The 115343-nt window shown below is 47.8% G+C and carries 103 protein-coding genes and 1 tRNA gene (2 of these 104 cut by a window edge); 50 read left to right on the forward strand and 54 right to left on the reverse strand.

The genetic code is table 11. The features are described from left to right. From fis to aroQ, 7 genes are all read right to left on the reverse strand, one after another. Nucleotides 1-113, reverse strand: the 5' end (the start) of a protein-coding gene (fis, locus tag Q0882_RS09355) for a DNA-binding transcriptional regulator Fis (protein WP_297311576.1). The gene continues 172 nt to the left of window position 1, outside the view; 113 of the gene's 285 nt are visible here — the first part of the coding sequence; it begins with the start codon at nucleotides 111-113; its stop codon lies beyond the left edge, outside the window. Nucleotides 114-134: 21 nt separating this feature from the next. Then, nucleotides 135-1121, reverse strand: coding sequence for a tRNA dihydrouridine synthase DusB (gene dusB, locus Q0882_RS09360; RefSeq protein WP_299180631.1), 987 nt, complete (start codon nucleotides 1119-1121; stop codon nucleotides 135-137). 149 nt (nucleotides 1122-1270) lie between these two features. Continuing rightward, nucleotides 1271-2239 carry a zinc-ribbon and DUF3426 domain-containing protein gene (locus tag Q0882_RS09365; RefSeq protein WP_299180633.1) on the reverse strand — a complete coding sequence of 323 codons (969 nt, stop codon included), beginning with the start codon at nucleotides 2237-2239 and terminating at the stop codon, nucleotides 1271-1273. A gap of 3 nt (nucleotides 2240-2242) precedes the next feature. Further along, nucleotides 2243-3139 carry a 50S ribosomal protein L11 methyltransferase gene (prmA, locus tag Q0882_RS09370; protein WP_299180635.1) on the reverse strand — a complete coding sequence of 299 codons (897 nt, stop codon included), beginning with the start codon at nucleotides 3137-3139 and terminating at the stop codon, nucleotides 2243-2245. 129 nt (nucleotides 3140-3268) lie between these two features. Continuing rightward, nucleotides 3269-4609 carry an acetyl-CoA carboxylase biotin carboxylase subunit gene (gene accC / locus Q0882_RS09375; RefSeq protein WP_299180638.1) on the reverse strand — a complete coding sequence of 447 codons (1341 nt, stop codon included), beginning with the start codon at nucleotides 4607-4609 and terminating at the stop codon, nucleotides 3269-3271. Nucleotides 4610-4641: 32 nt separating this feature from the next. Then, entirely contained in the window at nucleotides 4642-5082 is a 441-nt protein-coding gene (gene accB, locus Q0882_RS09380; RefSeq protein ID WP_299180641.1) for an acetyl-CoA carboxylase biotin carboxyl carrier protein, read from the reverse strand. A 37-nt stretch (nucleotides 5083-5119) separates the two neighbouring features. Continuing rightward, nucleotides 5120-5560, reverse strand: a complete 441-nt coding sequence (aroQ, locus tag Q0882_RS09385) for a type II 3-dehydroquinate dehydratase (protein WP_299180643.1) — start codon at nucleotides 5558-5560, stop codon at nucleotides 5120-5122. 308 nt (nucleotides 5561-5868) lie between these two features. Between aroQ and Q0882_RS09390 the strand changes: the two genes are divergently transcribed. Further along, nucleotides 5869-6639 (forward strand): ParA family protein, encoded by a 771-nt coding sequence (locus tag Q0882_RS09390; protein ID WP_299180645.1) that lies wholly within the window; start codon nucleotides 5869-5871, stop codon nucleotides 6637-6639. Nucleotides 6640-6886: 247 nt separating this feature from the next. On the opposite strand, the gene Q0882_RS09395 is transcribed toward Q0882_RS09390, so the two are convergent. The 3 genes from Q0882_RS09395 to Q0882_RS09405 all read right to left on the reverse strand — a co-directional run bounded on the left by Q0882_RS09395 (nucleotide 6887) and on the right by Q0882_RS09405 (nucleotide 9138). Beyond that, the gene (locus tag Q0882_RS09395) at nucleotides 6887-7354 is read right to left on the reverse strand and encodes a hypothetical protein (protein WP_299180648.1); all 468 of its coding nucleotides are present in this window, start codon (nucleotides 7352-7354) and stop codon (nucleotides 6887-6889) included. A gap of 143 nt (nucleotides 7355-7497) precedes the next feature. Further along, complete coding sequence (gene ppa, locus Q0882_RS09400; RefSeq protein WP_299180651.1) at nucleotides 7498-8031, reverse strand: inorganic diphosphatase; 534 nt, start codon at nucleotides 8029-8031, stop codon at nucleotides 7498-7500. Nucleotides 8032-8136: 105 nt separating this feature from the next. Then, nucleotides 8137-9138 carry a class 1 fructose-bisphosphatase gene (locus Q0882_RS09405; RefSeq protein ID WP_299180654.1) on the reverse strand — a complete coding sequence of 334 codons (1002 nt, stop codon included), beginning with the start codon at nucleotides 9136-9138 and terminating at the stop codon, nucleotides 8137-8139. A gap of 191 nt (nucleotides 9139-9329) precedes the next feature. Here Q0882_RS09405 and mpl point away from each other — a divergent pair, with 191 nt between their 5' ends. The 5 genes from mpl to Q0882_RS09430 all read left to right on the forward strand — a co-directional run bounded on the left by mpl (nucleotide 9330) and on the right by Q0882_RS09430 (nucleotide 13763). After that, complete coding sequence (mpl, locus tag Q0882_RS09410; RefSeq protein WP_299180657.1) at nucleotides 9330-10700, forward strand: UDP-N-acetylmuramate:L-alanyl-gamma-D-glutamyl-meso-diaminopimelate ligase; 1371 nt, start codon at nucleotides 9330-9332, stop codon at nucleotides 10698-10700. Between the two features lie 40 nt (nucleotides 10701-10740). Then, nucleotides 10741-11352, forward strand: a complete 612-nt coding sequence (locus Q0882_RS09415; RefSeq protein WP_299180660.1) for a flavin prenyltransferase UbiX — start codon at nucleotides 10741-10743, stop codon at nucleotides 11350-11352. A 92-nt stretch (nucleotides 11353-11444) separates the two neighbouring features. Continuing rightward, the gene (gene tsaB / locus Q0882_RS09420) at nucleotides 11445-12128 is read left to right on the forward strand and encodes a tRNA (adenosine(37)-N6)-threonylcarbamoyltransferase complex dimerization subunit type 1 TsaB (RefSeq protein ID WP_299180663.1); all 684 of its coding nucleotides are present in this window, start codon (nucleotides 11445-11447) and stop codon (nucleotides 12126-12128) included. Next, nucleotides 12129-12935 carry an undecaprenyl-diphosphate phosphatase gene (locus tag Q0882_RS09425; protein ID WP_299180666.1) on the forward strand — a complete coding sequence of 269 codons (807 nt, stop codon included), beginning with the start codon at nucleotides 12129-12131 and terminating at the stop codon, nucleotides 12933-12935. Nucleotides 12936-12953: 18 nt separating this feature from the next. Further along, complete coding sequence (locus tag Q0882_RS09430) at nucleotides 12954-13763, forward strand: class I SAM-dependent methyltransferase (protein ID WP_299180669.1); 810 nt, start codon at nucleotides 12954-12956, stop codon at nucleotides 13761-13763. Between the two features lie 2 nt (nucleotides 13764-13765). On the opposite strand, the gene plsB is transcribed toward Q0882_RS09430, so the two are convergent. Then, entirely contained in the window at nucleotides 13766-16081 is a 2316-nt protein-coding gene (plsB, locus tag Q0882_RS09435) for a glycerol-3-phosphate 1-O-acyltransferase PlsB (protein WP_299180672.1), read from the reverse strand. Between the two features lie 15 nt (nucleotides 16082-16096). Then, on the reverse strand, nucleotides 16097-16309 hold the full coding sequence (locus tag Q0882_RS09440) for a SlyX family protein (RefSeq protein ID WP_299180674.1): 213 nt from the start codon (nucleotides 16307-16309) through the stop codon (nucleotides 16097-16099). 202 nt (nucleotides 16310-16511) lie between these two features. Between Q0882_RS09440 and Q0882_RS09445 the strand changes: the two genes are divergently transcribed. Beyond that, nucleotides 16512-16958, forward strand: coding sequence for a cold-shock protein (locus Q0882_RS09445; RefSeq protein WP_299180679.1), 447 nt, complete (start codon nucleotides 16512-16514; stop codon nucleotides 16956-16958). 44 nt (nucleotides 16959-17002) lie between these two features. On the opposite strand, the gene Q0882_RS09450 is transcribed toward Q0882_RS09445, so the two are convergent. Continuing rightward, nucleotides 17003-17617 carry a DsbA family protein gene (locus Q0882_RS09450; RefSeq protein ID WP_299180682.1) on the reverse strand — a complete coding sequence of 205 codons (615 nt, stop codon included), beginning with the start codon at nucleotides 17615-17617 and terminating at the stop codon, nucleotides 17003-17005. Between the two features lie 104 nt (nucleotides 17618-17721). Between Q0882_RS09450 and Q0882_RS09455 the strand changes: the two genes are divergently transcribed. From Q0882_RS09455 to Q0882_RS09465, 3 genes are all read left to right on the forward strand, one after another. After that, on the forward strand, nucleotides 17722-18621 hold the full coding sequence (locus Q0882_RS09455; RefSeq protein ID WP_299180685.1) for a DMT family transporter: 900 nt from the start codon (nucleotides 17722-17724) through the stop codon (nucleotides 18619-18621). Nucleotides 18622-18854: 233 nt separating this feature from the next. Next, nucleotides 18855-19448 carry a LemA family protein gene (locus tag Q0882_RS09460; protein ID WP_299180688.1) on the forward strand — a complete coding sequence of 198 codons (594 nt, stop codon included), beginning with the start codon at nucleotides 18855-18857 and terminating at the stop codon, nucleotides 19446-19448. 14 nt (nucleotides 19449-19462) lie between these two features. Beyond that, the gene (locus Q0882_RS09465) at nucleotides 19463-21391 is read left to right on the forward strand and encodes a M48 family metallopeptidase (protein WP_299180691.1); all 1929 of its coding nucleotides are present in this window, start codon (nucleotides 19463-19465) and stop codon (nucleotides 21389-21391) included. A 35-nt stretch (nucleotides 21392-21426) separates the two neighbouring features. Here the strand turns inward: Q0882_RS09465 and folX are convergent, their stop codons facing one another. Then, nucleotides 21427-21795 carry a dihydroneopterin triphosphate 2'-epimerase gene (gene folX / locus Q0882_RS09470; protein WP_299180694.1) on the reverse strand — a complete coding sequence of 123 codons (369 nt, stop codon included), beginning with the start codon at nucleotides 21793-21795 and terminating at the stop codon, nucleotides 21427-21429. Nucleotides 21796-22053: 258 nt separating this feature from the next. Between folX and Q0882_RS09475 the strand changes: the two genes are divergently transcribed. Next, nucleotides 22054-24933 (forward strand): EAL domain-containing protein, encoded by a 2880-nt coding sequence (locus Q0882_RS09475; protein ID WP_299180696.1) that lies wholly within the window; start codon nucleotides 22054-22056, stop codon nucleotides 24931-24933. 39 nt (nucleotides 24934-24972) lie between these two features. Here the strand turns inward: Q0882_RS09475 and Q0882_RS09480 are convergent, their stop codons facing one another. Further along, on the reverse strand, nucleotides 24973-25992 hold the full coding sequence (locus Q0882_RS09480) for a sensor domain-containing diguanylate cyclase (RefSeq protein WP_299180698.1): 1020 nt from the start codon (nucleotides 25990-25992) through the stop codon (nucleotides 24973-24975). A gap of 193 nt (nucleotides 25993-26185) precedes the next feature. On the opposite strand from Q0882_RS09480, the gene Q0882_RS09485 reads away from it, so the two are divergent. Next, nucleotides 26186-26635, forward strand: coding sequence for a DUF6714 family protein (locus Q0882_RS09485; protein ID WP_299180701.1), 450 nt, complete (start codon nucleotides 26186-26188; stop codon nucleotides 26633-26635). Here the strand turns inward: Q0882_RS09485 and Q0882_RS09490 are convergent. After that, nucleotides 26632-27120, reverse strand: coding sequence for an Lrp/AsnC family transcriptional regulator (locus Q0882_RS09490; RefSeq protein ID WP_299180704.1), 489 nt, complete (start codon nucleotides 27118-27120; stop codon nucleotides 26632-26634). The genes Q0882_RS09485 and Q0882_RS09490 overlap by 4 nt on opposite strands. 345 nt (nucleotides 27121-27465) lie before the next feature. On the opposite strand from Q0882_RS09490, the gene leuA reads away from it, so the two are divergent. Next, a complete protein-coding gene (gene leuA, locus Q0882_RS09495; RefSeq protein ID WP_299180707.1) occupies nucleotides 27466-29127 on the forward strand; it encodes a 2-isopropylmalate synthase in 1662 nt (553 codons plus the stop codon). Between the two features lie 62 nt (nucleotides 29128-29189). Here leuA and Q0882_RS09500 read toward each other — a convergent pair whose 3' ends face one another. Both Q0882_RS09500 and Q0882_RS09505 read right to left on the reverse strand, forming a co-directional pair. Next, nucleotides 29190-30383 (reverse strand): acetylornithine transaminase, encoded by a 1194-nt coding sequence (locus tag Q0882_RS09500; protein ID WP_299180710.1) that lies wholly within the window; start codon nucleotides 30381-30383, stop codon nucleotides 29190-29192. Between the two features lie 249 nt (nucleotides 30384-30632). Further along, on the reverse strand, nucleotides 30633-31109 hold the full coding sequence (locus tag Q0882_RS09505) for an NYN domain-containing protein (protein ID WP_299180713.1): 477 nt from the start codon (nucleotides 31107-31109) through the stop codon (nucleotides 30633-30635). A gap of 166 nt (nucleotides 31110-31275) precedes the next feature. Between Q0882_RS09505 and Q0882_RS09510 the strand changes: the two genes are divergently transcribed. Genes Q0882_RS09510 through Q0882_RS09520 form a run of 3 tightly spaced genes read left to right on the forward strand, consistent with a single transcriptional unit; the run spans nucleotide 31276 to nucleotide 35121 of the window. Next, entirely contained in the window at nucleotides 31276-32679 is a 1404-nt protein-coding gene (locus Q0882_RS09510; protein WP_299180716.1) for a diguanylate cyclase, read from the forward strand. A 13-nt stretch (nucleotides 32680-32692) separates the two neighbouring features. Next, complete coding sequence (locus Q0882_RS09515; protein WP_299180719.1) at nucleotides 32693-32929, forward strand: TfoX/Sxy family DNA transformation protein; 237 nt, start codon at nucleotides 32693-32695, stop codon at nucleotides 32927-32929. Nucleotides 32930-32961: 32 nt separating this feature from the next. After that, nucleotides 32962-35121: a GNAT family N-acetyltransferase gene (locus Q0882_RS09520; protein ID WP_299180722.1), complete on the forward strand. Its 2160-nt coding sequence runs from the start codon at nucleotides 32962-32964 to the stop codon at nucleotides 35119-35121. On the opposite strand, the gene Q0882_RS09525 is transcribed toward Q0882_RS09520, so the two are convergent. Further along, entirely contained in the window at nucleotides 35111-35614 is a 504-nt protein-coding gene (locus tag Q0882_RS09525; protein WP_299180725.1) for a TIGR02281 family clan AA aspartic protease, read from the reverse strand. The genes Q0882_RS09520 and Q0882_RS09525 overlap by 11 nt on opposite strands. A 298-nt stretch (nucleotides 35615-35912) precedes the next feature. On the opposite strand from Q0882_RS09525, the gene Q0882_RS09530 reads away from it, so the two are divergent. After that, nucleotides 35913-36362 (forward strand): YaiI/YqxD family protein, encoded by a 450-nt coding sequence (locus tag Q0882_RS09530; protein ID WP_299180728.1) that lies wholly within the window; start codon nucleotides 35913-35915, stop codon nucleotides 36360-36362. Between the two features lie 114 nt (nucleotides 36363-36476). After that, complete coding sequence (locus tag Q0882_RS09535) at nucleotides 36477-36878, forward strand: phasin family protein (protein WP_299180729.1); 402 nt, start codon at nucleotides 36477-36479, stop codon at nucleotides 36876-36878. A gap of 57 nt (nucleotides 36879-36935) precedes the next feature. Here Q0882_RS09535 and Q0882_RS09540 read toward each other — a convergent pair whose 3' ends face one another. Then, nucleotides 36936-38816 carry a hybrid-cluster NAD(P)-dependent oxidoreductase gene (locus Q0882_RS09540; RefSeq protein ID WP_299180732.1) on the reverse strand — a complete coding sequence of 627 codons (1881 nt, stop codon included), beginning with the start codon at nucleotides 38814-38816 and terminating at the stop codon, nucleotides 36936-36938. 19 nt (nucleotides 38817-38835) lie between these two features. Further along, on the reverse strand, nucleotides 38836-39078 hold the full coding sequence (locus Q0882_RS09545) for a Rho-binding antiterminator (protein ID WP_299180735.1): 243 nt from the start codon (nucleotides 39076-39078) through the stop codon (nucleotides 38836-38838). Between the two features lie 75 nt (nucleotides 39079-39153). Between Q0882_RS09545 and Q0882_RS09550 the strand changes: the two genes are divergently transcribed. The 4 genes from Q0882_RS09550 (at nucleotide 39154) to ybaK (ending at nucleotide 41102) form a co-directional block, all read left to right on the forward strand. Beyond that, complete coding sequence (locus tag Q0882_RS09550; RefSeq protein WP_299180737.1) at nucleotides 39154-39399, forward strand: DUF3820 family protein; 246 nt, start codon at nucleotides 39154-39156, stop codon at nucleotides 39397-39399. A gap of 24 nt (nucleotides 39400-39423) precedes the next feature. Beyond that, nucleotides 39424-39960, forward strand: coding sequence for a YSC84-related protein (locus tag Q0882_RS09555; RefSeq protein ID WP_299180740.1), 537 nt, complete (start codon nucleotides 39424-39426; stop codon nucleotides 39958-39960). Between the two features lie 9 nt (nucleotides 39961-39969). Next, on the forward strand, nucleotides 39970-40548 hold the full coding sequence (locus Q0882_RS09560) for a hypothetical protein (protein ID WP_299180743.1): 579 nt from the start codon (nucleotides 39970-39972) through the stop codon (nucleotides 40546-40548). Between the two features lie 77 nt (nucleotides 40549-40625). Next, entirely contained in the window at nucleotides 40626-41102 is a 477-nt protein-coding gene (gene ybaK, locus Q0882_RS09565) for a Cys-tRNA(Pro) deacylase (protein ID WP_299180746.1), read from the forward strand. A gap of 6 nt (nucleotides 41103-41108) precedes the next feature. Here the strand turns inward: ybaK and Q0882_RS09570 are convergent, their stop codons facing one another. The 10 genes from Q0882_RS09570 to Q0882_RS09615 all read right to left on the reverse strand — a co-directional run bounded on the left by Q0882_RS09570 (nucleotide 41109) and on the right by Q0882_RS09615 (nucleotide 51273). Next, complete coding sequence (locus Q0882_RS09570) at nucleotides 41109-43766, reverse strand: EAL domain-containing protein (RefSeq protein WP_299180749.1); 2658 nt, start codon at nucleotides 43764-43766, stop codon at nucleotides 41109-41111. 98 nt (nucleotides 43767-43864) lie between these two features. After that, the gene (locus tag Q0882_RS09575; protein ID WP_299180752.1) at nucleotides 43865-45586 is read right to left on the reverse strand and encodes a Na(+)/H(+) antiporter subunit D; all 1722 of its coding nucleotides are present in this window, start codon (nucleotides 45584-45586) and stop codon (nucleotides 43865-43867) included. Beyond that, nucleotides 45579-45842: a hypothetical protein gene (locus tag Q0882_RS09580; RefSeq protein WP_299180754.1), complete on the reverse strand. Its 264-nt coding sequence runs from the start codon at nucleotides 45840-45842 to the stop codon at nucleotides 45579-45581. The genes Q0882_RS09575 and Q0882_RS09580 overlap by 8 nt, the downstream gene beginning before the upstream one ends. A 4-nt stretch (nucleotides 45843-45846) precedes the next feature. After that, on the reverse strand, nucleotides 45847-47289 hold the full coding sequence (locus Q0882_RS09585; protein ID WP_299180757.1) for a proton-conducting transporter membrane subunit: 1443 nt from the start codon (nucleotides 47287-47289) through the stop codon (nucleotides 45847-45849). Next, nucleotides 47286-48770: a monovalent cation/H+ antiporter subunit D family protein gene (locus Q0882_RS09590; protein WP_299180760.1), complete on the reverse strand. Its 1485-nt coding sequence runs from the start codon at nucleotides 48768-48770 to the stop codon at nucleotides 47286-47288. Before Q0882_RS09590 ends, Q0882_RS09585 begins: the two co-directional genes overlap by 4 nt. Next, on the reverse strand, nucleotides 48767-49177 hold the full coding sequence (locus Q0882_RS09595) for a cation:proton antiporter subunit C (RefSeq protein WP_299180763.1): 411 nt from the start codon (nucleotides 49175-49177) through the stop codon (nucleotides 48767-48769). The genes Q0882_RS09590 and Q0882_RS09595 overlap by 4 nt, the downstream gene beginning before the upstream one ends. Further along, nucleotides 49177-50160, reverse strand: a complete 984-nt coding sequence (locus Q0882_RS09600) for a DUF4040 domain-containing protein (protein ID WP_299180766.1) — start codon at nucleotides 50158-50160, stop codon at nucleotides 49177-49179. The genes Q0882_RS09595 and Q0882_RS09600 overlap by 1 nt, the downstream gene beginning before the upstream one ends. Beyond that, complete coding sequence (gene mnhG, locus Q0882_RS09605) at nucleotides 50160-50522, reverse strand: monovalent cation/H(+) antiporter subunit G (protein WP_299180768.1); 363 nt, start codon at nucleotides 50520-50522, stop codon at nucleotides 50160-50162. The genes Q0882_RS09600 and mnhG overlap by 1 nt, the downstream gene beginning before the upstream one ends. A 5-nt stretch (nucleotides 50523-50527) precedes the next feature. After that, on the reverse strand, nucleotides 50528-50800 hold the full coding sequence (locus tag Q0882_RS09610; RefSeq protein WP_299180771.1) for a monovalent cation/H+ antiporter complex subunit F: 273 nt from the start codon (nucleotides 50798-50800) through the stop codon (nucleotides 50528-50530). 2 nt (nucleotides 50801-50802) lie between these two features. After that, nucleotides 50803-51273, reverse strand: a complete 471-nt coding sequence (locus tag Q0882_RS09615) for a Na+/H+ antiporter subunit E (RefSeq protein ID WP_299180774.1) — start codon at nucleotides 51271-51273, stop codon at nucleotides 50803-50805. A 177-nt stretch (nucleotides 51274-51450) separates the two neighbouring features. Between Q0882_RS09615 and Q0882_RS09620 the strand changes: the two genes are divergently transcribed. Next, the gene (locus tag Q0882_RS09620) at nucleotides 51451-52005 is read left to right on the forward strand and encodes a hypothetical protein (RefSeq protein WP_299180777.1); all 555 of its coding nucleotides are present in this window, start codon (nucleotides 51451-51453) and stop codon (nucleotides 52003-52005) included. 30 nt (nucleotides 52006-52035) lie between these two features. Here Q0882_RS09620 and Q0882_RS09625 read toward each other — a convergent pair whose 3' ends face one another. From Q0882_RS09625 to gcvA, 9 genes are all read right to left on the reverse strand, one after another. Beyond that, the gene (locus Q0882_RS09625) at nucleotides 52036-53091 is read right to left on the reverse strand and encodes a DUF3549 family protein (protein WP_299180780.1); all 1056 of its coding nucleotides are present in this window, start codon (nucleotides 53089-53091) and stop codon (nucleotides 52036-52038) included. A 75-nt stretch (nucleotides 53092-53166) separates the two neighbouring features. Continuing rightward, complete coding sequence (locus Q0882_RS09630) at nucleotides 53167-54345, reverse strand: GGDEF domain-containing protein (RefSeq protein WP_366915925.1); 1179 nt, start codon at nucleotides 54343-54345, stop codon at nucleotides 53167-53169. A 224-nt stretch (nucleotides 54346-54569) separates the two neighbouring features. Then, entirely contained in the window at nucleotides 54570-54806 is a 237-nt protein-coding gene (locus Q0882_RS09635; RefSeq protein ID WP_299180784.1) for a hypothetical protein, read from the reverse strand. Beyond that, the gene (locus Q0882_RS09640) at nucleotides 54803-57946 is read right to left on the reverse strand and encodes an efflux RND transporter permease subunit (RefSeq protein ID WP_299180787.1); all 3144 of its coding nucleotides are present in this window, start codon (nucleotides 57944-57946) and stop codon (nucleotides 54803-54805) included. Before Q0882_RS09640 ends, Q0882_RS09635 begins: the two co-directional genes overlap by 4 nt. Nucleotides 57947-57949: 3 nt before the next feature. Further along, the gene (locus Q0882_RS09645) at nucleotides 57950-59038 is read right to left on the reverse strand and encodes an efflux RND transporter periplasmic adaptor subunit (protein WP_299180790.1); all 1089 of its coding nucleotides are present in this window, start codon (nucleotides 59036-59038) and stop codon (nucleotides 57950-57952) included. Nucleotides 59039-59105: 67 nt separating this feature from the next. After that, entirely contained in the window at nucleotides 59106-60389 is a 1284-nt protein-coding gene (locus Q0882_RS09650) for a TolC family outer membrane protein (protein WP_299180793.1), read from the reverse strand. 13 nt (nucleotides 60390-60402) lie between these two features. Then, complete coding sequence (locus Q0882_RS09655) at nucleotides 60403-63453, reverse strand: efflux RND transporter permease subunit (RefSeq protein WP_299180796.1); 3051 nt, start codon at nucleotides 63451-63453, stop codon at nucleotides 60403-60405. Between the two features lie 2 nt (nucleotides 63454-63455). After that, entirely contained in the window at nucleotides 63456-64517 is a 1062-nt protein-coding gene (locus Q0882_RS09660) for an efflux RND transporter periplasmic adaptor subunit (RefSeq protein ID WP_299180799.1), read from the reverse strand. 184 nt (nucleotides 64518-64701) lie between these two features. Further along, a complete protein-coding gene (gcvA, locus tag Q0882_RS09665) occupies nucleotides 64702-65625 on the reverse strand; it encodes a transcriptional regulator GcvA (RefSeq protein WP_299181089.1) in 924 nt (307 codons plus the stop codon). 234 nt (nucleotides 65626-65859) lie between these two features. On the opposite strand from gcvA, the gene Q0882_RS09670 reads away from it, so the two are divergent. Then, entirely contained in the window at nucleotides 65860-66054 is a 195-nt protein-coding gene (locus Q0882_RS09670; RefSeq protein ID WP_299180802.1) for an RSP_7527 family protein, read from the forward strand. An 81-nt stretch (nucleotides 66055-66135) separates the two neighbouring features. On the opposite strand, the gene Q0882_RS09675 is transcribed toward Q0882_RS09670, so the two are convergent. The 3 genes from Q0882_RS09675 to Q0882_RS09685 all read right to left on the reverse strand — a co-directional run bounded on the left by Q0882_RS09675 (nucleotide 66136) and on the right by Q0882_RS09685 (nucleotide 68524). After that, nucleotides 66136-66582 carry a DUF4442 domain-containing protein gene (locus Q0882_RS09675; protein WP_299180804.1) on the reverse strand — a complete coding sequence of 149 codons (447 nt, stop codon included), beginning with the start codon at nucleotides 66580-66582 and terminating at the stop codon, nucleotides 66136-66138. 121 nt (nucleotides 66583-66703) lie between these two features. Beyond that, nucleotides 66704-67210, reverse strand: a complete 507-nt coding sequence (locus tag Q0882_RS09680; RefSeq protein WP_299180807.1) for a disulfide bond formation protein B — start codon at nucleotides 67208-67210, stop codon at nucleotides 66704-66706. 126 nt (nucleotides 67211-67336) lie between these two features. Beyond that, entirely contained in the window at nucleotides 67337-68524 is a 1188-nt protein-coding gene (locus Q0882_RS09685) for a pyridoxal phosphate-dependent aminotransferase (protein ID WP_299180809.1), read from the reverse strand. 283 nt (nucleotides 68525-68807) lie between these two features. On the opposite strand from Q0882_RS09685, the gene uvrB reads away from it, so the two are divergent. From uvrB to Q0882_RS09705, 4 genes are all read left to right on the forward strand, one after another. Then, nucleotides 68808-70829 (forward strand): excinuclease ABC subunit UvrB, encoded by a 2022-nt coding sequence (gene uvrB / locus Q0882_RS09690; protein ID WP_299180812.1) that lies wholly within the window; start codon nucleotides 68808-68810, stop codon nucleotides 70827-70829. A 48-nt stretch (nucleotides 70830-70877) separates the two neighbouring features. Further along, complete coding sequence (locus Q0882_RS09695; RefSeq protein ID WP_299180813.1) at nucleotides 70878-71651, forward strand: FecR family protein; 774 nt, start codon at nucleotides 70878-70880, stop codon at nucleotides 71649-71651. Nucleotides 71652-71760: 109 nt separating this feature from the next. After that, nucleotides 71761-73059, forward strand: coding sequence for a surface lipoprotein assembly modifier (locus tag Q0882_RS09700; protein WP_299180817.1), 1299 nt, complete (start codon nucleotides 71761-71763; stop codon nucleotides 73057-73059). Between the two features lie 13 nt (nucleotides 73060-73072). Beyond that, nucleotides 73073-74920, forward strand: coding sequence for a FecR family protein (locus Q0882_RS09705; protein WP_299180819.1), 1848 nt, complete (start codon nucleotides 73073-73075; stop codon nucleotides 74918-74920). 5 nt (nucleotides 74921-74925) lie between these two features. On the opposite strand, the gene Q0882_RS09710 is transcribed toward Q0882_RS09705, so the two are convergent. Next, nucleotides 74926-75687, reverse strand: a complete 762-nt coding sequence (locus Q0882_RS09710; RefSeq protein ID WP_299180822.1) for a 3',5'-cyclic-nucleotide phosphodiesterase — start codon at nucleotides 75685-75687, stop codon at nucleotides 74926-74928. A 62-nt stretch (nucleotides 75688-75749) separates the two neighbouring features. On the opposite strand from Q0882_RS09710, the gene Q0882_RS09715 reads away from it, so the two are divergent. Beyond that, nucleotides 75750-78008, forward strand: coding sequence for a GspE/PulE family protein (locus Q0882_RS09715; RefSeq protein ID WP_299180825.1), 2259 nt, complete (start codon nucleotides 75750-75752; stop codon nucleotides 78006-78008). Nucleotides 78009-78011: 3 nt separating this feature from the next. Further along, nucleotides 78012-80207, forward strand: coding sequence for a CHASE2 domain-containing protein (locus Q0882_RS09720; protein ID WP_299180828.1), 2196 nt, complete (start codon nucleotides 78012-78014; stop codon nucleotides 80205-80207). A gap of 10 nt (nucleotides 80208-80217) precedes the next feature. On the opposite strand, the gene Q0882_RS09725 is transcribed toward Q0882_RS09720, so the two are convergent. From Q0882_RS09725 to Q0882_RS09735, 3 genes are all read right to left on the reverse strand, one after another. Then, on the reverse strand, nucleotides 80218-81810 hold the full coding sequence (locus Q0882_RS09725) for an HD domain-containing phosphohydrolase (RefSeq protein WP_299180831.1): 1593 nt from the start codon (nucleotides 81808-81810) through the stop codon (nucleotides 80218-80220). A gap of 132 nt (nucleotides 81811-81942) precedes the next feature. After that, a complete protein-coding gene (locus tag Q0882_RS09730; protein ID WP_299180834.1) occupies nucleotides 81943-83118 on the reverse strand; it encodes a VWA domain-containing protein in 1176 nt (391 codons plus the stop codon). A gap of 12 nt (nucleotides 83119-83130) precedes the next feature. Next, nucleotides 83131-83976 carry a MoxR family ATPase gene (locus tag Q0882_RS09735; RefSeq protein WP_299180836.1) on the reverse strand — a complete coding sequence of 282 codons (846 nt, stop codon included), beginning with the start codon at nucleotides 83974-83976 and terminating at the stop codon, nucleotides 83131-83133. 213 nt (nucleotides 83977-84189) lie between these two features. Here Q0882_RS09735 and Q0882_RS09740 point away from each other — a divergent pair, with 213 nt between their 5' ends. From Q0882_RS09740 to Q0882_RS09760, 5 genes are all read left to right on the forward strand, one after another. Further along, nucleotides 84190-84480 (forward strand): HlyU family transcriptional regulator, encoded by a 291-nt coding sequence (locus Q0882_RS09740; protein ID WP_299180839.1) that lies wholly within the window; start codon nucleotides 84190-84192, stop codon nucleotides 84478-84480. 231 nt (nucleotides 84481-84711) lie between these two features. After that, nucleotides 84712-85788 carry a TRAP transporter substrate-binding protein gene (locus tag Q0882_RS09745; RefSeq protein ID WP_299180842.1) on the forward strand — a complete coding sequence of 359 codons (1077 nt, stop codon included), beginning with the start codon at nucleotides 84712-84714 and terminating at the stop codon, nucleotides 85786-85788. 84 nt (nucleotides 85789-85872) lie between these two features. Beyond that, complete coding sequence (locus tag Q0882_RS09750; RefSeq protein WP_299180845.1) at nucleotides 85873-86409, forward strand: TRAP transporter small permease subunit; 537 nt, start codon at nucleotides 85873-85875, stop codon at nucleotides 86407-86409. Between the two features lie 12 nt (nucleotides 86410-86421). After that, nucleotides 86422-87711: a TRAP transporter large permease subunit gene (locus Q0882_RS09755; RefSeq protein WP_299180847.1), complete on the forward strand. Its 1290-nt coding sequence runs from the start codon at nucleotides 86422-86424 to the stop codon at nucleotides 87709-87711. Nucleotides 87712-87884: 173 nt separating this feature from the next. Further along, nucleotides 87885-88964 (forward strand): TRAP transporter substrate-binding protein, encoded by a 1080-nt coding sequence (locus Q0882_RS09760; protein WP_299180850.1) that lies wholly within the window; start codon nucleotides 87885-87887, stop codon nucleotides 88962-88964. Here the strand turns inward: Q0882_RS09760 and Q0882_RS09765 are convergent. After that, on the reverse strand, nucleotides 88961-89839 hold the full coding sequence (locus Q0882_RS09765; protein ID WP_299180852.1) for a DUF4922 domain-containing protein: 879 nt from the start codon (nucleotides 89837-89839) through the stop codon (nucleotides 88961-88963). The two genes, Q0882_RS09760 and Q0882_RS09765, sit on opposite strands and share 4 nt — an antisense overlap. 76 nt (nucleotides 89840-89915) lie before the next feature. Here Q0882_RS09765 and Q0882_RS09770 point away from each other — a divergent pair, with 76 nt between their 5' ends. The 6 genes from Q0882_RS09770 (at nucleotide 89916) to Q0882_RS09795 (ending at nucleotide 97179) form a co-directional block, all read left to right on the forward strand. Next, complete coding sequence (locus Q0882_RS09770; protein ID WP_299180855.1) at nucleotides 89916-91271, forward strand: cache domain-containing protein; 1356 nt, start codon at nucleotides 89916-89918, stop codon at nucleotides 91269-91271. A gap of 21 nt (nucleotides 91272-91292) precedes the next feature. Next, entirely contained in the window at nucleotides 91293-91946 is a 654-nt protein-coding gene (locus Q0882_RS09775) for a response regulator transcription factor (protein ID WP_299180857.1), read from the forward strand. 95 nt (nucleotides 91947-92041) lie between these two features. Continuing rightward, nucleotides 92042-92118: transfer RNA gene (locus Q0882_RS09780), tRNA-Val, on the forward strand. 413 nt (nucleotides 92119-92531) lie between these two features. Further along, nucleotides 92532-94520, forward strand: coding sequence for a TonB-dependent receptor (locus tag Q0882_RS09785; protein ID WP_299180860.1), 1989 nt, complete (start codon nucleotides 92532-92534; stop codon nucleotides 94518-94520). Continuing rightward, nucleotides 94517-95104, forward strand: a complete 588-nt coding sequence (locus Q0882_RS09790; protein ID WP_299180862.1) for a YfiR family protein — start codon at nucleotides 94517-94519, stop codon at nucleotides 95102-95104. Before Q0882_RS09785 ends, Q0882_RS09790 begins: the two co-directional genes overlap by 4 nt. Next, nucleotides 95101-97179 carry an EAL domain-containing protein gene (locus Q0882_RS09795; RefSeq protein ID WP_299180863.1) on the forward strand — a complete coding sequence of 693 codons (2079 nt, stop codon included), beginning with the start codon at nucleotides 95101-95103 and terminating at the stop codon, nucleotides 97177-97179. The genes Q0882_RS09790 and Q0882_RS09795 overlap by 4 nt, the downstream gene beginning before the upstream one ends. Nucleotides 97180-97204: 25 nt before the next feature. Here the strand turns inward: Q0882_RS09795 and Q0882_RS09800 are convergent, their stop codons facing one another. From Q0882_RS09800 to Q0882_RS09810, 3 genes are read right to left on the reverse strand one after another with little or no spacing between them, the layout of a single operon-like run. Continuing rightward, complete coding sequence (locus tag Q0882_RS09800; protein WP_299180865.1) at nucleotides 97205-99034, reverse strand: ABC transporter ATP-binding protein; 1830 nt, start codon at nucleotides 99032-99034, stop codon at nucleotides 97205-97207. 49 nt (nucleotides 99035-99083) lie between these two features. Continuing rightward, a complete protein-coding gene (locus Q0882_RS09805; protein ID WP_299180868.1) occupies nucleotides 99084-99581 on the reverse strand; it encodes an MOSC domain-containing protein in 498 nt (165 codons plus the stop codon). Between the two features lie 9 nt (nucleotides 99582-99590). Further along, complete coding sequence (locus Q0882_RS09810) at nucleotides 99591-99782, reverse strand: CPXCG motif-containing cysteine-rich protein (protein ID WP_299180869.1); 192 nt, start codon at nucleotides 99780-99782, stop codon at nucleotides 99591-99593. Nucleotides 99783-100063: 281 nt separating this feature from the next. Here Q0882_RS09810 and Q0882_RS09815 point away from each other — a divergent pair, with 281 nt between their 5' ends. Together Q0882_RS09815 and Q0882_RS09820 are read left to right on the forward strand one after the other, a co-directional pair. Further along, a complete protein-coding gene (locus tag Q0882_RS09815) occupies nucleotides 100064-101263 on the forward strand; it encodes an OprD family outer membrane porin (RefSeq protein ID WP_299180872.1) in 1200 nt (399 codons plus the stop codon). A 197-nt stretch (nucleotides 101264-101460) separates the two neighbouring features. Continuing rightward, on the forward strand, nucleotides 101461-102963 hold the full coding sequence (locus Q0882_RS09820; RefSeq protein WP_299180875.1) for a PAS domain-containing protein: 1503 nt from the start codon (nucleotides 101461-101463) through the stop codon (nucleotides 102961-102963). A 59-nt stretch (nucleotides 102964-103022) separates the two neighbouring features. On the opposite strand, the gene gatB is transcribed toward Q0882_RS09820, so the two are convergent. The 3 genes from gatB to gatC are packed head-to-tail and all read right to left on the reverse strand — an operon-like array spanning nucleotide 103023 to nucleotide 106273. After that, nucleotides 103023-104477 (reverse strand): Asp-tRNA(Asn)/Glu-tRNA(Gln) amidotransferase subunit GatB, encoded by a 1455-nt coding sequence (gene gatB / locus Q0882_RS09825; protein WP_299180877.1) that lies wholly within the window; start codon nucleotides 104475-104477, stop codon nucleotides 103023-103025. A 14-nt stretch (nucleotides 104478-104491) separates the two neighbouring features. Beyond that, nucleotides 104492-105943 carry an Asp-tRNA(Asn)/Glu-tRNA(Gln) amidotransferase subunit GatA gene (gene gatA, locus Q0882_RS09830; protein WP_299180880.1) on the reverse strand — a complete coding sequence of 484 codons (1452 nt, stop codon included), beginning with the start codon at nucleotides 105941-105943 and terminating at the stop codon, nucleotides 104492-104494. A gap of 42 nt (nucleotides 105944-105985) precedes the next feature. Then, nucleotides 105986-106273, reverse strand: a complete 288-nt coding sequence (gene gatC / locus Q0882_RS09835) for an Asp-tRNA(Asn)/Glu-tRNA(Gln) amidotransferase subunit GatC (protein WP_299180883.1) — start codon at nucleotides 106271-106273, stop codon at nucleotides 105986-105988. Nucleotides 106274-106495: 222 nt separating this feature from the next. Here gatC and Q0882_RS09840 point away from each other — a divergent pair, with 222 nt between their 5' ends. The 7 genes from Q0882_RS09840 to Q0882_RS09870 form a co-directional block, all read left to right on the forward strand. Then, nucleotides 106496-107533 carry a rod shape-determining protein gene (locus tag Q0882_RS09840; RefSeq protein ID WP_299180886.1) on the forward strand — a complete coding sequence of 346 codons (1038 nt, stop codon included), beginning with the start codon at nucleotides 106496-106498 and terminating at the stop codon, nucleotides 107531-107533. Nucleotides 107534-107615: 82 nt separating this feature from the next. Further along, a complete protein-coding gene (gene mreC, locus Q0882_RS09845; protein ID WP_299181091.1) occupies nucleotides 107616-108452 on the forward strand; it encodes a rod shape-determining protein MreC in 837 nt (278 codons plus the stop codon). Further along, nucleotides 108449-108949: a rod shape-determining protein MreD gene (mreD, locus tag Q0882_RS09850; RefSeq protein ID WP_299180888.1), complete on the forward strand. Its 501-nt coding sequence runs from the start codon at nucleotides 108449-108451 to the stop codon at nucleotides 108947-108949. The genes mreC and mreD overlap by 4 nt, the downstream gene beginning before the upstream one ends. 8 nt (nucleotides 108950-108957) lie before the next feature. Continuing rightward, complete coding sequence (locus Q0882_RS09855) at nucleotides 108958-109548, forward strand: nucleoside triphosphate pyrophosphatase (protein WP_299180891.1); 591 nt, start codon at nucleotides 108958-108960, stop codon at nucleotides 109546-109548. A 3-nt stretch (nucleotides 109549-109551) separates the two neighbouring features. Then, the gene (rng, locus tag Q0882_RS09860) at nucleotides 109552-111018 is read left to right on the forward strand and encodes a ribonuclease G (RefSeq protein WP_299180894.1); all 1467 of its coding nucleotides are present in this window, start codon (nucleotides 109552-109554) and stop codon (nucleotides 111016-111018) included. A gap of 12 nt (nucleotides 111019-111030) precedes the next feature. Next, complete coding sequence (locus tag Q0882_RS09865; protein ID WP_299180896.1) at nucleotides 111031-114849, forward strand: YhdP family protein; 3819 nt, start codon at nucleotides 111031-111033, stop codon at nucleotides 114847-114849. Nucleotides 114850-114871: 22 nt separating this feature from the next. Beyond that, a protein-coding gene (locus Q0882_RS09870) for a carbon-nitrogen hydrolase family protein (protein ID WP_299180898.1) crosses the window boundary here: on the forward strand, nucleotides 114872-115343 show its 5' portion. The gene runs 365 nt beyond the window's last position; only the first 472 of its 837 coding nucleotides appear in the window; the start codon lies at nucleotides 114872-114874; its stop codon lies off the right edge, out of view.

Here is a 115343-nt window from a genome sequence, read left to right on the forward strand (position 1 = left end):
AGCTGACGGAAATAGTTATTCAGAGATTGTTCTACGTTATCACGCAGTGTCTGATTTGTAGCTTCTGCCGGGTTGGAAACGAGAGTTGGTTGCTTAATTTCTTTGTATTCCACAGTACTAAATATCCAATCTAATTAGGCGGCTACGCCATCGGTTAAAGCATTATCGAAATATCCTTCGATAGCGGCTGCCTGATCTGCTGCTGTTTCTATAATATTGAATTGCTTGCGAAAGCTACTTCCGTTGGGCTTATCTTGCAGATACCAGCTCACATGTTTGCGTGCAATACGAACACCCATGTAATCACCGTAAAAACGGTGTAATTCCTGAAGATGTGCTAACAGAATTTCCCTGATCTCTTCCAGAGAGGGAGGGGGGGGGATTTTACCTGTTCGGAGAAAATGATCAATCTCAGAAAATAACCAAGGACGACCTTGAGCTGCACGTCCTATCATTACCGCAGAACAGCCTGTTTCATTGAGAACAGTCTGTGCTTTTTCGGGAGAATTGATGTCACCATTTGCAAAAACAGGCAATGAAACAGAGTCGACAATTCGACGAATGGTTTCATATTCCACCTCACCTTTGTACCCACAGCTACGTGTGCGACCGTGTACCGCTAAAGCCATGATTCCTGCATCTTCGGCAATCCGGGCAATCGTCAGGCCATTGCGATTCTCCGGACTCCATCCGGTTCGGATTTTAAGTGTTACAGGAACATCGACAGACTGAACAACACTGTTCAGAATCTCACTAACCAACCGTTCATCTTTGAGCAGAGCTGAACCTGCAGCTTTGTTACAAACTTTTTTTGCGGGACAACCCATATTGATATCAATAATCTGGGCGCCTCGCTGAACGTTCATTCTGGCTGCTTCTGCCATCATGTCAGGATCGCCCCCAGCGATCTGGACTGAGCGGGGTTCGGCTTCGCCAGTATGATTCAAACGGTAGCTGGACTTGCGGGATTTCCACAGTCGGGTATCGGAGGTAACCATCTCAGACACAACCAGACCTGCTCCCATACGTTTGCATAACTGCCGGAAAGGCCGGTCGGTTACGCCTGCCATTGGTGCCAGAATAACCTGACTGTCAATGGTGTATGGACCAATCTGGAACATGTTGCGCCTTAAAAATAGTTAAAAAATACCCGCAGCGTCACGAATGACACTGTATCAATGATAATCAGGGAGGCGAACAATCATACTCCTTAGCGATGCGCTCTCCAAGGACTTTTTTGATGATTTTTTGAGCAATTGACCTTGATTTTTTATAGCGCCGGCGCTAGCAGTTCAAGTGCATAACTGACTCCGCGAGAGCCGGGGGACATCAGGTCGATTGAAACCTGGATAGGCTGATTTGAGGGCATCGATCGGATATTGACAACATTCTGATCCAAGTATGTTTCAGGTTGTAAAACCCGTGATGCAACTGGTCGACCTTTCAGATCTGAAAAGGAGATGGCAAGTGCGGGGTAGGGCTGATTAAAAACAGCCTGATTAACCAGAACCAAGTCCACTGTGATGGCACCTGGGATTTCGCTATGTGGCCTAATCAGGAGGCTTTGATTGATGATCTGATCAAGATCACTTTTAACCGGTAGAGCGCAATTAATATATTTACAGGTCAATTGATACACTGGCTGGTAAGTTGAGGTCCAGTAAAGCTCTCCACGATTAAACCAGAGATGTTGTGCAAACAGTGTGCTAAGAGCGATGAGGCATCCTAGGAACCAGGCCCCTGAGCTCTTTTTGGATGATGACTTTCCAGAACTAAGGGTAACGGGCTCGACCTGAATTGAGAGCGTCGGTATATCCTGAGAGGGATTAGGCGTTGTCTTGATCAGGTCGGGAATGCTTGATTTTTCAGCGACTGATGGTTGCTGGGGTTGTGCAGGCGCCTCTAATCCAGAGAGAATTTCTGTTTCTGTTTCTGTTTCTGTTTCTGTTTCTGTTTCTGTTTCTGTTTCTGTTTCTGTTTCTGTTTCTGTTTCTGGTGAGTTGAATGGTGATAGCTCTTCACTCAACTCTGTATCAGCGTACTCGTGCTGATGTAAAGATTCGTGTACACCTGACTCAGGTGTGCTGAGGGGGAAGCTCTGTGTGTAGTCTGCTGCGGCAAAAACAACCAGACAGGCACCACAACGTACCTGTCCATTCGCTATCTTCAGTTGCCCCTGTGTCACACGGAATTTTGTTGAACATCCCGGGCACTGTGTAACTATGCTGCTATCCTGCATTTTTTAGGTGCGCTTTGTCCCTGTTACTCTGATCCAGCCCTCTTTTTCTGCGACCGGATCAAGATCAAACCACTGAGAGTAGGTGTTTCTGATCTCAGTTTCCTGAGTCTGGAGTAAACCGGATAGGCATAGCTTGCCACCGGGTTTAACCAATGATTCAAGTGTAGGTGCTAACTGGACTAAAGGGCCAGCTAGAATATTGGCCACCAATGTATTGGCTTGGGTGTCAGGGGTGTTCTCAGGCAGATAGACATGCAGGATATCGTCAGGTAACTGATTTCGATTAAGGTTATCTTTTGTGGCCTGAAGAGCCTGAGGGTCAATATCTACACCTATCGCATGGTCTGCACCGAGCAACAGAGCGGCTATGCCCAAAATGCCTGAACCACATCCGTAATCAATTACGAACTCCTGCTGAAGTGATTGAGAGTCTAGCCATTCGAGGCAGAGGGCTGTAGTAGGGTGAGTGCCGGTGCCGAATGCCAGGCCTGGATCTAGCATAAGATTGACTGCGTCAGGGTCGGGTGCCTCCCGCCAGCTGGGGCAGACCCAAAGTCTGTTACCAAATTGCATGGGGTGGTAGTTATCCATCCACTCCCGTTCCCAGTCCTTATCTTCAAGAATTTCCGCTTTGATCGTAGGAATTGGCATCCCTGGATAAAGTTGTTCATGGCCCTGTTTGAGGTAGCTTAGCGTATCTTCAAGGTTGTGTTCAGCTGCAAACAGGCCGGTAATGGTTGTGTTACTCCAAAGTGGGGTCGTTCCGAGATCGGGTTCGAAGATGGGCTGGTCTTCAGAATCTTCAAAGGTCACTGCTGCGCAACCGGCACTTAGAAGTAGGTCTTCATAAGCTTCAGAGTGATCGGGCGTAGTTCTGATTTTAATCTGCAGCCAAGGCATTCGTATTATCCGTATCTGTGAGTAAAGCGGATAATAGTATCGGTGATAAATATACCGATGAACAGTTTGAATTTCGTCTGTGCATAAAAAAACCCGCTGAGAGCGGGTTTTTGAGAATGGTCAGAGCACTTACAGGCCCAGTTTTTTCTCGAGGTAATGAATGTTGACTCCGCCTTCTTGGAATTTGGCGTCATTCATTATGTCCTGCTGAAGCGGGATATTGCTGCGGATACCATCCACGAGCATCTCGTCCAGTGCGATATTCATGCGACGCATGGCGATCTCTCGATCTTCACCATAACTGATCAGTTTGGCAATCAGTGAGTCATAGTGAGGGGGTACTGTATAGCCATTATACAGATGTGAATCCACGCGGATGCCGTTGCCACCCGGAGCATGAAAATGTTTGATCGTGCCTGGGCTTGGAAGGAATGTCTTAGGGTCTTCTGCATTAATACGGCACTCAAACGAGTGGCCTTGAACCTTAATGTCTTCCTGTTTCAGCGACAGGGGTAAACCGGATGCTATACGTAGCTGTTCTTTAACGATATCAACACCTGTAATCATCTCTGTTACAGGGTGCTCTACCTGAACGCGAGTGTTCATTTCGATGAAATAGAACCCGCCATTCTCGTATAGGAATTCAAATGTACCAGCGCCACGGTAGCCAATTTCGATACATGCATCAACGCATGCTTGTAGAACCTGAGCGCGTGCATCCTGGTCGAGATGAGGTGCTGGCGCTTCCTCAACGACTTTCTGATGACGACGCTGCATTGAGCAGTCGCGATCATACAGGTGTATTGCATTACCCTGGCCATCCGCCAGAACCTGCACTTCTACGTGGCGCGGGTTCTCGAGGAATTTCTCCATGTAAACAGTATCGTCACCAAAAGCAGCTGCTGCTTCAGATTGGGTTACATGGATAGAGTTAATAAGAGACGCTTCAGAGTGCACGACGCGCATGCCTCGTCCACCACCGCCAGCAGCAGCTTTGATGATTACAGGGTAACCAATACGTTTGGCAATGGCGCGAATCTCGTCGCTGTCATCAGACAGTGCACCATCTGAGCCTGGTACTGTAGGTACACCGGCTTTCTTCATGGCTTCAATGGCGGAAACTTTATCACCCATAAGGCGGATGGTTTCAGCTTTTGGGCCTATAAATGTAAATCCTGAGCGTTCAACCTGTTCTGCAAAGTCAGCATTTTCAGCCAGGAAACCATAGCCTGGGTGAATACCAACAGCATCAGTGACTTCAGCTGCACTGATAATTGAAGGGACGTTCAGATAACTTTGAGGTGATGGCGCCGGGCCAATACATACAGCTTCATCCGCGAGACGTACGTGCATCAGATCGCGATCTGCTGTGGAGTGGATAGCAACAGTTTTTATATCCAGCTCTTTACACGCGCGCAGAATGCGCAGTGCTATTTCACCTCGGTTAGCAATGACTACTTTATCGAGCATCGAATGGAGATCCTTGCTTATGCGTTAAAGGCTTAAACGATAGTGACCAGAGGTTGATCAAATTCAACAGGCTGACCATCTTCTGCCAGAATTGCTTCAACTACACCTGACTTGTCAGCTTCGATCTGGTTCATCATCTTCATCGCTTCGACAATGCAAAGTACGTCACCAGCTTTAACAGTCTGTCCTACCTCAACAAAAGCAGGAGAGCTTGGGGATGGTGAGCTGTAGAAGGTACCAACCATTGGCGATTTAACAACATGGCCAGTGAACTTAGGTGCTTCAGGCTCTGCTGCTGGTGCCGCTGCTGCTGCAACAGGAGCTGCCTGTGCTACAGGAGCCGCAACAGGGGCAGCGACAACATTTGCGCCACGGCTGATGCGTACAGACTCTTCGCCCTCTTTAATTTCAATTTCGTTGATGTTGGATTCTTCCAACAGCTCAATCAGTTTCTTGACTTTACGAATGTCCATTCTGATCTATGTCTCTCTAACTATCAGTAAAAAATTGTTATTTTGCGAGCCGCAAATTAGCCGCTTGCAAGGCAAATTCGTACCCTTGGGCACCGCAACCACAGATTACGCCAACTGCGATATCTGAAAGGAAGGAGTGGTGCCTGAACTTCTCCCGTGCATGCACGTTAGAAAGGTGAACTTCAATAAAAGGTATATCGACCCCCAGTAACGCATCACGAATAGCTACACTGGTGTGCGTGAACGCTGCGGGGTTGATAATAATAAAGTCTACGTTTTCATCCTGGGCTTGATGAATGCGTTCAATCAGGATGTATTCACGGTTGCTTTGACAATGAAGTAGTTCATGGCCCATACCGTGAGCCTTGGTGATTAAGTCCTGGCAAATATCGTTCAGGGTCTCGCGTCCATAAACTTCAGGTTCGCGCTTACCGAGAAGATTTAAGTTGGGGCCGTTTAAAAGCAGGATTTTTGCCATTACTATTTCCTGGACTCAGGTAGAACTACATAATTAGCCAGCATAGTTTGCCGTAGTCTTGTTGGGTTGTCTACAAGTTAGCAAGTTTTTGATGTTTTGCCACATTTTTGCCGAAATTACCTTCTAAATCCCTACTAAGAATGAATTTGCTATGAATAAATGCTGCTAAATTAAATTAGGTTAATCTAATATTGATTCTTTCGGCTATATTTGAGAGCAGTTAGCTACAGTATTATTGACGTTTGGCTCTGATTTATGGATATTGCAATGCGGTAATACGGTTTTTTTTGCTGTTAAGGGAAATGTTGATGATCAAGCGTGTTGTGTTTAATCAGAAGGGTGGTGTTGGGAAATCCAGTATCGCGATTAACCTGGCAGCGATTAGTGCCGCTCGGGGTAAGCGGACTTTGGTTGTTGATCTGGACCCGCAATGCAACTCCAGCCACTATCTGTTGGGAGAAAACTATCAGGAGGTTACTCCAGATATTCGTGATTTCTTTGAGCAGACCCTCACTTTCCAGTTGAAACCCAACGGACCAGAACATTTTATCCACCAGACAACCTATGAAAATCTTGATCTGTTACCTGCAAATGCAGAGCTAGGTGATCTGCAGTCAAAGCTAGAATCCAAGCATAAGATCTATAAATTGAGAGATGCTCTGGAAAAACTCAGTGATACTTATGATGTGGTGTATATCGATACACCGCCGGCGTTCAACTTTTTCACCCTTTCGGCACTGGTTGCTGCGGAACGTTGTCTAATACCGTTTGATTGTGATGAGTTTGCGCGTCAGGCGCTCTACAGTTTGTTGGCTAATGTTCATGAAACGCGTGAAGACCATAACGAAAACCTTCAGGTGGAGGGGATCGTGGTGAATCAGTATCAACCAAGAGCAAGTTTGCCGAAAAGAATTGTGCAGGAGCTATTGGATGACGACCTTCCGGTGCTGGAGTCTAAAATTTCATCATCCGTGAAAATGAAAGAATCTCACGATGATACCTGCCCGCTGATTCATATGGCGCCTAAACACAAGCTCACACTACAATTTATCGAGCTTTTTGAAGAGCTATCCCACTGAATAGTTTGTAGCTGGATGCGGTGGGGCGTTAGTTCTGCTCCTCTGTCCCCTCGGGCTTGCGCAAGCTAAGGATCCAGATGATAAGTAGCGGAATGCTTATCGCTAAAATAATGACTTCAGCCATACGTGGTCCTGTTTATTATTTTGATATTGATTCTAATATTTCCAGAAGGAAGCGCAAAAGAAATATTTTCACGTATGAGAGGGGCTAGGTGATGGCTGCTGCAGTGCAGCAGCCGGGCGGTTTCTAGCAAGATTTTTTGTTAGTATCCTTCGAATTGCATGCCAGAGATCCTGGTGCAACTACCGCGCTACCAATCATAAGCTGACCTTTATGATCGCCAACAAATAGCTGAGTGGTTGTTCTTTTTCCTTTGTTACTGATATAGACAATATTCAGCTTGCCAGAGGGCTTCAGGTTTAACTGATAAGTTTTTCCATCCTGAACGTAAGAGGGCGTGATATCCCCATGTATAGGTTCAATGTAGATGCGTCTGATCTGGCGGCCTTTAAAGCCGGATTTGATGAACTTTTGTAGTGAACGGCGTGATTCCCGATCGACCCCTTCCCAGTTGATAAGTTTATACAACCCCTGTGCATCTCTGCTGGCAAAGGAGTTAAGGTATTTCTGCACAAGCAAGCTGTTTGGGTCTGCTATTGCTGTGCTTGAGATCAGGAATGTAAAAATAGTGATCAGTAGTTTGCGAAGGATCATTCGTCCACCTCTGTTGAAAAATTTCCTGAGACAGCTGGATTAAGTATATCTGTTTTGTCTCATGTAGGAAGTGGGACAGGCAAAAAAAAGATATAAAAAAACCCCGCCTTGGCGAGGTTTTTGAAGCCATTAACGGGGAGTCGTTATTTAGCTTCTTCGTATGCTTTGACGCCAGCAACAATTGCTTCTTTTGCAGCAGCTGCATTGCCCCAGCCTTCAACTTTAACCCATTTGCCCTCTTCAAGGCCTTTGTAGTTTTCGAAGAAGTGTTTAATACGATCCAGTTCAAGCTGTGGAAGATCTTCGATATCGTTTACGTCACGGTACGCTTTAGTTAACTTGTCATGCGGTACAGCAACCAGTTTAGCATCTTCACCTGCTTCATCTGTCATATTCAGAACGCCAACTGGGCGGCAGCGAATAACAGAGCCAGCAATCACAGGGTAAGGCGTTAGTACCAGTACATCCAGTGCATCGCCATCGTCAGCGAGAGTGTTGTTGATATAACCGTAGTTCGCTGGGTAGAACATTGGTGCAGCCATGAAACGGTCTACAAAGATCGCGTCTTCTTCTTTCTCGATCTCATATTTTACCGGAGAGCTTTCCGCCGGAATTTCAATGATTACGTACAGATCGTTTGGCAGGTCTTTACCCGCTGGTACTTGTGCGAAGCCCATGTTTGTCTTCCTGTAAGCAGTTTTTTAAAAGGTTATATCCAAAGTCTGAGGATTATGTCTCAGACTTTGTCTGTAATGAATACTACTTAAAGCTGAAACTGATAATTAAGTGTTCAGTTGTGCAGCGCGACCATCACTGGATTCAGAGTGGTACGTGATTAGCGTTTCAACTTCATTCTTAGAGCCCAGTGCTACAGAGCAGCGCTGATGGATATGCTGTGGCTCCAGGTCCAGGATGTTTTTATAGCAGGTGCTTGAGATACCACCTGCCTGTTCAATCAGCATGCTCATTGGGTTGCCTTCGTACATCAGACGAAGTTTCCCCGGTTTGCTTGAATCACGGCTGTCCCATGGGTAGCTGAATATGCCGCCGCGAGTAAGAACGCGATGTACCTCAGCAACCATCGAAGCGATCCAGCGCATGTTGTAATTCTTCTCGCGAACTCCTTCGCTGCCCTGGAGAAGATCGCCTACATAGTTGCGCATCTCATCTTCCCAGAAGCGATGGTTGGACATGTTGATTGCAAACTCTTTTGTATCCGTCGGGATGCTGATCTGCTCACGGGTCAGTATAAAGTCACCCGTATGAGCCAATGTAAAGAAGTTAACACCGCTGCCAGTGGTCAGTGCCAGAACGGATGATTGCCCGTAGAGTACATAGCCTGCTGCGATCTGTTTTCGGCCGCACTGGAGATAAGCTTCATCTTTGCTGGGGTCCATGCCTTCAGGCAGTTCCAGAATAGAGAAAATAGTGCCGACAGAAACGTTGATGTCGATATTGGAGGATCCATCAAGTGGATCAAAAATAACCAGATATTTGCCTTCTGGATTTCCACCAACTGGGTGATCTTCCTCTTCAGACGCTAACCCAGCTACAAGTGGGTTATCGAGTAAGAACTTTTTCAGAAGGTCATTAGCGATAACATCCATCTTTTTCTGGGTCTCGCCCTGAACATTGGTGTTATCGGTTGACCCCAGAACTCCAGCTAATTCACCTTCACGAAGCTGGATCGCAACTTCCTTACAGGCAAGCATTAAAGTGCCAATCAAATCGACGAGTGTGTCTTCGGTTTCCTGTTGTTTCAGGAACTGGCTCAGCAGAAGCATTCTTGTATTTTCTCTCAAATAGAGTGGTTGGAAAGTTGGGCGTGAATTTTACGTGAAACTTATGTGAATTGCATTGGTTGTGGCTAAAAATCGTACCCCCTAAATGATGGGTGCTACCGTATTCGATTGAAGCGCTCACTCATCTGGTAAAACTGCTATGATGTGGCCTGCTTTGGAGAGGAGTTTATTTGGTGCATATTCATATACTTGGGATCTGTGGGACCTTTATGGGGTCGCTTGCTATTCTGGCGAAGCAGTTAGGGCATAAGGTGACAGGGTCTGATAAAAATGTTTATCCGCCCATGAGTACTCAGCTGGAAGCGCAGGGGATTGAATTAATTCAGGGATATGATGTTGAGCAGTTTTCCCCAGAGCCTGATCTGGTGGTCATCGGCAATGCGATGTCACGTGGAAACCCCGCTGTGGAATATGTCCTGAATAAAGGCCTGAAATATACCTCAGGTCCGCAGTGGCTGTCTGATCATCTGTTACATGATAAATGGGTTCTGGCAGTGGCCGGCACTCACGGGAAAACGACAACCTCAACGATGTTAGCCTGGATATTGGATCATACCGGTATGCAGCCGGGGTTTCTGATCGGCGGTGTTCCCCTTGATTTTGGCGTTTCAGCAAGGGTAGGGGAGTCGCCATTCTTTGTGATCGAAGCTGACGAGTATGATACGGCCTTTTTTGATAAGCGCTCTAAGTTTGTTCATTACCATCCACGCACACTGATTATGAATAACCTTGAATATGATCATGCGGATATCTTTCCTGATCTGGCCGCGATTCAGCGTCAGTTTCATCATGTGGTCAGAATCGTACCGCAGACCGGCCAGATTATTTATCCACAGGGAGAGCGCGCTCTGGATGAGGTGGTAGAGATGGGGGTCTGGTCAGAGATCTCTCGGACTGCTATCGATCAGAATTGTGGCGATTGGCAAGCATCTCTTATTCAGGAAGATGGTAGACAGTATGAAGTCTGGTTCCAGGGAGAGCTACAGGGGTATGTGAGTTGGGGGATGACCGGAAAGCATAATGTTAAGAACGGGTTGGCTGCGATCGCTGCATCCAGGCATGTGGGGGTCAGACCTGTCCACGCAATAGAGGCGCTGAACGCTTTTGGTGGTGTTAAACGTCGTATGGAGCTTTTAGATACAGTTGCAGGTATTCATGTTTATGATGATTTTGCTCATCACCCGACTGCGATTGAAACGACATTGCAGGGTATCCGGGCTCAGGTCGGAGATGAGCCGGTGATAGCGGTTATCGAGCCTCGTTCAAATACCATGCGACTAGGTACGCATCAGGCTTTATTAGCGCAATCTGTTCGCGAAGCGGATCATGTGTATTGGTATCAGCCAGAGGGAATGGACTGGTCGCTGCAGAGTGTGGCAGATGATAGCCCGATTCCCGCGATGGTCTATTCTGATACAGAGGCGCTGATCGAGGAGTTAGATCAGACGCTTACCTCAGCTTGTCATGTGGTTATTATGAGTAATGGCGGCTTTGAGGGGGTTCATCATCGTTTGATTGAAAAGCTCAAAGAGAGCCGTATTTAATCGATCTAACACAACTTTCCAGTATTAAGTAGGCCCAAGCGTGCAAGAACGAATTAGCTTAGCGATCACCGGTGCCTCAGGCGTGCAATATGGTCTGCGGTTATTACAATGCCTGCTGGCAGCCGATAGGCAGGTATTTGTGATGATATCCAGGGCTGCACAGGTGGTGATCAATACAGAAACGGATCTGAAGATACCAGGCACACCCTCTGAGCAGGAGAAGTTTTTAATTGAACACTTTTCAGCAAAACCGCATCAGATAAAAGTTTTCGGACGAGAGCAGTGGATGGCTCCGGTCGCTTCGGGTTCTGGTGCACCCACTAAAATGGTGGTCTGTCCCTGCAGTACAGGTACCTTATCCGCTGTTGCCACAGGTGCAAGTAATAATCTGATTGAGAGGGCAGCGGATGTTGCTCTTAAAGAGCGAAGGCAGCTGATATTAGTGCCGCGGGAAGCTCCCTATTCAGAGATCCATCTGGAGCATATGTTGAAACTGACCCGTATGGGGAGTGTGATCATTCCGGCCAGTCCCGGGTTCTATAACCGTCCTGAAACGGTGGAAGAGATGGTTGATTTCGTTGTTGCAAGGATACTGAATCAGCTTGATATCGAACAGTCGCTGTTACCTCGCTGGGGTGATGCGTTGATTTAGATGAAATCATGCCGCCTCAGAGGTAGAATGCCCAGCCTGTGCCTTTGCATAGACTGGCATGTAACTATTTATTGATTTAAGCGATCTGATTAATGACCAAAATTCTGGCCCTCGATACCTCAACTGATGCCTGCTCTGTTGCGCTTTGTGTAGATGGGGAGATTCGAGAGGATTTTCGTATCATTCCGCGCCAGCATACACAGCAGCTACTGCCAATGGTTGAGCAGTTGCTGGCTGAATCTGGTGTTACTGTTTCCCAGCTGGATGCGATCGCTTTTGGCCGTGGCCCGGGCTCATTTGCCGGAATAAGAATTGCGACGGGCGTGACTCAGGGGTTGGCCTATGCGGCGGATCTGCCTGTGTTGCCGATATCAACGTTGGATGCATTAGCGCTGGCCGCTATGGAGAAGCAGGGCGCGGAATCTGTTGTTGCGGCACTGGATGCCAGAATGGATGAGATCTACGTAGCTAGCTACACCTTCCCCGCGGGTAAACTGGTAAGAGAGTTGGAAGAGAAGGTCTGTGCGCCTTCTGAATTGGAATTAGCGGGAGAACGCTATTTTGCTGTGGGAAGTGGCTGGCGCTATCTGGAGGATATGCCTTCAGATATCAGGCTACGGCTCGAAGTGGCATCTGAACTCTATTACCCCTCTGCCGCAGTGATGTTAAAGATTGCACAGGATGAGTTTTTGCTCAGTGGCGGAGTTAGTGCAGAACAAGCTTTGCCGGTGTATCTGAGAGATGAAGTGGCCTGGAAGAAAAAGGATCAGCAGTAGATGGAACTATTTCAGGTCATTATTCTGGCCTTGCTTCAGGGATTGACGGAATTTCTTCCAATCAGTAGCTCCGCACACCTTATTTTGCCCTCTCAGCTATTGGGCTGGCCCGATCAGGGCTTGGCATTTGATGTCGGGGTGCATGTAGGTACCTTGCTGGCGGTGGTGCTGTTTTTTCGTCATGACCTTGCTCAATTGTTTAGCGCATGGTGCAAAAGTACGTCAGGCCAACACTCACAGGATTCCAAACTGGCATGGTTGGGGGTTCTGGCTACGATCCCGGCCCTGATAACCGGCTTTCTGCTAAATGAGTTTATCGATCAGAACCTACGTTCTATTTTAGTCATAGCCGGGACAACGCTGATTTTTGGTGCGCTACTCTGTTGGGCTGATCTGTTTCGAAGGGAGGAGCGCAATTTAGGCACCCTAAACTTTAAAGATGCACTGGTTATTGGCTGTGCTCAGGCGATGGCTCTTATTCCAGGGACCTCCAGAAGCGGGATAACGATAACAGCAGCGTTGATGCTGGGGTTGGATCGGCAATCGGCTGCACGTTTCTCTTTTCTGCTCTCAGTGCCGGTCATTCTTGGAGCTGGCCTGATTAAAACACTCGATCTTATCTCCTTGGGAGATAGCGCGCCTTGGACAATGGTGGCATTGGGTACTGTCATTGCGGGGATCAGTGCTTACAGTTGCATTCACCTGTTTCTGAAATGGCTGGATAAAATTGGTATGCAGCCTTTTGTTATCTATCGTCTGTTGTTAGGTGTTTTTCTACTGGGAATTTGGTTTACAGCCGCTCAGTGATCTATAGAGATTTCATGTATGTCAGGTCCAGATAATACGTCTGAAAGCACACTTATTGCGGTTGTGGCAATGGATGACTCAGTCACTGATCAGGCTGCTCTGTTGGCAGGTCGTCTGGAGCTTCCGCTCCAGCCCGTCTCGCAAGCTCAGTGTTACGCTCTTGTTATTGAAGTATCTGAGGATGGTATCCGTCTGCAACCGTGCGGGAAAAAAGCACCCGGACCGACCTATGTTGATTTTATCTCCGGGGCGGTAGCCCATCGTCGCCAATATGGTGGTGGAAAGGGGCAGATGATCGCCAAGGCGATAGGTATGAAAGGAGGTATTAAACCTAGTGTGCTGGATGCGACCGCTGGTTTAGGTAAAGATGCCTTTGTTCTTGCCTCGCTGGGATGCGAAATGACACTGCTTGAGCGTTCACCCATAGTTCATGCACTGCTACAGGATGGGCTTGAGCGGGCGGCTCAGGTAGAGGAAGTTTCTGATATAGTTCAACGCATGACTCTGGTTCAAGCCAACAGTATTGAGTGGATGTTGCAGCAGGCTGAAAGAGGAGAGAGATACCCGGTTGTATATCTGGATCCAATGTTTCCTCATAACGACAAGAGTGCTCTGGTAAAAAAAGAGATGCGTGCTTTTCGCCCGGTGGTCGGTGATGATCTGGATGCTGATCAACTACTTGATGCTGCATTATCTATTGCAGAAAACCGGGTGGTTGTTAAACGCCCGCGCAAAGCGCCATTCCTCGCCGAGCGTAAGCCCTCTTTACAATTTGAGGGTAAATCCAGTCGCTATGATGTCTATCCCCTTAAGAAACTTGAGGCCTGACCTCACACTCGCTGTAGTTTCTGATCGATTAAAGTAATCATGTGGGGGCGTAATATCTTTTCTGCCTGCTTGAACATGGCGGTGTAATCGAAGCTGCAGTGAATTCGCTTATCGATGCTGTGAATGAATCCCAGTGTCTCTAGCTGAGTGATAAACGAATCCAGCACTCGTTCATCTTTATACTCCGGAGTTGAATAGCCATACTCGCGATGGATCTGTTCTGCTAACTGTTGACTGATAGCGATCAGGTCATTCTGGCCGACCTCCTCATGACGAGCTAATACTCTTAAGACGATATAGTACCTGAGCAAAATCGGCTCAGCGGTCATGATCAACGTGTTAACGAGGCGGTTGTTGGTAGTTTTCCAGCTCTGTGAGCCAGTCGATTCAAGGAGATTGTGACTGACCAGAGACTCGCGTATATGCCGTAGGTTTTCTGTCAGGGAGCTCTCTTGGTAGGGCAGAAACAACTCCGCTTTCAGAAATGGGTAGATAAGCCGGAGATTGCGGTTGATAGTTTGTGTTTTTTTGCTCTCTAAACGGTGGGCAAGTAACAGATACATTGCCGGCAGAATAAGCATGTGCTGAATATTATTCCTGTAAAAACATAGCTCCTGAGCCTGGGCCTGATCCACTTCTACCAGATTCATCCTGACGGAGAGTTGGCCCATCGCACCCGCTTCCTGAATCCAGTCAGATGGCTTTCCTTCGGGCACTAATCCTGCGTCGGGGTGCGTACTCTGCAGTAGTCTCAGGAGGCGGTTACTCTGATCACTGAGTTCGACCATCGATTGCAACTGGCTGCCCCCCAATAAACAGGTGGCGAGAAGGCTGCTTTGGGTAATCCCGCTTGCTTTATTGATACCGCTCATCACGTTTTGTGCTATCTGGATTACATCCTCATGCAATGGCCTTTGCGGATCAGTCAGTTCTTCCAACAGAAGGGGATCTCCAAAGCTGAGGAGAGTGGAGCCGAACTTTTGATTAATAATATTGAGGGAAGCCAGAAAGCTCTTGGTTGATTCTGCTCTCTTCTTTGTGCCAGAAAGTTCTTGCTGGTAGCTTTTGCTCTCAACTAATCGGTCGTAACCGATCCAGATAGGGATAAGTGCTATAGGTTTAGGGCTGCCCTCACGGAAGGATTCAATACTCATCGAAAGTAGTCCGGTCTTGGCCGGTAGTAATCGTCCGGTACGACTTCGCCCGCCCTCAATGAAATATTCTAATGAGTGCCCTCTATGCGTCATCTGCTCAAGATAGGTTTTATAGAGGCAGGCATAGAGTGGGTCGCCCTGAAACCTCCTCCGCATAAAAATGGCACCGCCACGTTTCAGAATAGGGCCGATCACAGGAATGTTCAGGTTCTCCCCGGCTGCAACGTGCGGAATCATGAGTCCCTGGCGGTACAGAGCCCAGGACAGTAAGAGGTAGTCCATATGGCTGCGGTGGCAGGGGAGGTAGATAACCTGATGACTCTTGGTGATCTGTTTAACTGCGTCGAGGTTGTGGATTCGCACCTGGTCGTAGAGCCTGCTCCAGAGCCAGTTCAGCACAGGATCAATGAGTCGTGCGGTTGTCGGGCTGAAATTTGCCGCAATTTTATCCAGTGTTTTGGTGCAGTGACGCTCAATTTTGTGTCGACTGGTGCCTGTGGATTTCGCCTGTTCATCTATCGCCTGTTGGACTGCCGGATTATTAAGCACCAGTGTGATTAATGTGCGGCGATGAGAAAGGTCTGGGCCGATGATCGATTGTCGCAGGATATTAAAATGTTTACGTAACACCAGGGCTGCTTTACGTGAGATCGCTTCCGTTGGCATCTCTTCGGATAATAGCGGGGCAAGCTGAAGGGGCTTGTCTATCTGAATAAGTGTCTGCCGCCCATTTACCAAAAGCTGTAAGGCGCTGCCAATGGGGCCTGCCCTATGCCAGGTTTCAGCGTAAAGGATATTCAGCCAGGATTTTTCCCGGTGAGGCAGCCGGCCGTGGAAGATCGCTACAGGAACGATCTGGATATTCAGGCGCTTATTGCTTTTTTGTGCGTCAATCAGCTCAGAAAGATCCTCTCGTAAAGGGGATTCTCCCTGTGAGTTTGCGAATAATAGCTGTTCCTCTGAGAGTGTACGATGCTGATCTTTTAGCAGGCCCCGTAGTAACAGTTTATGACTCCGCCTGTTGCTCTCCAGAATATAGTAAACCTTGCTATTCTGATCGTTTTCAGGGAACAGATATTGAGGGTTTAAGATCTGGGGGCGGGTTACTAATTTGATAAATAGTTGCCCGCAGTTATTTAAGCTTCGCTCAAACAGGGAAATCATAATCCGTTATGTACCTTAGTAGTGAGGAGGAGGGGGCTCATCTCCGGGTGCTGAAGAGGGAAGCTCTAATGTAAGATTCTTGAGTTGCTGATTCATCAGCTTGATCATGCGCTTTAACTGTTCAATTTCGATCTCTTGTGAAGAGACCGCCACGTTGAGCTTTTCAAGCGTGTCCTCCTGAAATGCGACCCGTGATTCCAACTCAATGATGCGCTCTTGATCGTTCATTACTACGTCCGGTTGATCCGTTGTCATAAGATTTAGCATAGTTTACCAGAGGCGGATATTAAACGAATGTTCCTTTATTATCTGTTTATAAATATAAGCTATTGAAAAAAATCACAAAATTCGATATACCTCTGTCACTGGTGGGAATTTTTATTCTTCCACCAATACAAGTGCTTTTAATATGATAATTGACAATAAATAAATGAGGGTTAATCAGTTGATTCGTAGTCTGATTGTGAGTGCTATCGCAGCTATTTTAGTTCCTGTTCTGTTAGGTTCGGTAGCAGGTGTTGAAGTTGAGTTATCTAATATCGCTGCCTTGGCAGTTGTGTTTGTTGTGACATTTGCTGCATCTTTCTTTGCCGCGTCGGGTAACAACGCTCAAGCGGAAGCTTCAGTTGTTAACGGAGCTGAAGAGGAATATATCGACGAGAATGATGATCGTGAACAGGGTACTGTAAAGTGGTTCAACGTATCTAAAGGGTTCGGATTCATTACTCGTGGTGAAGATGATGATGTTTTTGTTCACTTCCGTAATATCCGTGGTCGGGGTCATCGATCACTGGCGGAAGGGCAGAAAGTTCGTTTTCACGTTCGAGAAAGTGATAAAGGCCTTCAGGCCGAAGACGTATCGGTTGTTCGAGACTGATCACCAAATGGCGGGGTTGTGATGCAACCTCGCCACAATAGCTTTTACTCTTTTTTCAACTCCTCCACTCTCCTTAATAACTCTCTGGCATCGCAATACCCTAACGACACTGGCCGTATTCCGTGATTATTCTGAAAAAACAGCGAAGGAAATCCATGCGCCCCTAGTTTGCGGGCCGTCATGATCTCTGTTTCGAGCTGTTGATCTGTTATTGAAAGGCTTAACTCCTGCGAAAAAAGAGTTGAAGAGAGCCCAATCTGTTGGGCTAGTTGCAGTAGAACCCTAGTATCGGAAGGGTTCAGGGCCTGGCGATAGTATGCGTTCTGGATAGCGTTAACCATCTGCTCACCTCTGCCTGTTTTAAGTCGCTCTGCCGTGATGACTGCTCTGCATGCTGGGTAGCTATTGCGTTGCGGGGTATTCTGAGTCCAGAAATCAAAATTAAAATCAGTCCCTGTCTGATTTTGAATCTGGCGCCAGATGCTGATGATTTTTTCTTGCATCTCGGTGCTCATCGGTTGGTCTGTATCAGGGGCCAATCCTCCCATGATCAAGCGCCAGTTATGCTCAGGGTAATGTTTCTTCAAAACCTCAATTGAGGGTCTAAAGGCCCAGCACCAGCTGCACATTGGATCCATGATGTAGATGAATGTAGACATTTCACACTCTGTAATTAGGGAAAATATATTGGAGATCGATAATTTTCATATTCTGGTATTACTGATATCTTGCGCCTGATTTAGTTCCTTTCGAGTTGGTATTGATGGTTAAAAATCAAAAACAGGCTGTCATGTTTGCGATGGCTGCTGTGTTGATGTGGTCTACAGTAGCTACGGCATTTAAATTAGCACTTCAGGAGATGGCGCCGGTACAGCTTCTTTTTTACGCAGCGCTTGTCAGTTGGTTGTTCTTAGGTGGACTCCTGTGGCTTAAGGGGCAATATTGCCAAGCCTTGACCGCTTTTACTCAAAATCGGATCTACTACATAAAGATAGGCGTATTGAATCCCTGCTTGTATTACCTGATTTTATTTCAGGCCTACGACCTGCTTCCGGCACAGCAGGCACAAGCACTCAACTACACTTGGGCGATTATGCTGAGTGTACTTGCGGTACCTATGTTAGGGCAGCGTTTATATTCCAAGGATATGATCGCTTCGGGTATGGCTTATTTTGGGGTATTGGTGATCTGCACCCGGGGAGAGTTAGGTGAGCTAAACTTCGACAGTCCTACCGGGGTATTGCTCGCTTTGCTAAGTACAGTGGTATGGGCTTTATACTGGATCTTGAATACCCGCAACACAGATCCCCCCGTCACGGCACTCTTTCTCTGTTTCTCGATCAGTCTTCCACTTATCAGTGTGGTGCTTTTCTGGCAAGGATTGTGGGCACTACCCTCGATAAAGGGAGGGCTCTTATCAGCCTATGTAGGCCTGTTTGAAATGGGGATTACATTTATATTTTGGTTAATGGCGATGAAGAGGGCAGAGAATGTGGCGGCCGTCAGTAATCTGATCTTCATCTCTCCATTTCTCTCGTTAGTCATTATTCAGTATTTTCTGGGTGAAAAGGTGGAGATCGCCACGGTTGCGGGTCTACTCATGATCATTGTGGGACTTCTTATCCAGAAGGTTGGTCGCTCAGATCGTTCTGTTCAATCATAACGAACAGATTGTTCACAAGTACCTGTCAGATCCCAACTGCTGAGTACCCTGTGCTGATCGGGAACGATGAGGATAAATATTTACTCAGTAAAAAAGCAGTGGTGTTAAATCTGGTGATTACTCTGACCCTATGGGGGAGGAGAGTTTTAAAGTGGTGATTTCTGCACTATAGTCGCGTAAGCGATCCTTTAAAATTCTCTCCGCATCAGGCGGCTTCACTTAAGGAGTAGGTGATGGAAGTTGGAACGATTATCTTTTTAGTGCTCGTACTGGGCGCTATCTTCTACGTTGTAAGTATTTATAACACTCTGGTTAAACTGAAGAATCGTCATCAAAATGCATTCTCGCAGATTGAGGTTCAGCTAAAACGCCGTTACGACCTGATTCCGAATCTGGTGGAGGTTGCAAAGGGGTATATGAAACATGAGCGGGAAACCTTGGAAGCGGTGATTCAGGCGCGAAATGAAGCTGCAGCGCTACTTAAAGGTGCAGCGGCTACGCTTAGTGATGATGCCATACAGCAGCTGTCGGGTGCTGAAAATGCCCTCCAGAGCGCGTTGGGCCGGATGAATATCGTGATGGAGGATTATCCGGATCTGAAAGCAAACGAAAATATGATGCAGCTATCTGAAGAGCTAACAACGACAGAGAATCGGGTTGCGTTCTCACGTCAGGCTTTTAATGATGCGGTTACAGAATATAACACCTATCGCCAATCCTTCCCTCCGGTATTCTTCGCTGCCATGTTTGGTCATCCTAAGGATGCCTCACTGCTTGAATTTGAAGATAGTGAGCAGATTCAGGCTGCGCCTAAAATTAGCTTCTGATAGGCGCTATTCATATGGATTTCTTTACCCAGCAGGATAAGGCCAGGCGTAACACAGGCTGGCTGGTAGTTCTCTTTATTCTGGCTGTTCTGGGGCTCATCTTTCTGACAAATCTGCTGATAGGCGTCGTTGTCTGGTTTATGACTCAGGAGGAAACCATGCAGCGGGGAGTGAGTGTTATCGCTCAAACAGATACCCGAACCGTGGCATCGCTATTTTCATGGCATACGTTTGGTTTGATTAGCCTCGGTGTAGCTGGCGCAGTGAGCTGCGCGATAGTTTATAAGTGGGTGCAGCTCTCTTCAGGAGGTAAAGCGGTAGCAGAAGCGTTGGGTGGCATAAGGATATCACCGGATACTGCAGATGCAGATCAACGTCAGGTTCTGAATGTGGTTGAAGAGATGGCTTTAGCATCAGGGATGCCCGTTCCTGCCGTTTTTTTGTTAGCTGATGAACCTGGAATTAATGCATTTGCAGCAGGGAATTCGCCTTCCGATGCTGTTATTGGTGTGACTCAGGGATGTATTCAGCATTTCAAACGGGATGAGCTCCAAGGGGTGATCGCTCATGAATTCAGTCATATCCTCAACGGTGATATGCGCCTTAATCTGCGTCTTGTCGCTCTGCTACATGGCATTGTATTTATCGGTCTGGTCGGTGAGTCTATGGCTCGTTCTGGGAGGCATCGCCGGTCAGATGGAAGGGTTGCCCTGTTAGGGATCGCCCTGATGGTGGTGGGGTGGCTGGGCACCTTTTTTGGAAATTTGATCAAGGCTGCGGTTAGTCGTCAGCGCGAGTTCTTGGCCGATGCCAGTGCGGTCCAGTTCACCCGTAATCCTGATGGAATCAGTAATGCACTCAAGTTAATTGGCGGGTATAAACCGGGAAGTGGGATTATCAGCTCCAATAGTAGTGAGGTCAGCCATCTCTTTTTTGGGCAGGCATTACATAAACTGAGTGGATTGCACGCCACCCATCCACCGCTGGTGGATCGTATTCTCAGGATCGACCCGGATTGGGATGGGAATTATCTTTTCAGGGGTGCCGAAACCCGGGAGTTAAAACAGCAGGCTGATGTCGAAAAGCAACAGAAACGTGAGCGGTTTAAGCAGACAGTGATTGCTGGTGCTTCAGTGTCTGCAGGTGTTGATCTGGCTGCTCCAGAGATGCCTGTTGATCTGGATGAAGTGAGGGATGAGATCGATGCAATTCCTTCGCTATTGGCTGAGAATGCAAAGGAACCATTGGGCGCGATTGCGATCTGTTATGGGCTGTTACTGCATGAGGAACCCTCTTTAAAGAGCGATCAAGCTGAGAGTATTGCTGAGAGTGGTTTCGCAGGTCTTACCGGATTGGTTGAAAGGGTAGAGAAAGAGATCGCATTGTTGCCGAACGAGCTGAGGCTTACCCTGATTGAATTACTCCTGCCTGCCCTAAAATGTATGTCCGATGCACAGTACAAACAGTTTAAACGGACGTTGATGAAGTTAATTCGGGCGGATCAGAAAACGGACCTGTTTGAGTGGTGTTTATATCAGGTGGTACGGCACTATTTGGCGGGTGAATTTGAGCCGAATTTATCCACGAAGCCCACCTTTAAAGAACCGGGACAAGTGAGTCAGGAGTACCAGTTAGTCCTCTCCGTGTTGGCGTATCATGGACATGCAGAAAGAGAGGATGCAGAGAGGGCGTTTAACCGTGGTGCAGGGGCTGCCGGTTTATACAATATTCGTTTGCTGGAGCAGGAGGAGTGTGATCTCAATGAATTTATGCAAGCGGTGATCACGCTCGGAGGGGCTTATCCGTTATTAAAACCCCGATTGATTAACGGATTTAGAAAATGTATCGCTCATGACAATAAGGTCACACACCAGGAGCGTGAGATCGTGACCAGTATCGCAGCGGTGATGGATAGCCCTGTACCAGTATTGGAAGGGTTGTAATTGGCTGAACGGTTGCAGGGGATTATTAACAAGTCTTACCTGTCTTTTTTCCACTCCAAAGAGAGAGAGACTGAATCTGCAAACCGCAGGGCGTGGGGTTTGTCGATCGTCACTTTGGCATAAACTGTCCAGGGGTGATGTGTACAGATCTCCAATACATCACTGACCAGCTTTTCTAGCAGGAGGAAACGCCCCTCCTCAACATGCTTGATAATCTCTTTGGTAATCGTTTTATAGTTCAGTGTCTTCTCAATATTATCGTCGGCAAACGCCTGATTGGCAGGGTATTGAATCTCAATATTGATCACTACGTCTTGCTGCTTTTCCATCTCATCGGGGTTGAAACCGATAAAGGTTCGCAATCGTAGATTGGTGATATTGATAATCGCGTTGCTCAATGACATAGACCTGTTCCCTGCAGCGATGGATTGTTTCTTATTGTTGAAAGTTTATGAGTTCAACCCGAATCAAGATACCTTTTTTAATGCTTCTGTCTATAAAAAGAGTACGTGTGAAGGCTATAAGGTCTTGTAGTGCTCTATGGGGCGATCACTCTCAAAAGAATGATATCTATCAGAAAAGTGGCTTTTTGATCGGTTACTCCTTAACTTCCATAGCGGTGTGCTGCTAGTCTTAGCGTAGTCTTCTATAAAGAGATTGCTATGGGCGAAATTAAAACAAACCGACTGTTCTTATTCTTGGTCTGGGGTGTCTTTTCTCTACTGATCATTACGTTGGTTAGTGTCTATGGCTATTTTACCTACAGCGAACATGCTCGCTTTAACTCTCACCTTAAAGAATTTAGTGCACAGGTTCTTGAACAGCAGAAAGCGAGAATTAAAACGGAAGCTGAAAATGCTGCTGAGTTCGTAGAGAAAAAGTTTCTTGACGCAGAAGCTCAGTTGAAAGCTCAGGCTAAGTTTGAGGTGGAGCGTGCTCTTCTGGTTGTGAAAACGCTCTATCACCAAAATAAAGGGAAGATGTCAGAGGGCGAACTGAAGCAATTGATCGTTGAAACCCTTCGACCGATCCGTTTTTTCTCTGGTCGCGGTTATCTGTTTATTGATGATCTGGATGGAAATTCAGTATTACTCCCCACTAAACCTGAATATGAAGGGAAGTCCTTTCTGGAGGATGAGCGCACTAACAGCTACCGGGTGATGAAAAAAATTCTTAAGGTGACCGATTCACTCGATAGAAAAGGGTATATCGAATATGAGTGGCCGACCCCCCAGGACCCAGAAAGAACTCACACCAAAATTACCTACCTGGATGTTTTTGAACCGTTTAACTGGGTGATCGGTACGGGGGATTATCTACATGCTTTCCGCAATGACTTTAAGCCCGATCTGCTACAAACCATTGATCAAATTCGATTCGGCGACAGAGGCTATATTGCTGTTGTCAAAAATGACGGAACTCTACTGAAAAGCTTCGGTGCACGTCATCTGGAGGGAATGCACTTAAGTAAGATGCCCGAAAATGCAGCTGCTGCCATTAAGAGTATTATTGAGAAGAGCCGGGGTGGCGCAGGCTTTGTACAATATGATTGGCTCTATCCCGATAGCATCGATCTACTTCCCAAAACATCCTATGTCAGACCTCTTCCTTATACAGGATGGATTTTGGTTTCAGGTATCTATTCGCACAAACTGGAACAGTTGGTTAGAGCACGGAAAGTGCAGATGAACGAACAGTTTGAGAACAGCTTGATGAAGCTAGCTGTTTCGTTTGTCTTTCTCGGTGTGCTAGCAATTATCTCAGCGTATATGTTTACACGTTGGCTCAGTTACCGCTTTCATGAGTACCATCAGGAGATAACTGAGCGTCAGGTGCAACTCCAAAGCCGTACAGAAAAGCTAGAGCTAAATGAGCGAATCGTTGAAAGTGCCTCAGAAGGGATGATGGTCACTGATTCCAAGAATAATATCATTCATGTCAATAAAGCCTTTTGCGATATCACAGGGTATACATATGACGAAGCGATCGGCAAGAAGAGTTCCATGCTCTCTTCAGGGCTCCATGATCAGGATTTCTATCGAGAGATGTGGAAGGTTATTGAGTCAAAAGGGCGGTGGGCTGGTGAGGTTTGGAATCGTCGTAAAGATGGCAGCGTCTATCCCCAATGGCTGAGGATCAACACCAATAAGAGAGATGATGGCAGTGTTCTGAATTACATTGGCACATTAAGTGATATTACTCAGAGGAAGCAGGATCAGGCGCAGTTGAGTTACCTGTCGGAGTTTGATCCGCTGACTGACCTACCCAATAAGCAGTTTTTGACTCAACGATTATTGCAGGCGTTTGCTCACATCGGCCGACATCCGAAAGAGCAGTTGGCGGTTTTGATTATCGACCTTGATCATTTCAAAAAAATTAATGATTCTCTGGGACATGATTGTGGTGATCAGGTATTGGTCGAGATGGCGCACCGATTACGTAGCTGTGTGCGTGAATCAGATACGCTGGGGAGGATCAGTGGTGATGAGTTTGTCGTTATCCTGGAACCGTGTGAACGTATCGCTTCCATTGTGACCCAGATGGCGTTTCGTATTATGGATCATCTGTCAGAATCAATTGAGATCAACGATACAGAGGTTTTTCTGACATCGAGTATCGGTGTTGCTGTGGGGCCCGATGACGGTAATACAGCGGATGATATCTTTAAGCATGCAGATATCGCTCTTCATCATGCGAAGAAAAATGGCCGCAACAACTTCCAGTTTTTTACCAGCCAGATGAATGCCAGTGCGGTACAGAGGCTTAAGCTGGAAAATATGATCAACATAGCATTGAGCAATAGTGAATTCCGTCTCTATTACCAACCCCAGTACTGCACAGAATCGGGAGAGATGCTGAGTGTAGAAGCGCTGATTCGTTGGCCGCACTCTAATGGTGAGGTTATCTCTCCTGCTAAATTTATTCCCTTGGCGGAAGAGACAGGGCAGATTCGAGCGATCGGACAGTGGGTGGTTAATGAGGTCTGTCGCCAGGCTTCGGAGTGGGGTGCTCAGGGTATCAACTTGCCTATCTCAATGAATGTTTCGGCGGTGCAGTTGAGCTCGAAAGGGTTTATTCGGTTATTAAGCACAGCTTTAGAGGAGTATCAATTGAGCTCGGAGAGGGTTGTAGTTGAGATAACCGAAACGGCAATAATGGATAATTTCGAGATGACCCTGCAGCGCTTAAATCAAATCCAGAGCCTGGGTTTGAAAATATCACTGGATGATTTCGGCACAGGGTTCTCCAGTTTGTCCCTGTTAAAAAGCTCTCCAGTCAATGAGTTAAAAATCGACCGCAGTTTTGTGAGTGGCTTACCTGATAGTTCTGATGATCTATCGATCTGTTCCTCCATCATCTCTGTTGCCCATAATATGGGGTTAGAGGTTGTAGCTGAAGGGGTTGAAACCGATGTGCAGCTTACTCTGCTCAAAGAACTTGGATGCGATAAAATTCAGGGCTATATCTACTCCCCGGCGGTACCTGCCGATCAGATTATTCCACTGATGCAGGAGAAGGTTAGTGTGATTCAAAATGTCTGACAGTTCTGTCCAGAAACGGTAAATCTTGAGTTTAAGCGCTTAGGATACTGTGAACAGCTGCACATTATTGCGGTTTTTCCCTTTGGCCTGATAAAGAGCCTGATCCATCCTGGCAAAGATGCTGTCGCCACTGTCATCCGGTATATATTTAGTGACACCAAAGCTACAGGTGAGCTGGATCTTTTCTTCTAATATCTGATTGGCAATGCTAAACCGAAGCCGTTCCGCCATCTCCAGAGCGGTTTCAGATTCTGTATTCGGTAGGATGATGGCGAACTCCTCGCCTCCCCATCGGGCGATCAGGTCACTTTCCCGGATCAATCGCTTCAGTGTTTGTGCAACCTGAAGGAGAACTTTGTCACCCGTCGTGTGCCCGTACTGATCATTAACTTCCTTGAAAAAATCCAGATCGGCGAGAATGACACACATAGGTTGTGAATAGCGCTTCGCCCGCTTGATCTCAATATCGAGTAGTTGCTCAAACATTCTGCGGTTAAATATACCGGTTAGCGGATCCCGACTGGCGATGTATTCGATCTCATCGACCTTTTCAGCCAGTTTTCTGTTTAGCAGTTCAAGTTCCTGAGTTCTTTCCTCGATGATCTGCTCCAGATTCTCAAACTCACCTTTTAAGATACGGCTCTGATTGTGTAACTGGGCTTGTGTTACCTTGAGGTCATCAATATTAGTGTGCGCACCAATCATTCTAATGGGGTCGCCTTGAGGTGTACGTTCTACAATCTGTCCTGAGTCTTCTATCCACAAAGGGGAACCATCGTATTTTATGCAGCGATATTGAATGCAGTAACGATCGGATTGGCCGTTCACATAGGCTTCAAAGTGTTGCATAACCCTTTGAAGGTCTTCGGGATGAATGACACGCTCCCAGGTAAGAACATCCTGATTCAGACCATTAACAGGATAACCCAGCATTGTGTACCAGCCAGGGCTTCTGGCCACGTGCCCCGTCACTATATTCCAGTCCCAGACCCCTTCGGAGATGATATCAAGGATATAGTCGAGGGTTGTTAAATGAACGGCTGAGTCTTCCTTAACCATTGAACGCAAGCTCCCTGCGCGGTAATTTTTTTATTATCTATTCAAAAATAGCAAGGGGAGGGGAAAAATCCAGTGACAAATTAAGCCATTAGCCAGTATTAAAATAATTCACTCAGGGTTAGCTCTGTTGGGAATTTCACAATTACCTGATGTATTCTGGTAGTAAAGGAGTCAATAGGGCTGGGGCCTTGTTATGGATTGGGTGGCTAAATCCAGAGCATTATTTGCGGTAGAAAAACCGGAGCATTTCACGAATTATGAGCATTGTGATGAGTGTGCTGAACATGATGCTACCTTGCGTCAGCATGATCGTGAAAGTATAGGTATTGAGGAGCTGGGTAATCCGGCTTGGGATCCTATCTGCTTTTGCCAGGATATCGGCATGCATTACTACCTACCAGCATTTATCCGATTGTCCCTGGATACCATGAGTGAGGATTTCTATCTGGAACAGTTCCTCTTCCATCTGACTATTGATGGAAGGGAGAATAGCTTCTATGTCAGTTGTAATAGACCTCAGCGGCGATTTATCGCCGATTTTCTGGCTTTCCTCCTTGAAGAGTTCCCTGACAAGATTGAACTTGCATTCTGTGGAGATGACCTTCTAAATGCTTATGAGATCTGGTCGGAAAGTGAAAGTTAGTTGTTCACATAATTGAGAGGCATTGAGGTATTGTCGACGACTTTACGCATTATAAACGCAGATTTAACTCCGGTTACCCCCTGAATACGGGTGATCTTCCCCAGCAAAATATCCTGATATCGATCCATGTCAGGTACCGCGACTTTTAATTGGTAATCCGCATCGTGGCCAGTGATCAGATAGCACTCCATCACTTCAGGCAGTTCCTGGATCGTTTTCTCAAAGGTCTCAAAGCGCTCAGGTATATGTTTATCCATGCTGATATGCAGTATGGCGAACAGGTTGAGATCAATGGCCCGCTCATTAAGTCTGACTACCCGGTCACGGATGACGCCGGATTCTTCCAGCTGTTTAACACGTCTTGAGCAGGGGGCTGCTGTTAAGCCAACGCGCTCAGCCAGCTCTTGATTGGATAGCTCCCCATTGTCTTGGAGTTCGCGCAATATTTTTAGGTCAAAGCGGTCAAATGAGACAGTGTTTTTCATAGTGGATGCCGTGTGTTTTGTTTTATTGCTCTTTTAAGGGTATTTGCTTTATTTTAATTGCGCAAGTTTTGTTATTTTGTGTAAATGAGATCAGAAATTGCGCTCAACACGCTTTAAACTTCTTCTCATCGGTTGAGGGGTTAAAGATCATATGCCAATCAGCATATGAGGGGGCAATCACCATAAGTGTGCGTTACCAGCCAGACGTGGTTTATCAAACCACTGACTTAATAACTGATACTACAAGTGTCTACTGAAAAATTTCCCGCTGTCATCGTTCCCCTGGAACACAAGGCAGCGGGTTTTACATTTTTACGCCTGAACCACTGATATTGGATTCGAGTTATGTTTGATCATCAAAAATACTGCCGCTTTGAAACTGTCCGTTTAGCTGATCGTACCTGGCCGGATAGAGAACTCAATCAAGCTCCGGATTGGTGCAGTGTGGATCTGCGAGATGGGAATCAGGCGTTAATCAACCCGATGTCAGTTGAACAGAAAGCGCGCATGTTCAGACTGTTGGTAAAGTTGGGCTTTAAAGAGATCGAGGTGGGTTTTCCCTCTGCATCCAAGCCAGATTATGAATTTGTACGTAAGTTGGTTGATGAGAAACTGATCCCGGATGATGTGTCTATTCAGGTGCTGACACAAGCAAGAGAGGAGTTGATTAAGAGAACATTTGAAGCATTGGCTGGGGTAAAGAAAGCCAATGTGCATGTCTACAACTCCACCTCTGTTGTACAGCGTGAACAAGTGTTCGGGATGGATGAGGCTGCGATCAAAGAGATCGCTGTTCAAGGGGCTCGTTGGGTAAGGGATTATGCCAGGTTGCATCCTGATACAGAATGGGAGTTTCAGTATTCACCTGAGAGCTATACCGGTACAGAAATGGATTTTGCAATTGAGGTCTGTGACGCGGTGATTTCAGAATGGAAGCCGGAGAGTGGTCAGCGAGTGGTGATTAACCTACCTTCCACGGTTGAGATGTCCACTCCGAATGTCTTTGCCGATCAGGTGGAATATTTCTGTCGCCATCTGAAACAGAGAGATCAGGTACGTATTAGTTTACATACTCATAATGATCGTGGCTGCGCAGTGGCCTCTGCGGAACTGGGTGTTATGGCAGGGGCTGATCGTGTTGAAGGTACCTTGATGGGTAATGGGGAGCGAACCGGGAATATGGATATCGTCACTATGGGGATGAATCTTTATTCTCAGGGGGTTGATCCAAAACTGGACTTCTCCGATATCAAAGAGATTATCGAAGTGGTGGAACACTGTAATGAACTACCCGTGCCCGCACGTCACCCCTGGGCGGGCGAGTTGGTGTATACCGCATTCTCTGGAAGTCATCAGGATGCGATCAGGAAGTCAGTCAAGTTTCACGAAGAGCACCAAAAGGAGCACTGGGACGTAGCCTATCTGCCAATAGATCCGCGTGATATCAACAGAGAATATGAAGCGGTAGTGCGTATCAATAGCCAGAGCGGGAAAGGTGGTGTTGCCCTGGTGTTAGAGCGGGATTATGGTATTGAGTTACCTAAATGGATGCATCTGCCTTTAAGTAAGGTGGTTCAGGCCGCTGCAGAGGAGAAAGGTATCGAGGTTTCACCTGAGTTGATTAAAGCGCTGTACGAGGAGCATTTTGTCTCTGTGCCTGATAGGTGGCGCTTACGTAAATATGATCTGCATACTGAAGATCATCAGGTAAACGCTCAATTCAATATTGGAGATAGTGTTTTCTCGGGTGAGGGAGCCGGCGCGTTGGAAGCTTTGTGTGATGCTTTAAGCAAGCAATATCAGTGCACAATTGAGGTTACCCAATATGATCAGCATGCATTGGGTTGCGGTACTGACGCTTTAGCATTAGCGTCCATATCGGTGAATATTGATGGTGAGATTGCCTATGCTGTTGCGACTGATGAAGATACCTCTGCTGCAGCGCTGCAGGCTATGCTGACCGCATTTAGCCGACAGGCGCAATGTCAGGAGGAGAACGCTGCTTAATGTCAGTGGACTCAATGGGCGGGGCTCTGCAGCCCCGCGATCATCTGTGCAACAGTTTGGGCTTATCGCAAACTGCATAGGGTATCTCCCAGGATTTCGATGGCTTGATCTATCTCCACTGGAGTAATATTCAAGGCAGGGACAAAACGAAGTGTTTTAGTATTTGGGGCATTCAGGATTAACCCTCTTTCAAGGCACCCGCTATAGATTGAAGTTGCAGAGATAGCCTGAGTATCCATCGCGAGTAGCAAGCCCGTTCCTCTGACCTCCCCCAGTGAAAACTGATCTGATACCCCTAATAAAGCATCTTTTAAGTAGGCTCCGCTTGCTTGACTCTGCTGCAAAAAACCACAAGAAAGAACCTCGGAGACTACCTTCTCAGCGACTGCACACATCAGTGGATTTCCATTGAATGTTCCACCCTGATCACCGTAATCAAAGCAGCTCACGCTATGCTTGGTCAAAAGTGCTGAGATAGGTACTCCTCCCCCAAGGCCTTTTCCCAGTGTCAAAATGTCGGGGTCTATGCCATATTGTGTGTAGGCGAAGAGGGTGCCACACCGGCCGATACCTGTTTGGACTTCATCTACTATCAGAAGAAGGTTATGTTTTCGACAGAGTGCTGCTACACCCTCAGCAAAGCTTTTATCAGCAGGAATGACTCCCGCTTCACCCTGTACCAGTTCAAGCATAATCGCAGTTGTCTGAGTATCGATAGCGGCTTCAACTGCATTGAGGTTGTTGAATTCAACTTTGCTAAAGCCGCTCACTTTGGGTTCAAACAGAGGATCAAAAGCCGCTTTGCCAGTTGCGGACATGGTGGCTAATGTTCTTCCATGAAAGCCCTGTTTGAACGTGATTATTTTGAAAGCTCCCTGTTTATGTTTCTGACCCCATTTACGCGCCAGTTTGATCGCGCCTTCATTGGCTTCTGCTCCACTGCTGGCAAAAAAGGCCTGATCGAAAACAGAGTTCTCACAGAGGGTTTCAGCCAGATTAAGCATAGGTGCGTTATAAAAAGCAGGACCGGGATTGATCAGCGTCGCAGATTGCTGATTGAGTACCTTCTGGATGACCTCTGGACAGTGGCCAAGGGCATTAACTGCCCAACCCTGTACCATGTCCAGGTAAGCGCGGCCCTCCTGATCAAACAGATAATGGCCTTTGCCGTGCGTAAAGCATAAAGAGGGCCTTGGGGTGATTGGCATAATAAATTGGGTTTTTGTTAATACATCGGAACTATCTATATTCGACATTTTGCACTCCTATAATGGATGAATGAGTAAATTTCAGGCAAAAAAAAGCCGCAGGTATTAACCTGCGGCTCTTTGGGTGTGAAATTATTTATTACGCTCAGTGATATCGAAGCGGAACACCCAAACAGGCACAGGTCATCGATACGCGGCGTCGCAACGTATGGCTAAAGATTACTGGCAGGGCGGTGATGTTTAAAAGCTTCATGCGCAGAAGTATCTCAGTGCTGAATTGGCGATGCAAGTCCGCAATCAACAAACCAGAAGGTTGGGTAAGATCGAACGGTAGCTATCTGCTGCGTTGATGAGCGATTTTGCGGTCAGGGCTTCCACGCCATAGACTTCAGTTGTGACTGCATACTTCTCACGCACTTTCTTTAAAAGCAGATCAAAATCACCGTCTCCCGATAATAGAATGATCTTATCTACCTCCGGGGCTGTTTCAAGAATATCGATGGTGATACCTACATCCCAATCGCCTTTAGCGGACCCGTCACTACGTTGAATGTATGGTTTAAGTTTTACGTCGAATCCTATATGGCGCAGCGCATCCTGAAATTTCTTCTGACCATCATCTCTGCGCGCAATCGCATAAGCATATGCGTGGCTGATCTCCCCCTCATGTGCGACCTGCTGCCAGAACTTCCGATAATTGAAGGGCGCTCCAAAGGCCTGACGGGTGGTGTAGTAGATATTTTGTACATCTACGAAGATTGCAATTCGCTTCATAACTTACTCATCAGATTCATCTATGTGCCTACTATATCAGATGCTAGAAATGACGCGGCTAAAGAGCGTCAAATGCTGGAAAAAAGGTGGGTAGTGCACTATCGTTGCAAGAGCTGATAAAAAAGGTTTAACTGAGCCTTACTGTTTGATTACTTGGAGCTTTTCAATGCCGTCCGCAGGTTCGACCACCGTTACGAAAAACGGGAAAAAACGAATTGATGTCGCGATCCTTTTTGCTCTTTGTGGTGTCCTGTTTTCAATTTTGATCTTTATTTTTATGTTAAAGCAGGAGCGTGAAGCAGCGATCCAGCAGTTTCAGGGCGAGATGGCGCAACAGGTCGTTTCATTTCAACAGAATTTGATATCAGGATTTTATCTGTTGGAGCGGTTGCAGCTTGCTCTGCAAGTAGGCGGCTCTGTCGAGGCGGGCGAACTAAAACAGCTTCTGCAGGGACAAAACGCAAATTCATCCGTAATAACCGCTGTTATGGTGGTTCCCCCATCTGAATCCCCCCTTATTTATCAGGGAGTGGAAGTGATTGCCCAATCTAAAGAGTTCAAGCAGTTGATCTCCCAGCCGTTGGCCTCTCAGCAGGTTGAGATTCAGCCGATCTATAGTCAGAAAAGTGCCTCCGTCGTACTTGCTGCTGCAACAGATAACCAATATCGGATAGCCGTTGCTGTCAGCATAGAGGGGGCTTTGGTAGAAAGCCCATTGAACAACCTGATTGAACAGGGGGGGATCAGTCTGGCATACGCTGAAGGCCAACAGATCTGGAACAGTGTTAGCGGTAATATTGCACCCGATGCGACCTACTCAACATCCTTACTCCTTCCTGAAGGTGAGTGGTTACTCACGTTAACAGCAACAGAGGAGTGGCTCTCATCAAGAATGAGCTTTACCCCTGCGATGTTTCTCTTAACCGGTTTGTTGCTGTCGTTCTTAATGGCATCCTATCTGCAACGAATCACAAAACACCTTAAGTATCTTAAGAATGAGCAGGCTGCCTTATCTGCACAGGTTGAAGGGAGTTCCTGGAATGACCCGTTAACCGGTCTTGTGAATCGTATCCATTTTGATGAAACCCTGGATATAGAGTGCAGGCGTGCGGTTCGTGATTTCTCCCCGTTAACCTTGATGTTACTGCGGGTCGATCACTATCAATTGTACTGTGAAACTTATGGGGTTGATGCAGCAGAACAGTTGTTGCAGCGCTTATCTCACCGGTTTAAAGAGAGCGTGGCCAGACCTGGCGATATGATTGCTCGCCTGGATGACCATCTTTTCGGGTTTATTCTACCCTCGACAAATGAGCTGGTCAGTGTCCTGGCTGAACGCTGCTGTGATGATGTGCGGCAACTTCAGATTGAGCATTCATCCTCTCCTCAATCCGACTGTGTAACGATTAGTATTGGGGTTGCAACCCTTCAACCTAATCAGCTATTAACTGCGGAAAGGCTCTTTAGCGAAGCAGATAAGCAGTTGGACAAAGTGGTGACTGCGGGTGGAGATCACTACATGGCGTTTAGTGAGGAGATCACTGAACCCTCCCAGACCTACGCCGTTTGATCAGAATTGTGTGATGCGAAATATCGGCCCCGTTAGTTGTAGATGGTTAGCACAAATAGAGATTTATACGCTACCTGAGTTGAAAGCAGTTGGGGCGGTTTCCGCATATAAAATGATCAGAGCGATGCGCACCGAACGAACTAGCTTGAACCTGCTCTGGGCATTAGTTGGCGCGATAGAGGATGTAGATTGTCGCTCGCTGTCAGCTGATCGCAAAGCAGAACTGAGACAACAGCTTCCGGGTCTATAGTTAATTTTCTCCCATATACAGAGAGTCGAAGAATGATGGTGGAGTCACTTTTTACGCGACTAATGCGGGATGCCGCCATACATAATCATCGCAGGTTGCTGGTCATCAGCGGCTCGCACCTATGGTGCCTGCAACAGGTTAAACCTCTTGTTGAGAAAGTGGATATCACTATCAGTGACTCATTCGGGGGTGTTGAGAAACAGATAACTTCCAGCCAGAGTCATAAGCTACTTGGCAAGACGCTTTCGAGTATTATCTTTGATGCCTGGTCAGGCTTTAATCCCAATCGCTTTGGTCAGGTTTCGGGAACCATTGGAGGGGGCGGGGTACTTGTCCTCCTCTGCCCCGATCTTGATGAGTGGCCGGCCTTCGATGATCCTGAGCATGCAGCTCTGGTTGCTTCACCCTATACGACAGAGGATGTGGGCAGGCGTTTTATCTCACGTATAGCCATGTTGCTGGAAGACGATGCGTATACCGTTATCTGCAGAGAATCAAAAGAGCTGGCAGGCGTTGAGATTGAACTTCCTGAACTTCCAGATACGGCCAAACCTCAAGAGGAAGCGATACTTCCCAACAAAACCCCTGATCAGCAGAAGGCAGTCGAGCTGATTCTTAGCCAGTTTCGACGGGGGCGCCGCCCCGTTGTATTAACTGCAGACAGAGGGCGGGGGAAATCAGTTGCTTTAGGGATCGCAGCGGCACAGCTGTCCGGTCTGGATTTCGAGCAGATTTTGGTGACAGCACCCGAGTTTGAGACGGTTGAGGAGCTGTTTGCGATGGCTGGTCAGTTGTTACCGGATTACCAGCATGAAAAGGGGAGCCTGCACAAAGGGCAGCATTCAATACGCTACCTCTCTCCTGAAAAGGCTCTGCAAGAATCTGGCGGCGGTAAAGTATTGCTGGTAGATGAAGCTGCCGCGATTCCCGTGCCGATCCTGAGCGCATTGCTTGAGCGTTTCCCTCGTATCGCATTTGCATCAACTGTTCACGGTTATGAAGGGACAGGTCAGGGCTTTTCGCTACGTTTTAAAAAGGTTCTAAATACCCTCACGCCAAAATGGAAGGGTTTGCATTTAAAGCAACCGATCCGCTGGTCTGACAATGATCCACTTGAACGTCTGGTGTTCAATCTCCTGCTGTTAAATGCAGAAGCCTCAGAGTGCAGTTCAGATCTTCCACTGGAGGATTCTGAACTGTCGGTTAGGTTGCTGGATCGGGATCAGTTGGCAGAGGACTATCAAACCCTCAGTCAACTGTTTGGCCTGCTCACTTTGGCCCACTACCGAACGACACCGGGTGATCTGCGTATTTTGCTGGACAGCCCTAATCTCTATATATGGCTACTACGAAGTAATCATCATGTTATAGGGGCGGTATTGGTCTCTGATGAAGGCCCTTTGCCTGCAGAACTGATTGAAAAGATCTGGGCTGGAGAGCGGAGGCCGAGAGGTCATCTGCTTCCACAGGCGCTCGTGTGTCAGGAGGGGGCGCTTCAGGCAGCCTCATTGAAAGCGGGAAGAGTGATGCGGATTGCGGTTCATCCTGTGTTGCATAGAAAGGGGCTGGGAACCAAGATACTGCAGTATGTAATCGGGCAGTCTAAGCAGATGGGATGGGACTATTTGGGATCAAGTTATGCAGCGAATCCTGAACTGCAACATTTCTGGCATCAAAATGGGTTTGATACTGTGAGAATAGGTTCAGTTCGCGATAGCGTCAGCGGGAGTCATGCTGCGCTGGTAATGTGTGCGCTGAATGAGAAGGGAAAAACGGTGCAGACCGGATTGCGTGAGCGTTTTATTGAGCAACTGAATTACAGGCTTTCCGATGATCTGGTTGATCTGGAAGTGGCTGTTGTGTGCCGACTCCTCCAGCATGCCGGTTTCACACCAGTGCTAACCCCTCATGACAAGAGTGATCTCAAAGCATTTTCATATCATAACCGCAGCTATGAAAGTTGTGCTTTTGCGATCCACAAACTACTACTTCGTTGCCTGGATAAGATCAGTGATGACAGGTTACTCAGTCTGCTTGGGAACCCTGATTTTCAACGGCTTGTTGAACGTAATCTGCAACAAAAGAGTTGGTCTGAGCTTGATCAAGCGGGAACGGGGCGCAAGCAGATGATGCGTCAGTTTCGAAGTGTGGTGGAACAGTTGCTTGATGGAGAGGAGAGGCTCAACGTTTAAGCGTTAACGTGTCGCCTTTCTGGGTTATCTCCAGATATTGCATGAAACTCATCCCCAATAGCACAGTATCCCCTTGCATATAAGGGTTGATATGGCCCCTTACCTTTTGCAGTGTGATCCCTCCAAGGGAGACCGTATCAAGTTCGGTATGGAAAACGTCAATGGTGCCATTGGCGGTTCCCACCTGCTGTTTTAAACCCGCTCTCAATCCGATTTTCTCAGCTACGTTTTTGGGCACGCTGATGGTGGTGGCACCTGTATCCAAGAGAAAAACCACTTTATGGCCGTTAATAAACCCCGGGGCCACATAGTGACCTGCATGGTTACGTTTAAGTACGACTTCGGCAGCAGTGTCGCTGACAAGGGCTTGGTTGGGGTTGTAGCGCTCTTCAATCAGGTCATCAAAATAGAGATAGAGCATCCCCATCATAAGCAGCCAGGCGATGGTCCACATCCCTTGCCCCAGCCTTTTAGGTGTATGCCGATCACTCATACCTGAGAGGTCCTCAATGTCATTACCTGATCTGTCCATTGTAGGTGAGAGATGTGTAGAGGAGAAGCGTTCGGCTTTGAGAGTGAATAAATTATCGTTGATGAAAGAGGGGGAAGCCTGGGGGATCTGACGGATCTAAAAGGTAAGTATGGATAAGTGGATCTTGAGTAGGCCGGTTTTTACTGTACCGGATCATATTTCACTGAATCTTGAGGAAACACTGCGATAATATAGCTGTAGCGTAAAAGTCGCTGTTTTGTCATGTTGCTGTATTAGGTTATTGAGATAGAGGTATTGAATGCATATATGGGTAGATGCGGACGCTTGTCCCAAAGTGATCAAAGAGATTTTGTTCAGAGCGGCTGAACGTAAGCAGATATCGGTAACGCTGGTGGCCAACCAATTTTTAAGTACGCCGCCTTCGCCTTATATCAGCGCTGTACAGGTGCCGCAGGGGTTTGATGTCGCGGATAACCATATTGTTGAAAAAATGTCTGTTGGCGATCTGGTCATTACGCAAGATATACCGCTGGCGTCAGAGGTGATTGATAATCAGGGTGTTGCTATGAATCCCCGTGGCGAGTTGTATACCACGGAAAATATTAAGCAGCGTTTATCGATGCGTGATTTTATGGAAACCCTGCGCAGTTCTGGCGTAGAAACTGGAGGGCCTGCTGCTTTCAGTCAGTCTGACAGGCAGGCATTCGCGAATCAATTGGATCGTTTTCTAGCCAAAAATTGTAGATAGATACTTTTTTTGTGCACTGCACAAAAAAGTTCTTGACTAAAAAACGTCCAAGTTTTATCTTAGACACCAATGGATTGCTGCATCGCAGCATGAATAACTTTTGGAGACAAAACTATGTACGCTGCTAACAACCCTTTCGCTGATTTTTTCAAACCAGAAATCTCTGAAGAGATCGCTGCACTGTTCAAGCCAATGCAGGACCTGGTTGAAGTAAACACTAAAACTGTTGAAACTCTGGTTACTCTGCAGAAAGCTTACGTTGAAGAGCTGGCTAATGCATCTGTTGAACAGTTCAAAACTCTTTGTGAGTGCAAAGATCCAAAAGCTGCTCTGGACCTGCAGGTTAAATTCTACAAGTCTGTTGAAGCTAAAATGACTGAAACTGCTGAGAAAAGCGTTGCTGCAATGTCTGTAGCTAAAGATGCATATGTAGCAACTGTTGAAGAATCTACTAAGAAAGCGACTGAAATGGCTGAAGAAACAGCTAAAAAAGTTGCTGAAATGAAAGTAGCTTAATTTCAGTTTACTGATTCAAAAAGCCCGGTGCTGAAAAGTACCGGGCTTTTTTTTGTTTTATAGCGCCACTTCAATATCAGATTCAGGTACACAGCTGCACGCCAGAATCAGCCCTTGATCCTTTTCATCTTCGCTCAGTGGAATTTCGGAACTGCGGTGAACACTTCCTTTTAGCAGCTTAACCTTGCACGCTCCACAGACACCTGAACGGCACCCGAAAGCGATCACTACACCCTTCGACTCTGCCTGTTCCAACAGATTACGTTGATTGTCACCGTTAACCGCGTGACCATTAAGTATGAGCGTAAGCGATTTTATATCTGCACTGCTATCAATCCCCGGAGGGGATCCAAAGCTCTCTTCAAACCATTGACTGTCATCAACTCCCAGTTCTTGGCAGTATTCGCGCGCGTGTTTCATAAACCCTTCAGGACCACAGCAGAGTACAGTTCTTTCAGCGAGGTCAGGAATCAGCTCAATCAATTGATTACGGTTTATTTTTCCTTTGACCCCTTGCCAGTCGGCTTCTGGCTGGCTGAGGCTGAAGATCAATTTAAGGCGGGGGTTCTGTCGTTCCAACCACAGTAGTTCATCTTCGCAGATCAGGTCAGATTCGGTGCGAGCCTGATGATAAAAAATGATATCTCGCTGGCTGTGGGTATCACTCAATTGACGTGCAATCGAGAGCATTGGCGTGATACCACTCCCAGCCGAGAGCAGCAGTAACGCCGCATCACCACAGTTACCTTCATGGAAGAGCCCCTGAGGCGCTAACGCATTTATCCGATCTCCCGGTTGAATATTATGATGTAGCCAGTTAGATACGGTACCTTCGGTCACCCTCTTTACGGTAATTGCGATATCTGCACTACGAGAGGGGGATGAAGATAATGTGTAACAGCGAGAGACAGGGGTGCCGTCAATGTTTAGCAGCAGTGTGATGAACTGACCCGCAAAGTATTGCAGATGCAGATTCTCGGGTAGGGCGAACCTGAAGGTGGCTACATCTCTGGTTTCTTCTACTCGACTGACACAGTGTAACTCGATTGGCTGGCTGGATTGCCACTGCTGCTTTGAGGGAGCCGCCTGTAGTTCCCTAACAAGGGGAGCGTTGTCCGGGTATATCTCAGGTAGTTGGGTTTCAAGCACTTCCAGCGTATCACCATACTGTATCTGTCCTTCGTTCAGAGGAATCAGATTCTGCCCAAAGTACACCTCATTGTCTTTACCACGGCGGAAATTAGCCAGTGTCTTTATCGGTTCGCCTGTTGGAAGTTTTTTGCCTGTTTCTGGGTCGAAAGTAGTCATATTGCAACGTGAGCAGGGTTTTACAATTTCAAATTCCACTTCGCCGATACGGATTCTTTTCCAGCTATCCTCTTCAAACGGTGTGCAATTTTGGATGACTAAATTGCTACGGAATTGGTCCATGGTTATCTCTGAAGAGCTGCGGCGATTCAGTTCCTTCAATGACGCTTCTGAGATAATCAGCAGTGGGTAACCATCGGCGAAGGCCACTGGGGTTTCAGGTGCTCTTGATGTGTATCGTTCAGATTGCTCACCAAAGAAAAGGAGCTGGCACTCTCTATCCAGTTTATTGCTGAACCATTGATCAAACTGCTCACCACACAGTTGTGCATTAATTTCGTTTCCCCATACCCAGACTTGCCGATAGTTTTGGAACAGTTCTGGGTAGCGGAGCGTTATATGGTCCCCGTCTGGTGCTATCACCTCTAGCCCATCTTGGCGAAGGACCGCCTGGTATTGAAGGAGTGAGGGTTCCTGACGGGCTGAGAGAAGTTCACCATCCGGTGTACAAAGCATAAATCGGCGATCAAATGAGATCCCTGATTGGGCGACAAATGCAGAAGATAAACGAATACCGGCCAGAGATTTGATGGGGTATATATTAATTTCACTCAGTTGGATTGTTGCCACGTCTTTTTCCTGAAGTTGGTCAGTAGGGAAGTTGGCTGGTGATCCAATCCAGTCTGATTCTGAACTGTTCGCCCGCTCTGTTTTCTGCGATCAGAAACTCTTGTCCCGCTTTTGATTCGAGATCTATACAGCGAAGCTCCTCTGTTCTGGTATCTCCCTCTTCGATCCAGTTTATCTTATGAACGGCCCGGCGCATGCAGGCTAATTCAAAACCATCATGGATTTCACAATTGATGGGTTGATATCGGTTATCTTCAGCCATTACCCTAAACCACGGTTGTAAAGTTATTTACAGAATAATGCCTGTCCGGCTTTTTGAACAGAGAGAGAAGATAGAGTGGATCTAGATAAAAAGCATCTGGTTAAGCTGGCTAATATGCAGATGCCATTTGGAAAATACCAGGGGAGAGTTCTGCTAGACCTACCAGAAGAGTATCTGCTCTGGTTTGCCAAAAAAGGATTCCCGACAGGTGAATTAGGCTTCCTCATGCAGTTACTGTTAGAGGTGAAAATTAATGGTCTTGAGTCTGTGTTACAACCTTTGCGGCAAGCACCAAACTCACCTAGGCTAAAGCCAGAATAAACTATTTTGCTTAAGGGTGGGTAAATGTTGGGACGTATATTATCGGCGCTGCTAGTAGTGTCATGTTTGTTTGCCACGGGTGCTGGTCAGGCTGCATCCAACGCTGAAATTGATGCCAAAGCAACAGAAGCATTAAAGAAGTTCTATCAGCACAGTTCAGCAGGAAAAGCACTTTATCAACAGGCAAAAGGCGCACTGATCTTCCCTGAAGTTTACAAAGCCGGTATAGGTATCGGTGGTGAATATGGTGAAGGAAAGTTGATCGAACATGGTAGAACAACAGGGTATTACTCAATAGCTGCCGCTTCAATTGGGTTTCAGTTAGGTGCACAGATAAAAACTGAGATTATTTTGTTTATGACGGATGCAGCACTGCGCAGCTTTAAAAACAGCGAGGGCTGGGAAGCTGGTGTGGATGGCAGTGTCGCTCTGGTAACCATTGGAGCCGGTGGTGAGATTGATACCAGTACCATTAAAGATCCAATTATTGGCTTTATATTTTCTAATAAAGGTTTGATGTACAACCTTTCTTTGGAAGGTTCTAAGATTACCAAGAAATAGGGACAGCTTATGAAAAAGACCATTCTTTGTGCCTGCCTTTTAGGGCTGGCCTTAAATACAAATGCGGGTAAACCTGAGTGGGCTGGGAACCCTGGCGGTAAACAGGGTAATAAGGCTGAGATGAAAGCCGAAAAAAAAGCCGAATCCCGATCTAAGAAACAGAAAGGGAAGGATGAACAGAATATTGTAAGTGATTCGGATTCTATTCTGGATGATATCTTCTCGGATAACGAGCGAAGCGTGATAGAAGATTACTATAACGATCAGGCCGTATCCGGCACAGGTCAGTACAAGGGGAAGAAAAAAGAGCTGCCACAAGGCCTAAGAAAAAAGCTTGAGCGTGGTGGGGAGTTACCTCCCGGCTGGCAGAAGAAAGTTGAGCGAGGTGAGGTGCTGGATAGTGATCTGAGACGCCAGGCCGAATATCTGCCTGAAGATCTTCTGGATCGTCTACCCAGAACCGATGCAGCAACGGAGATTATTAAGCTTAAAGATAAGATTATTCGGGTTGGTAGAGGTCAGGGCACGGTCATTGATGTGATTGATATTGCTGACATTCTGACTGGACGCAGTCATTTAAGTGAATAAAATAAGCTTTACTGCCAGAAAAGAGCCGTCCTTTAGAGGTCGGCTTTTTTGTGTCTTCAACCCGATGAGAATTTCATATGACACCTGCCATCAATGCGGCTAAAAAAGCTAAAGTTCAATTCAAGGTACATGAATACAAACATGACCCTAATACGGAATCTTATGGTGAAGAAGCAGCTGATCTGTTAGGTAAAGAACCCGCTCAGGTTTTTAAGACTCTGCTGGTTGCTGTGAATGGGGATAGCAAAACACTGGCTGTTGCTGTTGTTCCTGTATCGGGCCAACTTGATCTTAAAGCGATGGCTACAGCCCTGAAAGCCAAAAAGGTCTCTATGGCAAACCCTCAGGATGCGGAGCGTGCAACCGGGTATGTTGTTGGTGGGATCAGCCCTCTGGGACAGAAAAAGCGTTTGCCACTGGTGTTGGCAAAGAGCGCTTTAAACTTCGAAACGATCTGTATGAGCGCCGGTCGACGAGGTCTGGAGATTGAGATGTCAGCAGATGACCTACTCAAACTTAGCGGTGGTATAACTGCTGAAATAGCCAGAAGCTAAGCTGGTTCAAGCTTCTACTTGCTGTTTGAGCATTGTCTCAAGCACTTCTGCTGTTACGGGTTTACTAAAATAATAGCCTTGGGCCATGTCACAGTTCCGGGCCTGCAGTAGTTTCATCTGATCCTGAGTTTCTACCCCTTCGGCGATGACTCGAAGTCCCAACCCATGAGCCATATCAATCGTAGCGTATACGAGCTCCAGATCTGCAGGGTCAACTGAGATATCGTTGATAAAACTGCGATCAATTTTCAGTGTGTCAAACGGGTAACTTCTCAGATAACTCAGAGATGAGTAGCCTGTACCGAAGTCATCCATTGAGATATTGATCCCCATAGTGTTCAGTTCACTAATCGCTTTATCAATATCTGCGTGCTGTGCCATGAGCACACCTTCGGTTATCTCGAGCTCAAGATTCTGGCCGCCTACGTTATAGCGCCTCATTTTGGCTGACAGGTTTGATAACAGCATAGGATCTCGGAACTGGCGTGGGGATACATTGATAGCGATGTGAAAATTGGGCAAAAATTCATTGATCCATGCACCGCTCTGTCTTAACGATTCCTCAAGTACAAACTCTCCGATCTCCACGATCATCCCAGTATGTTCAGCGACAGGAATAAATTCGGCAGGAGAAACCGACCCCAGATGTTGAGAGTTCCAGCGTAGCAGTGCTTCGGCTCCGATAATCTCCTGATCTTCCAGGCGCAGAACAGGTTGGTAGAGCACATGCATCTCCTTACGTTGAAGCGCATGGTGCAGCTGTTCTTCAATATTCAAACGTCGGGTGACCCCCAGGTTCATCTCCTGAGTAAAGAAATGCAGGCTGTTTCGACCCAACGCTTTGGAGTGATACATTGCAGAATCTGCATTACGAAGTAGTTCAGCTGGGTTACGCCCGTCATCAGGGTAGACCGCGATCCCGATACTCATTGTCAGAAGAATCTCACGGCCATCAACCGAAAGAGCACTACGGAATTGTTGTAGCAGATTTTGTGCAATGGGAAGAGCCTGATCTGGGGTTTTAAGATCATTCAGCAGCACAATAAATTCATCACCGCCCAGACGCCCAACGGTATCTGTTTCCCGGATTGCAGCTTTGAGCCGTTTAGCGGCTTCAATCAGTATCTTGTCTCCGGTGTCATGCCCCATCGTGTCATTAACTTTTTTGAAGTCATCCATATCGAGGAAGAGCACTGCGACCATACTCTTTTTTCGGTCCGCTTCCATCAGCATGGTTTGTAAGCGGTTCAGGGAGAGAAAACGGTTTGGTAGTTCGGTTAAACTATCGAAATGAGCCTGATGGAGGATCTTCTCTTCCTGAGCTTTCTGTTGGGTTATATCCTGTTTTACCGCCAGGAAATGGCGTATCTCGCCTTTGGAGTCGAACACCGGAGCGATATGCGCCTCTTCCCAGAATATCTCCCCATTTTTTCTTCGGTTTTGGAACTCTCCGCGCCAGGCTTTGCCCTCGCTTAGCCGTTCCCAGAGTTCAGAGTAACGCCCCAAAGGGGTTTTACCTGATTTGAGTAGGCGTGAGTTTTTGCCGATAACTTCGTTCTGATGGTATCCGGAAACTCGTTCGAAGGTGCTGTTAACATATTCGATATCACCATTGATTGAGGTTATCACGACAGATACGGGGCTCTGTTCAACTGCTTGAGAGAGGGTCAGAATACGCTCTTCAGTTTTACGTTTCTCTGTAATGTCACGTCCGATGCCGACAATGCCTTGCAGTGCCCCATCCATATCTTTAAAAGGTGCTTTGAGCGATTCGATCAGGATCTGCTGCCCTTCACTGTTTCGAATCCAGAGCTCATCACTGAGTAGAGTTTGGTCAGTTAGAACCTGAGTCTCCTTCTCATAGGTGTTTACTGCGTCATCAGAGCTGAACAGATCTCTGTCGGTTTTACCGATAATCTCGTTTTCGTTACGGCCCAAAAACTCCTGAAATGCTTTATTACACCCCAGATAATTGCCTTGAGTATCTTTGATATAGATATGATCAGGTAGATTATCGATTAAACCACGGAGCAGACCACGTTCACGGTTAAGGGTTTGACGACTCACCCTGAGCTCTTTTTCTGCGGCCCTTCTCTCTTTCTGCCGTCTCAAAATAAGCCCCATAACCATCGTACCGATCGGGTAGATTGTCAGGAGTGTGGGAGCGATTGCAGCGATAATTTTGAACCGTAGATGTTCAGGCATAAAGAGAATCAATCCCAAAACAGATACCTGTATCAGTAGTCCCAACAGGTAGAGCCTGAGCCAGTTGAGTGGCTGTTGGTATTTGTCGCTTAGGTAGCGCCAGGATAAACCAATAAGAGCGGAACAGATGATGACTGCGGAACCGACATAGATTCCGGCACCGCCTTGGAATAAGCGCAATGATACGGTCATCAAAACGGCGATCAATGTGGGAACAGGGCCGAAAAACAGCCCGCACAGGCTGATTAGAATCCAGCGTGCATCGAAGAAAACCCCAGGTGTTAGCTCCCAGGGGGTTAGCATCACCGCTATACCCAAGCCGCCGATGAGGAGGCCACTGACCATATCGCGGAGCAAGCGGCTGCTAATCTTATGCAGTCCTAATGAATCGTAGACAATCCCCATCGCAAGGAGTAGGGCGACATTATTGATTAAACCTGCAAAGCTAGAGTTTTCCATTATAACTGTGAGCTCTCATCCTTAGGATGTAATTGCACCTATATCCACAGCTAGGATGACAACATTCCATGTAAAGTCATTAATCCCTTAGGTGAACATTACAAATAGTAGAGGGTCAATGTCAGCCCGAGGAGGGCTGCAACCCATAAAACCATACTTCCCGTCGGCCAGGTACGTGCCAGCAAACCGTGGGAACCATGATGTAATGATAGTAGCTGAATAATTTTATTAAACAATTGATTCAAATTATTTCGGGTCTGAAGGTCGACCGGAGAGAGTCGGTTAAGTGACTGCTTAATCTGATCAGGAAGGAATTTTCGGTAGATCCACTCAGTATCCAGATTGATCGATTTTAGTTCTGGCGGGTAGATTTCTGCCAGCTTCAGCCAGGTGAAGGCGAGGGCAGAAAATGCCAGTAGCTGCAGCTGAGCCAAGACGTGACTGACATCGTAGGCACTGTATTCAATAGCGTAGGGGAGGTGCTGGTACAGATATTGGGGGAAACATCCTATGCCGATACAGAGGGTCGCTGCGATCGCCATTGCGATAAGCATGTTTGCAGGCGGTTCATGTGCAGTGTCGACAAATTTAGAAGGTTTATAGAAGAAGGCGAAGAATGGAATCTTAATACCTGCATGGTGGAAGACGCCGGCGCTGGCAAATAACAGTGCTAACCAGACGAGATCGTAGTTCTCATATAAAACAGCAGTCACAATTATAGATTTACTCACAAAACCGCTAAAGAGCGGGAAGGCCGAAATTGATGCGGCTCCTATAATGCAGAGCATTGTTGTTTTAGGCATCTTCTTATACAGCCCGCCTAGTTCGGATCCCCTCATCTCTCCTGTGACATGGAGTACCGCACCCATACTCATCATAAGAAGGCCCTTAAACAGAACGTCATTAAAGGCATGAGCAACTGCGCCATTAATAGCGAGCTCTGTCCCGATGCCTATCCCCACAACCATAAATCCCAGTTGGTTGATCAGGCTGTAAGCCAAAACGCGGCGAAGATCGTTTTCGATAACTGCATAAAAAATAGGAAAGCACGCCATCACCGCTCCGATGTAGATTAAGCTCTCAGTGCCTGCAAACCCACGAGCGAGTGCATAGATTGCCACTTTAGTGGTGAAGGCTGTCAGGAATACGGTACCGCTAGGTGTGGATTCAGGATAGGCATCTGTCAGCCAGTTATGCATCAGGGGAAAGGCGCTTTTAATTCCAAACGCGATAAACAGAAGCAAACCTCCGGGTGCGTCCAGACCTATATGGTTGAACGCTAGTCCTTTATGAGTCTGAGCATAGATTAACGCGCCCGCCAGGAGTAGCACGCCGGAGCAGATCTGAATAATGAGATAGCGGATACCCGCCTGAGCTGAACGTGTTGATCGCCGGGCAAATATTAGAGTGGCTGAGGTGAGTGCCAGTAGCTCCCAAAAGATAAACAGCGTGAGCAGATCACCTGCGAAAACAGCGCCGACAGCGCTGGCAGCATAAGCCAGTGCTGCCATATCCTGCAGACGGTCACGAAGATGTAAGGCATAGATCACGCCGATGAACGCCGCCAGGTGGAAAAGGTAACCGAATAAGATCGAAAGCGAGTCAATACGGGTCGGGGTCACTTCAAGCCCCATCAGAACTGCTTGTGTCGTATAGTTTTCTGGCAGCAGGCTAAGATTCAGTGCACCCAATAGCGGTGTCAGTACCATAATAAAAGGGCGTACCATTCTTGGCGCAATCAGGCTCAGGACAGCTCCAACGAAGAGGATAACGGCTGGTGGAAGCGGAAAAGCCCAAGTCAGCGGTAAGAGGTTACTCATTATCTGAGGGCTCCTCTTCTGAGTTGTAAAACCGTTCACTCCTCATAATCAGTTTTCGCAGCTCCTTAGCCAGTAGTACCAGAATCACGCAAGAGATAAATCCATAGATTGCATAAAATCCGAACAGCGTTTCCCAGGGATGGTCCGTGTGGCGATGAATAACCGCATCCAGAAAGAACAGCACAGCACAGCAGATAGTTAATGCCTGGATGATTCTGCGGATATTTTTGGGGTGGTCAAAGAGATCTTTTTTCATAGGTTTAGCCTCCCCCCAACATGGAAAAATGCTGAAATAATTGTTCTGGCAATAAAAATAGAATGATACAAAGTGCGGTCGTAACGGTTGCAGCTGTTCGGTTAAGCAGAGGAGCTTCCTGATAAACAGGCGTTGCAGTTTGCGCTGGTTTTAAAAAGGCCCGAAGGGGAATCTCCATCAGATAGGCCAGATTGAGAATTGAACTGAGTAGAAGCGCGGCAGTCAGCAGATAGTGTTCAGTCTCTACGGTGCCCTGTAGTAACCACCATTTGCTCCACATACCTGCAAAGGGGGGCAGTCCAATGGTTGAGAGCGCAGCTAATGTAAATAGGCCGATGGTAACTGGGATCTGTTTACCGCAGCCGTCCAGTTCAGACACCTTTGTTTTATGCGTTGCTAATAAAATGGCACCTGCACAGAAGAACAGTGTGATTTTGCCAAAGGCGTGGGTCACCATATGCATGGAACTCCCAACAACGCTTGAGTGAGTCGCAATCATGGTACCGAGAATGATGTAGCTTAGCTGGCCGATAGTGGAATAAGCCAACCGTGCTTTGATGTTGTCTTTTCGAAGCGCAATCAAAGACGCTGTTACCAGTGTGAACCCCGCCAGATAAGCAACAAACTCTGCAGCTGAAAGTCCCGCAACAAGGTCACTGCCAAACAGGTAGATAACAACTTTGAGCAGAGTGAAAACCCCAGCCTTTACGACGGCTACGGCATGCAAAAGCGCGGAGACTGGTACGGGGGCTACCATCGCTTGAGGGAGCCATCCATGAAAGGGCATCAGTGCTGCTTTCGCTGTACCGAAAACAAATAGTAGTAATAGTGTATTGAGTGTCAGCGAAGTGAGCGTATCGGGAAAAATGCCGCCGGGTGTAAACTCTAATGTACCGGCCAGCTGTGCACTCCATACAGTAGCAAGCAGGAGAAACATGATTGATGTACTCATCAATATGCCAAGATAGGTCCGTCCCGCCTTTTTAGCTTCTTCACTGCCGCTGTGGGTAACGAGGGGGTAGGTCATTAGGGTGAGCAGTTCATAAAACAGGAAGAGGGTAAGCATGTTTCCTGAAAGGGCTATGGCCTGCGTTACTGCAATGGAGAGTGCGAAAAAAACATAGAATCGGGTCTGATTTTTCTCTTTATGTCCGCGCATATACCCCACAGCGTAGAGTGATGTGATCGGCCAGAGAAAGCTCACAAGCAGGGAAAAGGCGATGCCTAGTGGCTCCGGGCGAAAGAGCAGTGGATAACCGGGCAGTGGAGTTGCCAGAATTAACTCTGACGGGATCTCGGCCGACAGATACTGAGTTAGGGACAGCAGAAATAATCCCAATCCACCCAGCAGAGTGATCCCTTCTCTAAGATTGGGCCAGCGCGAACACAACGGTAGTGTGAGAGCTACCAATAGAGGGGTAAGGGGAAGCCAGATCAAAGGGTTCATTGGCCGCCCCCCATCACCAGTAGAGTGGAGGCTGAGTCTGCCAGATCAACGGTAAGATGGGTATTTAGACCGAAATAGATATTGGCAGCGGCCAGAATGGCCATAGGTACAATCATCGACACGGGAGCTTCATGAACGGCAACCGTTGAGGGGGGAGATTGAAAAAAGATCGATTCTACAATCTTCCAGATGTAGATCACCGCAAGTACCGACCCGGCCAGAATAATCAGGGCGAGTGGCCATAACCCCAGTTCCAGTGTTGCCTGAATCATATACCATTTGCTGATAAAGCCTGCTGTTCCCGGAATGCCGATCAGGCTCAAACCACCTACCAGAATGGATACGGAGGTCAACGGCATATGCCGAATTAAGCCCTGACTGCTATGAAGCTCGGCGTCTCCGAGCTTATAAACCATAGCGCCTAAGCTGAGGAAAAGAGCGCCTTTCATTAACGCATGATTAAAAATATGCAGCATCGCCGCTGTCAGACCGCTGTGATTAGCCAGGCCGATCGCCAGTGCTATATAACCCAACTGAGCCACACTGGAATAGGCTAATAAACGCTTCAGATTGACCTGAAAGATCGCGACCAATGATGCACTGATGATTGCAGTGCTACCCAGAGCGATCAGGATGAGATCCAGAGGCATCGCGTCGAGTGAAAAATCCAACGAGAAGATATTCAAAAGAAATCTCAGAAGCATGTAAACGGCAACTTTTGTGGCTGTGGCAGCCAGGAGCGCACTAACGACAGAGGGGGCGTAGGTGTAAGCGTTAGGCAGCCATAAATGCAGCGGAAACAGTGCGAGTTTGAGCCCGATCCCTACCGTGATAAACGCAAAGCCTGCCCGAATGGTTCGATTATCATAAAGTGCGGGCAATCGACCGGCCAGATCCTGCATATTGAGCGTGCCCGTATGCATATAGAGAAAACCAATACCGATCAGAATAAAGGTAGCCCCGATTGTACCCATCACCAGATATTTGAAGGCTGCATTTAGGGCTCGTCTGTCCCGCCCCATGCTAATCAGGGTATAGGAGGCGATAGAGGAGATCTCCAGAAAAACGAAGACGTTGAAGACGTCGCCACTGACACAGATTCCGGTCAGTCCTGCAATGGCAAGTAGTAGCGTGGCATAAAACGGAACAATACGGAGCTTACTGATCTCCTGCTCGACTGAGTATCGGGCAAAGAGCAGAACCAATGTAGCTAACCCGGTGACAAGTATCAGCATAAACGCACTGAGAAGATCAATGCGGTACTCAATCCCCCAGGGAGGTTGCCACCCACCCAACTCATAACTGATGGTGCCTGTTATCTGGACCTGCTGTAGAAGCAAGACACTGCAATAGAAGCTGAGCAGGCTGGCAATCAACGTAATCAACCAGCTAGCACGTGCCCGGTCAATTAAGATGCAAAGAGGTGAGGCCATCAGTGGCAGAAGAATAACCAGTACAGGAAGATGGAGGCTTAGGCTCATATCTCCTTTTCCTCAGCTATCTGTTGCTTCTGGTCGGGTGTATCAGCTTCGTCCTGAGCATTATCGATCTCCTGTAGCTCATCCTCCTCCACCGTCCCGTAGGTTTCTTTAATACGCACGATTAACGCTAATCCCACCGCTGTCGTTGATACAGAGACGACAATTGCGGTCAGGATCAATACGTGCGGGAGTGGGTTCGAATACAGAGTGATTCCCTCTTCGAGTATGGGGACATGTCCGCCATCCACATTGGCTTCGCTGATATAGAGAATAAAAGCTGATGCCTGAAACAGGCTTAAACCAATAATCTTCTTAACCAGATTGCCTTGAGAGATGACTACGTAGAATCCCGCCATCATAAGAAAGATGACGATCCAATAATTAAACAATCCTGGGAAATGACTCATTAGGATCCCCCTCTGCCTGTTTTTACGGCAATGCGGGCGCGACCTGAAAATGCAAAAAATATGGTCAGAATGACAGAAAATACGGTTATACCGACGCCTATTTCGACCAGAAAAATACCGAGGTGCTGCCCGGCAGTTGGAGACTCCGCTAACGCGGAATAATCCAGAAAATTCTTGCCCATAATCAGAGTTGTAACCCCGACCCCAGCGTATAGAAGGACGCCGAGTGCGGCCATTCTCCGGAGCCAGTTGGGAGGGATAATCAGCCGGGCATCGCCTTCACCGAACACAAGATCATAGAGGATAAAGCCACTCGCAAAGATAACACCTGCCTGAAAGCCGCCGCCGGCCCCATAATCACCATGTAGTTGTACATAAAGTGCAAAAAGCAGTATGAACGGCAGTAACATTTTAATAACAACACGAAGGACTAACTGATCTCCGATAGCAGAGCGTCCCGGATGGATCTCACCGCTATCCTGAAGGCCTAGAATGATAATGACAGCAAGGCCTGCGCAAAAGATCACAAAGGTCTCCCCGAGCGTGTCATAGCCTCGGTAGCTTGCCAGCACAGAGGTCACCATATTTGGAATCCCGATCTCATCGGCACTCTGTTGAATGTAGCGGGGGGCAACATGTGTTTGAGAAGGGGCTTCAGGGTCGCCGACAGTTGGTGCGTCCAGTGTGCCATAAACCAATGCAGCACCCGTGATACATACCACCAGAATAGGGATCAGGGGAGAGTGCTTCGGTGTCTGCTCATATCGACCGGTCAGCCTCAGGGTTGCCAGCATCAGTACGGTAGTGACGCCCGCACCCACAGCTGCCTCAGTAAAAGCGACATCGATCGCATCCAGAGTCAGAAAAAAAGCAGCGGTTAAAAAACTGTATATTCCAAACAACATGGTGACTGCAAACAGATCACGTAAGCGGATCGCCGCTATGGCAGTGATTGAGAGCATTGAGAGAAGTGCGATGTCCATTAAGGTTTCGATAGGTCACCTCCTCTGGACGGAGCATCGTTGTTATCTTTCGGTTGATCAAATATCACCGGGCGCTGACCTCCATGGAGGGCTGCTTTTGCCATCGCATGGGAAGCTGTTGGGTTTGTTGCCAGAACAATCAGCATGATCAGTACCAGTTTGATGCTGTCTAAAGAGAGTTCCGGTTGATGAATCAAAATACCGAGTATCAAAACAGGGGTTGCTAGTGTTTCTGTGACCCCTGCTGCGTGAACCCGTGAGAAAAAATCCGGAAGGCGGAGTAAGCCGATTCCGCCCGTCAGACAGAGAAAACCACCAACCAGAAAACAGAGTGTACTGAGTAGATTAATCAATATCTCCATGATGGTTACTCCCCTGAGAGGTCGCTACTGGATTTCTGATATTCAAAAAAACGCATCACTGCGATGGTGCTGATAAAATTGATGAGGGCGTAGAGGAGAGCGATATCTGCAAAACCCGACCAGTTTAGTGCATAACCACCAACGGCGATGAGAAGGACCGCTTTAGTGCCTACCATATTCGCCGCAAGCATACGGTCATAGGCAGTAGGTCCTTTACAGGCCCGGATCAGCGCAAGGCCCATCGTCATGAGAATGGCGATTATTGCAACAAAGATCATGATCAGATTCTCAGTTTCAAAATACGTTCTTCCATCTCACCGCGACGTAATTCATCCATGTTTTCAGGTGTCAGGGTGTGAATCAGGAAGTGATCATCCTGAATATCAGTTGTTAGAGTACCTGGTGTCAGGGTAATTGAGTTGGCGTAGATTGTTTTCTCTCCCGGGGTGGTCACTTTAATATCGAGGCGCTCCCAAACTGGATCAATGGGTAGTTTGGGATCCCATATTCTCCGGGCTACATCCATATTGGCTTTTAGGAGGCTCCAGCAGAGCCAAAGGGCATAGCTGAGAATACCTGGGGTGATTTTCAGTAGGGCCGGTTCGGAATCTATTCGGTCCATACGCTGTTGCAGGCTGATGACTAACAGAGAAGAGAGAGCTCCCAGTATGAGGAACAGGGGTGAAAGGTGTCCAGACAGCATCAACCAGAAGCTGTAAAGCACAGGTAGAAGAATAAGGTAATGCAACATAACGTCCCCTTCCCAAACAGTGCCTGCGATCAGACCGCGCATTTTTAAGGTACCATCGAAGTTCTGATCTGCAGTATGTTGATCTTAACTATGTTGTTCATTGCCAATGAATGATTTGTATCACAGTTCAGTATAGCTATAAAAATTTCAGCTGTTGTAGTGTTGGCCGATAGCACTATGATATTAAAGAAAAAATTGGAGATCAGGCTTATCGCCAGAGTTATTCACCCCTATATCATAGATTTGGAAGCGTCTGGGTTTGGTCCGGACAGTTATCCGATCGAGGTTGGGGTCGTCATGGAAGAGGGGCAGCGTTTCTGCCGATTGATAAAGCCAAAAGGGGATTGGACACACTGGTCCCAGGAGGCTGAAGCCTATCACAAGATACCCAGAGAGAATCTGCTGGCATACGGACATGAGGCTGAGACGGTGGCTGAAGAGCTAAACCGCCTGCTCTACAATCAAACCGTTTACAGCGATGGCTGGGTCGTCGATCAGAGCTGGATCATTAAGCTGTTCTATCGTGCGGGTTTGCCCATGCAGTTTCGTATAAGCCCGTTAGAGATGATTCTTCAGGAATCTCAGATGGCGATCTGGCACGATGTTAAGGATCAGATTCAGGCAGAGCTGGATGTTGAGCGCCATCGGGCCAGTAATGATGCGATGATCATTCAGCAAACCTATAAAAGAACGTTGGCTATCGTGTCATCTGATTCGGCGTTGGCGCTTTAATAAACCTGCTACACGCTGGTGGTATGGCGTTTATTTAAAACCCTGTCCAAACATCTCTCCGATCGCCTGCGAGAGAGCTTCACTGCGTTCTTCATTTCGAAACTGCATAAGGATGAGAGCACGCAGGGCTGGCATGAACATCAGATCTGACAAGATTCGTGAAAATCCAGCCTGACCGGTTTTCCCGATTGCCAGTTTTTCCAGAAAAATTTGCAGGGTTGCTGGGTCCTGAAGGCTTTCATTACAGCGGGTTGCAACGGCTACGATCACTTCAGCCTCAAGAGCATAATCGCTCTGGAGAATCTTATTAATCAACGCTTGCTTTCGTGGAGTGTTCCGACCATTGGAGAGTCCGCGGGTGATTGCAGCGATCTGGTTGGCTGTCGCAGTATTTCGCTCCAGTGTTTGTTCAGCTCTGAGGCAGAGAGCTTCATATATCGTATGATCATGCTCAATACTTTCAAGGCAGGTGCAAAGTACTTCAAAAGGCGCATCGGGCAACAGAGGGATCGCCTTAGCAATGATTTTGCTATTACTTCCCTTTTCATGTCGGACGACCAGATCTGCGATCCCCTGATAACCCAGAGATTGCCACTGGTCAAAACCGATCTGTCCGGCAAAATATTGCTGAGCGTGTTCAAAGTACTGAGAAGCCGGTTGACCGGAAGCGAGGGTTGAATACGCATGGAAGAGCGCCATCTTTTCCTGATCAGGTTTAAATGAGAACGGATTATCTTTCAATGCATCCTCAGGCATCTCACCGGTCTCTTCATGCTGTAAAATACCCCCTGCATTCTTAAGCAGCCGACTCAACAGGTCATCCCTCACCGCCTGAATCAGAAAACCCTGCTCATCAAGCGGCAGTTTTAGGAACCATGCTACCCCCTGTGCTTTATGCTTTGGGTTCCATAGCATTAACGCAACCCAGGCATGCTGCAGATAAGGGTAAGGGTAGGGTATTTGTTGATTTTCAATCTTCTCAAACTGTTCAGAGTTCAGCTTCTGAACCCGACGTCCCATATCAAAAAAACGGATCTGGCCGCCACTCTGGCGTAGAAGTTGAGTTAAAGAAGAGATATCTGACATGATGCGCACCTTAAGGACCGGGTGCGCAATTCTACCAGCTCTGTAGTTGGGAGCAATAATACCTCTGAGGGAGGGTTAAAGTAGGCAGAACTGATTCTTGCCGGAGCGCTTTGCCTGATACATCGCCTGATCTGCCATTGCGATGGTTTCTTCGACGCTGAGGGAATCATCGGCGTAGATATATATGCCGATACTGACTGATAGTGAAAGAGTGTGCTCTTTCAGAGTGATGCCGTGTTCTATGGCGTTACTTATCTTCTGGGCAACGCAGGTCGCTTGCTCTGATGTTTCGGCATCGGGTAAAACCAGTAAAAATTCATCTCCTCCAAGCCTGCCTAAAATATCGGAGCCTCGTAGACAGGATTTAATGCGCTGAGATATGATTTTGAGGCATTGATCTCCAATACTATGGCCAAAGCTGTCATTGATGGGTTTGAAATTATCCAGGTCAATAAACATGATCGCTACGTTGTGACCATTTCGCTTTGCGGCTGCCAGCACTATCTCGAGTTGTTGGGTCATAAACATCCGGTTAGGCAGCCCCGTGAGTACGTCATGACAAGCGAGATGGTTTAATTCCTGGTTCGCCACTTTTAGCATGTTTGCCTGGTTCATATTGTTACGAATCACATAAAAAGCAAATACAAAACCGCCCAAAAGGGTAAGGAGTGTAACAATGATGAGCTGCTGAAGAAGAGTGGCATTTTCTAAGGTGCTGGATGTTCTGGCGGACTCATTTTGGGTTTGTTGTATTGCGATCAGTTGATCCAGAAGTTCGGCAACTACAGTCTGTTCTGTAATCACCTGATTAAGCTGTTGGGTGTGGTTTACCGATCTATCTTCCATCAAAAGATCTGCAAACTGTCTTAAAATGGGGGCTCTTGCGGTGGTTTCTGAATCCAGCAACTCAAGTAGCTTCTGCTCATTGTCAGTGAGGTCTGAGTTGATCAGTGCTAATCGAGCCTTTTGATAATTACTCCCCTCCTCATAGAACAGTTCAAACAGAGAATCACGTTCGAAGGGGTCATCGAGCAGTGTCATCTGCCATAAGAGAATAGCCCTCTCCCGGACCGATACCCTCATAGACATTACGGCCCTAAGCTGAAGATCGTTTTGTTCGGTGCGCTGCGTAAACTGTTGTTGTATCTCTTTGTATTGCCTGAAGGAGAAAAACGATGTGGCAACAAATACTATCAGAAGTAGGCTAAAGCCAATGAGGTATGGGGATACCTTAAATGGAGGGCTTTTATGCATATAGTTGAATTTTCCATAATTCGTAGCTTTCAGCTCAGTTTAGTTGATTACACATTGTTATCCACATTAAAAGTATTTGAATTAAAAAAGTTGAAGCAATCTTGTTAAGAGACACAGAGTAGGGGACTTTAGCGCCAGGCTAAACTCCCTATGTCTGAATCACTTTGAGATAGAAGATGGACTGAGTGAATGTTTCCCCTGACTATCATCGTAGATTGAAACGATTACTGACAAGTACCCTCTGTCGCGCCAACGACAACTGGATCAGCACAAGCTGAGCAAAGATTGGAATAGGTTTCGGGTGCTGCTTTCTCTTTGTAGCCGCACGCTGGCCTGTAATCCATAGTGCAGATCTGAGGGCGAGGGCTGTCACATATTGTCGCATCTAAGGGGAGCATCGGGGTGCTTTTACACCCCGTCATCAGAAAGAGCGAAACGCATATCGCTGTGAGTGCTCTCATCCCTTTTCACCTGTTACCTGACTCTCATCCGAGGGTTTGGGGCCGCCTTTCACTTTTTCACGCAGGGATTGCATTGCAACGAACAGGGCTGGGATAAAGAAGATGCCAACAACGGTCGCTAGCAGCATCCCCCCAAGGACAACAAAACCGATTGATATACGACTGGCCGCCCCAGCGCCGGAAGCAGTGACCAGAGGCAATACACCCAGAATGAAGGAGAATGCGGTCATCATAACCGCACGGTAACGTAGGCTGGCTGCTTCATTGGCAGCATCAATAATTGAGTAGCCCTCTTCACGAAGCTGCTTGGCAAACTCAACAATCAGGATGGCGGACTTACTCGCGAGCCCGATTAGCATCACGATTCCTATCTGGGCATAGAGGTTATTTGTCAGCCCTGGAATCAGCCATAGTGGCAGGATGGCACCCAGAAGCGCGACCGTCACGGAGAGCATCACTGCGAGGGGGATTGTCCAGCTTTCATACTGCGCAACCAGGAAAAGATAAGCGAACAGAACGGCCAGTGACATGATAATAATGACATAGCCACCTGCCTCCTGTTCCTGCTGCGTAGTACCGGTCCATTCTAGAATATAACCATCTGGCAGAGTGTCTCGTGCCAGTTGTTCCATCTGCTCTATGCCTGCCCCAGTGGCTGTTCCAGGGTTGAGCATTGCGGTGATTGACGCTGAACGTGACTGGTTAAAGCGGGTTAGAGTTTGTGGCCCCAAGACCGGTTTTACCTCAATCAGAGCACTGATCGGGATAAGGTGTCCCCTGTTGCTCATCACGTTAAGGTCATTCAGGTCGTCAACATTATCCCGGAACTGGGAATCTGCCTGGAGCATCACCCGGTAATTGCGCCCGAAGATATTAAAGTCATTGACGTACTGGGTACCCAGTTGAGATTGCAGCGTGCCGAACAGGTCACTTATAGCGACCCCTAAAGCCATCGCTTTATCTCGATCGACAATGAGTTCAAGCTGCGGCACATTTGCGGAATAGGTGGAGTAGACCCGGCTGAACTCCGCCTGCTGGTTCGCCGCAAAGATCAGCGCATTGGTGGCACGTGCGAGATCCTGAGGGGAGCCATTTTTCAGATCAAGAAGATTGGCTTCCAGACCGGCGGCATTTCCCAATCCTGGGATAGGAGGCGTTGGGAACGCCATGATGTTCGCACCGGGAATCGTTGCCAACTTTTCATTAACCTGACGCAGAATTTTATACCAGGCCAGATCCGGATCTGTACGTTCATCCCAGTGGTTCAATACGGGTATCGCTAGCGCTGCATTGGGTGCTGCACCACCTAAGATGCTAAATCCCTTAATACCAATGCGGTTCTCAACCCCCGGTTGTTCAGCCAATATCTGATCGATCTGCGCCACAATCTGATCGGTACGGTTTAATGAGGCGCCATCTGGAAGCTGCACATTGATAAAGAAAGCACCATTATCTTCATAGGGCAGAAAACCCGTTGGCGTTGTGGAAAACAGATGATAAACACCACCACCCATCGCGGCCAATAATCCCATGCTGAGCCACAGGCGCTTATTTAAAAAACTTACTTTGCTGACATAGCGCTTCCGCGTCCAGCCGATTAGCTGATCAAACTTACGGAATAATCCGGTGGGTTCTGTTGCTGGTTTAAGGAGTAGGGTACATAGCGCCGGTGAAAGGGTTAGGGCATTCAGGGATGAGAAACAAACAGCCACTGAGATAGTAACCGCGAATTCTGTGTAGAGCTTACCCGTGATGCCTGGCATGAATGCAACCGGTACAAACACCGCTAACAGGACAAGTGTTGTAGCGATAACCGGACCAATCACCTCCTTCATGGAGGCAGCTGTAGCGTCAGTTGCAGATAGACCCTCCTGCATATGACGTTTTACATTCTCCACAACGACGATCGCATCATCGACAACGATCCCGATTGCCAGAATCAGCGCGAACAGTGAGATTGTGTTGATGCTAAAACCAAGTACTGAGAGCACGGCAAACGTAGCAATCAATGAGACTGGGATTGTTGCAGAGGGGATCAGTGTTGCACGCCAGTCTGCCAGAAAAAGGAAGGTAACCAGTACGACAAGCCCAAATGTGATGAAGAGTGTCTCAATGACCTCCTTCAGGGACGCTTTAACCGACAATGTTGTGTCATAGAGGATGGCGTATTCCATATCATCAGGAAAACGAAGGCTCAGCCGTTCAAGTTCAGCATAAACCTGCTCAGCAACATCGAGGGCATTGGCTCCAGGGCTCTGGTAGATAGCTATTGTAGCGGCCTGATTACCATTCATAATCGAAGAGGCACTGTAGCTTTGGGAGCCAAGCTCTACCCGCGCAACATCGCGTAATCGGACAGAAGAACCACTCTCTCCGGTGCGGATAATAATATTTTCGAACTCTTCAACGCTTTCAAGGCGTCCTTTGGCTCTCAGGTTGTACTGAAACTGTTGTGTTTGAGTCAGAGGTGGCTGCCCGATAATCCCTACAGAGGCCTGGATGTTTTGCTGTTGAATCGCATTGCTGACATCCTTCGGGGTGATCTTCAGAGCTTTCAATCGGTCTGGATCAAGCCAGACACGCATACCATAGTCCATCGGACTAAACTGGGATGCTGATCCCACTCCATTGATACGGGCGAGTGCATCCTGCACGTAAAGGGTGGCGTAATTACTCAGGAACAGCTCGTCATAAGTGCCCTCAGTGGAGAAGAGGTTGATGATCAGGAGCATGTTGGTTGCTTGTTTTTTGGTAGTCACCCCTTGACGTACAACCTCTTGTGGCAGTGATGCCTCAGCCAGTGCAACTCTGTTTTGCACATTAATGGCAGCCTGATCTGGGTCTGTACCCACCGCAAAGGTGATATCAAGTGAGTAGCCACCATCATTGGTTGAGGTGGATGACATGTAGAGCATGTTATCCACACCATTCACTTGTGCCTCTATCGGTGTTGCAACGGCTTGCTCAACCACTTCAGCATTTGCACCAGGGTACTTTGCTTTTACCTGAACTTTGGGCGGTGTGATATCGGGGAATTGGGAGACGGGCAGACCCAAAATAGCTAAACCACCCGCAATCATCAGAACTATTGAGATAACCAGCGCAAACTTCGGCCTGTGGATAAAGAAGATGGAGAACATGTTTTACTCCTCTACCGCATTAACCTGAATGCCTGGTTTCACCTTTTGCAGACCCTCTGTGATGATAAGATCACCCTCTTCAAGCCCTTCAATCACACGCCACATCCCCTCAACTTGAGGACCCATCTCGACCCGTGTTACAGCGACTTTGTTCTCACTATCAATTTCCAGGACAAAATATCCTTCCCGGTCACGTTGTACCGCCGACTGTGGAATCTGAATCCCGGTTTCAGCTTGTTTGCGTTTGATCTCAACATGAACAAATTCGCCGGGTAGCAGCAGATAGTTGGGGTTGGGGAAGCTCGCACGAAGGGTAATCGTGTCAGTATTAGGATCCACTTCCGGTGAAATAAAATCGAAGCTTCCGGATTGTTCGTAGATACTGCCATCGGAAAGAATCAATCGAGGTGCGACAGGAGGGTTATCCAGATCGATCCCCTTACGGCGTGCGTCCAGCAACAACTTCTCACTGACAGCCATTTCAACATAAACTTCGTCTATCTTGACGACGGTCGCCAGAGTTCCGCTTTCCGGGCTTACCAGATCACCCACGGAAAAGTTAGCTTTACCGATACGCCCACTAAACGGAGAATGAACTTCTGTGTAACTCAAGTTCAGTTGCGCTTTTTGTAAGCCTGCTTCGGTCTTAAGTACTTGTGCTTTCGCCTGATCACGTTCGGCTACGGCCTGATCAAATTGGGCTTGAGAGATCGCTTTACGCTTTTTCAGCTGGCTATTTCGGTTGAGGTTAGCCTGTGCATTTTTGAGCCCGGCACGAGCTGATGCGAGATCCGCTTCAGCCTGTTTAACTGCAATTTCGTAGTTCTCTTTCTCAATCTTAAACAGAATCTGATCGGCCTGAATGTCTCTGCCTTCTGTAAAAAGGCGCTCCTCAAGGAAACCGGAGACACGGGTGAGAAGGTTGACACGTTCGGTGGCCTCGATTCGCCCAACAAGACGAAATGTCGGGGTCAGGTCAGAAGACTCTACCGTGTGAACCAATACTGCCGGAAGCGGTTTCTCATTAGCGTTGGAGAACATTGATGTGACCGTGAGAAAGGCCATCAGTGTAGTCAGATACAGGTGTTTCAAAATGTGCTCCTTCTAAATCAGGCTTATACAGTTCAACAGAATAAAAAAGGGAGATCTCCCTTATAGATCACTGTAACCAGCTATCCAGTTCCTGAATGTCTTCAGGATTAAGTGTTCCTAGTTGTTGTTTAAAAGCGATAAGGTTCTGTACAAAATTAAAACGTGCGTTGGCGTAGTCACGCTGTGCGGCATACAGTTGCTGTTCTGCCTGCAAAACGTCCACAACATTTCGTGTGCCGACTTTGTAACCCTCTTCAGTCGCTTCTAATGCTGTCTGGCTGGATTTAATACTCTGTTTGAGCGCCTGAACACTTAATGACCCGGTGCGTAGGTTACGTAACAGACTGCGTGTAGATTGAGTGATCTCACGTAGGGTATCTTCACGATTATATTGGTTCTCTATGAGTCGCTGTTCCAGCTCGCGTGATTTTGAACTGACAGCACCGCCGGAAAAGATAGGGACCGAGAGTGAGAGTCCGATTGAGGAGGTATCAGAGCTGTTATCACTGACTGCGGTGCCCTCATCATAATCGTAGTTTGCGGTGAGGCTGAGGGTAGGGTAGTGCCCCGCGTGACCCGCTTGTGCAGCCCGCCGGGCTGCTTCAGTACTGAGATCAGCCAGTTTAAGTGACAAGTTACCCTGCCAGGCTTTATCTACCCAGGGTTTGGCCTCAGCGGGTGAGGGTTCGGTTATTGGGTATTTATCTGAAAGCAAACTGATCGCGGTAAAGCTTTTTCCGGTTAAACGCTCCAATGCTTCATAACTATTGTCCAGTTCGCCTTCAGCAGTGATGCGTGCAACCCGTGCATTATCATAAGTAGCCTGGGCTTCCTGTACGTCGGTATTGGCGATCAAGCCAACTTCATATTGTGCATTGACCTGATCCAAGCGCCGTTTGATCGCCCGCTCCTGCGCCTGAAAGGTTTCAAGTTCGCTGGTGGCCTGTAGAACCCCCAGATAGGATTCTACGGTTCTGCGAATCAGGCTCTGCTGTTCCAGATCAAATCTGACGGCGGCCTGTTGTGAAAGGGCTTTCCCCTGTTTGAATGAGAACCAGGCTGCAGCGTTGAAAACAGGCTGGCTTAAGGCCAGTGTATAGCCGTGGTTGTTGAAGTCGCCATTGTCGGTGTCAAAAGCAGTGGTATTCGCGTTCAGGTTCAGGTTGGGGAGCAGTGATGCCCGGCTCTGCGCTTCAATCTCTTGGCCTGCATTAAATGAGGCTTCAGCCGCTTTAAGCTGAGGATCATTTGCCAGAGCAAGCTTGTAAATCTCAGATAGTTCACCCGCCTGTGCGGTGCTACTTATAGCGAATGATAGAAAAGAAACCTGGAAAAGCTGTTTTGCATTCATGAATTGAGCATCCTTAAACCTGTTCAGGTTGAACTTCCTTGAAAGTTCTTTTACCCAAGTAACTATAGACGGTTGGTATGACAACGAGGGTCAAAAATGTTCCGAATGTCATACCGCCAACAATGACCCAGCCGATCTGCTGGCGAGATTCAGCGCCAGCACCGAAAGCGATCGCCAAGGGGAGTGCACCCAGTACGGTTGCACCTGTTGTCATCAGGATTGGTCGAAGACGCAGGGAGGCCGCCTCGATAATTGCTGATCTCAGATCTCTGCCCTGATCCTGCAGCTGGTTGGCAAACTCGACGATCAGAATACCATGCTTGGTCACCAGCCCTACCAACGTGATTAAACCTATCTGACTGTACACACTCAGGCTTCCCCCGCTGTAATTGAGCGCAAACAGGGCTCCGAAGATCGCGGGAGGCACAGAGAGCATAATAATCAGTGGATTCTTGAAGCTTTCGAATTGGGCCGCCAGCACGAGAAACACAACAATCAGAGCCAGTGCAAAGGTAACCTGCATGCTACTGCTGGAGGTTTTAAACTCCCGCGATGGGCCCGAGTAGTCATAAGTAGCTTGCGGTGCGATCTCCTGCAGACTCTGTTCAAGATAGGTGAGGGCTTCACCCAAGCTGTAGTCCGGCGCAAGTTGAGTCTGAATCTTAACCGCTTTTACCTTATCGAAATGGTTGAGTTCACGAGGTGCGACTGATTCTTTGATCTCGACCAGGTTCGATAGCTGGACCATATTACCCTGCTGTGAACGGATATAGAGGTCCGTCAGGTCGCTGGGATCGCGGCGCTGCTGGTCATCAACTTTAACGATCACCTCGTACTGCTCACCATCACGCTTAAAACGGGTAACCTCTCTGCCCGCCATATAGGTTTCAAGAGTGCGGCCAAGCAACGCGACATCAACAGACATCTCTGAGAGTTTGTCGCGTTTGACGTCAATCTGTAGCTCCGGTTTATTCAGCTTGAGGTCGGAATCTGGTTGTGCAAAGCCCTTATTGGCATGGATCTTCTGCATCAACTGATCTGTGACCTGTTTCAGATCTTCATAGGAGCCGTTAGTTTTAACAATAAACTCAACCGGGCGGGAGATGAAACTCTGGCCTAACGAGGGCAAGTTGAGGGAGAAACTCATGATGCCGGGAATGCCCCCGTAGAGTTTGGGAGTCTGCTCGGCCGATATCGCTTGCTGTTTGCGATCTCGCTCCTCCCATCTATCGAGTCCCTGGAATACCATCGCATTGGTTTCAGATGGAAAGCCGACTACTGCAAAATAGCGATCGGTTTCTGGAGTTTGACTGATTGTCGCTTCGATCTGGCGGGTATAGCGGTCAATGTAGTCCACTGACGAACCGTCGGGCGCCAAGGCAAAGTTTAAAATAGTGCCCCTGTCTTCGTAGGGTGCTAGCTCTTGAGGAAGCTGGGTGTAGAAGTATGCGGCCCCACCAAAACTGAACAGCATAATAATCAGTGTCAGAACGCGGGAACTGAGTAACTTGTTGAGAAGGTTTTGATACCCTTGGGTGATGTTCTGAAGAAACCCTTCAATTAAGTTAAAGATCGCACTGTGGCGTGTCTCATGTTTTAGGAGTCGGGAAGACATCATCGGTGATAGGGTCAACGCAACAAAGGTGGAGACGACCACAGCACCAGCCAGCGTAAGAGCAAACTCAGTGAAAAGTTTTCCGGTTCGGCCTTCAGAAAACGCCACCGGTGCAAAAACTGCGACGAGAACAATGGTGGTTGCGAGTACAGCAAAGCCGATCTCTTTTGCACCTTTGAATGCAGCCTGGATAGGGGAGAGCCCCTCTTCAACATGGCGGTAGATATTTTCCAGCATCACAATAGCATCATCGACCACCAGTCCTATGGCGAGCACCAGAGCGAGCAGGGTTAACGTATTGATGCTGAAATCCATCCAGTACATCATCGCAAATGCACCCACCAACGATAGGGGAATCGTGACCACAGGTATCAGGGTCGCGCGGATGTTTCGGAGGAAGAAAAACAGAACCAGAACGACCAGAATGCCTGCCTGGATCAGTGTTTGATATACAGACTTAATGGATTCAGCGATAAAAATAGAGGAGTCGTAAGCGACCTCAACCTTCATTCCCTCAGGAAGGGTTGGGGAGATTTTATCAAGCGTCGCTTTAATGCCCGAGGATACATCGAGCGGGTTGGCGGTTGATTGCTTAACCACGCCGAGAGCGACAGCGCTTTCACCTTTATATCGGGTTAGTTTACGGACATTTTCCGGTGCGATCTCAACACGAGCGACATCCTGAATTCTAACCGGGTAGCCGTCATCATTACGAATAATCAGCTGCTTAAATGCGTCGATATCATTGACATCAGTTCGGGTCAGCAGGGTAAATTCACGCTCTTTACTTTCGATGCGTCCTGCCGGTATCTCAACATTCTGGGTTTTGAGGGTGTCTTCGATATCTTTAGGTATCACCTTGTACGCAGCCATTCGCGCAGGATCAAGCCAGATACGCATCGAATACTTGCGCTCACCAAAGATCAATACATTGGCAACACCAGAAACCGTCTGTAACTGATCCTTAACCTGTTGGTCGGCGACCTCGGTGACCTCCATAATATTATGGCGATCAGAATTAAAAGCGAGCCAGATAATCGGTTGCGCGTCAGCTTCGGTTTTAGCTACAACCGGTGGGTCAACATCGTCGGGGAGTTGCCCGATGACACGGCTGACACGGTCACGTACATCGGCTGCTGCGGAATCTGGGTCACGGTCGATTTTGAAGGTGATACTGATCTGTGATTTTTCGGTCCGGCTGATCGAATTCATAAAATCGATCCCTTCGATACCGGAAAGCGAATCTTCAATGATCTGAGTAACCTGCGTTTCAATAATTGATGCGCTGGCTCCGGGGTAGGTCGTTTCCACCGTGACTACTGGCAGATCGATCTTTGGGTATTCGCGTACCGTCAGGCGATCATAGGCAAGCAGGCCAATCAGTAAGACCAGAATGCTCATCACAGTCGCCAGCACCGGACGTTTGATGCTGATGTCGGACAATATCATGATTAGCCTCCCTGCTGATCAGACGGGGGGGGAGTCGATTGACTGCCATCAACATAGATGGGGGTTACAGGCATGCCGGGGAACAGTTTGATCTGGCCCGCTGTGATCAGGATCTCTCCCTGCGTTAATCCTTCAATGATCTGAACCACTCCGGGTCTGCGTTGGCCCAGGGTAACAGGGGACATAGCAACCTTACCCTCGACAACGGTCATTACAAAAAACATACCGTCTTTCGGAATGATAGCCTGCTCCGGGATGACAACACTGGTTTGCTGATCCACAAGAATATCGACCTGTGCAAAGAGCCCGGGACGTAGCTGGCCGTCATTATTTGGAATCCCTGCTCGGATCTCAATGTTATGAGCGTTTGTATCTGAACCGGGAGCCACTGCGATGATCTTCCCCATAATCGGTTCCCCTGGGAGTGCATCGACTTTGATGGCAAGCTCACGTCCAGGTTTTAGTTCAGAGAGATAGATCTCGGGTACCCGGAAATCGACCTTCAGTTGGCTGTAATCCGTGAGTTCAACGAGATTTGCACCCTGATTGACATAATCTCCCGGACTGACCAGGCGAAGTCCTGTGAAACCGGAGAAGGGGGCTTTAATCGTCATCTTATCGAGATGAGCCTGAGCCAGGGCTTCACGGGCCTGATCAACACGTAGTTGTGCCAGTGTGCTGTCTCGTTCCTGAGCAGAGCCCACACGTTTTTTTAATAGACTCCGAGCTCGATCGTAATCTGTTTGACTAAGTTTTACGCGTGCCTGAGCTTCTTTAAGTTCAGCTGTATAGATCGAACGATCCAGGGAGAAGAGTGCCTTTCCCGCGGTGACAAATTCACCCTCCTGGAAATGAATTTTTTCAATCCGGCCAGCCTGTTCTGGGCGCAGAATAATAGATTCATTCGCCCGCAGATTACCGACAGCTGAGATCTTTTTATCGAGCTGCTGAGTTTTGACCGTAATAACCTCAGCCGGGAGCCCTTGTGCGTGCGCAGAAAGTGTCCATAGCGATGATGTTAGCAGCAGTATTGCTGCTAGGTATCCATTTTTTACCGTTCGCATTTCTTGATCTCAGGATATGTTATTTAAGGACGCTATTGTAAACCTGTGGGTTTTACGAACAACGCTCTATTATGTAAAGATTTGCAACAATCTGTTCTGCTGGTTGATGATAGTTGCACTTTATTGAGTTTAAAGGGAACTCTCCAGCTGTTGGAGTTGACCCATCGCGCCAGAGAGGGATGAGTTACCCTGTGCTGGATTCCCCTCCATTCAGGTTACGCTGTTCTGTCTGCATCTCTTCCAGAATCCATTCCCGGAATGCCTGCATACTCTCAGTCAGGGCTCTGCCTTTCTGGTAGACCAGATAGAACGATTTGTGTGTGTCTAATGAGATATCCAGTGGGCAGATCAACTGACCATACTCCAATTCCCGTTCTGCCAGACCTCGGTCAGCCAGTGCTATACCCAGGCCCTCCATAGCAGCGCCCAATGCCAGAGATGTGCTGGAAAATGTCATGTTATGTGCTTGATCTGTACGTTTAACACCATTTTGTCTGAGTAGTGATTGCCACTCTTTATCACGTTTGGATACATGGATTAGCGTGTGCTTGAGCAGATCTTCGGCGGATTGAACAGCACTCTTACCCTCCAGTAGCTTTGGGCTGCAAACAGGTACTGAATGAACATTTCGTAGTAGATGGCAGTGCATATCAGGCCAGTTACCATCTCCATAGAAAACGGCCATATCCATATCGCTGTAGCGGAAGTCAATCTGCTTCATGGAGGCGGTCAGTCGTAACTCTACATCAGGGTTACGGCTCTGGAAGTGATTGATCCGAGGAACCAGCCAACGTGTGAGGAATGCGGGTGCGACACTGAGATTTACAACGCCAGTGTTGGGGGTTGTCATCAGTTTGCGAGTGGCTTCATCGATCTCATCTAACGCAGACTGGACTGATACCAGATAACGCTCGCCTGCAGAAGTCAGTTCAACTCTGCGCTTAATGCGTTCAAACAGGGTCATTCCGAGGAACTCTTCGAGCCCTTTGATCTGGTGACTGACTGCCGAAGGTGTGACGAAAAGCTCTTCCGCGGCTTTATTAAAACTTCCATGCCGTGCAGCGGCTTCAAAGCTTCGCAGCGAGTTCAGGGGGGGGAGCTTTCTGATAGCCCGGACTCCTTATGATTAGAAAAATTCACCTAACGAGTGAGAAACTGTCGTTTGAGTATATTGTGTTTAGACTTTAGTATACGCCATATCGTTAATCAACATTTGATTCAACTTCGTGTAATTACAGATAGTTAAGAGACTTTTTCTGTGATTGATCTTAATGAATCAAATTGTTCGAGTAGCGGGGCTTCATTTTTGTTTTTAGTTTTGTTGATTTAATTTGGTGTATATATGCAGGTAGAACAGGAAATTTCAGTACGTCTTAAACCATCAGGCGAAGTAGATACTGCTTACTACATTGCGCAAGCTAAGCAGCAGCGCGGCGAAGTTGTAGCAGCTAGTCTTAAAACCCTGTCTAAGGTGTTGAAGCGTCTGTTAAGTAGTTCCCGTTCAGACCGTCAGAGGGCGCCTGCATACACTTGTTAAACCTCTATTTAGTAACATCCTGTTTTTTGCCCGCTTTTATAGCGGGCTTTTTTATGCCTGTCTTAAAGTCGCAGCACGGCCTCATCTTTTTTTGATATAGAGTGTTTTCTTAACCGTGGCGATCAGATTTTTCTGGTCGTCATAAACAGGAATCACAAACGTGGGAAGGTACTTCTTGCCTGATGCGGTTTTATCGATGACCTCTTTGACCTGTGCTTTATCGAGGGTGATTTTGGCCGTGATTCTCTTATCTGTTGCTTTTATAAAGTTGATCTCAGCGGCTTTGTCCCAAATCCAGTAGCCCTTACCCAGTCTCTGCATCAGTAAAAGCATCAGGTGAGGATCTGTCATTGAATAGATGCTGCCACCAAAGTGTGTCCCAACAGCATTTTTGTTGTACCAGCGTACCTGCATAGCCACATCGATCTCTGACCAGTCACGGCTAATATGGCTGATATGGATACCCGCGCCGAGGTAGGGCGGGTAGATATTCAAAATAAATTTCAAAAAGCGGGGCGAAAGTTTCATCGTCATTGCACAGACTGTTGCTCATCTTAAGATCATGACCGGACCTGAAGAGTAAGTCATTGACAGATCTGTGCGGATTAATAACGAAAAAGCTCAGAGAGCCAGGCTCTCTGGGTGCAATTCATCGGGTGCGGAATTGAAGAATAAAGAGGGTTAGTGCGGTGAGGGAAAGTAGCAAGGAAAAAGCGATCAACCCTTCAGCCATCGTTATCTTGAGCAGGAGCTCAGGGGTATAGCCACAAGGCTCCCAGGGTTCGAACATATGAGGGATCCACTTATCCAGTGCAAACCATTCAGGCAGGCCGCTATCCATGCTGCAGCTGTCAATAATCCAGCCTCTTTCTACCGCTAGTGTCTGATATGAGCGTTCACTCAGACCAAGGCTACTGAGAAATACCAGTAAGTGACTCACGCGCCCCATCCCTTGGTGTTTTCTTGTTAATAGGCCGAGTGTGGCTACTAATACCAGAAACATCACCCAGATACGCACATGAATGCAGAGTACACAGGGGCCGTAGTCCAAACCATATTGATAGAAGAGGGCAATTCCTTCCATTAATAGACCAATAATTATCAGGCTCAGCCAATACCAGATTGACCGGCTGAAGCAACTGAATTTATCCAGCATCTTATTTTCTCTCCTGATGTGGTTTGGAATGTCTGATTAGAGGCAGTCCAGATGGTTCCGCAGGGATATTGTTTAAAGCAAAAAAAACCGAGTACTAAGACTCGGTTTATCTATCCATGCTGGAACTTAGCCTTCTAGAGCGTTACGAATGCGGCCTAGTGCATCTTCCAATACATCAAGGCTGGTCGCAAACGAGAGGCGCATATTACCCGGTGCACCAAATGCTGATCCAGGTACTAAGGCAACCCCCGCTTCATTCAGAAGAAATTCGGCCAACTCAATGTCGTTACTGAAACGGTCATCATTGTCGATCACTTTCTGGAAGCTTGGGAACGCATAGAATGTACCATCTGCAGGGATACAATCTACATTTTTGATGCTGTTTAGCGTATCAACCACATACTGATGGCGCTCTTTGAACGCAACAACCATCTCTGCTACACACTCCTGTGAGCTTTCAAGTGCAGCTTGAGCAGCAACCTGTGAGATTGAGGTTGGGTTTGAGGTGCTTTGAGACTGGATCTTTTTCATCGCACCGATCAGTTTTGCAGGGCCAGCTGCGTATCCGATACGCCACCCAGTCATGGAGTAAGCTTTTGAAACGCCATTGAGTACGATCGTACGATCATAAAGCTCAGGGCAAGCATTCAGGATGTTGACGAACGGGGCATCGTTAAAACGGATATGTTCGTACATATCATCTGTCGCAACCATGATCTGAGGATGCTTCAGAATTACTTCGCCAAGAGCTTTCAGCTCCTCTTCTGTGTAAGCAACCCCGGTTGGGTTGGACGGGCTGTTCAACACGACAAGGCGAGTTTTTTCTGTAATGGCCGCTTCAAGTTGAGCTGGGGTCATCTTGAAACGCTGTTCCTGAGTGGTGCTTACAATGACAGGCTTTGCATCGGCCATAATGACCATATCTGGGTAAGAGACCCAGTAAGGTGCAGGAACAACGACCTCATCACCTTCATTTAGTAGTGCCAGTGAGAGGTTAAAGAAACTTTGTTTACCACCACAGGAGACCAGAATCTGGTTTGCTGCGTATTCAAGATTATTATCATTCTTGAACTTGTTAATAATGGCTGTTTTTAATGCCGGTGTGCCATCAACTGCAGTGTATTTTGTGAAACCTTCATTCAATGCCTGGATGGCAGCCTGTTTGATGTGATCCGGGGTATCAAAATCGGGCTCGCCAGCACCCAGGCCAATAATGTTCTTACCTGCCGCGCGCAGTTCAGCTGCTCGGTTTGTTACCGCCAGCGTTGGAGAAGGTTTGATGTTGTTGACGCGGTCTGAAAGTTGAACGTTCAAGCCTAGTTCCTCAATAAACAGATCTGTAAAACAGATACCGACATTAATCAGCAGAAAAACCTTTTTTCGAGAATTTCTTCAGGGTTTTTCCAAACCAGACAATGATACAGCAAAGAAAAGCCTGCATGAATCCTGAAATGTAGAAATAATAGCCTTTTGGATCAATAAATTGATTAAAGGAAACTTTTGGAATTTGAGATTGGGAGCTTAGCGTTCTATCAGCACATGAAAATGGCTTGGAGTGGGATATAATCCAAGGTTTTCCCGATGATGCGGAACAGCTATGAAAGAGCGTTTTAAAGTTCACTCCAGTTTTACACCGGCAGGAGATCAGCCTCAGGCGATCAGCGAACTGGTTGATGGTATTGAGTCTGGTTTAGCTGCGCAGACACTACTGGGTGTGACAGGCTCAGGTAAGACCTTTACGGTAGCGAATGTGATTGCAGAAGTGCAGCGCCCAACGATCATTATGGCGCATAATAAAACACTCGCCGCGCAGCTTTATGGGGAATTTAAAGAGTTTTTCCCGGATAACTCGGTTGAGTACTTTGTTTCATATTACGACTATTATCAGCCGGAAGCCTACGTTCCATCCTCTGATACGTTTATCGAGAAAGATGCGTCGATCAATGATCATATTGAGCAGATGCGGCTCTCGGCGACCAAGGCGCTACTCGAAAGGGATGATGCGATCATTGTGGCAACGGTATCTGCAATCTACGGTTTGGGTGACCCTAAATCCTATCTCAGTATGATGTTGCATGTTGATCGTGGTGATGTGATTGATCAGCGCGCAATCCTGCGGCGTTTGGCTGAACTTCAATACACACGGAATGATGTTGAGTTGCATCGAGGTACCTATCGGGTTCGTGGGGATGTTATCGATATTTTCCCGGCTGAATCGGAAAAGGAGGCGGTTCGAATTGAGCTGTTCGATGAAGAGATTGAGGAGATCAGTTATTTCGATCCGCTGACCGGCGAGGTTCTGAGGCGGGTGCCCCGTGCCACCATCTATCCCAAATCTCACTATGTTACACCGCGTGAAACATTGCTGGCCGCTGTGGATAAAATTAAGGACGAGTTGCGAGATCGGCTTGAACAGCTACGTGAGAATCAAAAACTGGTTGAAGCACAGCGTCTGGAGCAGAGGACTCTCTATGATATGGAGATGATCATGGAGTTGGGTTACTGCTCGGGAATTGAAAACTACTCCCGCTACCTCTCAGGGCGGGATCCGGGAGAAGCCCCTCCCACCCTGTTCGACTACCTGCCGGATGATGCCTTGCTCGTGATCGATGAGTCCCATGTTACGGTGCCACAGATAGGAGCAATGTATCGGGGTGATCGCTCGCGTAAAGAGACGCTGGTTGAATATGGATTCCGTCTGCCTTCGGCGCTGGATAACCGCCCCATGAAGTTTGAAGAGTGGGAGCGAGAGTCGCCGCAGATGATCTTTGTCTCAGCGACTCCGAGCAAATATGAAGCGGCCAATCAGCAGCAGGTTGTTGAGCAGGTGGTCAGGCCAACGGGCCTTGTTGATCCGGTTGTGGAGGTCAGGCCTGCAACGACGCAGGTTGATGACCTGCTGTCTGAAATTCGTAAGGTGGTGGCAAAGCAGGAGCGTATTGTTGTCACTGTATTGACCAAACGGATGGCTGAAGATCTGACAGAATACCTGGATGAGCATGGAGTGAAAGTACGTTATCTGCACTCAGATATTGATACGGTGGAGCGGGTTGAGATTATCCGTGATCTTCGGATCGGTGAGTTTGATGTATTGGTCGGGATCAACCTTCTGCGTGAAGGGATAGATATGCCAGAGGTCTCTCTGGTGACCATACTGGATGCTGATAAAGAGGGATTCCTGCGTTCAGAAACCTCTATGATTCAGACGATCGGTCGAGCGGCACGAAATGTGAACGGTAAGGCGATCCTGTATGCCGATAAGATTACCGGCTCGATGCAGCGAGCGATGGATGAGACTGAACGACGCAGAAATAAGCAACTGGCGTTTAATGAGGCTAATGGGATTGTGCCGAAAGGGATCAGCAAATCTGTTGCGGATATTATGGAGGGCGCCAGTACTATTCCGGGCCGTAAAGCCTCAAGAACAGCTAAGAAAGTCGCTGATCAGGCTGGGGACTATCAGGTTGATGCCTCTCAGCTTTCGCCGAAAGAGTTGGCTAAAGCGATGACCCGACTGGAAGATAAAATGTATGAAGCGTCTAAAGACTTGGAGTTTGAATTGGCGGCTAAATATCGTGACGAGCTGCAATCTTTAAAGCAAAAGAGTTTTGTGAGTTAAGTAAAAAACAGGTGAGATATGATGCTCAGAGTGCTGGTTTTAAGTTGCATGGCAGTATGGCCTGCCTTCGTATTCGCAGGAACGGTAGGTTCAGTTGTTTTGAGCTTGGGTGAAAACACGGCAAAACAACCTAAAGAAGCGGTGCGTAAGTTAAAGCGAAAGTCTGATATTTTCGAGCGTGATCAGATCGAAACCGGCCAAAAAGGAAGGTTGCAGCTAAAATTTAGCGATGGCTCCCGGCTATCATTAAGGCCATTGACTGCTTTTACAGTCGAAGAGTACCGGTTTTCTCAAGAGCAGCCACAAAAGGGACATTCTTTCTATCGACTATTACGTGGTGGGATGAGAACTATAACCGGTGCCATCAGTTCAGCGGATCCTGATCATTATGAAGTCCGTACACCGATAGCGACCATCGGTGTCAGGGGAACGCATTATGATCTGTTTTATTGTGATCTGAGTTGTTCTCAACGGGGGCAGGGAGAGCAAGGGTTACACGGTTATGTGCTTGAGGGAGCGGTTGTCGTCAAGCAGGATGAGCGAATCACTGAGGTCGCTGCAGGAGAATTCTTTTTTATTGGAGGGAAGAGGATCTCAGTGAGTAAAGCTCCTCTTACAAAATATCAAGGTCGTTTAAATCTGCACTCGGTACCCTTAGTGCAACCAGCGGTTCCTGCATTGAATATTCAGCAATCCTCTCCGTCTCAGGGGCAGCGAACACCGCAAACCGGTTCTCCCGCGCCAAATAATAATCTTAATATCTATCCCGGGCTGAATAATCCGATTCAATCACGACCTGATGGGGATAATTTAAGGCGTTGAGTTTTGGGTTTATCCTGATTCATTCCACTAAACCAAAGAGGGATATGGTAGTTCCTGAAAATCCCTGATAGTGTTTGAATTGGACTAAAAGGTCGTTCTGGGGTGAAGGGTGAAAACGCATATTGTAAGTACGGTAGCTATCGGTTTGTTCCTGCTTTCGGGATACAGCCATGCTGATCTGAAACAGATTCAGGCATATATTGATCAGGGGGACAGTCAGCAGGCTTACAGATTAGCTGCTCAGCTATTGGATGAGAATGAAGGTGATCCTGCGTTTGATTTTCTCTATGGCGTGGCTGCAGTTGATAGTGGCAGAGTGAGTGAGGGGGTCTTCGCTCTGGAGCGCGTTTTATTGTTACAACCCGGTCATAACCTGGCTCGTCTTGAACTGGCCAGAGCTTATTATTATCTTGGACATCATGCTAAAGCCCGTGAACTGTTTGTTCAGGTTTTGAGTGTGAATCCTCCCGCCTTAGTTAAAACCCGGATCCAGGGCTTTCTGGATCTTATCTCTCAGAAAACTGCCGTAGAGAAAACCCGTTTTAAAAGTTTTGTGGAGCTTTGGGGTGGTTACGATTCCAATATTAACAGTGGTCCAGATTCTGAACCTACAGTCGTCATACTGACTAATGAAGCGTTGGGCAGAAGTGATGTTTTCTCTCAAGTTAAGTTGGGGGCTGTTCTGGAGCATGATTACTCAACCAGGGCCACGCTGCTCTTAAATGCGGATGCAGATTTGCGCTTCTACGACACTGAAGTTGAACAGGATTATCGTAACCTGTCACTCTCAGCGGCACATAGATGGAACTATGAGCGTGATCAGATTCAGGTAGGCCTTACCGGCCAGAAATACTATCTGGACGATGATGAGTATAGAGATCTCTACGGCATCAATGTCGGATGGTCTCACCAATTGAGCAAACGCTCGGTATTACGCACCTCATTGTCGATTAATGAATTAACCTATGATCAGTCTGATTACAGAGACTCAACACAATCGACCTTAGGAGCCAATCTGCTATATGCGGGTCAGGGCTGGGGGACACCAATCTGGTTTGCTGGCGTTTTTGTTGGGGATGAAACTCCTGATGAGGATGGGCTGCTTGCCAATGCAGAAGCAGATCGATCATTTTATGGTGCGAGCCTTGGTGTGCAGTTATCGCCGCAGGCTAACCTGACCCTAACCCCTTCCATTATCTATCAATCCAGTGACTATCGTGGTGAAGACTGGATCTACAGCGTAAAGCGTGAAGAGGATTATTCTGCGTTTAACCTCGCTGTGGAGTGGGGGCTGAACAAAGAGTGGACCTTGTTGGCAAATTATAATTATGCCGAGGCCGAATCGAATATCGAACTATATGAATACGAGCGTCAGCAGGTAATGCTGGGTATTCGGTATAACTTTTAATCGGGAGTGATCTATGAAACAGCTACTTTGGACATCACTTCTACTACTCATCTCTGGGTTAGCTTCGGCAGCTGACTCGGTTGGGAAAGTGATATTGAGCTTTGGACAGAACTATGCGGTGAGTGCTGAGGGCGAGCGTCGTCAGTTGAAGCGCCAGTCTGAGGTCTTTGCAAATGATACTTTGCAAACCAGTGAGAAGGGACGATTACAACTGCGCTTTACGGATGGATCCAGATTGTCACTCAAACCTCAATCTGAGTTCCAGATCGCAGAATATGGATTTGATAGCGATAATCCTGAGGATGGCAAAGCGATCTACAAGCTTTTAAAAGGTGGTATGCGCACAATTTCAGGTCAGATAGGTAAGGTGAATCGAGAAAATTACCGACTTGAGACGGTGGTCGCGACTATTGGTATTCGCGGAACCCATTACGGAACTGAGTTTACGCCAGAGGGGCTCTATACAGAGACTCTGGATGGCAAAGTGGTTGTGGAAACCCCCCAGGGGACGGTTGAAGTCGTTGCCGGGGAGTCAGTCAAAGTCAATGCTAAGAGTGGTGTGATGCAGAAAGGCAAAGCTACAGGCCAGACTGCGCAAGGTGAAACAGAGACGACTGAGGAGTCATCATCAGATTCGCAGGAGAGTGGAGGTTCTGAAGAGACGCAAAACGACTCACAAGAAACAGCTAGTGAGGAAACAGCAGAAACGGATGGTCAAACTGGATCAGAGGAAAATACTGAGAGTAGTTCAGGAGCTACTTCTGACGATTCAAGTACGGCCTCATCGGGCGGCGACACCGATGCTGCTACCGGTATCTCTATGGGCGATAGTGGAAGCGGCTCAACGACAGATTCATCGGTTCCGGCTACAGACCCGAATACGTCTACAAACCAGCCGGCGATCAGTTCCCCCAACCCGACCGGGAGTGGAGCGGCAGCGCCTAAAGGGGCATTTTCACTGGTCGCGTTTATTGAAGATGATTCGATTGAGGGGGCCCGTGATAGTAATGGGGTAGTTTATGTCGATGATACTTCGGCTTTGACGGTCGACAGCAGTTCAGGCCAGGATCGTCTGACAGGAATCTTATATGTGGATACTCAGACCTCAGCATCTGATAATTGCAATCCCTGTACGATGACGGCGCCGGTTGATCAAACACAGATTCGTGATGCGGGTTCTGAGGAGATTGGGGGCGTTAAAGTTAGTTGGGGGCGCTGGAATGCAGGTTCTTATGAAGTTGTAGAGAATGGCAATAAGCAAAAGACCCTGGCTGATTTTCATTTTATCTATGCATCCGATACAACACCCTCTGACGTTATCGCCGCAAAAACAGGTAGCTACGTATATACCTTTACGATCGGTAATCCGATAACTATTCCGCAGTTCCAGGATGGTTCTACAGGTGAACTTGTGCAGTTTGGGACTGGGGCTTCCCTGCCACCGGGAGGGAGCTTGAGACAGAATGAGGGGTATGGGACCTATATGCAGGTGGACTGGAACAGTCAGAAGATCACCGAAGTGGGTCTTGAGGTGGTTCAGAAAAATGCGGGTAGTGTGATCAATACCTATAAGTTAACTGAGCAGGTCGATAGTGTGTCGGGTAACTACATTGATACTCCTCTGAATGATGTACTCAATGGTGGTGAGTTGAAACTGAGTGGCAGTTGCAGTGGATCTGGTGTGTGTGGAACCAGTACAGAGCTGTCAGGGCGGCTGAACATGGAGTTTGTGGGTAACAGTGCTGAAGGGGTGGCTGTTAGCTACGGTGCATCAGGTAGCTCTACCGGTACTGTGGATAATAATATCAGCGTTGTGGGTACCGCAGTGCTGAAGAAAGACGCCAGTTTGTCTGCCCCATAACCAAGTCAGAGCTGGATCAGGTCCCGGTGGTGGAGTCGATCGATCTGCCATTCGGGCAGTAGCTTTCTACATTGCTGCATGATGGTATCTTCAAAGCCGGGTTTTAGGTGAGTGATCATGATACGAGTATCTTTGTGCTGAAACTGAGCGAGCTGATGAGTAAGGTGGCTGGGGGTAAGATGGCCGCTCAAGCGAGCAAGCTCATCGACTTCATCAGTAAAAGAAACATCGATAATTAATAGGTCAGGATTATATTTATTCAGGAGAGGCCATAGTGCATCGTTGCAACCTGAATCACCTGTAAAGGCAAAACTTGAGCTGTCATCCATTATCAGATAACCCGCTGTCGGCGTTGGGTGTTCAGCGGGAAGGACTCGAATCTGTTTGTTTTGAAGCGTTAATTCGGAACCGGTTTCAACACGATGAAGATGGATTATAGGCTTGTTCTCTGGCAGACAAGTGTAGTCGGGCCAGATGGTCCAGTTGAAAATATGTTGTTGTAAAGCGTCTATGACTGCGGGAAGGGCATACACATTGATCGGATGAGTATGTTGGTCGTAGATCGTTGCCAGCATCAGGGGAAGGCCGATAATATGATCAATGTGGGCGTGGGTGATTACAACATCCTGAACCTTAAGCATCTGCTCCATGGTCAGTAGTTCGATACCGGTACCGGCATCAACCAACAGGGTTTCATCAAGTAAAAAAGTCGTGGTTTTCAGTCCGTGGCCGATACCACCACTACAGCCCAACACTTCGATATTCACTTTCTACCTCGGATGTGGTTATCAAGCATAAAAAAATAACAGTTTAAGTATGGTTTGTGCAGATGACAAAAGCGATTGATCAAGCGTCTCAGAAGTTCTACGACCGAATGACCAAGGTGCTGAGTAAAATCTACCAGGCGCGAAGCTTTGAAGATGCTTACCCTCTGGTAGAAAAAGCGCTTTTAATTCTGTTTCATGCTCAGCGACTCACCGTATATCAACGTAATCGTTCGAGCAAGGATATTGTCTCTCGCTTTAAAACGGGAAATGATCTGCAGGAGATCAGAGTTCCTATAACCGCATCTTCGATCGCGGGATATGTCGCATTAAGTAAAAAAGCAATCATCATCAATGATGTGAGAGATTCTGAAGAGCTGAAATCGATCCATCTCGCCCTTAGATTTAATGATTCGTTTGAAAAAAATATAGAGTTCACCAGCAGGTCAATGTTGGTTGTACCGATCCTCTATAAAGATGTGTTGCTCGGTGTGCTCCAGATCATCAATCGTGAAGATGATAGAGCGTTTACTCAACAGGATCTGGAGAGAACGCAGGAGTTTGCCGAGTTACTGGGGCAGAAGTTTCGTTATGATTTCGGCTGCACAGAGGGGCCATATGATTACCTTCTGGAGCAGCAACTGATTGACGAGAAGGCCTTCAAACAGTTAGAAAAAAAGGCGGATAGTCGGACACCTTTAAGCCGCTTACTAAGAGATCATGCACGTTTAACCAGCAGTCAGATCGGTCAGTCACTGGAGTGCTATTATCAGGTTCCCTTTATCTCCTATAACCCGGAAAAATACTACCTTCACCCCCTTTGTGAACAGGTCAATAAAGCGTATCTGAAAAACAGTAATATCGCGCTGCTGGCAGAACATGGCAGTGAGATGGTTTTCATCTTAATCGAAGATCCTAACGATACGCATCGGTTGATCGAGATTAAGAATGTTGTGGGTTCACATGAGTCTCAGGTCTGTGTGGGGCTGCTTGATGATATTCACCAATATCTGGGTGTCAGCATTGGGGGGCCGCAACAGGACGGTGCTAATCTCAGTTCCCTTCTGGATGAGCTTGAGGATGCTCAGGAGCTGGACCCTGAAGAGAGTGGAGCAGATACGGAAGATGTCTCTGAAGAGGACTCCACAGTGGTTCGCCTTGTGAACCGGGTGCTACTGGATGCAAAACGATTGCGAGCATCTGATGTGCATATTGAACCAGGGAAAGGCCGTACTCCGACGAGTGTAAGGATGAGAATTGATGGGGTCTGCCAAGAGATCATTCAGGTCCCTGCTACGCATGCGAAAGCAACGGTCTCTCGTATAAAAATCATGTCGCGGCTGGATATTGCAGAAAAACGCTTACCTCAGGATGGCAAGTTTGCAGTACGTCTTCAGGGGCAGCCCTTGGAGGTGCGTGTTGCAACCATCCCAACGGTCAATGGTGAAGGGGTTGTGATGCGTTTGTTGCAATCTGGGGAGCCGGTACCCTTTGATCAAATGAACTTCTCACCCTCCAACAAGCAGGGTGTTGAAGAGCTGCTACAACATCCCCATGGGATCCTGTTAGTTGTGGGGCCGACCGGTTCTGGTAAGACAACAACGTTGCATGCGCTGTTGGCTACGTTGAATACGCCGGAAAAAAAGATATGGACGGCGGAGGATCCTGTTGAAATCACCCAGCCAGGGTTACAACAGGTGCAGATACAACCCAAAACTGGTTTTACCTTTGCAGCGGCATTGCGTGCATTCCTCAGGGCAGATCCGGATATTATTCTGATAGGTGAGATGCGAGATCAGGAGACGGCCCACTCGGCTGTTGAAGCTTCTTTGACTGGCCATCTGGTGCTCTCAACTCTGCATACCAATTCGGCACCCGAAACAATTACGCGTCTTCTGGATCTGGGGATCGATCCTGTCAGTTTCTCTGATGCGTTATTGGGGGTATTAGCTCAGCGACTTGTGAGGACATTGTGCCCGAGTTGTCGTCAGGACTACAACGCCTCCGCTGAAGAGGTCGCGTTTTTGAAAAGGCGATATGGTGATGATGCCGATGAGCTTAATTTGAGTGATAAAGTGAAGCTCTATAAAGCTGAAGGCTGTGAAGAGTGCAACCATACAGGCTACCGGGGACGTACCGGTATCCACGAACTTCTGGTTTCGACGCCGGCTATGCGGGAGAAAATCTATCAGGGGGCGACGATCGGTGAGATCCGAGTTCAGGCGGAAGCCGATGGTATGAGAAGCCTATTGCAGGATGGCATCTTAAAGGTATTGAAAGGCGATATTGATTTTGACCAGCTTCGCAGGGTCACCGCAGAGTAACCTATGAAGCAACGTTGGATCAGGACCGGATTAGGTATTCTATTAACTCTGCTGATGCTCTTTCCTGTCATTCAGGGGACACGTCCAGACCTATTGACCCGTTTTGAATACGATCTTTATGACCTGCGCTTACAGCAATTTTTGTTAAGTGAGCAGGACCCCCGGATTGTGATTGTTGATATCGATGAAAAAAGCTTATCTGCGGAGGGGCGCTGGCCGTGGAATAGAACAAAATTAGCTATCCTGATCGAGCAGCTTTTTAATCACTACGGAGCTGCAATTGTTGGTTTCGATATGGTGTTTTCTGAAGCGGATCAGAGCGTTGATCTCAATACACTGAGGATGCTACTTCAACAGAACAAGGGGGCTGTAAAGCTCGATCATATCGTTTCACAGCTCAGTTCGGATCAGGTCTTTGCTCAGGCGATTGCGGATCGTCCTGTTGTCTTGGGCTATCTGTTTGATCGCAGTACAAAACAGCTGCAAGTGGGCAACCCGGGCAGAGCTATCATTGGCAGTGATCCTGAGCTCAGTTCCCTTCCGATACCGCAAGCGAGCGGTATTATCTCCAGTATCGACCAGATTCAGGAGATTAGTGACTGGAACGGTTTTTTTGATAATCCGATGGTTGATTCAGATGGGGTCTATCGACGCGTTCCCTTGCTACAGCGCTATCAGGAGGAGTACTTTCCCTCTCTGGCCTTAGCGATGATCCTCGCACTTTTCGATGAGAAAGAGGTTTCAGCCATCGTTGAGCATGATGCAACGGCTAAACACAGCGCATTGGTTGCGGTAGAAGCCGCGGGCGTCAGAATCCCTGTTGATGAACACGGCGCAGTTCTGGTGCCCTACCGTGGACCACAGGGTAGCTTTCCCTATGTATCTGCTACAGATGTGATCAATGGAACAGCTGATATAAACCGTCTTGAGGGAACGATTGTACTGATCGGTACCAGTGCGGCAGGCCTGCTTGATCTTAGGGTAACTCCGATGAGTAACCGTTATTCAGGGGTAGAGGTACATGCCAATATTATCTCTGGCATTCTGGACGAGCGTATCTGGCATCAACCGGATTACACGTTGGCGGTTGAGTTATTACAGCTGTTAGTCAGTGGCTTGTTGCTCTCTTTCCTGATCCCGCGCGCAAGTGTGCTGGTCTCTACTCTCGTGACTTTGGGCTGGGTGGGGGCCTTGGTGAGTTTCAACCTGTATGCCTGGAGCCAGCTGCTTTGGGTTGTCCCTTTGGGCTATACCCTGATGCTGGTGGTTGCACTCTATCTGTTTCAACAGACCACCGGGTATTTCTTTGAAACCAGGAATATAGCCCAGTTGGCTAATCAGTTCGGCCAGTATATTCCACCCGAGGTTGTGAAAGAGCTGGGAGAGCAGGATCAGCAGGTACAGTTAAGTGGTGAGAGCCGTGAGATGAGTGTTTTCTTCTCTGATGTACGGGGATTTACCAGTTTATCGGAGCAGCTCTCACCGACACAGTTAACCCGACTCATGAATATCTACCTGACAGGGGTAACCCGGGTGATTCATGAACACCGTGGGACTGTTGATAAATATATCGGTGATGCGGTTATGGCATTCTGGGGTGCGCCATTGAAAGATGAAGGCCACGCACGACACGCGTTGCAGGCTGCTATGAGGATGGTCGCAATTTTGCCTGAGATTAATCAGCAATTACAACGAGAAAACCTGCCTGCAGTTCGTGTCGGTATGGGGATTAACTCGGGTTACATGAATGTCGGAAACATGGGTTCATCGTTCCGAATGGCTTATACGGTGATGGGAGACGCGGTCAATCTGGCTTCGCGTCTTGAGGGATTGACCAAGTTCTATGGTGTTCCGCTGCTTGTTAGTGGAGAGGTGGTCGATCAGGTACCGGAATATCTTTACCGTAAATTAGATCTTGTACAGGTCAAAGGGCGGCAGGAGCCGGTGGAACTATATGCACCTATAGCGTTGAAAGCATCTTGCTCAGAAGATGAGATCTCACAGGTGGCGCTTTTCGAACAAGGGCTCAAACACTATGTAGATAAAGAGTGGCAGGTTGCTCGTGATTGTTTCCAGACGTACTTAAACCGCTGTGCAGATGATCAACCCAGCCAGATCTATCTTGAGAGAATATCTGAGTTTGAACAGACCCCTCCCGATCAGCAGTGGCGGGGAGTGTTCAGTCATACCTCTAAATAGGCTCGTGGTTTCAGTTCAACCCGGGTAGTGCAGCCAGATCAAACTGATCTATCTGTCTGGGGGTCATATGCTTTTTCGCATACTCAAGATAGGTTCCGCTGCTAACAAACAGTTGAAACAGATCTTTATCCAGATGGTTGTCTTCCACCATTCTGCCCAAAATGTTCATTGCTTGAGAGAGTAGCATCCCTTTTTTGTAGGGGCGATCTGGGGAGGTCAGTGCTTCAAATATATCTGCAATACACATAATTCGGGCACGGATTGAAAGCTGATCAGCAGTCAGTCCTCTCGGATACCCGCTTCCATCCATATGCTCATGATGATTACAGGCGATCTCGGGCACACGTTGAAGGGTTTTGGGGTAGTTGAGTGATTCGAGCATATCAATGGATACCTTGATATGGTCGCGCATCACCTGCCGTTCGTCCTCTGTTAATGTTCCTTTAGGAATACAGAGGTTATCAATCTCATCACGGGTCAATAGCTGGCGGGTGTTTCCGCTACTATCAGTCCAGACTAACTCACCTATTCCCTGAATTCTGGCCCTATCTTCATCGGCCATAAATTCGGAGCCGGTATTGGAGCTGCGAAGAAACTCAAGATCATCATCCAGCTGCTGCAGCTGCGAGGTCAGGGCGTTACTGACACACTCATAATCGGTTTCAGAGAGGCTCTCTTTCTGGTGCATCAGATCCAGTTGCAGCTGTAACTTATACTCCCTAAAACGTGATTCAATCACTTCGATGCGATCAAACATCGTATGTAGTTTTGTTGCCTTGTCGATGATGTATTCGGGGGTCGTAATTTTACCGCAGTCATGTAACCAAGCAGCAATGCGTAACTCATACATCTCCGCATCATTAAAGTTTTTGCTGCCGAGTGGGCCATCACTTGTCTGATTGACCGCATTTGCCAGAAGCATCGCAATCTCAGGAACCTGTTCACAATGTTTACCCGTGACCGGTGACTTATGGTCGATCGCCCGGCCTATCAACTTAATGAAGGATTCAAACAGGAGCCGTTGAGCATCAATAAGGCGGCGCTTAGTCAAAACTGCTGCTGCCAGTGATGCCAATGATTCAACCAGATTCTGTTGGGCTTCAGGGAAAGAGATAATCTTACCCTGGTTATCTTGCGCGTTAATCAGTTGTAATACACCGATGATCTCGCCTTCGTGATCCTGCAGTGGCACACATAGGAACGATTTTGAGTGGTAGCTTAGTTGTTTATCGAAATTCCGGGTGCCTGAAAAGTCGTAGTCATCGCACGCGTAGGCATCAGGGATATTGATCGTTTCTCGCTGTACAAAGGTTTGCACTACGACCAGTTTAGAGGCTCGCTTCTGGGCGTTATAAATTTCGATCGCTGGAAGATCATGAGGTTTACGGTGAATCCCCAGAGAGCGGTTATGCAAAATAGTAAACTGCAGTTCATTCTCATCGTCTTCATTCAGTGTATAGAGGGTACCTGCGTCTGCATTGGTGAGCTGCATACAGCCCTGAATAATCCGATCCAGTAATCTTATATGGTCTTTTTCAGTTGTCAGAGCACTCGTCAGATCAGCCAGTTGATGAATGATTTCATGGGTGTCAGTGGTGCTCATAGCTGTTCCATTCTGAATAGATTCAAGTATGTGTAAATTTGGCTGTGAAGCTGGGCTGTGTCAAGGGAAGATCAACTTAAACTGGAGTGAAATCAGGAGCCCGCCATTCCCGGAAGGCTCCTGATAGTCTGTTTATTTGGACAGGTATTTGATCGCTTGCTCAAGCCCTTCAAGGGTCAATGGATACATATGTCCATCAAGCTGTTGCTTGATCGCCTCGGTTGTCTGGGTGTACTTCCAGGAACGTTCATGGGAGGGGTTCAGCCAGATCGCCTTCTCCCAGGTATCTAATACCCTTTGAAGCCAGACTTGCCCTGTTTCCTCATTCATATGTTCAACACTGCCGTAGCGACTGAACATTTCGTAGGGCGACATAGCCGCATCGCCAACAAAAATCACCCGGTAATCTTTACCGTAGGTATGTAGCACATCGAGCGTGGAGACGGTTTCATCATAACGTCGACGATTATCTTTCCACAGTTTTTCGTAGATACAGTTATGAAAGTAATAGTATTCCAGATGTTTGAACTCGGTTTTGGCCGCTGAAAACAGCTGTTCACACATATGGATATAGGGATCCATTGAGCCGCCGATATCCAGAAACAGAAGCACCTTGGCTGCGTTATGCCGTTCAGGAACCATCTTAATATCCAGAAGGCCTGCATTATCTGCAGTTGAGCGGATCGTATCATTGAGATCCAGCTCTTCCGCTGCACCGGTTCGGGCAAATTTGCGCAGTTTGCGCAGGGCTACCTTCATATTACGGGTGCCCAGCTCTACCTGGTCATCCAAATTTTTAAACTGGCGTTTCTCCCACACTTTGACGGCGCGCTTATGCTTGCTCTCTCCACCGATACGGATCCCTTCAGGGTTATACCCACTGTGTCCGAAAGGGGAGGTACCGCCGGTGCCGATCCATTTGTTACCGCCTGCATGACGATCATGTTGCTCTTTAAGCCGGTCATTCAGCGTTTCCAGTAACTTATCCAGACCACCCAGCGCTTCAATCTGAGCTTTTTCCTCTTCGGTGAGATTCTTGAGGAACTCAGCTTTTAGCCACTCTTCAGGAATCTGATCGTCAGGAAAGAGTTTAATGTCGTCCAGTCCTTTGAAGTAGAAGCCAAATGCCCGATCAAAGCGATCATAAAACTTTTCATCCTTCACCAGACAGAGGCGCGCCAGCAGATAAAAATCATCAAGATTAGCAAAGGCGACACGCTTCTGAAGGGCCTCCAGCAGGGTGAGGAGTTCTTTGATTGTGACCGGCACTTCCGCTTTTCGCAGGGTGCTAAAAAAATCAATCAGCATAAAAGAGGCCTGTTAACGTTGTAGACGGCGAGTCATAAACGCAAGGCGTTCAAGCATATGTACATCCTGCTCGTTCTTCAGCAGTGCGCCGTGAAGCAGTGGAACGGCATTGGTATTGTCACCATTTTTCAGGACTTCAGCAGGAATGTTGTCAGCCATCAGCAGCTTGAGCCAGTCGATCAGCTCAGAGGTGGACGGTTTTTTCTTCAGTCCGTTAACGGTACGGACTTCGAAAAAGATCTCCAGTGCTTCTTTAACCAGTTCCTGTTGTAGATCCGGGTAGTGAACCTTAACGATCTCCTCCATGGTCTCCCGATCAGGGAACTGAATGTAGTGGAAGAAACAACGTCTCAGGAAGGCGTCCGGCAGCTCCTTTTCGTTGTTAGAGGTGATGATAATGATCGGGCGGTGTTTTGCTTTGATCTGTTCGCCGGTTTCATAAACACTGAACTCCATCTTATCGAGCTCTACCAGCAGGTCATTGGGGAATTCAATATCCGCTTTATCGATCTCATCGATCAGCAGAACCACCTGTTTATTCGCTTCAAACGCCTGCCATAGCATCCCTTTCTTGATGTAGTTAGCGATGTCGTGGACTCGCTCTTCACCCAGTTGGGAATCTCGTAAACGAGAAACTGCATCGTATTCATAAAGCCCTTGCTGTGCTTTGGTGGTGGATTTGATATGCCAGCAGAGAAGTTCTTTGCCTAAAGCGCCAGCGACCTCTTCTGCCAGCATCGTTTTACCGGTACCGGGTTCCCCTTTGATCAGCAAAGGCCGCTCCAGCGTAATCGCTGCATTGACCGCCATGCTGAGATCGTCAGTTGCTACATAATTGTCGGTACCATTGAACTGCATGAATCGTTCCTCTCGGCAGGCTTGATTGATTGTGCCCGCTGGGAGCGTTTCAAGTCTGCGTATTCAGATATTAGTGTTTTCCCTAATTTAAGCGAAATTGCGGTTAGAAAATAGTGCCGATTTCGTTCAATATCGCCATTTTTAGCGGTTTGTATTCGCTAGAGTCCGCGATAGACTCATCTCATATCTTCCTGGCACTTAAAGAGAACCTCTATGTCACTGATAAATAAACTGTGTTCATTATTCTCCTCCTCTTCTTCAAAAAATCCTGAGCTACAGGCGCCTGAAGCATTTCCGTCTGAAGAGTATCAAGGCTTCAAAATTACACCCGCTCCGATCCCTGAAGAGATGGGGTTTCGTATCAACGGCACTATTGAGAAAGAGGGCAAGAGTCATCTGTTTATCCGTGCTGATCTGTTACCAACAGCTGAGAGTTGTGCGAGTGAGATGGTCAGAAAGGCTCGCCAAATGATTGATCAGCAGGGTAACCGGTTGTTTGGATGAACAGGAAGTACGTATTACTACGTAGATCATCTACGTAGTCTCACCTGAAGATTTGCGCATTAATCCCAATGGGTGCGTTGTTAAAGCTGTGCCAGACTAATGAAGCTGATAGAGATCAGTGGATGTGACTTGTGGTCGATGTGAAGGGGCAGGCGATCTGAATCTAAACCGGCCAACCTTTTGTGATGGTTCCCCAGAACCCGGGAATACAGATAGAGGACGATAATAAAAATGTTCAAGATGAATTTTTCTAAAAAGCTGATTATGGCAGCTGCAGCGACGGCTGTGCTGGCTTCTCCTGCGATGGCAGCAGATAAGGTTTACAGACTGAAACTGGCTGAAACCTGGCCAACAAATTTCCCGGTTTTTGGTGATGCAACCAAAAATATGGCTGCGCTGGCAGATCAGATGTCAAATGGTCGCCTGAAAATCACAATCGATTCCAAGAACAAGCATAAAGCCCCACTGGGTGTATTTGATATGGTGCGTTCTGGGCAGTACGACATGGGTCACTCTGCGTCCTACTATTGGAAGGGTAAGGTGCCCAATACACTGTACTTCACAACAATGCCATTTGGTATGACTGCGCCTGAACAGTACGGCTGGTTCTACTACGGCGGTGGTCAGGAACTGATGGATGAGGTGTATGGCAAGTACAACCTGATGTCTTTCCCTGGGGGTAACACCGGTAACCAGATGGGTGGTTGGTTCCAGAAAGAGATCAACTCACTGGATGACCTGAAAGGCCTGAAGATGCGTATCCCGGGTTTTGCGGGTGAAGTGCTGGCAAAGCTGGGTGCAAAACCCACTAACATTCCAGCAGGTGAGTTATACACAGCGCTTGAGCGTCGTACTATCGATGCCCTGGAGTGGGTAGGTCCATCACTTGATCTGCGAATGGGCTTCCACAAAATTGCACCTTACTACTACACCGGTTGGCATGAGCCAGCAACAGAGTTGCAGTTCCTGATTAACAAGAAAAAGTATGAACGTCTGCCAGCTGACCTGCAGCAGATCCTTAAAACTGCGATGCGTACCGCTGCGTATGATATGTATATCCAGTCTTACCACGCGTCCGCTGAAAACTGGGCAAGCATGAAAACTGAATTCCCGAATATTCAGGTGAAGTCTTTCCCATCCGAAGTTATCGATGCAATGCGTAAAGCCAATGATGAACTGTTGGCAGAAAAAGCAGCATCTGATCCGCTAGCTAAGAAGATTCTCGATTCCCAGGCGGCTTACATGGAAAAAGCACGTGCGTGGACCGATATCTCTGATAAGGCTTATCTCAACAGCCTTTCCAAGTAATTTAGTTGTTTGACCCCCCTCGTTGGTATTCCGGGCACTGTCCCAGCTCGGAATACCAGCTCTTCCTACCATTCAGGAGAAAGCATGTTTCTAGTGAGACTGGAGCAGGTGATCAATAGCTTTTCAGATTTGATGGGTAAGATCTCTGCGGTTCTGTTCGTGATAATGCTATTTAACGTTTTTATCGACGTTGTGATGCGTTATGTATTCAATGATGTTTCGATCGGAATGCAGGAGCTGGAATGGCACCTTTATGCAGCTGTCTTTTTGCTGGGTGTTCCCTACACGCTGAGAGCGGGTGGCCATGTCAGAGTGGATCTCATATATGAGCGCTTGTCAGGGAAAACAAAAGCCCTGATCGATATGCTGGGTTGTCTGGTTTTGCTCTTTCCTTTCTGTGGGCTTGTGGCCTGGTATGGTGTGGATTTCGCACGCGAGTCATTTGAACTGGGGGAAACCTCAGGTGATCCCGGCGGATTACCCTATAGGTGGTTGATCAAGTCGGTGATTCCGTTTGCATTTTTTGCCATGCTCATCAGTGGTATCGGTTTATTCCTTAAATCTCTGAATATCTACCTGGGTAATACTCAGGAAGATCACTATCAGCCCCCGCAGCACTAAGAGGTCTTAACAATGATTGGTATTATTATGTTCGTTGTGGCCCTGCTGATGCTGTTAGTCGGTTTCCCGGTCGCGTTTACTTTTGGTGGTGTCGCTCTGATCTTTGGCGTATTCGCAGAAGGCGCAGATATGTTTGCCTTCATGCCGTTCCGTATTCAGAGCATTATGGAAAATACAGTTTTGATGGCGGTCCCGCTGTTTATCTTTATGGGGATCGTCTTGCAGAAAACTCAGTTGGCAGAGCAGCTGCTCGAGTCGATGGGTAAACTCTTTGGTGGTGTACGGGGTGGCTTGGCGATCTCAACGGTACTGGTTGGTGCGCTGCTTGCGGCCTCAACGGGTGTGGTTGGTGCCTCTGTTGTCGCAATGGGGCTGATCTCACTGCCGGTTATGCTCAAGTATAAATATGATAAATCACTGGCCTGCGGAACCATCTGTGCGTCCGGCACGCTGGGCCAGATCATCCCTCCTTCCATCATCCTGATTATCCTGGGTGATGTGTTAGGCATCCCTGTGGGTGATCTGTTTAAAGCCGCGGTAGGGCCGGGTCTGATACTGATCGGTGTTTACGTCATCTACATATTAATCTATAGCTTTGTTAAGCCGGAAGCCGCGCCAGCTCTACCCTTAGATGATGATGTAAAGAATAAGCGTGAGATGTATATCAAAGCGATTAAAGCGATTATTCCTCCGTTAGCCCTGATCCTGATCGTGCTGGGCTCCATCTTTGCGGGCATTGCGACCCCGACAGAATCCTCAGCACTGGGTGGTGTGGGTGCAATTATACTGGCTGCACTCTATCGTCAATTTAGCTGGAAGATGGTGCTGGAGTCGGCCACTGAAACGGTTAAAGTGACTGCCATGGTTTTCGCTATCCTGCTTGGTGCAACCGCCTTCTCCATGGCGTTTACCTATACCGGTGGGGATTATATCGTTGAGGAGCTGTTATCTGATCTACCTGGTGGGGTCACAGGCTTCCTGATTCTTTCAATGGTCGCTATCCTGATCCTTGGGTTCTTTATCGATTTTGTAGAGATCAGTTTTATCATCGTTCCTATTCTTGCACCGGTTGCTGACGCCTTAGGAGTTGCTCCAGTGTGGTTTGCGATTCTGATCGCGATGAACCTGCAGACCAGTTTTCTGACACCACCGTTTGGATTTAGCCTATTTTATCTTAAGGGTGTGGCGCCTCCGAATGTGAAAACAGTGGATATCTATCGTGGGGTTATGCCCTTTATCATCATGCAGGTGGCTGTCGTGGTATCGATCCTCCTGTTCCCCGGTTTCTATGGCCTCAATTAAGAGTGATATTTTTTAGAACGGTTTCTTCCCATTTACCAAATTTTATTTGGTCGCCCCGGACTCGGGGCGTTTTTTTGTTTTGTGAATAAGTTAATTACTTTTAGTGAGATAGTGGATGTATTAGTATTTTCAGGGATGAAAACGAATACCTATTTTGTAAGCAGAGACCCTCTATGTTGAAGTATAAATATAAGAACTGGCTAACCGGTGCAGCGATTTGTGGTGCCCTTTTTTCGGCAACAGCTGTAAACGCGGATGACAAGGTTTATCGTCTTAAACTGGCAGAAACCTGGGGGGCGAATACCCCTATTTTAGGTGAAACTTCCAAAAAAATGGCACAGCTTGCCGATTCCATGTCCAATGGCCGTCTGAAAATTTCAATCGACTCAAGTAATAAACATAAAGCTCCATTTGGGGTATTCGATATGGTGCGGGCGGGGCAATATGATATTGGTCACTCCGCTTCTTACTACTGGAAGGGAAAGGTCCCGAATACCCTCTATTTCACAACGATGCCCTTTGGGATGACAACGCCTGAGCAGTATGGCTGGTTCTATCATGGTGAAGGTCAGGCGTTGATGAATGAGGTCTATGGCAAGTTCGGTATGTTGTCGTTTCCTGGCGGTAATACCGGTGTCCAGATGGGAGGGTGGTTCCAGAAAGAGATTAACTCTCTGGAGGATGTCAAAGGCTTGAAGATTCGTATCCCGGGTTTTGCCGGAGAGGTGTGGGCAAAACTGGGTGCGAAGCCGGTGAATATTGCTCCGGGCGATCTCTATACGGCCTTGGAGCGTAAGACCGTTGATGCAGTAGAGTGGGTGGGCCCGTCACTTGATATCCGGATGGGTTTCCACAAAATTGCTCCTTATTACTACACCGGTTGGCATGAGCCCGCCAGTGAACTTCAATTTCTGGTAAACAAGAAGAAGTTTGCGAAACTACCAGCAGACTTGCAGGTGATTCTGAAAACCGCGATGCGCTCTGCTGCCTACGATATGTATATCCAGTCCTATCACGAGTCAGCGGTGAACTGGGATACGATGAAGAAAGAGTTTCCTGGGATTCAGGTGAAATCTTTCCCGCCGGAGGTGATCGCGGCGATGCGTAAAGCCAACACCGAACTGCTGGCGGAGGCGGCTGCAAAAGATCCACTGGCTAAGCGTATTCAGGATTCGCAAGCGGCCTATATGCAGAAAGCACGTGCCTGGACCAATATCTCTGACAAGGCCTATCTGAACAGTCTTGCTGATTAGGCGGATTGGCTACTGACCTGGCGAAGAGTTTGAGTGAGCCCCGCAGCTTCGAGTTGCCGGGCTTGCTCGCTATTTTTAACTAGAATGGATCCGATAAATGCCAGTGAGTTCAGGGAGATACCGGCACTGCTCTCATCTGTGCGGGGTACCATCATCATCCATTCCCAGGTTAAAAGCAGATTGTAGGGTGACTCTATGATACCACTACTAGCCTCGATACCCAGTGTCATTCGCAGGCGGTTATAGAGATGTTGAAGTAGCCTGGCTCCCTCTTCTATTGCCAGTGTGCGTGAATGAAAAATCTCCCTGGGGAGAGCCAGGGCCGCATGTTTGAAGGGTAATGATGTGAGCTCACGGGGGACCTCATCGTGGAGTGTCGAAAGCTCTTTTTGGAAGGCGATCAGGCGGTGGCTCTCGGCGGGAAGTTTGATCAACTGAAGGTGTTTATGACTCTGGCTGGCACCCGCTCGTTTGCCACTGTTATAAAACGCTAAGCAGGGCTCGGGGAACATGCAGCGGGTCAGGGCACTGAAGTCATCACTGTTGAGAATGCTCTGTTGAGGCTCAAACTGATTGGTTACCAGCAGAAGGTGATCGTCCAATACATTGAATTTGTTCAGTAGGAGCTTATGCTTCGGGCCGACACAGTTCACATACATCGCTTCCTCGTGAGGTAAAAACGGGTTGAAGTGATCTTTCCCTTCAACGGAGGCTTGTTGTGTGTGTTTTCTCTTTAGGTTTGAAAGCTGACGCAGGTGGAATGTCAGGTCACCTTCGTGGCAGATAGTCAGCTCTGTTGCAAGGCTTTCGAGGACGCCATCCGCTTCGGCTGTCTGGCGAGTGGCTGCTGCTTTATCCCAGATCGTTGAATCCATGAGTGTTCTCCCGCTATCTCCTTTATACTGACTAGGTAATAACTATCAGCCGAAATGCAGAGGAACGCCAGTAAATATGGTCCGCGTTACCGCTTCACTGAAAACTAAAATCCTTCTGTTATCCATTCTCCCTTTGGTACTGGTGACCGTTGCGATCACCTTGATTAGTCTCTCTCAGGCGAAAAAACTCTCGGAACAAGAGATCAATACCTTCGAGGAAAACCTGTTGCGCTCTAAGCGGATGGAGCTACAGCACTATGTTGCATTAGCAATGAACTCGATTGAACAGATTGTGGCAGAAGCCTCGCCGGGTGATGTGGTGCTGGAAAAGCAGATCAAGGAGATGATCAACGGATTAACCTATGGTGATGATGGATATTTCTTTATTTATGATCAGCAGGGGACCAATCTGGTCCATCCTATCCAGCCGGAACTTGTGGGACAAAACCTGATCGACCTGAAAGATGCCAATGGTAAACAGGTAATCAAAGATCTGATTGAGATCGCCTCAACAGGCGGCGGCTTTTACCGATATGTGTGGCGCAAGCCATCAAAGGGTGGTCTTGAAGATAAGCTCAGTTACGTTGTATTGATACCCAAATTCAACTGGATGATCGGGACGGGGTTGTATATCGATGATATCGCCAATGAGGTGGCGTCAACACGATTGAAAGTGACGCGCAATATTCGCAATACATTTTTTACAGTGGTGGTGATTCTGGCGGGTACCGTAATTGTCATTGCGCTGGTGGGGATTGCGATCAACATGCATGCATCACAACTTGCGGATCAGCGCCTCCGGCAGTTAGCCCATCGCTATGTCCAGTTTCAGGTGAGTCAGCGGCGTAATTTTGCCCGTGAGCTGCATGATGGTATTAATCAATTGATGGTATCGGTTAAATTTCGCCTTGAGCTTGCAAGGGATAAATTACTGAAACAGGATGAGAGTGCTGAGAGTGATCTGAATAAAGGCTGTGATGTGCTGAATATGGCGATTCAGGAGGTAAGGCGAATCTCACATGATCTGCGTCCTATTCAACTAGATGATCTGGGCCTGGAGTCAGCACTGTACAGTATGGTTAGTGAGTTTTCAGAACGTACCGGAGTGGAAACAAATATCCGTCTGGAACTGCCGGAGCAGCGTTTACCGGATGATATTGAAATTACACTCTACCGAATTGCTCAGGAGGCACTGACCAATATTGAGAAACATGCTGAAGCTGCGCATGTGGGCCTCAGAATATGGTCTCGTGAGGGATATATCTGGGTAGAGATCAGTGATGATGGTATCGGTTTTTCCCCTGAGCAAGCTGATAGTGGAATCGGATTACTGAACATGCGTGAACGAACAGAGCTGCTCAGTGGGCGGTTTAGCATTCGCACTAAAGAGGGGGCTGGATCACGAATCCGGGCAGGCTTCTCAATTCTTTGATGATTGTGGTTAAAGGTGTCTATGAGTAATCATAAAATTCGGGTGCTTTTGGTGGATGACCACCCTCTGGTGTTAGAGGGAATCAGTGCCCGTCTTGAAGGTGAGCCATCCCTGGAAGTGGTAGGAATGGCAAACAATGGGCAGCAGGCGCTGGAGAAATCCGCTGCACTGAATCCGGATGTTGTGCTGATGGATATATCGATGCCGGTGATGAACGGTTTCGAGGCGGCAGAGCAGTTTAGATCTGAACAGCCGGAGGTAAAAGTTCTTATCCTGAGCATGCATGATGATCGCGAGTATATTGTTAAGCTGATCCAATGCGGCGCCGCAGGGTATGTACTCAAAGATGTGTCCTCATCTGAACTGATTACGGCAATTGAAACTGTGTTTAGCGGAGGGTCCTATTTTAGTTCAGGAGCATCACAGGCACTGTTTAGCCAGTTCCAACAGGATCAGGCAGCTAATAAAGAGTCAGAACAGGAACCACTGACAGGTCGTGAAAAGGATGTGCTTAAGCTGGTGGCTGAAGGTAACAGTAACAAAGAGATAGCGCGTACCCTGGATATATCAGTGAGAACCGTAGAAACCCACCGGCAGAATATTAAAAGTAAACTGGATATTCATACTGCCGCCGGCCTGACGCGCTATGCGATCGATAATCAGCTGGTTGACTAAATCTTGGATATCTAAACAGTTATTACGACATAGTACTTGAATGACGTTTTTGACTGCGTATAATACGCCCACGTTTCACCGCTGGTGAACACAGTAGGACTATAGCTCAGTTGGTTAGAGCGCTACCTTGACATGGTAGAGGTCGGCAGTTCGAATCTGCCTAGTCCTACCAGAATTCTGAGAAGCCTGCACTTGTTGCAGGCTTTTTGCGTTCTGAGATCTGGGAATAGTGGCCGCCTCGCGAAGCGGCATATAACCTGACTGGTCCGACAGATCTATACTAAGCCGCCTATCGGTGGTTTTTAGTGCCTGAATATGGCTATAACTGCCAGTTAACCTGATCTTCTTATTGATCCCCGTTTGCTGTTTTGTCTCTCACAGAGAGCAGAGCTTTGCTCTCTGTATCGACTTATTTTCCCTTCCGTGACTTATCTCAATGTCAAAAGCCATACTGGACATCAGGACTATTGATTTTCATAGCTAAAGGTCAGATTATTTGAACACTCATTTTGAGTGTGATGGCGAGGATGATCTCCAGGGGCCTGAGCATGACAACAATAATAACTATGTTGAGGTTAGCGGTAGATGCTCGTACCACGAGGGTTTTATCATTCCGTTGTTACACTAATAACAGCAGTCTCTATTTCGGCTCAGGCCAATTCACTTAGTTCAGGCAGTGATGATTTCTCATCGATGTCTCTAAAACAGTTAGTTGCGTTGGATGTTTTCACATCTGCGTCGCTGCTACCCACCCAGATTAGTAAAGCACCTGGCACCGTTTATAGCTTTCATCGTGATGACTTTAACGCCTATGGTGTGCGTAGGATTGATGATCTGTTGGCATTTGTTCCGGGTTTGCAGTTGAATCAGTATCGCAAACGCCATCGTTCTGTCTGGGCGCGAGGTCTGTTGGAGCGTTACAACGATAAGATGGTCTTAATGGTCGATGGTGTGCGAATGCGCCATCTCTATTACAACCATTTCTCTTTGGGTGATAGTTTTCCGATGGAGATGGTGGAAAAGGTCGAGGTGATTTTAGGGCCTGCTTCCAGTCTGTATGGCGCTAATGCGTTTGGCGGCATCATATCCATTACAACCCGCCAGTTCTCCGAGCAACCAAACTATGCGGTTACCGCCGAAATGGCTGATAATGCGCGATCTAAAGTAACCGGGCTCTATAACAGCGAAGATCTCCAGATTTTTGGCAGCTTTTTAGAGCAAGATGCACCGTTCCGTGAGGATCGCCTGAGCTTTATCGGGAGTGATGTTCTCCAACCGCGGGATGAACATTACGGAGTTTTGAATATCAAAGCTTCCCCGATGGAGGGTTTGAACCTTCAGCTGAATTATCAGCGGGATGAAACTCCGTTTCTTAATATTCCTGCGACTCAGGATGCATTTGTGAGTAAGGATTTTCTCTCTGTATCAGCATCCTATGTAGATGGCACGCTGGATACCGGGCAGATTGAAGCGGTTGTTTATTATCAGGATGATCAGGGACGTGAGTTTGAGGTTGAACAGATCACCCGCGCTTTAGGCTATGAGGAGTACCAAAATGCGACCTTGGCGGGTGCTTCTCTCACAGCGATGAAGCGATTTGATGAACATACGCTGGCATCCGGTGTGAGCTGGCAGTATGAAAAGGCTGAAAGAACGGATTACGAACGATTCTTCCATTTTGCGCATGGGTTCCTCTCACCTAGTGAGACTGGAAATCTGCTTTCGGAGCCAGGCGTGAGTAATAACGACTGGGCTGCTTTTTTCCAGGATGTATGGACGATTGATCCGACGCTGAATCTGACCTTGGGTGGGCGCTATGATTATTTTGATCAATTTGGTGGCCACTTTAACTACCGTGCAGCTGCGGTATATTCTCCTGACGACCGTCAGACCTGGAAAATGCAGTATGGAACAGCGATACGGACACCGACTTTTAGGGAGTATCTGAAAGTTTTGGAGGGTACAACTTTTGTGCCGCCACAAACTAAGCCGGAAGAGATTGAGTCACTGGAATTTGGGTACCTTTACCAGTGGGATCAGGCCAATCTAAGTCTGAACCTATACCGCAATGAGCTGACGGGCTATATCCGTGAGGTACCGACTCCGGATATGGCTGATGAGTATTTCGCTAATAGTGGAACAGATATCACGATGCAGGGGGCTGATCTCCTATTTCACATAAGGCCTGCCCGAGATCTCGATCTACGTTTGGGGTTAGCCTACCTGCATTCCGATTCTGAGGGTGAAGAACTCCCCTATCTGGCAAGTTGGACGGGAAGCGTTAAGCTGAATTATCACTACCATAAGCGCCATAGCATAGGGTTGAGTGCTTTTTACAATAGCCAGCGGGATGATTTCAACAGTTTTTTAAATGATACCGCTGATGAATTCTGGATCACGAATCTGTTTGCATACGGTCAGTTAAGTGATCAGTTTAGCTATCGCTTAGGGATCGATAATCTCTTTGATAAACGAGTTTATGACCCAGCAGCCGATTTTGGATCACAGCATAATAATGAACGGAGTCAGAGGGAGATCTGGTTGAGTGTGGAGTGGAATAGCGACTTTCTATGAAAGCACCTTATATGTTCCAGCTTCGCTCGTCACCTTCATGGTTGAGGCATGTTCCGATCTGGCTATTGCTCATCTGGAACCTGCCTGCAACTGCTCTGGCTGATGATCAGCGGGTGAATCAGGTTAAGTCGGCTTTTGTGTATAACATTGCCAAATTCGTCACCTGGCCTGAGAGTGTTTATGTAAAACGCCCGGATACCTTTAATCTCTGTTTCCTTCAACGTAATAGTTTTCAGGGGGGAACCCAAACGATTGAGGGTAAAACTATTCAGCAGCGATCTATACGTACTCAGGTGCTACAGGATCAGTCGGAACTGTCACATTGCGACCTTCTTCTCCTTCAGGGAGGCCAGCTCGATCAGATCGACTGGAATCTGAACAGGTCAGGGGTGCTGGTGATGGCAGATCTCACTGACCATCGCTCCATGCAGGATAAAGCGCACCCAGGGGTGATCGTTAATCTCTACCGTCGTGGAAAATCTATTGGGTTTGAGGTGAGCCTAAAGCAGGCGGAGAGAGCTCACTTAAGACTGAGTTCCCAGTTACTGAAATTGGCTAAGATTCTGGAGGATGGAGATCAATGATTTTTGATAGCCACCGTATCAGACGGAAGCTGATCATGTTGATATTGCTGACCAGCTGTACAACCCTGGTTTTGGCTACATTTGGGTTTGCTGTCAGCGACTGGCATAACTCCCGAGCTGAGTTGATTAAGCATATGAACTCTACAGCTGGGATTATCGGAAATAACAGTGTTGCGGCTCTGACTTTTAGCGATGAGTTCTCAGCGACACTGACATTAAGCTCACTCAAAGGTGAGCAAAACATCGTAGGGGCTTATCTGTACAACGCGGATAGAAAACTATTCGCTTCATACAAAAGCAATAATGCAGGTGTGACTCCACAGCTACCTGATAGGGCCAGTGGGTCAATAGGTGAGTTGCTCTACGTGGTGAGATCGATCGTGCTGGACGGGGAAAAGGTCGGTTACCTGTTACTGATGTCGGATCTAAGTCAGTGGAAGGGCCATCAGTTTGAACGGTTATCGATTGTTTTATTGCTGTTTTCACTTGCGGTGTTAGTCGCGGCTATCTTATCCACACAAGCGCAAAAACTGTTTACCAGTCCTCTGCTGAGGTTGGCGGGTACCGCACGTAAAATCGCTGAAACCAAAAACTATAACCTCAGGGCTGAGGTTGCGTCTGATGATGAAATCGGTCTGTTAGCAGATGACTTTAATGAGATGTTGGATCTGATTCAGCGGCGTGATAAAGAGCTGCTAGAAGCGCGGGATGAGTTGGAAAATAAGGTTAAGAAACGCACCGCCGCGCTTTATGAGTTGACGCGGGAACTTGAGCATCAAGCCTACCATGATGCATTAACCGGATTGGCAAACCGTTCTGCACTGGATGAGAAGTTGCAGGGTGAAATGAGCTTTGCGCAGCGCCATAAGCACCAGCTTGCTATCTTGTTTCTGGATCTGGATCGATTTAAGGATATCAATGACACCCTGGGTCATGATGTGGGTGACAAGCTGCTGGTGGAGCTGGCAAATAAGTTGAAAGGGTGCCTACGTGTTAGTGATACATTAGCCCGCTTGGGTGGGGATGAATTTGCGGTGCTGTTACAGGAGAGTAACCCCCAACAGGCAGCGGATGTGGCAACTAAGTTGATCGAAGCGATCCGTGAACCGATCGTTGTAGATGGGCACAGCCTGCAGGTCACAACCAGCATAGGCATCAGTATTTTCCCAACTGATGGCTTAGATGCATCAAAGATGCTGAAAAATGCGGATACTGCGATGTATAGCTCGAAGGAGGATGGTCGTAATCGCTACAGTTTCTTCAATATGGAGATGAACAAAAAGACTGAGCGCCGTATGCAGCTTGAGCATAAGCTTAAACAAGCGGTACAGACCATGGATTTTGAGGTCTACTATCAACCTAAATGGCAGGTAAGTGAGCACAAACTTATAGGCCTGGAAGCGTTGATTCGCTGGTATGATGACGAAGAGGGCTTTATCTCTCCGGCTGAATTTATACCACTGGCTGAGGATTGTGGTCTGATTAATCTGATCGACCAGTGGGTTGCTATGACCGCATGCACTCAGGTATTGGGCCTATTTGAAGGGGAACACCCTGATCTTCTACTGTCGGTTAACTTTTCACCTTCTCATTTTATTCGCGACAATGTGGCTGAAGATATGATGCAGCTTCTCGCTGAGACCGGCTACCCTGCAGATGCGCTGGAGTTGGAGATTACAGAAACACTGGTTGCTTCTGAATTGGATTCGGTCTATCAGCAACTCTGTCAGATTCGTGCGCTTGGCATTGAGATATCGATCGATGACTTCGGGATTGCCTACTCCTCCCTGAGCCGCCTTAAGCAGCTACCGCTCAATACACTTAAAATTGACCGTTCCTTTATTCAGGATATTGGTGAAGATGCGGACGATGAGGTGATTGTTCGAACCATTATCGATATGGCGCACAACCTGAACCTTAAAGTGGTTGCGGAAGGGGTTGAGAAACCGCATCAATATGAATTTATCAAACGTTACAAGTGTGATGCTGTTCAGGGATTTATGTTTAGCAAACCGCTGCCGCTTGATGAGGTCCGTAGGTTAATTCTATCCCACCAGGAGAGACCAACGGCCTGAGTGATTTAGCCGTTGGTACGGTCCTTTACTCATCACCGAGAAATCCACCGCTTTGATGAGCCCAAAGCTGTGCGTAAATACCATTTTGTTGAATCAGTTGGTGATGGTTACCCTGTTCAACAATCTCACCCTGATCGATCACGATCAATCGGTCTAGCGCTGCAATCGTTGAGAGCCGGTGGGCGATAGCGATAACGGTTTTACCCTTCATCAATTTATATAAACTGGCCTGAATCGCGGCTTCTACTTCAGAGTCCAGAGCGGAGGTGGCTTCATCCAGTACCAGAATGGGCGCATCTTTTAACAGTACACGGGCAATTGCGATACGTTGGCGTTGCCCGCCTGAGAGCTTAACACCGCGTTCACCGACATGGGCATCATAGCCACTCCTGCCCTGAGGGTCGGTCAGGGAGAGAATAAACTCATGAGCTTCTGCTTTCTTGGCTGCGGAAACCATCTCCTCTTCGGTGGCTTGAGGATGGCCGTAGAGCAGGTTTTCCCGCACTGAGCGGTGAAGTAAGGACGTATCCTGAGTCACCATGCCTATCTGAGCGCGCAGTGAATCCTGTGTGACATCACGCAGATCCTGATGATCAATCCGTATCGAGCCGCTTTCGACATCAAAAAAGCGTAGTAGTAGATTGACGACTGTTGATTTCCCCGCACCCGAGCGGCCGACCAAACCTACTTTTTCGCCGGGTTGAATTGTCAGGGAGAGCGACTCGATCACCCGTTTACTTTCGCCATAGTGGAATCCAACCTGATCGAAAGTGATCTGACCCTGAGTGACATCCAGATGTTTTGCGTCTTGTGAATCTTCAATCTGTAGTGGTTTTGACAGGGTTTCCATTCCATCAGCAACGGTACCGATATTTTCAAACAGAGCACTGATCTCCCACATAATCCAGTGCGCCATACCGTTCAGTCTGAGCGCAAGTGCGATGGCGATAGCGATGGCGCCCACAGTGATTGACTGGTGTAACCACAACCAGATGGATAGAGCGGCGACAGAGAATGAGAGGAGGTGATTAATGCTCTGGACGCAGATATTGAGTCCAGTGGCCAGGCGCATCTGGCGGTAAACGGTAGCCATGAATGCGTCCATACCCTCTTTAGCGTACTCGGCTTCCCGGTCGGTGTGGGAGAACAGTTTGACTGTTTCGATATTTGAGTAGGAGTCCACTACACGGCCTGTCATCATCGCGCGGGCTTCCGCCTGCTCAGTGGAAACTTGCTTGAGGCGGGGGACAAAATAGAGCTGGATAGCAATATAAAAGATCAGCCATACACCCATCGGCAGGGTCAGACGCCAGTCTGATTGTGCGACAAGCGCCAGCATGGCAAAAAAGTAGATGACGACAAACATCATCACGTCCAATAGCTTCATCACCGATTCGCGTACCGAGAGTGCGGTCTGCATCACTTTGGTTGAGATCCTTCCCGCAAAGTCGTTGGCATAAAACGTCACGCTTTGACGCAAAAGGTAGCGGTGTGCCAGCCACCGAATGGACATCGGATAGTTACCTAACAGAGCCTGGTGAGTAATCAATGAATGAAATAACCCCGCAAGAGGAAGAGCCGCAAGCGGTATCAGGCTCATCAAGAGCAGGGAGCGTGACTCCTCCTGAAGAAAGGTGGCAGGATCTTTATCGGCTAACCAGTCGACTAACTGCCCCATAAACCCAAACAGCGTCACCTCAAGAATTGCGATCGTTGCGGTCAGCAGCGACATAATGAGGAGCGGTTTTTCAGATCCGCGGGTGTAGTGACGGCAGAAAGCATACAGACCCCGTGGTGGAGTAGCTGGTTGTTCAGGTGGAAAAGCGTGAACTTGCTTTTCAAAGAATGAAAACATAGGGTGACCGGTTACCAGAGGTGATGAGAGTGACAGCTTAAATCAGAGTTTACGATTTGTATAACAGTTGTAGTTGATCGCCGATATGGATCTCACCGCTTTGAATAACTTTGCAGCATAAACCACCGAAACCTAACATCGCAGCTGCACCGCCTTCGCCTAAAACCTGATCCATTCTGGAGCAGGGGTGGCATAACGCGGAGGCTTCGAATATCGCATCACCGATCTGGAACTGTTGGTATCTGAGTGCATTGAGGTTGAGCCCTCTGATGACGAGGTTTCTTCGTAGCAGTGCGGGTGAGATCTTATCTTTCCGAGCATAGAGAGCGATCTGATCGATAAACTCCTCAGAGATTAACGTGACCTGTCGTGCGGATCCGGCTGTTTTCATACAGCGGTGATCGCCTTCCAATCCTCTTCCTGAGCAGGCGTTTACCGATTTCAGGCTAATGAGCTCAGCTTTGCGAGCAGGTCTGATCCCAATCCAGATCAGCTCAGCGGGGGGGAGTTGGGTGGCGAAGCGTGAAAAAAGAGATCTCAGAGTCATGTGCGGGTGTCAGTCTGTTTCTCGTTTTAAATCCACTGCAATTGATCCACTGGCTTCATAGACGCAGATCTCGATTGGGTGGCAGCAGAGTGAGCAATCCTGAATGAACTCCTGATTCAGGTCGGATGAGGTGTCGATATCAAGTCTGTTCTCAGCCATGCAGTAAGGGCAGGATACCAGCAGGTTTTCGGTTGGGTTCATGCTAATCCCTCCCATAATTCTGTTATATCCAGAATAGACTATCTGAGTGTTACCGCTAGCACCTGAAGAGGTTCAACACTTTAGATCAGGTATTGAAGGTAAAGTTGATTGAAAATAGCAGTAAAGTGAACAGATAGGTTATTTTTGATTGATTGTTCTGGATCTGTTTCTTTTCGTAGATTAATAACCTGAAAAGCCCAAAAAAACGGAACAAAAGACTGATGGTGATTACCTAGAATAGGCGACTTCGCTAATAATAATTCAGGTTTGTGACATTAATTATGTTTCAGAAAAAACTAAGCGTTGCTGCGCTGGCTTTGGGTACTGTTGCAAGTGGCTCTATCGTAGCTGCTGAAGCTCAGGATGGTTATAAAGTAGATCTTAATCTGCGTACCTTTTACATGAACCGTGATTTTGATCAGGGTTTGAATGATACGCACGCTGCAGGTCAGGCGTTCAAGTTGAACATTGAATCCCCATACTACGGTGGTGTTGTTGGCTTTGATGCAACTGTAACTAAGGTTGTTGAGCTCTTGGATGATAAAACTATCCGCTCTTCCGATGTGTTGAACGAAGAGGGTGATGGTTATACAGCGCTTGAAAATCTGTACGTTAAGTTCAAGCCTGTGGAGAACGTGAACATCCGTGCAGGCCGTATGGTTATGATGACGCCGCTGCTGAATGATCTGCAGTCCCGTCTTTCTGCGCCAAGTACTCAGGCTGTTTATGCTGATATTGCACTGGATAATCTGGATCTGTATGCATTCTATTCAGATGAAGCTTCCCGTAATAACAGCCAGGATTTCTCTGATTACACTGCCAACGGTGAAGATTACGATATCTCATCTATCGGTGGTTCCTACAAATTTGCTAACGGTCTGAGCGCACAGGTTCAATATGCCGTTGCAGATGATTACCTGAAGCAATCTTTCTTCAACCTGACCTACCCAACCAAGCTGGCTGAGTATGATGTCATGTTGGATGCTATCCATATGCGCGGTAAAGATGATGGCGCAATTTATGGCAGCGATTACGACAGTAATCTGACCAGCCTGACAGCACGTTTTGCCAAGGGTGATTGGGCTTACACCGTTAACTACCAAACGGTAGGCGGTAGTGATGGATATGACCTGCAGTGGGGTGGTCAGGACGATACTCAGTACTTCACCTACGGTGCTGTGCAGTTGCTGGACTTCAATGCGGATGATATTCAGGCACTTCAGTTCCGTGTGGACTACGATGTGCCTTCCTTCCCCGGTCTGCACCTGATGGCGCGTCATACACAGGCGTGGGATATCGATACTGGCACAATGACCAATGGTAAACGTCGCGAGACCAACTTTGATGCCAAATACACCGTTCAGAGTGGTAAGGCAAAAGATCTGAGTGTGCAGCTGCGTGTTGCACATGTGGATGGTAACTCTATTCCGCGTATCAATGATGTGCGTTTGATTCTGGATTACCCGATTAGTCTTCTTTAAGCATTTTCCCGCTTAAGAACACAGGGGCCTTCGGGCCCCTGTTTTTTTGTCTGAAATTCCTGATCTGGTCTATTACCTCTATCGAGATTAAGCTTTAGAGAGGTATGATATCTTTAATAATCATGCCGACCTGTTCTAAGTTGTCACTTTCAACAGGCTGTTTGTTCGATTCCACAAGAGAATAGAAGGGGTAAAGGATGGATCTCTTGAGTATTGCTGTGGCCTTCAGCAGTTTGCTTTTTGCCGTGCTGCTGATTAAAAACTGGGGGAAATATAGCGGGCATGCCGCTTCGGGAGGATTTCTCCTGTTGGGTATAGCGGCGCTTCTATCATGTTTACTGGCGGTCTCAAAATTTTGGGTTAGCGTTTCTCAGCAGGAGCTGTTACCCGATATCGCAAGTATCTCAATCCTTGTGGTTGTCCTTATCTTGGCCGTACTAGGTATCGCCAGAGTGACAAAAGGGTTGGAAAAGACAGCCTCAGAAAAAACAGAATTGCAGGCATCTCTTCAGGGTGAACTCAGTGAACTTGATAAAGCTAAAAGTCAGGTTGAGGAGAAACTTAAAGCGGCTGATCGTCTGGATATGCAGTCACAACTACCGGTGCTACTGTGCCGACTGGGAAAGGTTGTTGCGTGTAATGCTGCAGCCGTTGAATTCCTGCGTGTAGAGAGCCAGGAGGGGCTTCTTGGTGCACCTGTCGAGCAGTTTTCAGCAGCAACACAATCCGAAGGGGAGAGTAAGGAGCTGATTAAGGATTGGCGCAGACGGTTGAAGGAGAGTGGCGACTTTTCGTACCGCTGGGTATTCCAGACAGCTGATGGAACCCTGCGACCTCAGATTGTGGTAATGAGTACCCAGTTATTTGAGGGTGATCTGGTTATTAAGTTGCAGTGTGCAACCAGTGCTGATGATATTGAATCTGAACTGTTTAAAAACTTGGAGTTACAACGTTTTAAAACGGCGATTGGTGTTCTGGGTGGGGCTTGTTGCGAGTGGTCGTTCGATAGTGGCCATCTCTGTTACTACTCCTCAGCATTTCCCGAGATTGTAGATTATCCGGATGAAGAGATTCAGGGGATTAAAAACTTCCCCGAATGGTTATTGGAGAGGATCTCACCGGATAAGCGAGCGGATGTTAAAACCCGATTGAATCGTTTGTCGAGAAAAGGTTCAGACCCGTTTGAGATGCAGTTCAGTCTGAAATCTAAGAAAGGCGTTTGGTCTAGAGTGGATATGATCATAAAATCCTATCAGATCGAAGAGGAAGACCGGGTCTTTGCTTATTTCACCGATACAACCTACCAGTATCAGAACCGTCATGGTGGAGCCAAGCTGTTTTCACTGGTTGAGAACAGCTGTAATCCGATGATGCTGTTAACCGGCTTATCTGAGATTGAGTATGTTAACCCCGCCTTTGTTCGTGCAACCGGATTTAATCTTCCGGATATGGAAGGGGTTCAATTGAAGGATTTTCTCGCGGGTGTGGGTAAGCCTGAAGAGAATGATCTGTTGCTGGGGTCTGTTCGCCAGGGGCAATTGTGGGCAGGGGATATGGAGCTGCGATTACAGGGCGAGGCGGGGAAGGTTAATGTGATCTCGTTGCCCATCGAACCGGTTAAAACGCATCTGGGACTGTATTATCTGGTCAGCTTTGAAAAAGTTAAAACGGAAGAGCCCTCGAGACTCGTGAGTTTGTAAGAGGAAATAAAAAAGCCGCAGCTTAAAAACTGCGGCTTTTTTGTAAAATCAGCTTAAGCTCAGTCGGCCAGAGCGTCCAGTTTCTGTTTCAGGATTCCCTGTACCTGACCTGGGTTGGCCTTGCCCTGAGAGGCTTTCATGACCTGCCCCATAAAGAAACCGATCATTTTGCCACGTTTCTCTGGCTCAGCATTCACGTACTGATCAACCTGAGGTGTATTGTTGCTGATAACATCATCAACAATCTTTTCTATGGCACCGCTATCCGTAACCTGCTTAAGGCCTTTGGCTTCAATGATCTCATCAGCGCTGCCGCCTTCATTCCACATCACTTCAAATACCTGCTTGGCAATCTTGCCAGAGATCGTATTGTCTTTAATGCGTTCCAGAAGGCTGCCGAGCTGTTCTGCAGATACAGGGCTTGACTGGATCTGTATATCATTCTGATTGAGCATTTTGGAGAGCTCACCCATGGCCCAGTTTGCAGCCAGTTTTGCGTCGTTAGCTGCTTTGGCCACGGTTTCAAAATATTCTGCCATGGTGCGATCACCGGACAGTACCATCGCATCGTAGTCGCTCAGCTTATAATCGGCTAAGAAGCGAGCTTTACGCGCATCGGGTAGCTCCGGAAGTGTCTCACGGACCGCTTCAATGTAGCTGTCATCGATCTCGATAGGCAGTAGGTCCGGACAGGGGAAGTAACGGTAGTCATTGGCTTCTTCTTTGGAGCGCATGGAACGGGTTTCGTTCTTGTCAGCGTCGTAGAGTCGGGTTGCCTGTTCTACGCGACCGCCATCTTCGATCAGGTCGATCTGGCGCTCTATCTCGCCCACAATCGCTTTTTCAATAAAGCGGAACGAGTTGATGTTCTTTGTCTCGGTACGGGTGCCGAACTCTTCCTGACCTTTTGGGCGAACCGAAACGTTACAGTCGCAACGGAACGAGCCTTCAGCCATATTTCCATCACAGATGCCAAGGCTGGTGACGATAGAGTGAATCTTACGGACGTAAGCTACAGCTTCTTCAGCGCTACGCATATCAGGTTCAGAGACGATCTCGAGCAGAGGTGTGCCCGCACGGTTCAGGTCTATACCTGTCATGCTTGGAAATGCGTCATGAATAGATTTGCCTGCATCTTCCTCTAAGTGGGCGCGAGTGACGCCTATTCGTTTCTCTGTGCCATCTTCCAGTGTGATATCAATATGACCCACACCGACAATCGGATGGAAGAGCTGGCTGGTCTGATAGCCTTTGGGCAGATCAGGGTAGAAATAGTTTTTGCGGTCAAAAACAGATCTGCGGCCGATTTCAGCATCGACAGCCAGACCGAATTTAACCGCCATTCTCAGTGCTTCTTCATTGAACACTGGAAGTGTGCCAGGTAGGGCAAGGTCAACTGCGCAAGCCTGGGTGTTGGGTTCGGCACCAAATTCTGTACTGGCACCGGAAAAGATTTTGGATTTTGTCGCTAGCTGGGCGTGAATTTCAAGCCCGATTACCGCTTCCCATTCCATGATTTATAAACCTCTCAGATACCTTGTGGTGACTGTGTATGCCAATCAGTTGCCAGCTGGAATTGGTGGGCAACGTTCAATAGCTTCTGTTCGGCAAAGTAGTCGCCAATAATTTGCAGGCCTGTGGGTAAACCATTGACAGTGCCGCAAGGGACAGACATACCGGGAAGGCCTGCCAGGTTCAGGGAGATAGTAAAGATATCTTCCATGTACATGGCGACAGGGTCTGAGGATTTTTCACCGATCTTAAAGGCTGGGTGTGGAGTGGTAGGTCCCATAATAACATCGACTTCGCTCAAGACTTTGGCAAAATCGTCACGAATCAGGCGTCGAATCTGCTGTGCTTTGTTGTAGTAAGCATCATAGAAGCCTTCGGATAGTGCATATGCGCCGATCATAATGCGGCGTTTTACTTCAGGGCCAAAACCTTCACCACGGCTGCGTTTATAAAGATCTTCAAGATCAACAGGGCTTTCGCAGCGATATCCGTAACGAACCCCATCGAAGCGTGAAAGGTTAGAAGATGCTTCAGCCGGAGCGATGATGTAATAAGCCGGAATCGATAGCGCTGTATTGGGTAGGCTGACCTCTTTTACTGTGGCGCCCAGTTTTTCGAACTCTTTAATGGCGGCCTGTGTTTGTGCTGCAATATCAGCATCAAGGTCATCCATAAAGAACTCTTTAGGCAGGCCGATCTTAAGACCATCGAGTGGCTTATTCAGGTCGGCTGTGTAATCGGGTACTTCACGGTCAACAGAGGTTGAGTCGTGTTTGTCGAACCCTGCCATCACATTCAGCATCATCGCAGCGTCTTCAGCTGACTTTGTCATCGGTCCACCCTGATCAAGCGAGGATGCAAATGCGATCATGCCAAACCGTGATACGCGACCATAGGTGGGTTTAAGACCTGTAATGCCACATAACGCGGCCGGTTGGCGGATCGAGCCGCCAGTATCTGTCCCCGTAGCTGCCGGTGTTAACTGGGCTGCAACTGCAGCTGCAGAACCACCCGAAGAGCCTCCGGGAACACAATCGGTATTCCAGGGATTTTTTGAGGGGCCGTAGAAGCTGCTTTCATTGGATGAGCCCATCGCAAACTCATCCATATTGGTTTTACCCAGCATGACAGCGCCAGCGGCATTAAATTTGTTTACGACAGTAGCGTTATAAGGGGATATAAAGTTGTCCAGCATACGTGATGCGCAGCTTGTTCGAACCCCTTCGGTGCAGAAAATATCTTTATGGGCCATCGGCAGGCCGGTAAAGGCACCTGAAGTGCCTGCTGCGATCGCTTCGTCGGCAGCTTGGGCCTGTGTCAGTGCTTGCTCTTCGGTCACAGTGATGAAGCTGTTGTACTTGTCATCTTCTGACTTGATGCGGGCCAGATAGGCCTGAGTGAGCTCGACGCTGCTGAATTCGCCTTGCTTAAGGCCCTGTGCCAGCTCGGCTAGTGTTTTGTCAAACATGGAATCTTTTTCCTTTAATCATTTCCGTCTGGATGGGCGGGATCATTCAATAACTTTGGGAACCAGGAAGAGCCCGTTTTCAACGGCCGGAGCAACGGATTGTAGTTGTTCGCGTTGATTCTCCTCCGTGACGTTATCACTACGAAGGCGTTGAACGGCATCCAGAGGGTGGGCCATAGGTGCTACATCAGTAGTGTCTACGGCTTGCATCTGGTCGACCAGTTCCAGAATGTTTGACAGATTTTGCGCGTATTCAGGAGCGTCCTGTTCTTCAATTTGAAGGCGCGCCAGATGGGCGATTTTGTCCACATCAGAGCGATCCAGAGACATAATTTACTCTCACTTTTTGAGATGGCTTTCAGAGAAAGCGAAAAGGGGAAAAAACCAAGAGACGTACGTTACCATAACCCCACTGCTTCATGAAGGAAATTTAGCCCGTGTTTTTAGAGGGTTTTACTATTTTCACCTTGCTCAAAAGTCTTGCCGTTGTTAGAGTTACGTGTTTTCAGGATATAGCGGCTATACCTGCAGATTTCTTAGGACTCCCTGTACATGCTCAAGAAAATTCGTGGTCTTTTTTCCAGCGATCTGTCCATTGACCTGGGCACTGCAAACACTCTGATCTATGTCCGCGATAAGGATATTGTTCTGGATGAACCCTCTGTTGTCGCGATTCGACAAACGGGTAACCAGAAATCCGTCGCTGCTGTCGGTGTTGATGCCAAGCGTATGCTAGGTCGTACACCTGGATCTATTACAGCGATCCGCCCGATGAAAGATGGAGTCATTGCTGATTTTCATGTGACAGAAAAAATGTTGCAGTACTTTATCAGCAAAGTTCATGACACTAACTTCCTTACTCCCAGCCCACGCGTACTTGTCTGTGTACCTTGTAAATCTACACAGGTGGAGCGTCGTGCGATCAAAGAATCTGCTATGGGTGCAGGCGCGCGTGAGGTTTATCTGATCGATGAACCTATGGCTGCTGCAATCGGCGCAGGGCTTCCTGTTGATGAAGCTAGTGGTTCAATGGTTGTAGATATTGGTGGTGGGACCACCGAGATCGCAGTGATCTCTCTGAATGGTATTGTTTATGCGGATTCGGTTCGCATCGGCGGAGACCGTTTTGATGAGTATATTGTGACCTATGTGCGCCGGAATTATGGCAGCCTGATTGGCGACTCGACTGCCGAGCGCATCAAACAGGAGATCGGCACCGCTTACCCTTCGTCAGAAATGCATGAGATCGATGTACGTGGTCGCAATCTGGCTGAAGGTATTCCTCGTAGCTTTACTCTGAACAGTAACGAGATTCTGGAAGCGCTTCAGGAACCGCTGTCTGCCATTGTGCAGTCTGTTAAAAGTGCCCTGGAGCAGTGCCCACCAGAGTTGGCATCCGATATTGCAGAGCGTGGAATCGTTTTGACAGGTGGTGGTGCCTTGTTACGTAATATTGATCGTCTTATCAGTGAAGAGACGGGTCTGCCTGTAATAGTGGCTGAAGATCCGCTGACCTGTGTGGCGCGCGGAGGCGGCCGAGCTCTGGAGCTTCTGGATAAAAATGGTTTTGAGCTGGTAAGCCATGACTAAACTATGTCATCAGTTATCTCTAAATCTTTAAGTATGATGTGTCACCTCCTGTTTCAGGGGGTGGCCTATTAAAACTATCTTCCTGGGCCGTTCTTCCGGCCGATTTTTTTTCTTTCTATTACTACTCGCCTTTGCGTTAATGGCTGCGGATCTGTATTCGGCCAAAGTGCGTGATGGGCGTGCCTATCTGTCACTTATTCTGACCCCTTTGCAGTGGATTGTGGATGTTCCTAGTCGTGTTGCTGGGGAGGTTTCTGAGGTCGTTGTCGATCGTAGTTTATTATTGAAAGAGAATGCCAAACTAAAAGCGGAAGCATTGCAGCTTGAGCGTAAAGTTCAGCAAAATGATGCTCTGCGACAGGAGAACGGCCGTCTAAGAAGCTTGTTGAAAGGCAGTCAACGCGTTGATGAAGAGGTGGTGCTTGTAGAGTTGATAGGGGTCAATCCCGATCCATTTCAGCATCAGGTTATTATCAATCAGGGTAGTGAAAATCAGGTCACAATGGGGCAGCCGATTCTGGATGCCGGTGGAGTCATGGGGCAGGTTACTGAGATTTCGCACTATACCAGTCGTGTGATGTTGATTACTGATGCCCGGCACGCTTTACCGGTTGAGGTCAATCGGAGTGGTTTCCGCAGTATCGCATTAGGTAAGGGGCAGTTAGGCGAGTTAGAACTGGATCATGTACCGGATACCGCAGATATTGATGAGGGTGATCTGATCGTAACCTCAGGACTGGGTGGCCGTTTCCCCCGAGGCTATCCTGTGGCCACTGTCTCGGAAGTGATCCGTGACCCAGGTCAGAGCTTCTCTAAAGTGAAAATTAAGCCGACAGCGATGCTGAATAAATCCAGGCATCTGCTACTGGTGAATCTGCCCGCTCGCCCTTCCGATCCTCCCGAGGAGGAGCAAGAGTGAATAGCCATGATGTAGCCGCTCCAGGTGGGGGCGGCTTTATTATTTTAGCCACCTTTCTTGTAGGTCTGATGCTAAGTCAGATCCCGATGCCCCACCTTTTTGAATGGGCGCGTCCGGAATGGGTCGCCATGATCCTGATCTATTGGGTCATGGCATTGCCGCACCGTGTAGGAATGGGTGTCGCTTTTTTTCTCGGCCTGCTATTGGATGTGATTAAAGGAAGTGTTCTGGGTCTAAATGCACTTTCTCTGACTATTATCGCCTTCCTGACTCTGGTTCTGCATCAACGTTTGCGTATGTTTCCTTTGGTACAGCAAGCGCTGATGGTGATGGTTTTAGTGGGTATCAATCAGTTGCTCTTTCATTGGATGCAGGCATTTACAGGATATACCGGAGAGAGTCTGATCTTTCTGTTACCGTGTCTGATGAGCGGGTTGTTGTGGCCTTGGCTCTTTGTGATCTTACGCGGCATTCGTCGCTTTTTCCGCATCCGCTAGGAGCATCTGTGAATCTGATACTGGCTTCTGCATCACCGCGACGTAAAGCACTGCTTGAACAGATCGGTGTTCAATGCCAAGTGTCCCCTGTGGATATTTGTGAAGTTCCGCTTGCTGGAGAGGCTGCGAGCACTTATGTAGAGCGTTTAGCCATTGAGAAAGCACGGTGCTGTTTCAAATTAGGATCCGAGGAAAGTGTTGTGTTGGGGGCGGATACGACCGTGGTCGTTGATGGAGTGATCATGGGAAAACCTGAGGATCAGGAGGATGCGATCCGTACACTGCTGAGTCTGTCAGGTCGAACCCATCAAGTGATAACCGCTGTGGCCGTTGTGACTGCTGAACAAACGCAGTCGGTTGTGGTCGAAACGGATGTTCGTTTTAAATCGTTAACGCGAGAGGAGTGTCTTGCGTACTGGTGTACCGGGGAGCCGGCTGATAAAGCAGGCTCATATGGTATTCAGGGTTATGGCGCCATATTTGTCGAAGAGATTAAGGGTAGCTATTCTGCAGTAGTAGGGCTTCCTTTAGCGGAAACTGCAGCGATGTTAAAACAGGTGGACGTACCAGTCTGGCAGTCTGAACAGGATAAGGGATAGGTCATGGGTGAAGAGATACTGATCAACTTTACACCAATGGAAACGCGGGTTGCGGTTATCGAAAATGGGATGCCGCAAGAGGTGTATGTTGAGCGCGTCCATCGTCGGGGAATTGTTGGTAATATTTATCAGGGGAAGGTTGTCAGGGTGTTGCCGGGGATGCAGGCAGCGTTCGTTGATATCGGCCTTGAACGTGCTGCTTTTATCCATGTGGAAGAGGTATTACCTCAAGGCGCAAGCCATGAGGAGAAGAATAATACCTCGATTGTACAGGTCTTGCGTGAAGGGCAGTCCCTACTTGTTCAGGTGACAAAAGATCCGATTGGAACAAAAGGGGCACGTCTAACCACTCACCTCTCGCTTCCCTCCCGATACCTTGTCTGTATGCCGGGTAATCGTCATATTGGGGTCTCCCAGCGCATCGAGGATGTTGAAGAGCGAGATCGTCTACGTTCAATTATCCAGTCTATGATTGAAAACGATGAGGGCGATCCTGCGGGATTCATTCTGCGTACGGTTGCAGAAGGCGCGGCAGAAGCAGAGCTTAAAGCAGATATCCAGTTCTTGAGGCGTTTATGGGCGTCGATAAAAGAGAAGATCTCCTCTGCAAAAGCACCCAGTGTAATTTATGAAGATCTGCCCCTGAATATGCGAGCCCTGCGTGATATGGCGCATACTGGTTTGGAGCGTATTCGGATCGATTCACGAGAAACATTCCAGAAAGCAGAAGCGTTTGTTCAGGCGCTGGTGCCGGAGGTTGCTGATACACTGGAGTACTATCCAGGTGAACGACCGATCTTCGATCTCTTTAATGTCGAGGAGGAGATTCAGAAGGCTCTGGGACGTAAGGTGGAGCTTAAGTCTGGTGGATATTTGATCTTTGATCAAACTGAAGCGATGACCACTGTGGATGTCAATACGGGGGCTTTTGTCGGTCACCGTAATCTGGAAGAAACCATATTTAAGACCAACCTTGAAGCTGCTACGGCGATAGGTCGGCAACTCAGATTACGTAATCTGGGTGGAATTATCATTATTGATTTTATCGATATGGAAGATCCGGATCATCAGCGTCAGGTGCTACGTACCCTGGAAAGGGTGCTTGAAAGAGATCATGCTAAATGTAAGGTGACAGGTGTTTCTGATCTGGGCCTTGTTGAGATGACTCGCAAACGTACCCGTGAGAGTCTGGAACAGGTGCTCTGTGATGTCTGTAGTGAGTGTCAGGGCCGGGGTTCGATTAAAACTCCAGAAACAGTCTGTTATGAGATTTTCAGGGAAATATTAAGACAGCATCGAGCTTATGATACGGATAGTTACCTAGTTTTGGCTGCACAGCCAGTGGTGGATTATCTGCTTGATGATGCCTCAAATCATGTGGCTGAACTGGAAGCGTTTATCGGGAAAACGATTCGTTTTCAGGTAGAGCCTATCTATAACGCAGAAAGTTTTGATGTTGTTCTGCGTTAGAAGGAATTATTTGTGAAGCGACACGCTCACTCTTTTTTTTGGTTCCTATATTGGGGACTCGCAGTTGTCGGAGCAATTCTGGCAGCACTCCTGCTGGTAATAAAATTCACTATCCAGGATCTGGAGCAGCATCGGGGGCGTATCGAGACGTTTCTGTCTGAGCAGCTCTCTGCAAATGTGCATCTTGCAGGAATTCGCAGTGAATGGGAGGGATGGGCTCCGGTTGTTGAGATCAGGGGGCTGGCCATTGATGCTGTTGAAGGCCGTCCAGAACTGTCTTTGGCGCTAATGCAAGGTGAGGTTGCGCTAGATCCGATCGCTTCAGCCCGTATGTTGTCTCCTGTTTTTTCCCGGCTTGATTTGGACGGCCTGACGCTTAGGTATTCTTTATTGTCGGGTGGTGATTCTGCAGAGAAAAACCGCTCGGATAAACAAGCTAAACATCAAGTTAGCAGTGCTGGGTCAGGCCTGCTGGCTTTCATTCTGAAGCAGTCCTCTATCAATTTTGATAATGCCCAGCTGGTTGTGGAAGGAAGTGGGGGAGAAGAGGTATCGCTCTCACCTATTCACCTTAGCCTTGAACATGATGGGCTCCTGCACCAGCTGAAGGCTAACGCCGAGTTGAAAACATCAACAGGGCAAGCAGAGATCGCGTTTGTAGCAGAGGTGGAAGGAGACCCCTCAAAGGAGAAAACCGATTTTTATCTGAAGGTGCAGGGGTTGGATCAGCAGATTGTCTCCCCTTGGCTGGCACTGGCTGATATTGAGTTGGAAAGTATAAAGGCCGAACAGGAGGTTTGGGGTCAGTCCCACCGTGGGAAGTTGATCTATATGACTGGGCGGACAGCAGTATCAGATTTCAAATATAAAGCGTATCAATTTGATCAGTTTACACTGCAAACTTCACTGATCCGTCGTAACGAAGGTTATCAGTTACAGTTCAATGACCTGATGCTCGATGCAGAGCACTCAGCATTAAATCTACCCAAAATTAGTCTGGACCTGAAACGGGAAGGGTACAAGATCGTACCTCAGAAATTGATGGTCGATAGTCTTGAGTTGGAGAAGGTGGCTGCCTGGATTGGGAAACAGGGTGTCATCTCCGCTGAAGTACAATCTGTATTAAAAACGCTCTCTCCTGAAGGACGGGTTGAAAACCTGCTTGTTACCTGGGGTGGGAGTGAACTAAATGATTTCCATATACTGGCAGATCTCAATACGGTTGGCATCAATGCATGGGATGATGTTCCTGAACTTAAAGGCATTAATGGCTTGCTGAAAGCGGATATGAAGGGGGGGCAGATCCACTTAAATAGCCAGAAATTCTCGATGCATTACCCCACTCTTTTTGATTATCAGTGGCAGTATCAGGGAGCTGAAGGGGTTATCGGGTGGCGTTTTGAAGAGGAGGGCGTGGTTGTTGCCTCCCAGTTGTTGAATCTTAGCAATGAACACCTTTCTGCATCTGGACGTTTTAGTATCTATCTTCCTTTCAGTCAGAACGAGCAACCACTTTTGAACCTGCAGATCGGGATGCAGCAGAGCGATGGGTTACAGGCTAAGTATTATATTCCCCCTAAAGAGGTAGGTGTTAAAACCTATCAATGGCTTGTTGACGCAATAAAGCAGGGGCGGATCAAACGTGCCGGTTTTATTCTGAACGGGGTGACACGATCTAGGCTTGACGATTATCAATTACCAGCTGTTCAGATGTTTTTTGATGTATCTGATGCCACCTTCGAGTACCAGCCTGGTTGGCCAGCTATCGAACATGCTGAAACCTTTGTTTTTTTCCGTAACGGTGAATTGGTTGCCGAAGCAGAGGGTGGACAGATTTTCGATTCAACTATTCAAAACGCCTGGGTACATCTGCCGCAAGCGATGGATAAATTACTCATTGCAGGTAGTGTTGAAGGTGGCGCGCAGGATATTGAGAGCTTTCTACTTAAGAGTCCACTTAAGCAGGAGGTTGGTGATGATTTAGCGGCTTGGGAGATGGCCGGTAGAGCAAACACGACTGTTGATATCAATTTGCCTCTTAAAGGGGGGGAGCTGCCGATGGTTGATGTGCAGACGGTACTAAAAGATGGGCGTTTTCACTCTCCTTCGGAACGGATCGATTTTACTCAGATGAACGGTAAGATACGTTATCGAAGTGATCACGGACTTGAATCGGACAAAATTACTGCAAGGCTGTTTGCGCAGCCGGTAAGTGCGGCTATCTCCACAAAGCGGAAAAAAACTCAGATTTTGATCGATGGAGCCATTGAGGCCGATCTTTTAAGAGAGTGGCTTGCACTGGATCTTCTTAAAGTGGCGAAAGGTAAGATCCACTATAACGCTCAACTACAGATGTGTCCTGGAAAAGTGTGTAACCAACTGGTCGTTAAAAGCACTCTGAGGGGGGTGGAATTATCGGCACCTGCTCCGTTGGCAAAGACCGCCTCTCAGACCAGGTCCCTGACGATCATGAGTGACTTGGGCAGAAACGGTAGAGGGCAGACCGAAGTTCGTCTGAATCTTGCGAATCAACTGCGTGGCATCATGATCAATAGAGGTGATGCGCTGGAGGCTGCTCGATTTACTTTGGGAGGGGATAGGCCCGACCGACCGACTGAGCCAGGCATCATATTGGATGGAATGATCCCTGCGCTCAATTATGCAGATTTAGAGCAATTTTTGTCTGCTGCTGGGTTTAACGACTCAGTAGGGTCACCGCAACGTTCGAAGGATCAGGATGCAGATTCGCTACTGCGTGAAGTCAACCTTTCTATAGGGCGATTTGACTTCAATGATATTGCGCTGTCGGATCTCAATGTGCGTTTGAAACCGCAGCCTGAAGGGTGGATGTTGAACCTTACTAGTCCAGAGGTTGCTGGGAAGTTGTGGTTGCCTGAGAGTGCAAGCAAGCCTTACAAGGCTGCACTTAAGTATCTTGTGATTACTGATGGCGATGAGACTTCAGATACTGAGGAACCATTTATTACTGCGGATATCAAACCCGAATCACTACCGATGCTTGATCTCCAGGTCGATGATTTACGACTGTATTCAAAGCAGATGGGAGAGTGGGCGTTTAATCTGAGGCCAACTGAAAATGGAGCTTCAATCAATGATATCCGTGGCAAGATAGAGAGCGCAGATGTCAGAGGGGAGTTGCGCTGGGAGAAAACAGATCAGGAGGTTTCCGATCTGACTATCAAGTTAGATAGTGAGGACTTTGGCAAAGTGCTTTCCCTCTGGGGATTTGAGGAGAGTCTGGAGACCAAAAGCCTTCACTCCTATCTGCAACTTTCCTGGGGTGGTGCGCCCTGGGAGTTTGAGCTTGCCAATGCTGATGGCGAACTGCAATTTACAGCAGGTAAGGGGCGCCTGTTGGATGTGGGCAACTCGGGTAACTTCTTAAGGGTCTTTGGCATTCTCAATTTGCAGTCTTTGGGTAGACGTCTACGACTTGATTTTTCAGACCTGTTTAAAAGTGGTGTTGCTTTCGATGAGATGAAAGCGAACTACAAAATCCAAAAAGGGATAGCGACTACGGCGGAACCTTTTATTATGACCGGCCCCTCCGCAAATCTTGCTATGCAAGGTAGTTTGGATCTGGTTCGGGAAACCGTTGATAAGGATATTGAGGTGGCGCTACCTGTGACAGGAAATATCCCTCTTGTCAGTGTCCTGTTGGGAGCACCGCAGGTAGCAGGTGCTGTATTCCTGTTCGATAAGTTGATAGGAGACCCGCTCGAGAAATTTACGACGGTCAAATACCACATGTCAGGTGACTGGAGTGATCCAGAGGTCGACCTGAAAAATCACAATCAATCACTTCAATAGCGGATTCAACCGGAGAGAGGAGATGGCAAAGGTTGCAGTTGCGCAGATGCTGTCGGGAGAAAACCTTGAAAGCAATCTGGAGCAGGCTGCTCTGCTAGTAGAGCAGGCCAAGTCAGAAGGAGCAGAGCTATTACTGCTTCCAGAGAATTTTGCCATGCTGGATTCAAAGGCATTAATTAGACTGGCTGCAAGTGAGGAGCGCAGTTCACTGATAGAGCGAACATTGTCTGGGCTGGCATCCAGGAATAAGCTTTGGGTTATCGCGGGTAGTGTCCCTTTGTTAGTGACAGAAGATGAACAGATTGGGGGTAGGCAGAGAGTTTATGCCAGCAGTCTAGTTTATGATGAATCGGGTCAGCGCTGTGCTCGCTATGACAAGATCCACCTGTTTGATGTTGATGTCGACGATCAGCATGCGGCGTATAGGGAATCTGATTTTATTCAGCATGGGAGTGGATTGACTGTGGTTGATAGTCCTGCAGGAACCTTGGGAT

Source organism: uncultured Neptuniibacter sp. (genome assembly GCF_947498015.1).
Lineage (GTDB): Bacteria > Pseudomonadota > Gammaproteobacteria > Pseudomonadales > Balneatricaceae > Neptuniibacter.

Bases quoted from the DNA above. Each gene is read 5' to 3' on its own strand.
- dusB (WP_299180631.1), bottom strand. From the start codon at position 1,121: ATGTTCCAGATTGGTCCATACACCATTGACAGTCAGGTTATTCTGGCA.
- Q0882_RS09365 (WP_299180633.1), bottom strand. From the start codon at position 2,239: ATGCAGGATAGCAGCATAGTTACACAGTGCCCGGGATGTTCAACAAAA.
- prmA (WP_299180635.1), bottom strand. From the start codon at position 3,139: ATGCCTTGGCTGCAGATTAAAATCAGAACTACGCCCGATCACTCTGAA.
- accC (WP_299180638.1), bottom strand. From the start codon at position 4,609: ATGCTCGATAAAGTAGTCATTGCTAACCGAGGTGAAATAGCACTGCGC.
- accB (WP_299180641.1), bottom strand. From the start codon at position 5,082: ATGGACATTCGTAAAGTCAAGAAACTGATTGAGCTGTTGGAAGAATCC.
- aroQ (WP_299180643.1), bottom strand. From the start codon at position 5,560: ATGGCAAAAATCCTGCTTTTAAACGGCCCCAACTTAAATCTTCTCGGT.
- Q0882_RS09390 (WP_299180645.1), top strand. From the start codon at position 5,869: ATGATCAAGCGTGTTGTGTTTAATCAGAAGGGTGGTGTTGGGAAATCC.
- Q0882_RS09395 (WP_299180648.1), bottom strand. From the start codon at position 7,354: ATGATCCTTCGCAAACTACTGATCACTATTTTTACATTCCTGATCTCA.
- ppa (WP_299180651.1), bottom strand. From the start codon at position 8,031: ATGGGCTTCGCACAAGTACCAGCGGGTAAAGACCTGCCAAACGATCTG.
- Q0882_RS09405 (WP_299180654.1), bottom strand. From the start codon at position 9,138: ATGCTTCTGCTGAGCCAGTTCCTGAAACAACAGGAAACCGAAGACACA.
- tsaB (WP_299180663.1), top strand. From the start codon at position 11,445: ATGACCAAAATTCTGGCCCTCGATACCTCAACTGATGCCTGCTCTGTT.
- Q0882_RS09425 (WP_299180666.1), top strand. From the start codon at position 12,129: ATGGAACTATTTCAGGTCATTATTCTGGCCTTGCTTCAGGGATTGACG.
- Q0882_RS09430 (WP_299180669.1), top strand. From the start codon at position 12,954: ATGTCAGGTCCAGATAATACGTCTGAAAGCACACTTATTGCGGTTGTG.
- plsB (WP_299180672.1), bottom strand. From the start codon at position 16,081: ATGATTTCCCTGTTTGAGCGAAGCTTAAATAACTGCGGGCAACTATTT.
- Q0882_RS09440 (WP_299180674.1), bottom strand. From the start codon at position 16,309: ATGAACGATCAAGAGCGCATCATTGAGTTGGAATCACGGGTCGCATTT.
- Q0882_RS09445 (WP_299180679.1), top strand. From the start codon at position 16,512: ATGAGGGTTAATCAGTTGATTCGTAGTCTGATTGTGAGTGCTATCGCA.
- Q0882_RS09450 (WP_299180682.1), bottom strand. From the start codon at position 17,617: ATGTCTACATTCATCTACATCATGGATCCAATGTGCAGCTGGTGCTGG.
- Q0882_RS09455 (WP_299180685.1), top strand. From the start codon at position 17,722: ATGGTTAAAAATCAAAAACAGGCTGTCATGTTTGCGATGGCTGCTGTG.
- Q0882_RS09460 (WP_299180688.1), top strand. From the start codon at position 18,855: ATGGAAGTTGGAACGATTATCTTTTTAGTGCTCGTACTGGGCGCTATC.
- Q0882_RS09465 (WP_299180691.1), top strand. From the start codon at position 19,463: ATGGATTTCTTTACCCAGCAGGATAAGGCCAGGCGTAACACAGGCTGG.
- folX (WP_299180694.1), bottom strand. From the start codon at position 21,795: ATGTCATTGAGCAACGCGATTATCAATATCACCAATCTACGATTGCGA.
- Q0882_RS09475 (WP_299180696.1), top strand. From the start codon at position 22,054: ATGGGCGAAATTAAAACAAACCGACTGTTCTTATTCTTGGTCTGGGGT.
- Q0882_RS09480 (WP_299180698.1), bottom strand. From the start codon at position 25,992: ATGGTTAAGGAAGACTCAGCCGTTCATTTAACAACCCTCGACTATATC.
- Q0882_RS09485 (WP_299180701.1), top strand. From the start codon at position 26,186: ATGGATTGGGTGGCTAAATCCAGAGCATTATTTGCGGTAGAAAAACCG.
- Q0882_RS09490 (WP_299180704.1), bottom strand. From the start codon at position 27,120: ATGAAAAACACTGTCTCATTTGACCGCTTTGACCTAAAAATATTGCGC.
- leuA (WP_299180707.1), top strand. From the start codon at position 27,466: ATGTTTGATCATCAAAAATACTGCCGCTTTGAAACTGTCCGTTTAGCT.
- Q0882_RS09500 (WP_299180710.1), bottom strand. From the start codon at position 30,383: ATGTCGAATATAGATAGTTCCGATGTATTAACAAAAACCCAATTTATT.
- Q0882_RS09505 (WP_299180713.1), bottom strand. From the start codon at position 31,109: ATGAAGCGAATTGCAATCTTCGTAGATGTACAAAATATCTACTACACC.
- Q0882_RS09510 (WP_299180716.1), top strand. From the start codon at position 31,276: ATGCCGTCCGCAGGTTCGACCACCGTTACGAAAAACGGGAAAAAACGA.
- Q0882_RS09515 (WP_299180719.1), top strand. From the start codon at position 32,693: ATGCGAAATATCGGCCCCGTTAGTTGTAGATGGTTAGCACAAATAGAG.
- Q0882_RS09520 (WP_299180722.1), top strand. From the start codon at position 32,962: ATGATGGTGGAGTCACTTTTTACGCGACTAATGCGGGATGCCGCCATA.
- Q0882_RS09525 (WP_299180725.1), bottom strand. From the start codon at position 35,614: ATGAGTGATCGGCATACACCTAAAAGGCTGGGGCAAGGGATGTGGACC.
- Q0882_RS09530 (WP_299180728.1), top strand. From the start codon at position 35,913: ATGCATATATGGGTAGATGCGGACGCTTGTCCCAAAGTGATCAAAGAG.
- Q0882_RS09535 (WP_299180729.1), top strand. From the start codon at position 36,477: ATGTACGCTGCTAACAACCCTTTCGCTGATTTTTTCAAACCAGAAATC.
- Q0882_RS09545 (WP_299180735.1), bottom strand. From the start codon at position 39,078: ATGGCTGAAGATAACCGATATCAACCCATCAATTGTGAAATCCATGAT.
- Q0882_RS09555 (WP_299180740.1), top strand. From the start codon at position 39,424: ATGTTGGGACGTATATTATCGGCGCTGCTAGTAGTGTCATGTTTGTTT.
- Q0882_RS09560 (WP_299180743.1), top strand. From the start codon at position 39,970: ATGAAAAAGACCATTCTTTGTGCCTGCCTTTTAGGGCTGGCCTTAAAT.
- ybaK (WP_299180746.1), top strand. From the start codon at position 40,626: ATGACACCTGCCATCAATGCGGCTAAAAAAGCTAAAGTTCAATTCAAG.
- Q0882_RS09570 (WP_299180749.1), bottom strand. From the start codon at position 43,766: ATGGAAAACTCTAGCTTTGCAGGTTTAATCAATAATGTCGCCCTACTC.
- Q0882_RS09575 (WP_299180752.1), bottom strand. From the start codon at position 45,586: ATGAGTAACCTCTTACCGCTGACTTGGGCTTTTCCGCTTCCACCAGCC.
- Q0882_RS09580 (WP_299180754.1), bottom strand. From the start codon at position 45,842: ATGAAAAAAGATCTCTTTGACCACCCCAAAAATATCCGCAGAATCATC.
- Q0882_RS09585 (WP_299180757.1), bottom strand. From the start codon at position 47,289: ATGAACCCTTTGATCTGGCTTCCCCTTACCCCTCTATTGGTAGCTCTC.
- Q0882_RS09590 (WP_299180760.1), bottom strand. From the start codon at position 48,770: ATGAGCCTAAGCCTCCATCTTCCTGTACTGGTTATTCTTCTGCCACTG.
- Q0882_RS09595 (WP_299180763.1), bottom strand. From the start codon at position 49,177: ATGAGTCATTTCCCAGGATTGTTTAATTATTGGATCGTCATCTTTCTT.
- Q0882_RS09600 (WP_299180766.1), bottom strand. From the start codon at position 50,160: ATGGACATCGCACTTCTCTCAATGCTCTCAATCACTGCCATAGCGGCG.
- mnhG (WP_299180768.1), bottom strand. From the start codon at position 50,522: ATGGAGATATTGATTAATCTACTCAGTACACTCTGTTTTCTGGTTGGT.
- Q0882_RS09610 (WP_299180771.1), bottom strand. From the start codon at position 50,800: ATGATCTTTGTTGCAATAATCGCCATTCTCATGACGATGGGCCTTGCG.
- Q0882_RS09615 (WP_299180774.1), bottom strand. From the start codon at position 51,273: ATGTTGCATTACCTTATTCTTCTACCTGTGCTTTACAGCTTCTGGTTG.
- Q0882_RS09620 (WP_299180777.1), top strand. From the start codon at position 51,451: ATGATATTAAAGAAAAAATTGGAGATCAGGCTTATCGCCAGAGTTATT.
- Q0882_RS09625 (WP_299180780.1), bottom strand. From the start codon at position 53,091: ATGTCAGATATCTCTTCTTTAACTCAACTTCTACGCCAGAGTGGCGGC.
- Q0882_RS09630 (WP_366915925.1), bottom strand. From the start codon at position 54,345: ATGCATAAAAGCCCTCCATTTAAGGTATCCCCATACCTCATTGGCTTT.
- Q0882_RS09635 (WP_299180784.1), bottom strand. From the start codon at position 54,806: ATGAGAGCACTCACAGCGATATGCGTTTCGCTCTTTCTGATGACGGGG.
- Q0882_RS09640 (WP_299180787.1), bottom strand. From the start codon at position 57,946: ATGTTCTCCATCTTCTTTATCCACAGGCCGAAGTTTGCGCTGGTTATC.
- Q0882_RS09650 (WP_299180793.1), bottom strand. From the start codon at position 60,389: ATGAATGCAAAACAGCTTTTCCAGGTTTCTTTTCTATCATTCGCTATA.
- Q0882_RS09655 (WP_299180796.1), bottom strand. From the start codon at position 63,453: ATGATATTGTCCGACATCAGCATCAAACGTCCGGTGCTGGCGACTGTG.
- Q0882_RS09660 (WP_299180799.1), bottom strand. From the start codon at position 64,517: ATGCGAACGGTAAAAAATGGATACCTAGCAGCAATACTGCTGCTAACA.
- Q0882_RS09670 (WP_299180802.1), top strand. From the start codon at position 65,860: ATGCAGGTAGAACAGGAAATTTCAGTACGTCTTAAACCATCAGGCGAA.
- Q0882_RS09675 (WP_299180804.1), bottom strand. From the start codon at position 66,582: ATGAAACTTTCGCCCCGCTTTTTGAAATTTATTTTGAATATCTACCCG.
- Q0882_RS09680 (WP_299180807.1), bottom strand. From the start codon at position 67,210: ATGCTGGATAAATTCAGTTGCTTCAGCCGGTCAATCTGGTATTGGCTG.
- uvrB (WP_299180812.1), top strand. From the start codon at position 68,808: ATGAAAGAGCGTTTTAAAGTTCACTCCAGTTTTACACCGGCAGGAGAT.
- Q0882_RS09695 (WP_299180813.1), top strand. From the start codon at position 70,878: ATGGCAGTATGGCCTGCCTTCGTATTCGCAGGAACGGTAGGTTCAGTT.
- Q0882_RS09705 (WP_299180819.1), top strand. From the start codon at position 73,073: ATGAAACAGCTACTTTGGACATCACTTCTACTACTCATCTCTGGGTTA.
- Q0882_RS09715 (WP_299180825.1), top strand. From the start codon at position 75,750: ATGACAAAAGCGATTGATCAAGCGTCTCAGAAGTTCTACGACCGAATG.
- Q0882_RS09720 (WP_299180828.1), top strand. From the start codon at position 78,012: ATGAAGCAACGTTGGATCAGGACCGGATTAGGTATTCTATTAACTCTG.
- Q0882_RS09725 (WP_299180831.1), bottom strand. From the start codon at position 81,810: ATGAGCACCACTGACACCCATGAAATCATTCATCAACTGGCTGATCTG.
- Q0882_RS09730 (WP_299180834.1), bottom strand. From the start codon at position 83,118: ATGCTGATTGATTTTTTTAGCACCCTGCGAAAAGCGGAAGTGCCGGTC.
- Q0882_RS09735 (WP_299180836.1), bottom strand. From the start codon at position 83,976: ATGCAGTTCAATGGTACCGACAATTATGTAGCAACTGACGATCTCAGC.
- Q0882_RS09740 (WP_299180839.1), top strand. From the start codon at position 84,190: ATGTCACTGATAAATAAACTGTGTTCATTATTCTCCTCCTCTTCTTCA.
- Q0882_RS09745 (WP_299180842.1), top strand. From the start codon at position 84,712: ATGTTCAAGATGAATTTTTCTAAAAAGCTGATTATGGCAGCTGCAGCG.
- Q0882_RS09750 (WP_299180845.1), top strand. From the start codon at position 85,873: ATGTTTCTAGTGAGACTGGAGCAGGTGATCAATAGCTTTTCAGATTTG.
- Q0882_RS09755 (WP_299180847.1), top strand. From the start codon at position 86,422: ATGATTGGTATTATTATGTTCGTTGTGGCCCTGCTGATGCTGTTAGTC.
- Q0882_RS09760 (WP_299180850.1), top strand. From the start codon at position 87,885: ATGTTGAAGTATAAATATAAGAACTGGCTAACCGGTGCAGCGATTTGT.
- Q0882_RS09765 (WP_299180852.1), bottom strand. From the start codon at position 89,839: ATGGATTCAACGATCTGGGATAAAGCAGCAGCCACTCGCCAGACAGCC.
- Q0882_RS09770 (WP_299180855.1), top strand. From the start codon at position 89,916: ATGGTCCGCGTTACCGCTTCACTGAAAACTAAAATCCTTCTGTTATCC.
- Q0882_RS09775 (WP_299180857.1), top strand. From the start codon at position 91,293: ATGAGTAATCATAAAATTCGGGTGCTTTTGGTGGATGACCACCCTCTG.
- Q0882_RS09785 (WP_299180860.1), top strand. From the start codon at position 92,532: ATGCTCGTACCACGAGGGTTTTATCATTCCGTTGTTACACTAATAACA.
- Q0882_RS09790 (WP_299180862.1), top strand. From the start codon at position 94,517: ATGAAAGCACCTTATATGTTCCAGCTTCGCTCGTCACCTTCATGGTTG.
- Q0882_RS09795 (WP_299180863.1), top strand. From the start codon at position 95,101: ATGATTTTTGATAGCCACCGTATCAGACGGAAGCTGATCATGTTGATA.
- Q0882_RS09800 (WP_299180865.1), bottom strand. From the start codon at position 99,034: ATGTTTTCATTCTTTGAAAAGCAAGTTCACGCTTTTCCACCTGAACAA.
- Q0882_RS09805 (WP_299180868.1), bottom strand. From the start codon at position 99,581: ATGACTCTGAGATCTCTTTTTTCACGCTTCGCCACCCAACTCCCCCCC.
- Q0882_RS09810 (WP_299180869.1), bottom strand. From the start codon at position 99,782: ATGAACCCAACCGAAAACCTGCTGGTATCCTGCCCTTACTGCATGGCT.
- Q0882_RS09815 (WP_299180872.1), top strand. From the start codon at position 100,064: ATGTTTCAGAAAAAACTAAGCGTTGCTGCGCTGGCTTTGGGTACTGTT.
- Q0882_RS09820 (WP_299180875.1), top strand. From the start codon at position 101,461: ATGGATCTCTTGAGTATTGCTGTGGCCTTCAGCAGTTTGCTTTTTGCC.
- gatB (WP_299180877.1), bottom strand. From the start codon at position 104,477: ATGGAATGGGAAGCGGTAATCGGGCTTGAAATTCACGCCCAGCTAGCG.
- gatA (WP_299180880.1), bottom strand. From the start codon at position 105,943: ATGTTTGACAAAACACTAGCCGAGCTGGCACAGGGCCTTAAGCAAGGC.
- gatC (WP_299180883.1), bottom strand. From the start codon at position 106,273: ATGTCTCTGGATCGCTCTGATGTGGACAAAATCGCCCATCTGGCGCGC.
- Q0882_RS09840 (WP_299180886.1), top strand. From the start codon at position 106,496: ATGCTCAAGAAAATTCGTGGTCTTTTTTCCAGCGATCTGTCCATTGAC.
- rng (WP_299180894.1), top strand. From the start codon at position 109,552: ATGGGTGAAGAGATACTGATCAACTTTACACCAATGGAAACGCGGGTT.